Origin of the sequence: Micromonospora sp. NPDC005299, assembly GCF_042872345.1 — a bacterium.
GTDB lineage: Bacteria > Actinomycetota > Actinomycetes > Mycobacteriales > Micromonosporaceae > Micromonospora.
In genome coordinates, this window is record NZ_JBIAKG010000006.1 from 57,406 (window position 1) to 169,238 (window position 111,833).

Annotated in this window: 98 protein-coding genes, 3 pseudogenes and 1 riboswitch (2 of these 102 only partly in view); of the genes and pseudogenes, 42 read left to right on the forward strand and 59 right to left on the reverse strand. The window is 74.7% G+C overall.

The annotated features are described in order from the left end of the window. The 6 genes in view from ACFYPD_RS18505 to ACFYPD_RS18530 are tightly spaced (at most 30 nt apart) and all read left to right on the forward strand, a layout consistent with a single transcriptional unit that may run on beyond the window. Window positions 1–1,125, forward strand: the 3' portion of a protein-coding gene (locus ACFYPD_RS18505; RefSeq protein ID WP_387114555.1) for an ABC transporter substrate-binding protein. The gene continues 69 nt to the left of window position 1, outside the view; 1,125 of the gene's 1,194 nt are visible here — the last part of the coding sequence; the start codon falls outside the window, past its left edge; it ends in the stop codon at window positions 1,123–1,125. After that, window positions 1,122–2,024, forward strand: a complete 903-nt coding sequence (locus tag ACFYPD_RS18510; RefSeq protein WP_387114558.1) for a branched-chain amino acid ABC transporter permease — start codon at window positions 1,122–1,124, stop codon at window positions 2,022–2,024. Before ACFYPD_RS18505 ends, ACFYPD_RS18510 begins: the two co-directional genes overlap by 4 nt. After that, window positions 2,021–3,031, forward strand: a complete 1,011-nt coding sequence (locus ACFYPD_RS18515; protein ID WP_387114562.1) for a branched-chain amino acid ABC transporter permease — start codon at window positions 2,021–2,023, stop codon at window positions 3,029–3,031. Before ACFYPD_RS18510 ends, ACFYPD_RS18515 begins: the two co-directional genes overlap by 4 nt. Continuing rightward, window positions 3,028–3,771, forward strand: coding sequence for an ABC transporter ATP-binding protein (locus ACFYPD_RS18520; protein ID WP_387114565.1), 744 nt, complete (start codon window positions 3,028–3,030; stop codon window positions 3,769–3,771). Before ACFYPD_RS18515 ends, ACFYPD_RS18520 begins: the two co-directional genes overlap by 4 nt. Next, on the forward strand, window positions 3,771–4,544 hold the full coding sequence (locus ACFYPD_RS18525) for an ABC transporter ATP-binding protein (RefSeq protein ID WP_387114568.1): 774 nt from the start codon (window positions 3,771–3,773) through the stop codon (window positions 4,542–4,544). Before ACFYPD_RS18520 ends, ACFYPD_RS18525 begins: the two co-directional genes overlap by 1 nt. 30 nt (window positions 4,545–4,574) lie before the next feature. Continuing rightward, window positions 4,575–5,384: a class I SAM-dependent methyltransferase gene (locus tag ACFYPD_RS18530; RefSeq protein ID WP_387114571.1), complete on the forward strand. Its 810-nt coding sequence runs from the start codon at window positions 4,575–4,577 to the stop codon at window positions 5,382–5,384. A 14-nt stretch (window positions 5,385–5,398) separates the two neighbouring features. Here ACFYPD_RS18530 and ACFYPD_RS18535 read toward each other — a convergent pair whose 3' ends face one another. The 6 genes from ACFYPD_RS18535 to ACFYPD_RS18560 all read right to left on the reverse strand — a co-directional run bounded on the left by ACFYPD_RS18535 (window position 5,399) and on the right by ACFYPD_RS18560 (window position 10,837). Continuing rightward, window positions 5,399–6,154, reverse strand: coding sequence for an alpha/beta fold hydrolase (locus ACFYPD_RS18535; protein ID WP_387114574.1), 756 nt, complete (start codon window positions 6,152–6,154; stop codon window positions 5,399–5,401). A 166-nt stretch (window positions 6,155–6,320) separates the two neighbouring features. Further along, complete coding sequence (locus tag ACFYPD_RS18540) at window positions 6,321–8,393, reverse strand: phosphocholine-specific phospholipase C (RefSeq protein ID WP_387114577.1); 2,073 nt, start codon at window positions 8,391–8,393, stop codon at window positions 6,321–6,323. 197 nt (window positions 8,394–8,590) lie between these two features. Beyond that, on the reverse strand, window positions 8,591–8,992 hold the full coding sequence (locus tag ACFYPD_RS18545) for a hypothetical protein (protein ID WP_387114580.1): 402 nt from the start codon (window positions 8,990–8,992) through the stop codon (window positions 8,591–8,593). A 52-nt stretch (window positions 8,993–9,044) separates the two neighbouring features. Further along, window positions 9,045–9,506 carry a DUF5709 domain-containing protein gene (locus ACFYPD_RS18550; RefSeq protein ID WP_387114583.1) on the reverse strand — a complete coding sequence of 154 codons (462 nt, stop codon included), beginning with the start codon at window positions 9,504–9,506 and terminating at the stop codon, window positions 9,045–9,047. A gap of 84 nt (window positions 9,507–9,590) precedes the next feature. Further along, entirely contained in the window at window positions 9,591–10,322 is a 732-nt protein-coding gene (locus tag ACFYPD_RS18555; RefSeq protein ID WP_387114586.1) for a hypothetical protein, read from the reverse strand. Beyond that, window positions 10,319–10,837, reverse strand: a complete 519-nt coding sequence (locus ACFYPD_RS18560) for a SigE family RNA polymerase sigma factor (RefSeq protein WP_387114589.1) — start codon at window positions 10,835–10,837, stop codon at window positions 10,319–10,321. Before ACFYPD_RS18560 ends, ACFYPD_RS18555 begins: the two co-directional genes overlap by 4 nt. A 122-nt stretch (window positions 10,838–10,959) precedes the next feature. Between ACFYPD_RS18560 and ACFYPD_RS18565 the strand changes: the two genes are divergently transcribed. Beyond that, complete coding sequence (locus ACFYPD_RS18565; protein ID WP_387114592.1) at window positions 10,960–11,748, forward strand: DUF3152 domain-containing protein; 789 nt, start codon at window positions 10,960–10,962, stop codon at window positions 11,746–11,748. A gap of 236 nt (window positions 11,749–11,984) precedes the next feature. Here the strand turns inward: ACFYPD_RS18565 and ACFYPD_RS18570 are convergent, their stop codons facing one another. The 5 genes from ACFYPD_RS18570 to ACFYPD_RS18590 all read right to left on the reverse strand — a co-directional run bounded on the left by ACFYPD_RS18570 (window position 11,985) and on the right by ACFYPD_RS18590 (window position 17,065). Next, the gene (locus tag ACFYPD_RS18570) at window positions 11,985–12,812 is read right to left on the reverse strand and encodes a DUF72 domain-containing protein (RefSeq protein ID WP_387115586.1); all 828 of its coding nucleotides are present in this window, start codon (window positions 12,810–12,812) and stop codon (window positions 11,985–11,987) included. A gap of 141 nt (window positions 12,813–12,953) precedes the next feature. Then, window positions 12,954–13,970 carry a GGDEF domain-containing protein gene (locus ACFYPD_RS18575; protein ID WP_387114595.1) on the reverse strand — a complete coding sequence of 339 codons (1,017 nt, stop codon included), beginning with the start codon at window positions 13,968–13,970 and terminating at the stop codon, window positions 12,954–12,956. A gap of 264 nt (window positions 13,971–14,234) precedes the next feature. After that, window positions 14,235–14,393, reverse strand: a complete 159-nt coding sequence (locus ACFYPD_RS18580; RefSeq protein ID WP_387114597.1) for a hypothetical protein — start codon at window positions 14,391–14,393, stop codon at window positions 14,235–14,237. 151 nt (window positions 14,394–14,544) lie between these two features. After that, window positions 14,545–15,600 (reverse strand): ATP-dependent DNA ligase, encoded by a 1,056-nt coding sequence (locus ACFYPD_RS18585; RefSeq protein WP_387114599.1) that lies wholly within the window; start codon window positions 15,598–15,600, stop codon window positions 14,545–14,547. A gap of 181 nt (window positions 15,601–15,781) precedes the next feature. Beyond that, window positions 15,782–17,065, reverse strand: coding sequence for an erythromycin esterase family protein (locus tag ACFYPD_RS18590; RefSeq protein WP_387114601.1), 1,284 nt, complete (start codon window positions 17,063–17,065; stop codon window positions 15,782–15,784). Between the two features lie 123 nt (window positions 17,066–17,188). Between ACFYPD_RS18590 and ACFYPD_RS18595 the strand changes: the two genes are divergently transcribed. Continuing rightward, window positions 17,189–18,400, forward strand: a complete 1,212-nt coding sequence (locus tag ACFYPD_RS18595) for a low temperature requirement protein A (protein WP_387114604.1) — start codon at window positions 17,189–17,191, stop codon at window positions 18,398–18,400. Between the two features lie 76 nt (window positions 18,401–18,476). Then, window positions 18,477–20,036, forward strand: a complete 1,560-nt coding sequence (locus ACFYPD_RS18600; protein ID WP_387114608.1) for a PP2C family protein-serine/threonine phosphatase — start codon at window positions 18,477–18,479, stop codon at window positions 20,034–20,036. A 22-nt stretch (window positions 20,037–20,058) separates the two neighbouring features. On the opposite strand, the gene ACFYPD_RS18605 is transcribed toward ACFYPD_RS18600, so the two are convergent. Next, window positions 20,059–20,382 (reverse strand): anti-sigma factor antagonist, encoded by a 324-nt coding sequence (locus ACFYPD_RS18605; protein WP_387114611.1) that lies wholly within the window; start codon window positions 20,380–20,382, stop codon window positions 20,059–20,061. Window positions 20,383–20,582: 200 nt separating this feature from the next. On the opposite strand from ACFYPD_RS18605, the gene ACFYPD_RS18610 reads away from it, so the two are divergent. Continuing rightward, window positions 20,583–21,344 carry a peptidylprolyl isomerase gene (locus tag ACFYPD_RS18610; protein ID WP_387114614.1) on the forward strand — a complete coding sequence of 254 codons (762 nt, stop codon included), beginning with the start codon at window positions 20,583–20,585 and terminating at the stop codon, window positions 21,342–21,344. A 79-nt stretch (window positions 21,345–21,423) separates the two neighbouring features. Here ACFYPD_RS18610 and ACFYPD_RS18615 read toward each other — a convergent pair whose 3' ends face one another. Further along, window positions 21,424–21,990: a snapalysin family zinc-dependent metalloprotease gene (locus ACFYPD_RS18615; protein WP_387114617.1), complete on the reverse strand. Its 567-nt coding sequence runs from the start codon at window positions 21,988–21,990 to the stop codon at window positions 21,424–21,426. Between the two features lie 132 nt (window positions 21,991–22,122). Here ACFYPD_RS18615 and ACFYPD_RS18620 point away from each other — a divergent pair, with 132 nt between their 5' ends. After that, window positions 22,123–23,100, forward strand: a complete 978-nt coding sequence (locus ACFYPD_RS18620) for a DUF2804 domain-containing protein (protein ID WP_387114620.1) — start codon at window positions 22,123–22,125, stop codon at window positions 23,098–23,100. A 53-nt stretch (window positions 23,101–23,153) separates the two neighbouring features. Here ACFYPD_RS18620 and ACFYPD_RS18625 read toward each other — a convergent pair whose 3' ends face one another. The 4 genes from ACFYPD_RS18625 to ACFYPD_RS18640 form a co-directional block, all read right to left on the reverse strand. Continuing rightward, on the reverse strand, window positions 23,154–24,533 hold the full coding sequence (locus ACFYPD_RS18625; protein ID WP_387114623.1) for a glycosyl hydrolase family 18 protein: 1,380 nt from the start codon (window positions 24,531–24,533) through the stop codon (window positions 23,154–23,156). Window positions 24,534–24,709: 176 nt separating this feature from the next. Next, window positions 24,710–25,810, reverse strand: coding sequence for an L-dopachrome tautomerase-related protein (locus tag ACFYPD_RS18630; protein WP_387114626.1), 1,101 nt, complete (start codon window positions 25,808–25,810; stop codon window positions 24,710–24,712). 65 nt (window positions 25,811–25,875) lie between these two features. Further along, a complete protein-coding gene (locus tag ACFYPD_RS18635; protein WP_387114629.1) occupies window positions 25,876–26,541 on the reverse strand; it encodes a 4'-phosphopantetheinyl transferase in 666 nt (221 codons plus the stop codon). Further along, the gene (locus ACFYPD_RS18640) at window positions 26,538–27,371 is read right to left on the reverse strand and encodes a metallophosphoesterase family protein (RefSeq protein WP_387114632.1); all 834 of its coding nucleotides are present in this window, start codon (window positions 27,369–27,371) and stop codon (window positions 26,538–26,540) included. Before ACFYPD_RS18640 ends, ACFYPD_RS18635 begins: the two co-directional genes overlap by 4 nt. A 158-nt stretch (window positions 27,372–27,529) precedes the next feature. On the opposite strand from ACFYPD_RS18640, the gene ACFYPD_RS18645 reads away from it, so the two are divergent. Then, the gene (locus ACFYPD_RS18645) at window positions 27,530–28,300 is read left to right on the forward strand and encodes a hypothetical protein (RefSeq protein WP_387114635.1); all 771 of its coding nucleotides are present in this window, start codon (window positions 27,530–27,532) and stop codon (window positions 28,298–28,300) included. Here the strand turns inward: ACFYPD_RS18645 and pip are convergent. The 3 genes from pip to ACFYPD_RS18660 all read right to left on the reverse strand — a co-directional run bounded on the left by pip (window position 28,293) and on the right by ACFYPD_RS18660 (window position 30,622). Then, the gene (gene pip / locus ACFYPD_RS18650) at window positions 28,293–29,249 is read right to left on the reverse strand and encodes a prolyl aminopeptidase (RefSeq protein WP_387114638.1); all 957 of its coding nucleotides are present in this window, start codon (window positions 29,247–29,249) and stop codon (window positions 28,293–28,295) included. The two genes, ACFYPD_RS18645 and pip, sit on opposite strands and share 8 nt — an antisense overlap. 43 nt (window positions 29,250–29,292) lie before the next feature. After that, window positions 29,293–29,667: a hypothetical protein gene (locus ACFYPD_RS18655; protein ID WP_387114641.1), complete on the reverse strand. Its 375-nt coding sequence runs from the start codon at window positions 29,665–29,667 to the stop codon at window positions 29,293–29,295. Window positions 29,668–29,752: 85 nt separating this feature from the next. Then, window positions 29,753–30,622, reverse strand: a complete 870-nt coding sequence (locus ACFYPD_RS18660; RefSeq protein ID WP_387114644.1) for an alpha/beta fold hydrolase — start codon at window positions 30,620–30,622, stop codon at window positions 29,753–29,755. 131 nt (window positions 30,623–30,753) lie between these two features. Between ACFYPD_RS18660 and ACFYPD_RS18665 the strand changes: the two genes are divergently transcribed. Then, complete coding sequence (locus ACFYPD_RS18665; RefSeq protein ID WP_387114647.1) at window positions 30,754–33,924, forward strand: BTAD domain-containing putative transcriptional regulator; 3,171 nt, start codon at window positions 30,754–30,756, stop codon at window positions 33,922–33,924. Window positions 33,925–33,943: 19 nt separating this feature from the next. On the opposite strand, the gene ACFYPD_RS18670 is transcribed toward ACFYPD_RS18665, so the two are convergent. The 4 genes from ACFYPD_RS18670 to ACFYPD_RS18685 all read right to left on the reverse strand — a co-directional run bounded on the left by ACFYPD_RS18670 (window position 33,944) and on the right by ACFYPD_RS18685 (window position 38,627). Next, the gene (locus ACFYPD_RS18670) at window positions 33,944–35,476 is read right to left on the reverse strand and encodes a hypothetical protein (RefSeq protein ID WP_387114650.1); all 1,533 of its coding nucleotides are present in this window, start codon (window positions 35,474–35,476) and stop codon (window positions 33,944–33,946) included. Window positions 35,477–35,633: 157 nt separating this feature from the next. After that, complete coding sequence (locus tag ACFYPD_RS18675) at window positions 35,634–36,596, reverse strand: anti-sigma factor RsbA family regulatory protein (RefSeq protein ID WP_387114653.1); 963 nt, start codon at window positions 36,594–36,596, stop codon at window positions 35,634–35,636. Continuing rightward, window positions 36,593–37,420 carry an MEDS domain-containing protein gene (locus ACFYPD_RS18680; RefSeq protein WP_387114656.1) on the reverse strand — a complete coding sequence of 276 codons (828 nt, stop codon included), beginning with the start codon at window positions 37,418–37,420 and terminating at the stop codon, window positions 36,593–36,595. Before ACFYPD_RS18680 ends, ACFYPD_RS18675 begins: the two co-directional genes overlap by 4 nt. Before the next feature lie 103 nt (window positions 37,421–37,523). Further along, on the reverse strand, window positions 37,524–38,627 hold the full coding sequence (locus ACFYPD_RS18685; protein WP_387114660.1) for a hypothetical protein: 1,104 nt from the start codon (window positions 38,625–38,627) through the stop codon (window positions 37,524–37,526). Between the two features lie 162 nt (window positions 38,628–38,789). On the opposite strand from ACFYPD_RS18685, the gene ACFYPD_RS18690 reads away from it, so the two are divergent. Then, complete coding sequence (locus ACFYPD_RS18690) at window positions 38,790–39,248, forward strand: GNAT family N-acetyltransferase (RefSeq protein ID WP_387114663.1); 459 nt, start codon at window positions 38,790–38,792, stop codon at window positions 39,246–39,248. A 21-nt stretch (window positions 39,249–39,269) separates the two neighbouring features. Here ACFYPD_RS18690 and ACFYPD_RS18695 read toward each other — a convergent pair whose 3' ends face one another. Beyond that, entirely contained in the window at window positions 39,270–39,785 is a 516-nt protein-coding gene (locus ACFYPD_RS18695; protein WP_387114666.1) for a 2'-5' RNA ligase family protein, read from the reverse strand. Between the two features lie 86 nt (window positions 39,786–39,871). On the opposite strand from ACFYPD_RS18695, the gene ACFYPD_RS18700 reads away from it, so the two are divergent. Continuing rightward, window positions 39,872–40,381: a DinB family protein gene (locus ACFYPD_RS18700; protein ID WP_387114668.1), complete on the forward strand. Its 510-nt coding sequence runs from the start codon at window positions 39,872–39,874 to the stop codon at window positions 40,379–40,381. On the opposite strand, the gene ACFYPD_RS18705 is transcribed toward ACFYPD_RS18700, so the two are convergent. Next, the gene (locus ACFYPD_RS18705) at window positions 40,365–40,766 is read right to left on the reverse strand and encodes a hypothetical protein (RefSeq protein ID WP_387114671.1); all 402 of its coding nucleotides are present in this window, start codon (window positions 40,764–40,766) and stop codon (window positions 40,365–40,367) included. The genes ACFYPD_RS18700 and ACFYPD_RS18705 overlap by 17 nt on opposite strands. 153 nt (window positions 40,767–40,919) lie before the next feature. On the opposite strand from ACFYPD_RS18705, the gene ACFYPD_RS18710 reads away from it, so the two are divergent. Further along, complete coding sequence (locus ACFYPD_RS18710) at window positions 40,920–41,303, forward strand: SCP2 sterol-binding domain-containing protein (RefSeq protein WP_387114674.1); 384 nt, start codon at window positions 40,920–40,922, stop codon at window positions 41,301–41,303. Then, window positions 41,300–43,387 carry a glycogen debranching N-terminal domain-containing protein gene (locus ACFYPD_RS18715; RefSeq protein ID WP_387114678.1) on the forward strand — a complete coding sequence of 696 codons (2,088 nt, stop codon included), beginning with the start codon at window positions 41,300–41,302 and terminating at the stop codon, window positions 43,385–43,387. Before ACFYPD_RS18710 ends, ACFYPD_RS18715 begins: the two co-directional genes overlap by 4 nt. Before the next feature lie 18 nt (window positions 43,388–43,405). On the opposite strand, the gene ACFYPD_RS18720 is transcribed toward ACFYPD_RS18715, so the two are convergent. The 3 genes from ACFYPD_RS18720 to ACFYPD_RS18730 all read right to left on the reverse strand — a co-directional run bounded on the left by ACFYPD_RS18720 (window position 43,406) and on the right by ACFYPD_RS18730 (window position 45,606). Further along, complete coding sequence (locus tag ACFYPD_RS18720; protein ID WP_387114682.1) at window positions 43,406–44,107, reverse strand: Pr6Pr family membrane protein; 702 nt, start codon at window positions 44,105–44,107, stop codon at window positions 43,406–43,408. Between the two features lie 75 nt (window positions 44,108–44,182). Next, complete coding sequence (locus ACFYPD_RS18725; RefSeq protein WP_387114685.1) at window positions 44,183–45,004, reverse strand: hypothetical protein; 822 nt, start codon at window positions 45,002–45,004, stop codon at window positions 44,183–44,185. A 95-nt stretch (window positions 45,005–45,099) separates the two neighbouring features. Then, window positions 45,100–45,606, reverse strand: coding sequence for a DinB family protein (locus tag ACFYPD_RS18730; RefSeq protein ID WP_387114688.1), 507 nt, complete (start codon window positions 45,604–45,606; stop codon window positions 45,100–45,102). Between the two features lie 120 nt (window positions 45,607–45,726). On the opposite strand from ACFYPD_RS18730, the gene ACFYPD_RS18735 reads away from it, so the two are divergent. Further along, the gene (locus ACFYPD_RS18735) at window positions 45,727–46,617 is read left to right on the forward strand and encodes a DUF72 domain-containing protein (RefSeq protein ID WP_387114691.1); all 891 of its coding nucleotides are present in this window, start codon (window positions 45,727–45,729) and stop codon (window positions 46,615–46,617) included. A gap of 60 nt (window positions 46,618–46,677) precedes the next feature. Continuing rightward, window positions 46,678–46,884 carry a GTPase activator gene (locus ACFYPD_RS18740; protein ID WP_387114694.1) on the forward strand — a complete coding sequence of 69 codons (207 nt, stop codon included), beginning with the start codon at window positions 46,678–46,680 and terminating at the stop codon, window positions 46,882–46,884. Window positions 46,885–47,006: 122 nt separating this feature from the next. Here the strand turns inward: ACFYPD_RS18740 and ACFYPD_RS18745 are convergent, their stop codons facing one another. The 12 genes and pseudogenes from ACFYPD_RS18745 to ACFYPD_RS18800 all read right to left on the reverse strand — a co-directional run bounded on the left by ACFYPD_RS18745 (window position 47,007) and on the right by ACFYPD_RS18800 (window position 60,496). Further along, window positions 47,007–47,645, reverse strand: coding sequence for a hypothetical protein (locus ACFYPD_RS18745; protein ID WP_387114697.1), 639 nt, complete (start codon window positions 47,643–47,645; stop codon window positions 47,007–47,009). A gap of 105 nt (window positions 47,646–47,750) precedes the next feature. Further along, complete coding sequence (locus ACFYPD_RS18750; protein WP_387114700.1) at window positions 47,751–48,605, reverse strand: alpha/beta fold hydrolase; 855 nt, start codon at window positions 48,603–48,605, stop codon at window positions 47,751–47,753. 22 nt (window positions 48,606–48,627) lie between these two features. After that, window positions 48,628–49,620, reverse strand: a complete 993-nt coding sequence (locus ACFYPD_RS18755; RefSeq protein WP_387114703.1) for a glycosyltransferase family 9 protein — start codon at window positions 49,618–49,620, stop codon at window positions 48,628–48,630. Beyond that, complete coding sequence (locus tag ACFYPD_RS18760) at window positions 49,617–50,303, reverse strand: SDR family oxidoreductase (protein WP_387114706.1); 687 nt, start codon at window positions 50,301–50,303, stop codon at window positions 49,617–49,619. The genes ACFYPD_RS18755 and ACFYPD_RS18760 overlap by 4 nt, the downstream gene beginning before the upstream one ends. Then, window positions 50,300–51,712, reverse strand: coding sequence for a D-glycero-beta-D-manno-heptose 1-phosphate adenylyltransferase (gene rfaE2 / locus ACFYPD_RS18765; RefSeq protein ID WP_387114709.1), 1,413 nt, complete (start codon window positions 51,710–51,712; stop codon window positions 50,300–50,302). Before rfaE2 ends, ACFYPD_RS18760 begins: the two co-directional genes overlap by 4 nt. A gap of 316 nt (window positions 51,713–52,028) precedes the next feature. Then, window positions 52,029–52,599, reverse strand: a pseudogene (locus ACFYPD_RS18770) (SIS domain-containing protein); the annotation flags it as partial. After that, window positions 52,599–53,816, reverse strand: a complete 1,218-nt coding sequence (locus ACFYPD_RS18775) for a glycosyltransferase (protein WP_387114712.1) — start codon at window positions 53,814–53,816, stop codon at window positions 52,599–52,601. The pseudogene ACFYPD_RS18770 and the gene ACFYPD_RS18775, both read right to left, overlap by 1 nt. Next, window positions 53,801–54,775 (reverse strand): glycosyltransferase, encoded by a 975-nt coding sequence (locus ACFYPD_RS18780; protein WP_387114715.1) that lies wholly within the window; start codon window positions 54,773–54,775, stop codon window positions 53,801–53,803. The genes ACFYPD_RS18775 and ACFYPD_RS18780 overlap by 16 nt, the downstream gene beginning before the upstream one ends. 50 nt (window positions 54,776–54,825) lie before the next feature. Continuing rightward, window positions 54,826–56,406, reverse strand: a complete 1,581-nt coding sequence (locus ACFYPD_RS18785) for an HAD-IIIA family hydrolase (RefSeq protein WP_387114718.1) — start codon at window positions 56,404–56,406, stop codon at window positions 54,826–54,828. Continuing rightward, window positions 56,400–57,437: a glycosyltransferase family 2 protein gene (locus tag ACFYPD_RS18790; protein ID WP_387114721.1), complete on the reverse strand. Its 1,038-nt coding sequence runs from the start codon at window positions 57,435–57,437 to the stop codon at window positions 56,400–56,402. The genes ACFYPD_RS18785 and ACFYPD_RS18790 overlap by 7 nt, the downstream gene beginning before the upstream one ends. Beyond that, window positions 57,434–59,086: a carbamoyltransferase gene (locus ACFYPD_RS18795; protein ID WP_387114724.1), complete on the reverse strand. Its 1,653-nt coding sequence runs from the start codon at window positions 59,084–59,086 to the stop codon at window positions 57,434–57,436. Before ACFYPD_RS18795 ends, ACFYPD_RS18790 begins: the two co-directional genes overlap by 4 nt. Window positions 59,087–59,284: 198 nt before the next feature. Then, a complete protein-coding gene (locus tag ACFYPD_RS18800; RefSeq protein WP_387114727.1) occupies window positions 59,285–60,496 on the reverse strand; it encodes a globin domain-containing protein in 1,212 nt (403 codons plus the stop codon). Window positions 60,497–60,657: 161 nt separating this feature from the next. Between ACFYPD_RS18800 and ACFYPD_RS18805 the strand changes: the two genes are divergently transcribed. Beyond that, entirely contained in the window at window positions 60,658–61,095 is a 438-nt protein-coding gene (locus ACFYPD_RS18805; RefSeq protein ID WP_387114731.1) for an RrF2 family transcriptional regulator, read from the forward strand. Further along, window positions 61,095–61,727: a methyltransferase domain-containing protein gene (locus ACFYPD_RS18810; RefSeq protein ID WP_387114734.1), complete on the forward strand. Its 633-nt coding sequence runs from the start codon at window positions 61,095–61,097 to the stop codon at window positions 61,725–61,727. Before ACFYPD_RS18805 ends, ACFYPD_RS18810 begins: the two co-directional genes overlap by 1 nt. A gap of 49 nt (window positions 61,728–61,776) precedes the next feature. Here the strand turns inward: ACFYPD_RS18810 and ACFYPD_RS18815 are convergent, their stop codons facing one another. Beyond that, a complete protein-coding gene (locus tag ACFYPD_RS18815; RefSeq protein ID WP_387114736.1) occupies window positions 61,777–63,033 on the reverse strand; it encodes a hypothetical protein in 1,257 nt (418 codons plus the stop codon). Window positions 63,034–63,355: 322 nt separating this feature from the next. Between ACFYPD_RS18815 and ACFYPD_RS18820 the strand changes: the two genes are divergently transcribed. The 4 genes and pseudogenes from ACFYPD_RS18820 (at window position 63,356) to ACFYPD_RS18835 (ending at window position 69,233) form a co-directional block, all read left to right on the forward strand. Next, window positions 63,356–65,413, forward strand: a complete 2,058-nt coding sequence (locus ACFYPD_RS18820) for a type IIA DNA topoisomerase subunit B (protein ID WP_387114738.1) — start codon at window positions 63,356–63,358, stop codon at window positions 65,411–65,413. A 31-nt stretch (window positions 65,414–65,444) separates the two neighbouring features. Further along, window positions 65,445–65,705, forward strand: a pseudogene (locus ACFYPD_RS18825) (DNA gyrase subunit A); the annotation flags it as partial. Next, window positions 65,679–66,503 (forward strand): annotated as a pseudogene (locus tag ACFYPD_RS18830) (LAGLIDADG family homing endonuclease); the annotation flags it as partial. The pseudogenes ACFYPD_RS18825 and ACFYPD_RS18830, both read left to right, overlap by 27 nt. Before the next feature lie 33 nt (window positions 66,504–66,536). Beyond that, window positions 66,537–69,233, forward strand: a complete 2,697-nt coding sequence (locus ACFYPD_RS18835; RefSeq protein WP_387115588.1) for a DNA topoisomerase (ATP-hydrolyzing) — start codon at window positions 66,537–66,539, stop codon at window positions 69,231–69,233. Window positions 69,234–69,374: 141 nt separating this feature from the next. Here the strand turns inward: ACFYPD_RS18835 and ACFYPD_RS18840 are convergent, their stop codons facing one another. Then, entirely contained in the window at window positions 69,375–70,712 is a 1,338-nt protein-coding gene (locus ACFYPD_RS18840) for a uracil-xanthine permease family protein (RefSeq protein ID WP_387114741.1), read from the reverse strand. Between the two features lie 111 nt (window positions 70,713–70,823). Next, complete coding sequence (locus ACFYPD_RS18845; protein ID WP_387114744.1) at window positions 70,824–71,462, reverse strand: alpha-ketoglutarate-dependent dioxygenase AlkB; 639 nt, start codon at window positions 71,460–71,462, stop codon at window positions 70,824–70,826. 128 nt (window positions 71,463–71,590) lie between these two features. On the opposite strand from ACFYPD_RS18845, the gene ACFYPD_RS18850 reads away from it, so the two are divergent. The 5 genes from ACFYPD_RS18850 (at window position 71,591) to ACFYPD_RS18870 (ending at window position 76,731) form a co-directional block, all read left to right on the forward strand. Next, on the forward strand, window positions 71,591–72,796 hold the full coding sequence (locus tag ACFYPD_RS18850) for an acyltransferase family protein (protein ID WP_387114747.1): 1,206 nt from the start codon (window positions 71,591–71,593) through the stop codon (window positions 72,794–72,796). A gap of 171 nt (window positions 72,797–72,967) precedes the next feature. Further along, the gene (locus ACFYPD_RS18855) at window positions 72,968–73,375 is read left to right on the forward strand and encodes a hypothetical protein (RefSeq protein ID WP_387114750.1); all 408 of its coding nucleotides are present in this window, start codon (window positions 72,968–72,970) and stop codon (window positions 73,373–73,375) included. Window positions 73,376–73,530: 155 nt separating this feature from the next. Then, the gene (locus tag ACFYPD_RS18860) at window positions 73,531–74,316 is read left to right on the forward strand and encodes a hypothetical protein (protein WP_387114753.1); all 786 of its coding nucleotides are present in this window, start codon (window positions 73,531–73,533) and stop codon (window positions 74,314–74,316) included. A gap of 370 nt (window positions 74,317–74,686) precedes the next feature. After that, window positions 74,687–74,828, forward strand: a riboswitch (cyclic di-AMP (ydaO/yuaA leader). A gap of 200 nt (window positions 74,829–75,028) precedes the next feature. Continuing rightward, the gene (locus ACFYPD_RS18865; RefSeq protein ID WP_387114756.1) at window positions 75,029–75,871 is read left to right on the forward strand and encodes a C39 family peptidase; all 843 of its coding nucleotides are present in this window, start codon (window positions 75,029–75,031) and stop codon (window positions 75,869–75,871) included. Between the two features lie 107 nt (window positions 75,872–75,978). Then, entirely contained in the window at window positions 75,979–76,731 is a 753-nt protein-coding gene (locus tag ACFYPD_RS18870; protein ID WP_387114758.1) for an alpha/beta fold hydrolase, read from the forward strand. Between the two features lie 8 nt (window positions 76,732–76,739). On the opposite strand, the gene ACFYPD_RS18875 is transcribed toward ACFYPD_RS18870, so the two are convergent. The 4 genes from ACFYPD_RS18875 to ACFYPD_RS18890 form a co-directional block, all read right to left on the reverse strand. Beyond that, window positions 76,740–78,425 carry a CDP-glycerol glycerophosphotransferase family protein gene (locus ACFYPD_RS18875; protein WP_387114761.1) on the reverse strand — a complete coding sequence of 562 codons (1,686 nt, stop codon included), beginning with the start codon at window positions 78,423–78,425 and terminating at the stop codon, window positions 76,740–76,742. Window positions 78,426–78,447: 22 nt separating this feature from the next. After that, window positions 78,448–79,959 carry a D-ribitol-5-phosphate cytidylyltransferase gene (locus tag ACFYPD_RS18880; protein WP_387114764.1) on the reverse strand — a complete coding sequence of 504 codons (1,512 nt, stop codon included), beginning with the start codon at window positions 79,957–79,959 and terminating at the stop codon, window positions 78,448–78,450. A 136-nt stretch (window positions 79,960–80,095) separates the two neighbouring features. Beyond that, window positions 80,096–80,896 carry an ABC transporter ATP-binding protein gene (locus ACFYPD_RS18885; protein WP_387114767.1) on the reverse strand — a complete coding sequence of 267 codons (801 nt, stop codon included), beginning with the start codon at window positions 80,894–80,896 and terminating at the stop codon, window positions 80,096–80,098. Next, the gene (locus ACFYPD_RS18890) at window positions 80,889–81,794 is read right to left on the reverse strand and encodes an ABC transporter permease (RefSeq protein ID WP_387114770.1); all 906 of its coding nucleotides are present in this window, start codon (window positions 81,792–81,794) and stop codon (window positions 80,889–80,891) included. The genes ACFYPD_RS18885 and ACFYPD_RS18890 overlap by 8 nt, the downstream gene beginning before the upstream one ends. Before the next feature lie 161 nt (window positions 81,795–81,955). On the opposite strand from ACFYPD_RS18890, the gene ACFYPD_RS18895 reads away from it, so the two are divergent. From ACFYPD_RS18895 to ACFYPD_RS18915, 5 genes are all read left to right on the forward strand, one after another. Next, window positions 81,956–82,588 (forward strand): TetR/AcrR family transcriptional regulator, encoded by a 633-nt coding sequence (locus ACFYPD_RS18895; RefSeq protein ID WP_387114772.1) that lies wholly within the window; start codon window positions 81,956–81,958, stop codon window positions 82,586–82,588. 156 nt (window positions 82,589–82,744) lie between these two features. After that, on the forward strand, window positions 82,745–83,854 hold the full coding sequence (locus ACFYPD_RS18900) for a DegT/DnrJ/EryC1/StrS family aminotransferase (RefSeq protein WP_387114775.1): 1,110 nt from the start codon (window positions 82,745–82,747) through the stop codon (window positions 83,852–83,854). Beyond that, a complete protein-coding gene (locus ACFYPD_RS18905) occupies window positions 83,851–84,879 on the forward strand; it encodes a Gfo/Idh/MocA family protein (RefSeq protein ID WP_387114778.1) in 1,029 nt (342 codons plus the stop codon). The genes ACFYPD_RS18900 and ACFYPD_RS18905 overlap by 4 nt, the downstream gene beginning before the upstream one ends. Next, window positions 84,876–86,558 (forward strand): glycosyl transferase family 1, encoded by a 1,683-nt coding sequence (locus tag ACFYPD_RS18910; RefSeq protein ID WP_387114781.1) that lies wholly within the window; start codon window positions 84,876–84,878, stop codon window positions 86,556–86,558. Before ACFYPD_RS18905 ends, ACFYPD_RS18910 begins: the two co-directional genes overlap by 4 nt. A gap of 47 nt (window positions 86,559–86,605) precedes the next feature. After that, window positions 86,606–88,225: a glycosyltransferase family 4 protein gene (locus ACFYPD_RS18915; RefSeq protein ID WP_387114784.1), complete on the forward strand. Its 1,620-nt coding sequence runs from the start codon at window positions 86,606–86,608 to the stop codon at window positions 88,223–88,225. A 75-nt stretch (window positions 88,226–88,300) separates the two neighbouring features. Here ACFYPD_RS18915 and ACFYPD_RS18920 read toward each other — a convergent pair whose 3' ends face one another. Next, window positions 88,301–90,451: a glycosyltransferase family 1 protein gene (locus ACFYPD_RS18920; RefSeq protein ID WP_387114787.1), complete on the reverse strand. Its 2,151-nt coding sequence runs from the start codon at window positions 90,449–90,451 to the stop codon at window positions 88,301–88,303. Then, entirely contained in the window at window positions 90,448–91,890 is a 1,443-nt protein-coding gene (locus tag ACFYPD_RS18925) for a glycosyltransferase (RefSeq protein WP_387114790.1), read from the reverse strand. The genes ACFYPD_RS18920 and ACFYPD_RS18925 overlap by 4 nt, the downstream gene beginning before the upstream one ends. A 382-nt stretch (window positions 91,891–92,272) precedes the next feature. Between ACFYPD_RS18925 and ACFYPD_RS18930 the strand changes: the two genes are divergently transcribed. Next, window positions 92,273–94,201 carry a hypothetical protein gene (locus ACFYPD_RS18930; RefSeq protein WP_387114793.1) on the forward strand — a complete coding sequence of 643 codons (1,929 nt, stop codon included), beginning with the start codon at window positions 92,273–92,275 and terminating at the stop codon, window positions 94,199–94,201. Window positions 94,202–94,231: 30 nt separating this feature from the next. Here the strand turns inward: ACFYPD_RS18930 and ACFYPD_RS18935 are convergent, their stop codons facing one another. Next, window positions 94,232–95,422, reverse strand: coding sequence for a hypothetical protein (locus ACFYPD_RS18935; RefSeq protein ID WP_387114796.1), 1,191 nt, complete (start codon window positions 95,420–95,422; stop codon window positions 94,232–94,234). A gap of 242 nt (window positions 95,423–95,664) precedes the next feature. Here ACFYPD_RS18935 and ACFYPD_RS18940 point away from each other — a divergent pair, with 242 nt between their 5' ends. The 3 genes from ACFYPD_RS18940 to ACFYPD_RS18950 are packed head-to-tail and all read left to right on the forward strand — an operon-like array spanning window position 95,665 to window position 100,128. Then, window positions 95,665–97,272, forward strand: a complete 1,608-nt coding sequence (locus tag ACFYPD_RS18940; RefSeq protein ID WP_387114799.1) for a glycosyltransferase family 4 protein — start codon at window positions 95,665–95,667, stop codon at window positions 97,270–97,272. A 44-nt stretch (window positions 97,273–97,316) separates the two neighbouring features. After that, window positions 97,317–98,840 (forward strand): glycosyltransferase family 2 protein, encoded by a 1,524-nt coding sequence (locus tag ACFYPD_RS18945; RefSeq protein WP_387115591.1) that lies wholly within the window; start codon window positions 97,317–97,319, stop codon window positions 98,838–98,840. Between the two features lie 4 nt (window positions 98,841–98,844). Beyond that, window positions 98,845–100,128 (forward strand): nucleotide sugar dehydrogenase, encoded by a 1,284-nt coding sequence (locus ACFYPD_RS18950; protein WP_387114802.1) that lies wholly within the window; start codon window positions 98,845–98,847, stop codon window positions 100,126–100,128. A 68-nt stretch (window positions 100,129–100,196) separates the two neighbouring features. On the opposite strand, the gene ACFYPD_RS18955 is transcribed toward ACFYPD_RS18950, so the two are convergent. Further along, window positions 100,197–100,739, reverse strand: a complete 543-nt coding sequence (locus ACFYPD_RS18955) for an acyltransferase (RefSeq protein WP_387114805.1) — start codon at window positions 100,737–100,739, stop codon at window positions 100,197–100,199. 151 nt (window positions 100,740–100,890) lie between these two features. Then, entirely contained in the window at window positions 100,891–101,229 is a 339-nt protein-coding gene (locus ACFYPD_RS18960; protein WP_387114808.1) for a DUF952 domain-containing protein, read from the reverse strand. Between the two features lie 79 nt (window positions 101,230–101,308). Between ACFYPD_RS18960 and ACFYPD_RS18965 the strand changes: the two genes are divergently transcribed. After that, complete coding sequence (locus ACFYPD_RS18965) at window positions 101,309–101,977, forward strand: response regulator transcription factor (RefSeq protein ID WP_387114811.1); 669 nt, start codon at window positions 101,309–101,311, stop codon at window positions 101,975–101,977. A 10-nt stretch (window positions 101,978–101,987) separates the two neighbouring features. After that, entirely contained in the window at window positions 101,988–103,442 is a 1,455-nt protein-coding gene (locus tag ACFYPD_RS18970) for an ATP-binding protein (protein WP_387114814.1), read from the forward strand. Window positions 103,443–103,449: 7 nt separating this feature from the next. On the opposite strand, the gene ACFYPD_RS18975 is transcribed toward ACFYPD_RS18970, so the two are convergent. From ACFYPD_RS18975 to ACFYPD_RS18990, 4 genes are all read right to left on the reverse strand, one after another. After that, a complete protein-coding gene (locus ACFYPD_RS18975; protein ID WP_387114817.1) occupies window positions 103,450–104,403 on the reverse strand; it encodes a TAXI family TRAP transporter solute-binding subunit in 954 nt (317 codons plus the stop codon). Window positions 104,404–104,526: 123 nt separating this feature from the next. After that, window positions 104,527–105,195 (reverse strand): hypothetical protein, encoded by a 669-nt coding sequence (locus ACFYPD_RS18980; RefSeq protein ID WP_387114820.1) that lies wholly within the window; start codon window positions 105,193–105,195, stop codon window positions 104,527–104,529. A gap of 108 nt (window positions 105,196–105,303) precedes the next feature. Beyond that, window positions 105,304–106,101 carry a peroxide stress protein YaaA gene (gene yaaA, locus ACFYPD_RS18985; RefSeq protein ID WP_387114823.1) on the reverse strand — a complete coding sequence of 266 codons (798 nt, stop codon included), beginning with the start codon at window positions 106,099–106,101 and terminating at the stop codon, window positions 105,304–105,306. 22 nt (window positions 106,102–106,123) lie between these two features. Continuing rightward, a complete protein-coding gene (locus ACFYPD_RS18990) occupies window positions 106,124–107,734 on the reverse strand; it encodes a hypothetical protein (protein ID WP_387114827.1) in 1,611 nt (536 codons plus the stop codon). Window positions 107,735–107,891: 157 nt separating this feature from the next. On the opposite strand from ACFYPD_RS18990, the gene ACFYPD_RS18995 reads away from it, so the two are divergent. Next, entirely contained in the window at window positions 107,892–108,893 is a 1,002-nt protein-coding gene (locus tag ACFYPD_RS18995; protein ID WP_387115594.1) for an App1 family protein, read from the forward strand. A 331-nt stretch (window positions 108,894–109,224) separates the two neighbouring features. On the opposite strand, the gene ACFYPD_RS19000 is transcribed toward ACFYPD_RS18995, so the two are convergent. Next, window positions 109,225–110,751: a hypothetical protein gene (locus ACFYPD_RS19000; protein WP_387114830.1), complete on the reverse strand. Its 1,527-nt coding sequence runs from the start codon at window positions 110,749–110,751 to the stop codon at window positions 109,225–109,227. Window positions 110,752–110,994: 243 nt separating this feature from the next. After that, window positions 110,995–111,833 carry the 3' portion of a 1,4-alpha-glucan branching protein GlgB gene (glgB, locus tag ACFYPD_RS19005; protein WP_387114833.1) on the reverse strand. 1,264 nt of this gene lie beyond the right edge of the window, so only the last 839 of its 2,103 coding nucleotides appear in the window; the start codon falls outside the window, past its right edge; it ends in the stop codon at window positions 110,995–110,997.

Sequence of the window (111,833 nt, forward strand, 5' to 3'; positions counted from 1 at the left end):
GCGCCCGCGTGCGCGAACGACGAGGGCGGCGCCGGCTCCGGCGCACCCGTCAAGATCGGCCTGTTGGCGTCGCTGTCCGGCACCTACCAGGCGGTCGGCAAGGACATCCGCGACGGCTTCCAGCTCTACCTGGCCAGCCACGACGGCAAGCTCGGCGGCCGGGAGGTGGAACTCGTGGTCGCCGACGAGGGCAACGGAGCGGCGACCGCGGTGCCCGCCGCCACGAAGCTGCTCAAGCAGGACCGGGTGGTCGCGCTGACCGGCGTCGTCGGCGGCGGCTCGGTGGCCGCGGTCTACCCGCTGCTCAACGAGACGAAGGTGCCGTTCGTCGGCTCCAACGGCCGGCCCGAGCTGAAGGACGTCTCCCGGGTCTGGCACACGTCCTACCTCTCCGACGAGCCGGGGGAGGCGATCGCCCAGCACGTGCGCGACGACGTCAAGGGCAGCGTCTACGCCATCGGCCCGGACTACCAGGGCGGCTGGGACGAGCTGCGCGGCTTCACCGAGACCTTCGCCAAGGCCGGCGGCAAGCTGGCCAACCCGGACGGCAAGGCCACCTTCACCCCGTTCCCGGCGACCACCAACTTCACCCCGTACTTCGCGCGGATCAAGGCCTCCGGCGCAGAGGCCGTCTACACGTTCTACGCCGGCAGCGCGGCCGTCGACTTCGTGAAGCAGTACGCCCAGTCGGAGGTGAAGGACCTGCCGCTCTACGCCGCCGGGTTCCTGACCGAGGGCGGGGTGCTCAACGCGCAGGGCGAGGCGGCACGCGACATCTACTCGGTGCTCAACTACTCGCCCGACCTGGACAACGCGGAGAACCGCGCCTTCGTGGCCGCCTGGAAGGCCGAGCACGACGGCTCCCCGACGACCTACGCCATGGCCTCCTACGACGCGGCGGCCGTGCTGGACCGGGCACTCGCGGCGGCCGGGGACGAGGCGACCCCGGAACGCGTCAACGCGGCCATCGGCCAGCTCGGGCAGATCGCCAGCCCGCGTGGCACCTGGCAGTTCTCGCCGACCACCCACGCGCCGGTGCAGAAGTGGTACCTGCGCCAGGTACGCCAGGACGGCCGGGCGCTGTCCAACACCGTGGTGGGCGACCTCGCCACCGTCGGCGGGTGACCGCGGTGACCGCGGTGGCCGCCGGCATCCGGTTCGACCCGTACGTCGTCCCCGCCCTCGACGGGGTCGCCTACGGCCTGCTGGTCTTCGTCGCCGCCGCGGGGCTGGTGCTCTGCTTCGGCGTCGCCGGCATCCTGAACCTGGCGCACGGCACCCTCTACGCGATCGGCGGCTACACCGCGGCCGCGCTGCTGGACGGCGGCTGGCCGAGCCTGGCGCTCGCGCTGGCCGTCGGGGTGGCCGCCGCCACCGCGTCCGGCGCGCTGGTCGCCGGGCTGCTCACCCGGGTCGCCGCGCGCAGCCACCTCACCCAGGCGCTGCTGACCTTCGGGGTGGCCCTGGCCGGCGGGAGCCTGCTCGTGGGCGCCTTCGGGCCGGACGACCCGCCGGTGCGCGTTCCCGCCGCGCTGGACGGGTCGGTGGCGGTCGCCGGCCACCGCTATGCGGCGTACCGGCTGGTCTTCATCGTCGTGGCGGCGCTGCTCGCCGGGCTGCTCCACCTCGTGGTGCGCCGCACCCGGGCCGGGATGCTGGTCCGCGCGGCCGTCGACGACGCCGAGATGGTCGCCGTCCTCGGGGTGAGCCCGGCCCGGATCCGGGTCGGCGTGCTGGCGGTCGCCGGGGCGCTGGCCGGCGCCGCGGGGGTGCTCGGCGCGCCGATCATCGGCCCCGGGCCGGACACCGCCGACGGCGTGCTGCTGCTGTCCCTGGTGGTCGTCGTCCTCGGCGGCCTCGGCTCGATGGCCGGCACGCTGCTCGCCGCGCTGGCCGTCGGGCAGATCCAGACCCTGGGCGTCGCGCTCGCCCCGTCGGCAGCCCCGTTCCTGCTGTTCGCCGCCATGGCGGTGGTGCTCGCGGTGCGGGCGCGGGGCCTGGCCACGGTCCGGAGGGCGACGTGAGGCAGGGAGCCGTCCGCGTGCTGCGCCGCGGCGTCGCGGCGGTGGTCGTGGCCGCCCTGGTGCTGGCGCCGTGGACGGTCGACGACTACACCGTCGCGCTGCTCGCCCGCACCCTGGCGCTCGGCCTGGTGGCGGTGAGCGTCGCGCTGCTCACGGGCGTCGCCGGGCTGCCCACCCTCGGCCAGACCGCGCCCTACGCGGCGGGCGCCTACGCCAGCGCGGTCGTCGGCAGTCACCTCACCGACGTCGGCCTGGTGCATTTGGCCGTGGCGGCGGCGGCCGGGGCGGCGCTGGCCGCGGTGACCGTGCCGCTGGTGGTCTCCGCGCGGGGCGTGGTGCTCCTGATGATCACCCTGGCGGTCGGTGAACTCGCGGTGACCGTGGTGGGGCGCTGGCGGTCGGTGACCGGCGGCACCGACGGGCTGGCCGGCGTCGCGGCGTCCCGTCCACTGTGGGGGCGGCCGGTGCTGGCCACCGACCGGGCGCGCTACCTCTACACGCTGGTGGTCGTCGCGGTCCTGGTCGGCGTGGTGCTGCTGGTCCTGCGTACCCGGGTCGGGCTGCTGCTGCGGGCCGGCCGGGACGACGAGGCGCGGCTGCGGGCCAGCGGCCACCGGGTGCCCGTCCACGTCGCCGGCGTGCACCTCGCCGCCGGAGCGGTCGCGGGCGCCGCGGGCTCCCTGCTCGTGGTGGCCCAGCAGTTCGTCTCGCCCGCCGACTTCGGCTTCGACACCTCCGCCCTGCTGCTGCTCGGCGTGGTGATCGGCGGCACCGCCTCGGTCGGCGGTGCGCTGGTCGGCGCCGCGCTCGTCGTGGCCGCCCGGGACTGGCTGTTCGGCGTGCTCCCCGGGCAGGCGCCCCTGGTGCTCGGGCTGGCGTTCGTCGCCGCCGTCTACCTGCTCCCCGACGGCGGGCGCCGGCCGGCGGTACGCGGCCGGCTGCTCCCGGTCGTCCCGGCCCGCCGTCCCGCCCCGGACCGCCCGACGCCGACGGGAGTACGCGCATGACCCCGCTGCTGTCCGCCCACGGGATCACCGTCCGGTACGGGTCGCTGGCCGCGCTGGACGGCGTCGACCTGCGGATCATGCCGGGCCAGCGGCACGCGCTGATCGGGCCGAACGGCGCCGGCAAGACGACGTTGCTGGACGTGCTCGGCGGGTCCACCCGGGCGGGCTGCGGCCGGGTGCTGCTGGCCGGCCGGGACGTCACCCGGCTGGGCCCCGCCGCCCGGGCCCGCCGGGGCATCGGCAGGATCCACCAGCGCCCCGCCGTCTGGTCGACGCTGACCGTGCGGGAGAACGTGCTGGTCGCCGCGCTGCCGCGAGCGGTGCGGCCGGGCCGGTGGCACCCGTCGGCGCGGCGGCGGGCGGCGGCGCGGACGGCGGACGCGCTGCTGGCGCGGGTGGGCCTGACCGAGATCGCCGCGATCCCCGCCGGGCAACTCGCGCACGGACAGTGCCGGCAGGTGGAGATCGCCATGGGCCTGGCCGGCCGGCCCCGGCTGCTGCTGCTCGACGAGCCGGCCGCCGGGCTGTCCGCCGTCGAGGTCGGGTGGCTCGTGGAGTTCCTGCGGACGCTGCCACGGGCGGTCGCCGTGCTGCTGGTCGAGCACCGGTTGGACCTGGTCTACGCGCTCTGCGACACGGTGACCGTGCTGCGCGACGGCCGGACGCTGGCCACCGGGACGCCCGCCCAGATCCGCGCCTCCGGTCCGGTCCGGGAGGCGTACGCCGAGGGGGTGGCCTGATGCTGTGGATCGACGGGCTCTGCGCCGGCTACGCGGGCGGCACCGTGCTGCACGAGGTGAGCCTCGACGTGTGCACCGGCACCGTCCAGGCGGTGGTGGGGCGCAACGGCGCGGGCAAGAGCACGCTGGTGCACAGCCTGGCCGGCCTGGTACGGCCGTACGCCGGCCGGATCGAGATCGGCGGCGTGCAGGTCGCCGGCCGGCAGCCGCACCGTATCGCCCGGTCCGGGGTCGGCCTGGTCCCGCAGGGCCGGCGGGTCTTCTCCCGCTTGACCGTGGCCGAGCACCTGGTCCTGGCGGCCGCGCCGTGGCGGGCCGCGACGCCCGGCGGCGAGGGCTGGACGGTGGCCCGGATCCTGGAGCTGCTGCCCCGACTGGGGTCCCGGCTGCGCCACCGCGGCGACCAGTTGTCCGGCGGCGAGCAGCAGATGCTGGCCATCGCCCGGGCTCTGCTCGGCCAGCCCCGGCTGCTCCTGCTGGACGAGCCGTGCGAGGGGCTCGCCCCTGACCTGGCGGCCCGGGTGCGGGAACTCGTCGGCACGCTGGCCCGGACCGGGCTGACCGTGCTGCTCGTCGAACAGCAGCTCCGGCACGCCGTCGAGGTGGCGGACCGGATCGCGGTGCTGGAGTACGGCCGGGTCGTCTACGACCGGCCGGTGCACGAGGTCCGGGCCGACCCGGACGTCCTGGCGGCGATGCTCAGCGTCGCCGCGGTCCCGGAGCCGTCGGCTCCCCGACCGGTGCCCGGGCTCTGGTCCGACGCCGGGCACTGACCCGACCCGCAGCGACAGGGATGAGGAACGATGCCGACCCACGTCCATGACACCGACTACGCCTTCGACAACGGCGCTCCGGACGCCGTGCCCCAGATGCGGGCGCTGGAGTCCTTCCTGGATCCGATCACCGCGCGCCGGATCGCCCCGCCGGTGCTCGCCCCGGGCGGCGTGTGCTGGGAGGTCGGCGCCGGCGGCGGTTCGGTCGCCCGCAGCCTGGCCCGGGCGGTCGGCCGGGGCGGCCGGGTGCTGGCCACCGACCTCGACACCGCGCACCTCACGCCCGTCGGCAACCTCGACGTACGCCGGCACGACGTGCGCACCGAGCCGCCGCCCGGCGACGCCTTCGACCTGATCCACGCGCGGCTGGTGCTGCTGCACCTGCCGGAGCGGCGGCGCGTGCTGGCCTCGCTGGCCGGCGCGCTGGCCCCCGGTGGGTGGCTGGTGGTCGAGGAGTTCGACTGCACCGCGCCGCTGCGCGTGCTGACCGCGCCGAGCGACGACGCGGCGAAGCTCTTCGCCCAGGTGACCGACGCGATGCTCGACATCCTCCAGAGCCACGGTGCCGACCTGGCCTGGGCGCAGGACGTGCACGGGGAACTGGTGGCGGCGGGGCTGGTCGAGGTGGACACGGTCGTCCACGCGCAGAGCTGGCCCGGCGGCTCCCTCGGGGCGTCGCTGTACGGGACGAACTCCCGGCAGCTGGAGCCGGAGCTGCTCGACGCCGGGTTGTCGCCCGGTCAGTTGGCGGCGTTCCGCCGACTGGTGCGGGACCCGGGGTTCGCCGTGATGTCGTACCAGTTCGTGTCGACCCGGGGGCGGCGGCCGGCGGCGCGGTGAGCGCCGGCCCGGCGTCACCGCCCGAGGAACTCCTCGATCACCGTGGCCAGCCGCACCGGGGTCTCGTACATGGCGTAGTGGCCCGCGTTGGCGAGCACCTCGAGCCGGGCGTTGGGGTAGTGGCGCAGCCACGTCTCGCGCATCGTTGCGGCGCCCAGCGCGGGGTCGTGCTCGCCGACCACGGCGAGCGCCGGCACCGGGTTGCCCTTCACCTCGTCGGTGAAGTCGGTGCGCGCCCACGCGGTGAGGTACGCGCCGAACGCCTCCGGAGTGGAGTGGGCGAGGGAGAACCGCACCAGTTCGTCGAGCCAGCGCCCGGACAGCCGGTTGCCGGTGGTGAGGTCGATGATCGCGCGCCGGTTGGCCGGGTTGGCGGCGGCGCCGTCGAACAGCGTCCAGCCCTGGAGGTCGAACGGCACCCCGCTCGCCGGGACCGGACTGATGCCGACGAGGCGGGCCACCCGCCCGGGGGCGTCGGCGAGGACGCGCTGGGCGGCGCTGCCGCCCATGGAGTGCCCGACCACCGAGAAGGTGTCCCAGCCGAGGGAGTCGACCAGCTCCAGGGCGTCGCGGGAGATCTCGGCGATGGTGTGCTCGCCGGCGACGTCGGTGCGCGCGCCGTAACCCCGGTAGTCCGGGAACGCCCAGGTGAAGCGCTCGACGTCGATCAGCTCCGGCAGCCAGCCCCAGCCCCGCGCCGACCCGAACCAGCCGTGCAGGGCCAGCACCCGGTGCGGCCCGTGGCCCACAGTGAGGTGGCTGATCGTCATGTCGCGACCCCTTCCGCTGGTTCGGCGTGGCGACAGTGAACGACCTGACGGCCCGGCGGGGGAACACCGGCGTCGGATAGGCGACGGTGCACTGCGGCCCTGAGGTGACCGCCCGCCCCCGGTCGGGGGTGGACGGTCACCTCGCATCGTGCGGTCGGAACGAGGATCAGACCAGGCCGCCCATGGCCGGGTCGCTGATGCTGGGCTTGCCGTTCTCGACGTGGCCGGCGTACCGGACCGCGAACGCGGGGTCGGCCGAGAGCGTGACGGTCAGGTCGTACCAGCCGTGCGCCCGCGACAACGACCACGACGGCGACGTCGTCTCGCCCGGCTTGAGCGACAGCCTGGTCCGCCGGGAGGAGTAGCGGTCGGCGACGGTCACCTCGACCCGCTTCGCGCCCCGGTTCAGCACGGTCAGACCGACCTGATGGTCGCGCTCGTCGTACCGCGCCCGGACGTCGACGCCCGCGCCGGCGCCGCCGGTGAAGCGGCGGAAGAAGCCGTTGGGGCCGTGCACCTCGAGGTCGTACCCGGCGGTGGCGTCCCACGTGTCGCTCACCTGCCGGCCCGGCTCCACCGTGTAGGTGCGGGGCGGCTGGGCCGGGTCGGCCGAGCGGACTCCGAAGACGCCGGTGGCGCCCCCGGAGTTGCGGAAGTCGAGGTGGAACGACGTGCCGGCGGCCCGCCCGTCCACGTGCAGGGTGTACGGGATGGCCCGGGCGGGCCGTACGCCCCGCTCCTGGCGGGGCAGGCGCGGGTCGGCCGGCGGCACCGGCACCTCGTCGGGCTGGCGGGTGAGGTCGACCGGCTTGAGGTCGGCGGTGTCCGGCAGCTTCACCCGCGGCGAGGCGTTCGGGGTCCGGAAGTCGAACGCGCTGGTCAGGTCGCCGACCACCGCGCGGCGCCACGGCGTGATGTTGGACTCCACCAGGTCGGCCCTGCCCTTGGCGAACCGGGTCTCCAGGAAGCGGATCAGCGAGGTGTGGTCGAACACCTGCGAGTTGACCCAGCCGCCCCGGGTCCACGGCGAGACGACGATCATCGGCACCCGGACGCCGAGGCCGTACGGGCCGGCGGCCCGCCGACTGTCGCCCGGGAAGATCTCGTTGGTGGTCGGCACGGTGGACAGGCCCTCGGCGCGGCTCTGCGGCGGCGTCGGCGGCACCAGGTGGTCGAAGAAGCCGCCCTCCTCGTCGTACGTGATGAACAGCGCCATCTTGCTCCAGACCTCCGGGTGGCTGGCCAGGATGTCGACGACCTGCGACATGTACCAGGCGCCGTAGTCGGGCCCCCAGTTCGGGTGCTCGGTGTAGGCCTCCGGCGCGACGATCCAGGAGACCTGCGGCAGCGTCCCGTTCGCCACGTCCCGGCGGAAGTCGGCCAGCAGCGCCTCGGGGGAGCGGTCCTGCGTCAGGATCTCGGTGCCGGATTTCGCCCGGTCCGCCAGCGGGGTGCCGGGCCGGGCGTTCTGGTACTGGTGGAAGTAGAGCAGCGAGTTGTCCCCGTAGTTGCCGATGAACGGGTCCCCGGTCCAGCCCCAGTAGCCCTCGGCGGTCAGCCCCAGGCCGACGTCCTGGTAGACCTTCCAGGAGACGCCGGCGCGCTCCAGCCGCTCCGGGTAGGTCGACCAGTCGTAACCCGCCTCGGCGTTGTCGATGACCGGGCCGCCGCCCTTGCCGTCGTTGCCGACCCAGCCGGTCCACATGTGGTAACGGTTCGGGTCGGTCGAGGCCAGCACCGAGCAGTGGTAGTTGTCGCAGACGGTGAAGGCGTCGGCGAGGGCGAAGTGGTACGGCAGGTCGCTGCGGGTGTGGTGGGTCATGGTGACCACGCCCTTGTTGGGCACCCACCGGTCGTACCGGCCGCCGTTCCAGGCGCCGTGGGTGTCGGCCCAGCCGTGCGGCGGGTCCGGCAGGAAGGTCTGCCCGAGGTCCGGCACCTCGGGCCGGAAGGGCAGCAGGTCCGCGGAGCCGTTCGGCTGGTGCCAGACGCTCCGGCCGGAGGGCAGCGTCGCCGGGTGCGGGTCCGCGAAGCCCCGGACCCCGCGCAGGGTGCCGAAGAAGTGGTCGAAGGAGCGGTTCTCCTGCATGAGGAAGATGACGTGCTCGACGTCCTCGATCGAACCGGTCCGGTTGTTCGCCGGGATGGCGAGGGCCTTGCTGAAGTCCACCGGCAGGGCGGCCGCCGCCACCGGAGCGCTCATCATCTTCAGGAAATTTCGACGGTCAACACTTGCCATGACAGAGCACCACCTGACTGACGCCGAACGATTGCGGGTGCACGCTATTGGCGCCAGGTGGACCTGACATGTCCGGGACGCGAGCGTTGCGCCAACGTCGTCGGGTGGCGGTGCTGGACGCGGTGCACGCGCATCCCGACGCCGACCCCGACCCGATCATCGGGGCCGGGCGCCGGGACCGGTGCTCGGTGGGGCGCTCAGCGACCCAGGTGTTCCGTGGCGGAGTGGAGTGCCGCCAGCAGAGCCCGCGGCCGTGGATCGGGGAGATCCACCCGCGCTTCGTTCATCGCGTAGGAGAAGCCGACCTGACCCGACGGCCAGCCGCCGTGCCGGGATCCGCCGGCGCCGGCGTGGCCGAAGGCGTCGCCCCGTGGCCCGAAGACCTCCAGCTCGGTGTGGAGTTCGAATCCCGTTCCGTACGCCATTGGGGTTCCCCACCGGGGTGAGGTGCCGCGCCGCAGCAGGCGCCGGCCCCGGTCCACCGTGGCGGCGGCGAGGACGCGTACGCCGTCCAGCTCCCCGCCGGCGACGAGGCACGCGTAGAACGACGTGCGCGGCCGCCGCGGTGCTCGCCGGGCCGGCCTCCGACGGCTGATCACGATCGGTGAACACCCCGCCCGCGGCGTCACCTGCCCCGAGCCGGCCGGGGGCTCACCGCAGCGGGCCGTCTCCCGGGCCGTTCGGGTCGTCGACCAGGTGCATGGCGGCCTCCTCGGCGCTGGCCGCGCCGCCGTCGACACCGGCGTCCCAAGCGACCGAGTCCGCCTGCTCGTCCTCGCCGAGACCCGCGTCGTCGGCGACCAGGCGCCCCGTCCGCGCCTCCCGCTCGTAGCCCCGGCGGGTCAGCTCGTCCTCGTCGTCGGCCACCTCGGCGTACGGGTCGACGTCCGGTTCCTCCTGGGCGAGCAGCTGCGCGAGGGACTCGCCGGCCCGCTCCTCGGCGGCGGTGGTGCCGAACCGGTTCGCCGCCGTCCAGTGGTCCGCGGCGACGATGCCGGTGTCGAGGGGGTCGCCGACCCGGTCGTCGTCGAGGGTGTCCGAGGCGTCCAGAACCCCGTCGTCCTCGGCCACGTTCCACTCGTCGGCGATGTCGGTCCGCTCGGTCTGGCTCATGGCGATCCCTCCCTGGTCAACGCCCGGCGCTGCCACCCCAGCCTAGAACCGCCGCCCGGGGCGGCGACGACCGCGGGTGACCGGTCACAGCTTCCGGCCCCGGGCGTCGCGGGCGATGATCCCGTCCAGGGGTGTCCCGGGGGCGAGCACTCCGGGGTCGAACCAGAAGATCACCAGTCGCTGGTCCTCGCTCCAGCGGGCCAGCCGGGCCTCGATGTGCCGGCCGTCGACGGTGCCGACGATCCGCGCGGCCGGCCCGACGAAGTACCCGAAGGTGGGTACCGGAGCGTAGGCGGGCACCCGTCGTTGCGGGTCGTAGCCGATCTCGTGGAAGCCCGGCCGACGGTCGCTGCCCGCCACGTCGTTGACCAGGTAGTCGGTGGCCAGCTCGCCGCCGGGGGAGCGCCGGCCGGCGACCAGGCCGATCGTCACCCCGGGCAGCTCGGGGACGTCGACGGGAACGACGTAGAACACCCGCTCGTCGCCGCCGTACCGGATGCCGCTGCCCACCACGGCGCCGACCGGTCGGGGTCGGGGCTCCGTGGGGCCGGGGTCGGCGGTCGCCGTCGGGGCGGCGGCGGTCGCGGTGGCGGCCGGCCCGAGCACCGGCGGCTCCGGCGGGCGGGTGCGCGCCACGGCGCCGCCGACGCCGATGACCACCGCGGCCACCGCCACCGCCACCGCCCCGCTCCCGGCGACCCGTCGGCGGCGGCGCACCCGCCGGCCCTCCCGCATGATCCCGCCGAGGTCGAGATCGTTCCAGTCGGCCCGCTCGGTCGCCCGCATGGCGCGGCGCAGCTCGTCCACCTCGTTCATCGCGGCGTCCCCTGCGGCTCGGGCGCGGTGAGGCCCGCGCTGCGCAGCTTCTCCAGGGCACGGGAACCGGTGCTCTTGACGGTCCCCACCGAGACGTCGAGTTCGCGGGCCACCTGGGCCTCCGGAAGGTCGAAGTAGTAGCGCAGGACGACGACGGCCCGTTCGCGCGCGGTGAGCGTGCCGAGGATGGCGAGCAGCCAGCGCCGGGTCGCCACCTCGTCCGCCACGTCGCCGCCGTGCCGCTCCGGGAGGTCCTCGGTGGGATACTCCCGGATCGGCCGCCGCCAGGTGTCGACGAGGTGGTTCACCAGCACGGACCGGGCGTAGCCGTAGGCGTCGCCGTTGCGGACCCGCGACCACGACGTGTACGTGCGGACCAGTGCGGTCTGGGCCGCGTCCTCGGCCTGATGATGGTTGCCCGTCATCAGGAAGGCGGCGTGCACCAGCCGCGCGGACGCCGCCGTGGCGAACTCGACGAACTCCGCGTCACCCCGGGCCATTCCCGCCCTCTCCACATCCCACCTGGTCCAGGACGGATGAGGCGGGCGAAAGGTTGAGTCCCCACCGAACCAACTTTGTCACCGGGTCACCCGTCCTCCTCCCTGCGCACCACCGGCGACGGCGAGGGAGACCGACGATGACGACGACCGTGGGCCGGGCTCGCGGCGGCGGGACGATGCTACTGCTGGCCGCGCTGCTGTCCGGCTGCGCGCTGCCCGCGGCCGGCCGGGCCGCCACCCCGCCCGCCGGTCCGGCCGCCACCGCGCGGGCGGTGGTCCCGGCCCCGGCGCCCGCCCGGCAGCCTCCGGTCCGGCTCAGCTATCCCGCGGACGGCCACGGCCGGTGGCGGTTCGCCGCCGGCGAGCCCGCCACCCTGAGGGGTACGGGCCGGCCGCTGCGCTACCGGGTCGCGGTGGAGGGCGACATCCGCGGGCTGCCACCGGCCGACTTCGCCGCGGAGGTCACCCGCACCCTGACCGACCCGCAGGGCTGGACCGCGGGCGGCACCCTGGCCCTGCGCCGGGTCGGGGGCGACCAGCCCGCCGACTTCACCATTTACCTCGCCACCCCCGGCACCCGGGACGAGCTGTGCCAGGACCGGCCGGACGGCTACACCTCCTGCCGCCACGGCGACCGGGTGGTGCTCAACGTCGCCCGCTGGGCCGGCGGTGTGCCGGGCTACGGCGCGAGTCTCGCCACCTACCGCCGGTACATGGTCAACCACGAGGTCGGCCACCGGCTCGGCCACGGGCACGAGCGGTGCCCGTTACGGGGCCGGCCGGCGCCGGTGATGCAGCAGCAGACCCTGGGCCTGCACGGCTGCACGCCGAACGCGCTGCCCTACCCGCACGGCCGGCGCTACACCGGACCGCCCGGGGCGTACGCCGACCCCGTGCCGCCCCGCGAGCGCGGCCGGCCCGACTGAACCGGGCGGGGACCGCGCGTGGTGGGGGCCGACCGCCGATGGTGCCTTAGTAGACGCCATGCCCAACCCCGCGATCCTCACCGTCGACGACGACCCGGCCGTCTCCCGGGCGGTCGCCCGCGACCTCCGGCGCCGCTACGGCGACCGCTACCGGGTGGTGCGGGCCGACTCCGCCGAGGCGGCGCTGGACGCGCTGCGCGAGCGCGCTGACGCCGGCCTGACCGGGCGCGGTCGCGTCAGAACAGCGTCGACGGAGCCACCGGCGCCGGCTCGGGCAGCGGCGCGACCTCGGGTAGCCGCGCGCGGACCTGGTCGTGGAAGCGGCGGGCGAGCTCGGGCGCGTCGGCGTTGTCCGGGGTGTGCACGAACACGGTGGGGGAGCGGCCCTCGCGCAGCCAGCCGGTCACCACGTCGAGCCACGGCTGCCAGCCCTCGACCGTGCGTGCCGGGTCGTCCCGGCCGAGGTAGCGGACGATCGGCCGGTCGGTCAGCGCGCGGGTCCGCAGCGGCGTGCGGGGCTTCTTCAGCCACGCCTCCCGCTCCGCGTCGCTGGTCGGCGGGGTGCGGAAGAACGCGGTGGTGTCGAAGGGGATCCACTCCGCGCCGACCCGGGCGAGTGTCTCATCCAGGGCGCGTGCCGCGCCGGGGTCGGTGAAGAACGCGGGGTGGCGGACCTCGACGGCGTACCGGTGGGTGGTGGGCAGGCCGCGTAGGAAGCGGGCCAGCACCGGCACGTCGCCGGGGCCGAACGAGCCCGGCAGCTGCACCCAGAGGGCGTGCGCCCGCGGGCCGAGGGGTTCGACGGCGTGGAGGAAGGCCTGCAGCTCCGCGTCGGCGCCGGTGAGCCGGCGTTCGTGCGTGACGACCTTCGGCAGCTTGGGCACGAAGCGGAACCCGGGATCGGTCTGCCGGGCCCAGGACTCCACCGTCTCCCGGGACGGGGTGGCGTAGAAGGTGGTGTTCCCCTCGACCGCGGTGCACCACTCGGCGTAGGCGCGCAGCCGCTCGTGGGCCGGCAGCGGGTGTGCCAGGAACCGCCCCTGCCAGGCCCTGTGCGTCCACATGGCGCAGCCCACGTGCAGGCGCATCCGACCCCTCCCACCGCTCGACCGCCCGGCGCGGCCACCCGCGCCGCGGCAACGGTATCCGGGCCCGGCCGCCGGCCGGCCACCCCTTCAGCGTCTTCGTCGCCTGAGCCGGGCGCGTCAGGCGGAGTACGGTCGGTCCGCCCAGCCGCGACCGGTGCCGTCCGCGAGCAGCCGCCCCGCCGTCCGGCGGCGTTGCTGCTTCACCAGGTAGAGCCGCTGGTCGGCGACGTGCAGCAGCTTGTCGAGGGTGTCACCGTCATAGGGGGCGGTGGCCGAGCCGACGCTGACGCCGGCCAGCCCGCGCACGGCCGCCTCGATCCGGGCCGCCGTGGCCCGCGCCGCTTCCCGGTCGGCGTCGGACAGCACCACCACGAACTCGTCGCCGCCGATCCGGGCGAGGGCGTCCTCGGCCCGCAGGACGTTCCGGGTCGCCGCGACCACCCGGCGGAGCAGGTCGTCGCCGGCGGCGTGCCCGAGGCGGTCGTTCACGAGCTTGAAGTCGTCCAGGTCGAGGCAGAGCAGGGACGGGCCGGGGCGGCAGCCGGCGTGGAACAGGAACGTCGCCAGCTCGGCCAGGCCACGCCGGTTCAGCGCGCCGGTGAGCGGGTCCAGGGACGCCAGGGCGCGCAGCTGGGACCGCTGCCGGGCGAGGGTCCGCGTCTGCGTGGAACAGACCGAGACCAGCACCAGCATGCCGGCCAGGTAGATGAAGACGTGACCGGTGGGGGCAGGCCCGCCGGCGGCGGCGACGACCACGTACGACCCGACGGTGAGCACCTCCAGCCCCACCATGAGCCGCAGGTGCGGCGTGTAGCCGGCGACGAACACGGCCGTGGTCACGAACCCCAGCGCCGCCGGCGAGGTGACGCCGCCGTCCCAGTGCGCGCCGAGGGCCGCCATCACCAACGTGATCATCAGGAGGGTGAACGAGACCCGGTAGCTGGACGCCTTGGTCGTCACCCGGGTGGCCGCCCACGTGCCGACGACACCGGCCGCCAGGCCGCAGCCGTACGCCGTGAGCATCAGCGCCCGGTTCGGCGCGCCGAGCGTCAGGAGGCAGTAGACGACGGCGACCGCGTGGGAGACGGCGTGGAGGGCCGCGCTGACCAGCGTGCGGCGGCGGCGCTCTCTCATCCCGCCGTCCACCGCGCCCCCGACCCCCGGTCGCGCGCGCCGGTGCGGGCACGACGTCGTTCGGCCGGCGCGATCGCGCCGACCGCCGGTGTGGACGCCACTCGGATGAGGCAGCTCACCACGTCGAAATTCAATGGCGCGCATCAACCGGCAGTCAAGAGTCGAGTCGTTAACCAGCCGTTCATATTACTTACGGGAGCGTCGTGGTTACGGTGGGTCGAAGATCGGCGCCGGCACCGGTGGTGCCGGCGCCGACCCTGGCGGCTACCGCTTGGCCTGCTGCTTGGCCATCTCCGGGCGTTCCCCCTTGCCGAGCCGCCGCAGCGCGTCGCGCAACTGCTGCTCGGTCATCTTGGAGTTCCCCTCGATACCCGCGTTGTGGGCCTGCTGCCGCATCTCGTGCAACCGATCACGGTCACCCATGTCGAACTCCCTCCGTGGGCTGGCGCGGGCGGCTCCGCGCGCCACTCCGACGTCGCCTTCCCGGGCCGGCCGGGAGCAAACGGACTCAGCTCCCATCGCGCCGGCCGCCGTCGCGGGGGGATGACGCTGCACCGGCCCCGTGGCCGGGCGCTCACCCGGTGCGCCCATCCGGCCGGTCCGCCACGACGACGCCCGGCCCGTCGGTGCCCGGTTGACCGGCCAGCGCCTCCGGGCCGTCGGTGAGCACGGGCAGGTCGCCGGCGGCCAGGTCGAGCCGCGGTCGCAGGTGCCGGACCCGGTGCCGCCAGCGCCCGTGCTCGTACGCCGTGTCGGCCTCCACCTCGACGACGAGGTCCTGGCGCACCGGCGTGTACGGCAGCGGCGGCGCCGGGTTGAGCTGGCCGGTCCACCCGCCGGGCAGCGGCTGCGGCCAGGGGTGACCCGGCGCGGCGGTCGGCTGGAGCAGCCCGGCCAGCTCGCGGCGCTGCTGCCGGTGCAGCGGGTGGGTCCGCCCCAGGTAGCGCAGGCGACCCCGGTCGTCGCACCGGCCCACGAGGAGTGTGTCCGGGTCGGTCACCGGGCCGGTGATCCCGCCGACGAGGGTCTCCACGGTGTGGTGCGCACGGACCTTCTGCCAGCCCCGCCGCCCCGGCTCGTACCGGCCGTCGCACCGCTTGACGACGATCCCCTCGACGCCCGCGTCGGTCCACGTCCGGAGCCACTCCCGGGCCTCGGCCGGGTCGCCGGTCTGCGGGCAGAGGACGAGCCCCGCGGGTGCGTCGGCGAGCAGCCCCGCCAGCCGGTGGCGCCGATCGGTCAACGGGAGGTCGAGCAGCGGCTCCCCGTCCGGGCCGCTGAGCAGGTCGAAGGCCACGAAGTGCGCGGGATGGCGGTCGGCCAGCGCGGTCAGCCCACGCCCGGCGGTCACGCGCCGCTGGAGCAGGGCGAAGTCGGTGCGGCCCTCCGCCCACACGATCAGCTCGCCGTCGAGCACCGTGCCGGCGGGCAGCGACCGCAGCGTCCGGGTGACGTCCGGGAAGTAGCCGGTGAGGTCCCGGCCGGCCCGGGACCGCAGGTGCACACCGGCCGCGTCGCGGAACGCCAGGGCCCGCCAGCCGTCCCACTTCGGCTCGTACGCCAGGTGCGGGCCGGTGGGCAGTTCCGCGACCGGCGTGGCGAGCATCGGGGTGAGCGGTGGACGCAACATCGGGTCTCCGTCGCGCGGATCCGCCCGGCGGTCGAGCCCGGGCGAGGGGCCCGGTGGGGCCCTGGTCGGCTCCGGCGCGGTTACCCGGGCAGCGGCCGGGCGAACGTCCGGCGCCGCCGACGGGTGCCGTCCGGACGGCGCGGCCCGGGACGCTCCCGCCGAAACCACCCGTCGTGGTGGATCAGACGCCGGACGGCCAGGTCTCGGGCTCGGCGGGCGCCGGCCGGGTCGGCAGTGGCCGGACCGCACGGGAGGTGTCGAACCAGCAGAAGGCGTCGTAGCGGTCCCCGAGCACGGTGGGCACGTAGTTGCCCTGACTCTCCCGCTGCGGGTGGTAGACCACGCCGATGGCCCGGTGGTCGATCTCGTGGGTCAGCAGGTCGGGCCGGCCGTCGTGGGGGAAGACCAGCAGCGCCCGGTCCGGCGCGGCGGCGTGCAGGGCGTCCTCCAGCGTGTGGCGGCTTGCCGGCGGGACGGTCATCGTCTCCATCGGCGCGCCCCAGGCCGCGCCGGCCGTCACCGTGCCGGAGTGGGTGCCGAACCCGACCAGCACCACCTGCTCCGGCCCGTACCGCTCCCGGGCCAGCTGGCCGATGTTGACCTCGCCCGCGTCGGCCATGTCGGTGGCCCGGGCGTCACCGACGTGGGTGTTGTGCGCCCAGACCACCGCCCGGGCGCCCGGACCGTAGTGGTCCAGGAGCCGGCCGAGGGTGTCGTCCATGTGCCGGTCGCGGACGTTCCACGACTCCCGCCCGCCCCGGACCATCGCCCGGTAGTAGCGCTCGGCACCGGCCACCACCTCGGCGTTCTGCACGGTGCCGAAGCGATCCGGCCCGTCGGCCGCCGCCCGCTCGCGCAGCCCGGCCAGCAGGGCGACCACCTCCTCCTCGCAGCGGTGCGGAACCAGGCGGGTGGCAAGGGCGTACTGCTGCGGGTCCTCGTCGTACGGGTCGAAGCAGCGGTACGCGGCCAGCGCGGCCGGCACCTGGTCGGGGTCGTGCTCCCGCAGCCAGGTGAGGATCTCCCGGAGCGACTCCCAGAGCGAGTAGACGTCCAGGCCGTGGAAGCCGACCCGCTCCACCGCGTCCACCCGCGCGTTGCGGTCACGCAGCCAGCGGGTGAAGTCGACGACCTCCTCGTTCGCCCACATCCAGGTCGGCCACCGCTCGAACGCGGCCAGGGCCGCGCGCGGATCGGCCGGGGCCCCGGGGCGGCAGCGTACGCTGCGGTCCACCCGGTCGCAGTCGGGCCAGTCGCCCTCGACGGCGACGAACGAGAAGCCCCGCTCCTCGACGAGCCGGCGGGTGACGGCCGCCCGCCAGGTGTAGAACTCGTGCGTGCCGTGGGTGGCCTCGCCGAGCATCACCACCCGGGCGTCGCCGACCCGGTCCAGCAGCGGGTCCAGGCTGCCCGGGTCGGTCAGCGGGGTCGCCAGCGCGGCCACCTCGTCGTCGTAGCGTCCCATCCCGGCGCGGTACCCGCTGCCACGCGTGCCATGCCGCCGCCGGGGAGACGCGTCGGCCTTCCTGCGGGTGGCGGACGCCGATCCCGCCGGTGCACGGGCCCGGCCCGGGCGACGATGAGCCGCATGGGACTTCGGGCAGGGGGCGGCCAGGACCTGCTGGAACGGCGCGAGGACGTGCGGCAGGCCAACTTCCTGGAGCTCTTCGTCGACCTGGTGCTGGTGTTCGCCCTGTCCGGCGTCGTGACCCGCGTGGTCCGTGACATCACCGCCGACGACCCGGTCGTCCGCTGGCGGTCGCTGACCTACCTGCTGGTGCTGGCGATGCCGCTGATCTGGTTGTGGATCACCACCGCGCACATCACCAGCTGGTTCGACCCCCGCCGCCGCAAGATCCAGTGGCTGGTGCTGGTCAGCGCCTTCGGCCTGCTGGTCATGGCGGCGTCCCTGCCGGCCGCCTTCATCGGCCGCGGCTGGGCGTTCGTGCTGCCGTACGTGATCCTGCTCTGCGGCCGGCCGCTCCTCCTCCTGCCGAGCCTGCGGGGCCACCCGCTCGGCCGGCTCTACCTGCGCTCGGTGTTCTGGTGCGGCGGCACGGCGGTGCTCTGGGTCGCCGGCGCGGTCGCCAGCGGCAGCGCCCGGGCCGCCCTGTGGGGGATCGCGGTGACCGTGGACATCGTCGCCGCACAGCTCCGGTGGCCGGTGCCGGGAATGGCCCGCCCGCCGGTCAGCGCGTGGGCCATGGACAGCCGCCACCACCTGCCGGAGCGCTACCAGCAACTGCTGTTGATCGCCCTCGGCGAGACCGTCCTCGCCGTCGGCATCACCTTCACCGACCAGCCGATCGGCCCGGACACCGCGGGCACGCTGGCGGTCGCGTACGTCTCGACGGTGCTCATGTGGCGCATCTACTTCTACCGCTCCGGCGAGGTTCTCGCCGAGGCGGTGGCCGTCGCCGGGGACCGGCTGGCCGCGGGTCGGGCCACCGGTGTCGCCCACATCGTCATGGTGATCGGGATCGTGGCCACCGCCGTCGGCTTCGAGGTCGTCATGAAGCATCCCGCCGGACGGCCCCAGCCGGCCTGGCTGGCCGCGATCCTCGGCGGCCCGGCGTTCTTCCTGTATGGCCGCATCCGTCTGGAGCGGGTGGTGTTCGACCGGCTCTCGATCCGGCGCGTCGTGGCCATCGCCGCCCTGGCGGTCGCCGCGGCCCCCCTGCACCTCGCCGCGCCGCTGGCCGCCGCGGTCGTGGCCCTGCTGGTCCTGCTGGGCGTCGCCGTCGCCGACGCCCGCAACGCGGCCGGCCGCCCACCGGAGCAGCCGTCACCGGCCCACTGACGCACCGGCGGCCCGCTGCCGGAAACGGCCGACCTCGAAGCCGCCGTGGGGCGCCGGAGCTGGCTAGGCTGCCGGCATGGCAGACGAGGTCGTGCTGCGCGCGCCCGCCGAGCCGGCGTTCCCGTCGACCGCCGACCCCGTGGTGGCGGCGGTCCGGCAGGTGCTGGCGACGATCCCGGCGGGCTGCACCTGGCTGCTGCCGGTGCGGGCACCGGACGGCGCGGTGGTCGACTTCCTGGTGGCCGCCGCCAGCGCGCAGGGGCGCGACGTCCACGGCCGGGGCACCTGGCGGGTCGGCCAACCGCTCAGCACGCTGTATCCCGGCATGGTCGCCGGCCCGCTGTGGCAGGCGTACCACGAGGTGCTGGCCACCGGGGAGCCCGCCCACCTGCCCGACTTCCGGTACGCCGGGCACGGCGCGGGCGTCGTTGCCGACTCCGTGTTCGACGTCAGCGTCCACCGGGTGCTGGGCGGCCTGCTGGTCTGGTGGCAGCGGCTGGACGAGCACCGGCTCCGGCTGTCCCGCACCGAGTTGCTGGGCAGCCTCGGCTGGGCGGAGTACGACCTGGTCACCGGTCGCAGCGAGTGGTCCCCGGGGATGTACCGCATCTTCGAGCGGGATCCGGCGCTGGGGCCGATGTCCCGGGCCGACCAGGGCGCCGCGCTCCTTCCCGCCGACCACGGCCTGCGCGAGGCCGCCTGGCAGACGCTGGACAGCGGCGCGGCGTCGGACGTCACGGTGCGGTTCCGCGCCGGCGGGACCGTCAAGCACCTGCGGATCCTGTCGGACGTGGCCCGCGACGAGGGCGGCGCGCCAGTGAAGATCTACGCGGTGGTCCAGGACGTGACCGCGCGGGAGGACTCGCGGAGCGCCATCGAGCAGCTCCGCGACCAGCTGCGGACCCGGGAGACCACCGCGCTGGCCGAGCACCGCCTCGCCGGCCAGCTTCAGAACCTCATCCAACCGGTGCCCCGCGAGCCGGTCACCCTGGCCGGCCTGGAGGTGCTGGTCGGTTACCTGCCCGCGGAGAGCGCGCTGCGGGTCGGTGGCGACTGGTACCACGCCGAGACGCTGCCGGACGGGTCGGTCGTGCTGGCGGTCGGCGACGTGGCCGGGCACGGGCTGGAGGCGGCCAGCGGCATGGCCCACCTGCGCTTCGCGCTGGTGGCCTGGCTGTCGATCGGCATCCGCGACCCGGCGGCGTTGCTCGGGCACATGAACCGGCTCTGCGGCCAGCTGGCCGTCACCGGCACCGCGGTGCTCGCGGTCTTCGACCCGGCGACCCGGCACCTGGCCTGGGCGCGGGCCGGGCACCCGCTGCCGATGCTGTCCCGGGCGGGCGCGACCGGCGACCTCGGCCGGCCCGCCGGGATGCTGCTGGGCGCCGACCCCGCCGCCCGCTACCCGGTGGTCACCACCGAGTTGCGCGGCGACGACGTGCTGCTGCTCTACACCGATGGGCTGACGGAACGCCGCGCCGGGAACCCCCAGGACCGGTTGGCGGAGGTGCGCTCGGCCCTGTCGGCGCTCTCCGGCCGCCCGGGGGCACGACCCCTGGCCCGGCTGCGCGACGCCCTGCACCGGCCCAGCCCGCACGACGACACCTGCACCCTGGCCGTCCGCGTGCTGCCCTGACCTCCGCGGCGGTCGGTCCGGATCAGCCGGCCGTGTCCCCGGGGGGCCGGAGCAGGTCGTCGACGCCGGTCAGCGCCAGCAGGGCGGCCACCGCCCCGGCGGCGTTGACCAGGTAGAGCCGGCCGTCCGCCGCCCGCGCCCGATGGTGCGCGGCCACCAGCGCGTGGATGCCGGTGGAGTCGAGGAACTCGACCGCGGCCAGGTCGACTACCACGACCGGGGCGTCGTCCACGGCGGCCAGCAACGTGCCGGTCAGCCGTTCCCGGGCGGCCAGGTCGCACTCGCCGGCCAGCCGGATCACCGTCCGTCCCGGCTCACGGGAGGTCCTCGCCTGGAAGGACGCCATGGGCAGCCACGCTTTCTCGCCTGGAGCACCGGCCTGGTCGGCGCCATCATGTCACCTTTCGGGGCGCCGGTCGCCGGTCCGTGGTGCGCGGGTCGCGTCGGCCACGGCGCGCGGCGCGCGGCGTCGACCGTCATCGACATCCGGTCGCCAGCTCCATAGACTCCGGTCTTTCTGGTACCACGAGTCCAGGGAGGACCCACGTGTCGAGCGAAACCCGACCGCACGCCGCACCACCACTGCTGGCCCGTCTCGCCGGGGTGGCGGTGGTCTCCGCCGCGCTGGTCGCCACCGGTGGCGTCGCCGCCTCCGCGGCGCCCGCGCAACCGGCGCCCACGAAGGGCCCGTGCGCGTACACGCCGACGCCGGACGAGCCGGCCGCCCGGCCGGTGCCGCTGCCGCTGCCGCCGGACCCTCGCCGGACGCCCGACCGGGGCACGGTCCGGGTCACGCTGCGGACCAACCAGGGGCCGATCGGGCTGACCCTCGACCGCGAGCAGGCCCCGTGCACCGTGCAGAGCTTCCTGCACCTGGCCCGGCACCGGTTCTACGACCGGACGCACTGCCACCGGCTCACCGCGTACCCGACGCTGAAGGTGCTCCAGTGCGGTGACCCGTCCGGCACCGGCGAGGGCGGGCCGGGCTACCGGTACGCCGACGAGCTGCCCACGGACCTGCCGCCGGCGCCGACCGACCCGACCGGGGTCCGCCGCCTCTACGCCCGGGGCACCCTGGCCATGGCCAATGCCGGCCCGGACACCAACGGCAGCCAGTTCTTCCTGGTCCAGTCCGACTCGGCGCTGCGTCCCAACTACACCGTCTTCGGCACCATCGACGCGGCCGGGCTGGCCACACTGGACCGGATCGCGGCCGGCGGGATCGCGGCCACGCCCGAGGACCCCGCGCCGGTCGACGGCGCGCCGGCCCTGCCCGTGGAGATCTGCCGGGCGACCCGGGGCCGCTGACTCGTAGTTCCCGTCCTGGGCCGGGACCGCCCGGCCGGGTCGGCTCTCCGCCGCTCCGGCCGGGCGTCCCCGTTTCAGGTCAGCGCTGGGCGCCCGCCGTGACGGGGGCCGGCCAGCTGCCGGTGAAGACCTGCGGCGTCGTCGCGCTGCGTGCGGCGAAGCCGAACAGCTGATCGACCCGGGCGGCCTCGGCGGAGCTCGGGTACGGGTTGGTGCAGCTGGTGCCGGCGCTGCCGCCGGACATCAGGATGGCGCAGTTCCCGTTGTAGTTGTCGGGCAGGCCGAGGATGTGCCCGATCTCGTGGGTCACGATCCGCAGCGGCGAGTACTGCTGCGCCTGGTAGTAGTCGATGACGACGCGGCCGTTGCCGAGGCTCGTGCGCTGGGCGTAGGAGCCGCCGCCGTAGGTGTAGTAGATCATCAGGTTCGAGCCGCACTGCGCCATGTTGATGTTGTTCGTGGCGTTGTTCCAGATCGAGGCGGCCTGGACGGCGTAGCTGGCGAACGGCCCGGCCTGGCTGGTGTTGTAGCAGACGTTGCGGACGGCGGCGGAGGCCGGCGCCGCGTCGACGGTGACGGTGCCCAGCGCCGCCAGCGCCGCGGTGGCGACGGTGGCGAGGAACCGGGTGACCTTGGGCAGACGCATCGCTCACTCTCCTTGTGGGACGGGGTCGAGCGGGGACCGGCACAGCCTATATATCGGCTCGCATCGATATCAAGCATCGACGGAAATCACTTCGATCGTTCGCGCACGCGCCGGAGCCGGTAGCCTGCGTCGATGACGCACGAGCGGGAGATCACCGAGCCGGTCGACCTGTGCCGGCCGGACGGGCGGTTGAACCCGGCGGCGGTGGGCTGGAGCCGCCGGCCGCTGCACCGGGCGAACCTGCGCGGCTGGGGCCGGGCCAAGCGCTGGGAGCACTGGGGCGTCGTCACACCGACGCACATCCTCGGCCTGGTCGCCTCGTCGCTCGACTACGCCGGCGTGCACAGCCTCTACCTGCTCGACCGCCGCACCGGGATCGAGCGGACCACCGAGGCGGTCGTCCCGTTGGCCCGCGGTGCGGTGCTCCCGCCGGTCAGCGGCGTGGGCGCGGTGCGGGCTCGCGGCGGCGGCCTGGTCGTCGAGGTCGACCAGCATCCCGAGGGCAGCACCATCCGGGCCACCGCGCCGGGCGTCGAAGTGGACCTGGTGGTGCCCCTGCCGCCGGGGCACGAGTCGCTGGGCGTCGTGGTGCCGTGGAGCACCCGCCGGTTCCAGTACACGCACAAGGACGTCGGCCGGCCGGTGCGGGGCACGCTCAGGGTGGACGGCACGGCGTACCCGGTCGACACGGAGTCGTTCGCGGTGCTCGACCACGGTCGCGGCAAGTGGCGGTACGCGGTGAGCTGGAACTGGGCCGCCGGCAGCGGACCGGGCCGGGCCATCCAGCTCGGTGGCCGGTGGACCGACGGGACCTGCGCGACCGAGAACGCGGTCTTCCTCGACGGGCGGCTGCACAAGATCGGCGCGGACCTGACCTGGAGCTACGACCGCGCCGACTGGCTGCGGCCGTGGCGCATCACGGGCGACCGGGTGGACGTGGCGTTCCACCCGTTCCACGAGCGCGTGGCGCGCACCAACCTCGGCGTGCTGGCCGGGGAGACCCACCAGTGCTTCGGGCACTTCTCCGGGTGGGCCGCCACCGACGACGGCGAGCGGGTGGACCTCGACGGTCTGGTCGGCTGGGCGGAGGAGGCCCGCAACCGCTGGTGACGGCGGATCCCCGCCGCGCCCGGGCCGGCGCGGCGGGGATCACGGCCGGGTGCTCAGACCGGGAGCCGCCAGACCTGGTTGGCCCCGCCGAAGCAGTCCCAGATCTGCAGCCGGGTCCCGTTGGCGGAGCTGTTGTCGGTGGCGTCCAGGCACCGGTTCGACTGCGGGTTGCGCAGGGTTCCGTTGGACTGCGACTGCCAGACCTGGGCGCCGCTGCCGTTGCAGTCCCAGAGCTGTACCTTCGCCCCGTTGGCGGTGGAGCCGCTGGTCACGTCGGCGCACTTGCCCAGCGCCCGCAGGGTGCCGTCGCCGGCCACCGTCCAGCTCTGCGCGGCCGTGCCGTTGCAGGTGTAGAGCTGAACCGCCGTGCCGTTGGCGGTGCTGGCCGCGGCGACGTCGACGCACTTGCCGCCGATGCCCGTGATCGGCCCGGTCCGGCCGCTCGGCGGCGGGGTGCCGCCACCCATGACGGTGTCGTAGATCGCGCTGACCAGCGAGGTCGCGCCGGTGGTGTCCTGGGACAGCTCCCAGTTCATCATCCCGCCGGCGTTGGCCAGCGCCCACTGCGTCTTGCGCTTCACGGTCGGTACGCCGTTGTAGCACTGCTGTGCGCCGCTCACCGTGGTGCAGTCGCGGTTGGCGTTGGCCGGGTCCATGCCGACCAGCGCGGAATAGGTGTAGTAGCCGGGCCGGCTGTAGAAGGGCACGCCGAGCACCGCCTTGGCGGCGGGCAGGCCGCGCGACTTCCACAGGTTGACGCTGTTGGTCGACCAGTCGTAGTTGGCGTGCGGGCTGCCGCCGTCGTACGCCATGATGTTCAGCCAGTCGACGGAGCCGAAGACCGCCGGCGGCACGCCGTCGACGTAGTAGCCCTCGGAGACCACGGCGGCGGTGAGCAGCTTGCCGCGGCTGTGCAGGGCGCTGCCGAGCTGCTGCATCAGCGCCGTGTAGTTGGTGGCCGAGGCGCCCGGGTCGGGATACTCCCAGTCGATGTCGACGCCGTCGAGGTTGTACTGGTTGACGAAGTTGACCACGTTGGTGACGAACGCGCCGCGGGCGCCGGAGTTCGCGGCGAGGGCCTCGAACGCGGAGTCGTTGCCGTCGTTCCAGCCGCCGATCGCGATCGACACCTTGACGTTGTTGGCGTGCCCGAGCGACACCAGCGAGGAGAGCTTGCTGGGGTTCTCCACGGGGCGCAGGCTGCCGTCGTTGTTGGGCAGCGCGAACGCGTAGTTGATGTGGGTGAGCTTGCCGTACTGGATGCTGTTGACGCTGCCGCTCCAGGACGGCATGTAGCCGACGCTCTTGAAGTTGTTGGGCAGGACGACGGCCTCGGCGGCGGCCGGGGGCAGTGCGAGGGTGGCGGTGGCGGTGGCGAGCGCGAGCAGGCCGCCGGCCACTGGGGAACGGCGGCGGGGGCGTGGTGCGGACATCGAGGGCCTTCCCGGTGCAGGGGGACGCCGCACCGCCCGGCCGGCGCTGGTCGGGGCCGGCGCCGGCCGGGCGGTACGGGTCGGACGGGGGACGGTCTTCCTCGAGGTGACCAAATATTAAAGAGCATTAACTAAGGCGTCAACGATGCCTCTCGATGAATCGCCGACGGGGCGGGTCAGCGCAACCGGACCGGTCCGGCGTCGATGCGGGTGCGGAACAGGGCGTACGGCTTGCGCCGCAGGTCCGTGCCGCCCTGGTACTTCGCCTGCCGGTGCAGTTGGTTGGCGGTGACGTAGAGGTGGCCGTCGGCGGCCACGGACATCGTGTCGGGCCAGAGCAGCCGCGGATCGTGCACCATCGTCTCGAACTCGCCGTCCGCCCGGCGGCGCAGCACGGCGTTGTGCTCGTAGGAGGTCAGGTAGAACGCGCCGGAGTCGTCGGTCTCCAGGCCGTCGGAGCCGCCGCCCTTGTCGCCCTCGTCCACGACCGTGGCCGCCACCTGCTCCTCGCTGAGTGTCCGGTCGGCGAGGGCGTCGGTCGCCACGCTGTACCAGCGGCGCGAGGCGAGCGGGCAGTAGTGCAGCCGGGAGCCGTCGGCGGAGACGGCGATGCCGTCCGAGCCCATCGCGACCGGCTTCGGCGGCCCGTCGGCCGGGCGCTCCAGGAACGGCCGTCCCTCCACGACCGGCCGGTAGGAGTCCAGCGGCTCGGCCTTCGTGGACGGGTGGTCGTGCAGCCGCCGCCACGACGCGCCGGTGGCCAGGTCCACCACGACGATGCCGTTCGGTCCGGAGTCGGAGGAGTCGGTGAGGTAGGCGAGCCCGGCGTCACCCCGGCGCAGGTCGAAACGCACGTCGTTGAGGTACGTGGTGGGCAGCGCCACGTCGGTGGGAAAGGTGATCACCTGCCCGACGGTGTCGGTGTCCAGGTCGACCCGCACGAGCTTGGGCCCGCCCGGCTTCGTCGGCCGGAACATCGGGCTGCCGGTGTCGACCACCCAGAGCCGGTCGGCCGGGTCCACCACGATGCTCTGCACCGAGACGAAGGCGTTCGGGTCGTCGTCCCCGGACGGGCTGTTCCAGGCCTGGTCCGGGAAGGGCGCCTCCCGGCCGTCGCGCAGCTCGACGACGGTGGCCGGCACCTCGTCCCCCCACTGGGGGAAGTTCACGAAGACCCGGCCGGTGTGCGACACGCTGACCCCGGTCGGCATCGGCCCGGTGAAGGTGTGCACGAGTTCGAGGTCGCCGACTGGCTCGCCACCCATGGGCCCGTTCATCCGCCGCTCCTGACTGTGAGGCTCCTGGCCTTCCCGCCGAGCACGGGCGCAAACGTCGGCCCGGTTCAGGGCTGCCGGGGCACGGCCACGGCCGTGACCACCAGCCCGCCGGCGACCAGCCAGCGGCCGTGCAGCGCGGCCAGCGGCGGGCCGCCGTCGGCGCGGGTGGCGTCGACCAGCACCCGGGCCGTGAAGCGCCCCGCGGCCGGGTCGACGGACAGTTCGGCGTCCTCGAAGCCGAGCCAGCGCCCCGTCAGCGGGTACCACGCCTTGTAGACCGACTCCTTGGCGCTGAACAGCAGCCGGTCCCAGTGCACGGCCGGGTCGGCGGCGCGCAGCCGGGCCAGCAGTGCCGGCTCGCCGACCGTGGTGACCACCTCGGTCACGTCGTCGGGCAGCGGCTCGTGGGGCTCGGCGTCGATGCCGAGCCCGGCCAGCGCGGTGTGCCGGGCGACCGCCGCGGCCCGGTAGCCGTCGCAGTGCGTGATGGTGCCGACCACGCCCGCCGGCCACCGCGGCTCCCGCCTCGGGCCGGGGCGGATCGGCGCCGGGGCGTACCCGAGGCGGGCCAGGGCCTCCCGGGCGCAGCGGCGGGCGGTGACGAACTCGCGACGGCGAGCCTCCACGGCCCGGGCGAGCAGGTCCTCCTCGCCGGGGTAGGGGGCCTCGCCGGGGATGTCGGAGAACGCCTCGACGGCGACCGCCCCCGGCGGGAGCAGGGCCTCGATCACGCGGCACCGCCGAGGATGCGTCGCATCGGCCGCGGCTCGCCGCCCCGCCGGCCCCACTCGCGCGGGTAGCCCAGCGACACCTCCTCGAAGCGCACCCCGTCGTAATGGGTGGTGCGGGGAATGTGCAGGTGCCCGTAGACCGCCACCGCGGCGCGGTGCCGCAGGTGCCAGTCGGCCGTGCGGTCGGTGCCGCACCACTGGGCGAACTCCGGATACCAGAGCACGTCGGTGGGCTGGCGGACCAGCGGCCAGTGGGTGACCAGCACGGTCGGCAGCGCCGGGTCGACGGCGGCCAGCCGCCGCTCGCTCTCGGCGATCCGCTCCCAGCACCAGGACTCCCGGTCCGGGTGCGGGTCGGGGTGCAGCAGCATCTCGTCGGTGCACACCACCCCCGCCGCGTACGCCGCGCGCAGCGACTCCTCCTTCGAGTTCGTGCCGGGGGCCCGGAACGAGTAGTCGTAGAGCAGGAACAGCGGCGCCACGGTGACCGGCCCGCCGTCGCCGCGCCACACCGGATAGTCGTCCTCCGGGGTGAGCACGCCCAGGTCGCGGCACATCGCGACCAGCGCGTCGTAGCGGGCCCGGCCGCGCAGGGTCACCGGGTCGGCCGGGTGGGTCCACAGCTCGTGGTTGCCGGGCACCCAGACGACCCGGGCGAACCGGTCCCGGAGCTGCCGCAGGGTCCGCTCGATGTCCGCGAACACCTCGCCGACGTCGCCGGCCACGAGCAGCCAGTCGTCCGCCGACTCCGGCCGCAGGCCGTCCACGACCGTGCGGTTCTCGGCGTACGACACATGGAGGTCACTGACCGCGAACAGCGCACCCGTCACCCGGTCGATCTTGCCAGCGCCGCACCCGGACCGGTAGGCGCGGGCTTGAGCGGTGTCGGGGGTCCGACGCAGAATGGCAGGCATCGGTGTCGCGACCCCGGCGGCGATGCAGGGCCGCGCGGGCTGAAACGTCGACTCTTCATGGAAGGGACGACGACATGCACGCGATGCTGCGTCGGCTCGACGATCTCGCCGCCCACCTCGCCACCCGGCCGGACACCGTGGCGCTGCTCGGCCTCGGCTCGGCCGGCGCCGACCGGCACCGCCTCGACGACCACTCCGACCTGGACTTCTTCCTCGTCGTCGCCGACGACGCGGTGGCCCGCTACGTCGACTCGATCGACTGGCTGGCGGCACCCTGCCGGGTGGCGTACAGCTTCGCCAACGAGCGCAACGGCCGCAAGGCGCGCTACGCCGACGGGATCTTCGTCGAGTACGCCGTCTTCACCGTGGCCGAGCTGGCCCGGTTGCCGTTCACCGGTGCCCGGGTGGTCTGGCAGCGCCCCGACGCGCCGGCCGGGCTGGCCGGCAGCGGTGCGACCCCGCGCCCCGCCACGCCGTACGACACGGTGGAGTTTCATCTCAACGAGGCGCTCACCAACCTCTACGTCGGCCTGCACCGGGAGTTGCGCGGGGAACGGCTCACCGCGGCGCGGTTCATCCAGTCGTACGCGGTGGACCGGGTGCTCGCGCTCCTGCGGCTCACCGAGCCGTCGGCGGCGCACCGGCGGGACCCGTTCGACCCGAGCCGCCGGGTCGAGCAGGCGTACCCGCCGGAGGTGCTGCCGCTGGCCGCCATGGTGCCCGGCTACCGGCACAACCGGGCGGCCGCCCGGGCCACTCTCGACTGGCTGGCGGCCCGGTTCCCGGTCGACCCGGCGATCGGCGAGCCGATCCGGGCGCTGCTCACGGACGGCGCGGTCAGGTGAGCAGGTCGGCGAAGTGGTCGGTGGCGCGGAGCAGTTCCCGGGCGATGCCCGGCTCGGCGGCCGAGTGGCCGGCGTCGGGCACGATGGTCAGCTCCGCCTCCGGCCAGCGCCGGGCCAGGTCGTACGCGGACACCGGCGGGCAGCACAGGTCGTAGCGGCCGTTGATGATCACGGCGGGCAGGTGGCGGATCCGGTCCACGCCGTCGAGCAGTTGCGTCTCGGTGAGGAAGCCGCCGTGCACGGCGTAGTGGGAGAGGATCCGGGCGATCGGCAGCGCCTGCTCCTCGGCGGTGAAGTGGGCGAGCACACCGGGGTCGGGGCGCAGCGAGGAGTTGACCGCCTCCCAGCGCCCCCAGGTGACCGCGCAGGCCTGGGCCTCGGCCTCGTCCGGCCCGTGCAGCCGCCGGTGGTACGCCGCCAGCACGTCGTCCCGCTCGGCGGCAGGGATCGGGGCGACGAAACGCTCCCACTCGTCCGGCTGGAGGTGGCGCAGGCCGCCCTGGTAGAACCAGTCCCGCTCGCTGCGCCGCAGCAGCAGCACCCCGCGCAGGATCAGCCCGGTGACCCGGTCGGGGTGGGCCTGGGCGTACGCCAGGCCGAGGGTGACCCCCCACGACCCGCCGAACACCAGCCAGGAGTCGATGCCGAGCCGCTCCCGGATCGTCTCCAGGTCGGCCACCAGGTGCCAGGTGGTGTTGCCCCGCAGCTCACCGAACGGGGTGCTGCGCCCCGCGCCGCGCTGGTCGAACAGCACGGCGCGGTAGCGCCGCGGGTCGAAGAACCGCCGTGCCGCCGGCACCAGGCCGCCGCCCGGCCCCCCGTGCAGGAAGACGACGGGTACGCCGTCCGGCCGCCCCACCTCCTCCACGTGAAGCTCGTGGCCGTTACCGACGGCGATCCGGTGGGTGGCGTACGGCTCGACGGGCGGGTACAGGCGTGGCTCGGTCATGCCGGACCATCCTGCCCCCTCAAGGCGGGTCGTGTGGGGACGGTCAGCAGGCGATGCCGCTGCCGAGGCTGTCGAGCAGGGCGTCGGCGACCCAGCCGGACACCCCGGTCGTGGTGTCCTTCAGGTAGGTCCAGGTGTAGGTGGTGTGCCCGTTCGCGCTGACCCGGTCGCCGTTGGTGAAGCAGTGGAAGTCGACGCTGTGGCTGAGCTGGCCGTAGCCCAGCGAGCCGCACGTCGTGTGGGGGCCGGTGCGGATGTTGACGTTGGTGGCGTTGAAGAGCGTGCCCACCTTGGTGTCGATGTTGGAGTGCGCGTGGCTGCACGTCGCGCTCGCCGGGCCCGCCGCGCTCACCACCGAGACACCGGTGCAGCCTGCCGTCAGTGCGACCGCGGCCGCGATGGAGGAAACCTTCCGCATGTCGATCAACCCCCGGTAATGAGCCCAACACGTGAAGTGATCCGAATATTTGCATCTTTCACGGTGCGGGGCAAGGGTGCTCCCCTCAGCGGGCCAGCAGCGCGCGCAGCTCCTTCACCACCTCGGCCGGGGCCTCCTCGGCCATGAAGTGGCCGTACGACACCGGCACGTGCAACAGGTCGGGTGCCCAGGCCCGCCAGCGCGCCGCCGCGTCGAAGCCGAGCGCCGCGCCCCAGTCCTGCTGGAGCACGGTCACCGGCATCCGCAGCACCGTGCCCGCCGCCCGGTCCGCCTCGTCGTGCGCGAGGTCGACGCCGGCCGACGCCCGGTAGTCCGCCACGATCGAGGGGACCGCCGCCCGGCAGGCCCGTAGGTACGCGGCCCGCACGTCGGCGGGGATCGCGTCCGGGTCGCCGGCCCAGAGGTCGAGGAAGTGGCCGAAGAACTCGTCCGGCGCGGCGCCGATCAGCCGCTCGGGCAGCCCCGGCGGCTGGGCCATCAAATAGAGGTGGAAGCCGACCGCGGCCGTGACGCCGTGCATCACCTCCCAGGTGTCGAGGGTGGGCAGCACGTCCAGCGCGGCCAGGTGGGTGACCGTCCCGGGGTGGTCCAGGCCGGCGCGGATCGCCACCAGGGCGCCCCGGTCGTGCCCGGCCAGGGCGAACCGGTCGTGCCCCAGCGCCCGGGCCAGCGCCACCACGTCGGCGGCCATGGTCCGCTTGGCGTACGCGGTGCCGTCGGTGTCGGCGGGCTTGTCGCTGTCGCCGTAGCCGCGCAGGTCGGGGCAGATGACCGTGTGGTCGGCGGCGAGGTCCGCGGCGACGTGCCGCCACATCAGGTGGGTCTGCGGGAAGCCGTGCAGCAGCACGACCGGGCTGCCGCTGCCGCCCACGGCGGCGTGCAGGGCGACGCCGTCGGCGACGGTGACGCGGCGCGACTCGAATCCGTTGATCATGAGACTTCCTCTCCGGGGGTGATCGGGTCCCGTCGAGCCTGCCCGGCGCCGGTCAGTGGCCGATCAGCATCGGATGAGTGCCCTGGTCGGGCCGCCGGTGCGCGGGCACCGGGCTGCCTAGAGTGGGCGGGGTGACAGACCCGCCGCGCCCACCCGGAGTGACCTTCGGGGTGCTCGGGCCGCTGGTGGCGGCCGGCGAGCGGGGTCCGGTGGGGCTGAAGGGCCCCCGGCAGCGCGCGGTGCTGGCCCGCCTGCTGGTCGCCCGGGGCCGCGTGGTCCCGGTCGACCGGCTCGTCGGCGACCTGTGGGCGGAGCCCCCGGAGGGCGTGGTCGGCGCGGTGCGGACCTTCGTGGCCGACCTGCGCCGGGCCCTGGAGCCCGACCGGCCGCCGCGGCAGCCGGCCCGGCTGCTGGTCACCGCCCCGCCCGGGTACGCGCTGGCGGCCGCCCCCGGGGCCGTCGACGCGGGGCGGTTCGAGGCGGCGGTCGGGGCCGCGGGGGAGTCGCTCGCGGCCGGGCACGCCGGCCCGGCGCTGGCCGCCCTGGACGACGCGCTCGCCCTCTGGCGCGGCCCCGCCTACGCGGAGTTCGCCGCCGAGTCCTGGGCGCGGGCGGAGATCGACCGGTTGGACGAGCTGCGGATGCTCGCCGTCGAGCGGCGCGCCGAGGCGCTGCTGGCCCTGGACCGGGCCGCCGAGGCCGCCGGCGACCTGCGCGCCCAGGCCGTCGCGCAGCCGCTGCGGGAGGAGACCTGGCGGCTGCTCGCGATCGCCCTCTACCGGGCGGGCCGGCAGGGCGACGCGCTCGCCGCGCTGCGGGAGGCGCGCGCCGTGCTGGTCCGGGAGCTGGGGGTGGATCCCGGCCCCCGGCTGCGCCGGCTGGAGGCCGACATCCTCGCCCAGGCCCCGCACCTCGACCCGACTCCGGTCGCCGCCCCGGCCCCGCCGCCCGCCGGGGGAGCGGGGGAGGAGCCCCGTCCCTTCGTGGGGCGCGAGGCCGAGCTGGCGAGCCTGGTGGGGCTGGCCGGGGAGGTGGCCCGCGGCGGCCGGCCCGCCCTCGCGCTGGTCTCCGGCGCCGCCGGCGCGGGCAAGACCGCGTTCGTCGAGGCGCTGGCCGACCGGCTCGCCGCCGCCGGCTGGACCCGCGCCGTCGGGCGGGTCCCCGAGTACGAGGGCGCCCCGGCCGCCTGGCCGTGGACGCAGCTCGCCGCCGCCCTGCCCGAGGCCGGGGAACCGCCGACCGCTCTCCCGGACGGTGGCGAGCCGGCCGTGGCCCGCTACCGGCTGCACCGGATCGCGGGCAGCCGGGTCGGCGCGGCGGCGCGGCGCGGGCCCGTGCTGCTCGTCCTCGACGACCTGCACCGGGCCGACGAGGACACCCTCGACCTGCTGACCGCGCTGTTCACCGGCCCGGAGCCGGTGACCGGGCCGGTGCTGGCCGTCGGCACGTACCGGGCCACCGGGATCACCCCGGCGCTGACCGGGGCCCTGGCCCGGCTCGCGCGCACCGAACCGGTCCGCGTCTACCTGGGCGGGCTCGCCGAGGCGGAGACGGAAGACCTGGTGCGGGCCGTGGCCGGTGCGGCGGACCCGGACACCGCGCGGGCGCTGCATCGGCGCAGCGGCGGGAATCCGTTCTTCGTCCGGGAACTGGCCCGGCTGCTCGCCGCCGAGGGAGCCGCCGCGCTGGAGCGCGTACCGGCCGGCGTGCGGGACGTCCTCCAGCACCGCCTGGCGCAGCTGCCCGAGTCGACCCGGACGGTGCTGGCACAGGCCGCCGTGCTCGGCCGGGACCTCGACGCGGAGGTGCTGGCCGCGCTGGTCGGCGAGGAGGCCATGCTGGACGCCGTGGACCGGGCCGCGCAGGCCGGGTTCCTCACCCCCGACGGCACCCGGTTCGCCCACATCCTGGTCCGCGACACCCTCTACACCGACCTGTCGGCGCCGCGCCGGGCCCGCTGGCACGCCGCCGTCGGGGCGGTGCTCGAACGGCTCCGGCCGGACGACGTCACCGCCCTCGCCCACCACTTCGGACAGGCCCCCGGTGCGGACGCCGCGACCCGGGCCGCCCGGTACGCCGCGGCCGCCGCCGAACGGGCCGAGCGGCACTGCCACCCGCACGAGGCGGCCCGCCTCTGGCAGCAGGCCGTCGCCGCCCACGACCGGGCCGGCGGGCACGACGTACGCGGGCGGCTGGCGGCGGTCATCGGCTGGGGCCGCGCCCTCGCCGTCACCGGCCACCTCGACCGGACCCGCCGGCTGCGGGCCGAGGCGGTCGCCACCGTCGAACGGCTCGCCGACCCCGGGCTCACCGCGGACGTGCTGGCCGCGTTCGACGTGCCGGCCGTCTGGACGCGCAACGACGACGAGGAGCTGTCCCGGCGGATCGTCGCCGCCGCCGGGGCCGCCCTCGCCGCGCTCCCCGCCGACCAGGCGGCCCGGCGCGGCCGGCTGCTCTGCACCCTCGCCCTGGAGCTGCGCGGCGACACCGGCGACCGGGGGCGGCGGGCGGCCGCCGAGGCGGAGGAGATCGCCCGCGACCTCGACGACCCGGCCCTGCTGGCCTTCGCGCTCAACGCCCGCTTCATGCACGCCTTCGACCGGGCCGGCCGGGCCCCGGAACGCGCCCGTATCGGCGCCGAACTGGTCGACCTGGCCGCCCGGCACGGGCTGGTCACCTTCGAGGTGCTCGGACACCTCATCGTGCTCCAGGCGCACTGCGCCCGCGCCGACCTGGCCACCGCCGACGCCCACGCGGCCGCCGCCGACCGCCTCGCCGCGCGCTACGAACTGCCCCTCGTCGGCGTCTTCACCGCCTGGTACGCCGCCCTCCGGCTGGCCGTCGCGGGGCGCGGCGTTGAGGCCGAGGCGGCGTACCGGGCGGCGGCCGTCCGGCTCGACACCGGGCAGATGCCCGGCATGGCCGGCGGGCTGCTGCCGTTCGCCCTGCTCTGCCTGCGGCTGTCCACCGGCGACGACCCCGGGCCGGCGCTGGCCGACGCCGCCCACCACGGCCCGTACGCGCCGTGGGTCCGGCCGTTGGCCCTGCTCGCCGCCGGGCGCCGGGACGAGGCCGCCGCCGCGCTGCGCGCCCTGCCGGAGTCGCCGCACGACCTGCTGCGTGAGGCCCGGCTCTGCGTGGCCGCGCGGGCCGCCCTCGCCGTCGACGACCGCCCCACCATGGCCCGGCTGCACGCCGCGCTGCGCCCCGCCGCCGACGAGCTGGCCGGCGCCGGCAGCGGCGTGCTCACCGCGGGTCCGGTGGCCCGCCACCTCGCCGACCTCGCCGCCGCCCTCGACTGACCACTCCGGCCAGGACGGGTCAGGCGTTGGCGGGGACGCCACCCTCCGGACCGGCCGCCGGCTCCCCGGTGACCTCCGCCTCGGGGGCGGGCCGCGGCGCCGGGGTGCGCACGGCGAACGCGTCGAAGCTCGGCCGGTCCAGGGAGGCCCGCTCCAGGAACGGATCGGCCGTGGGCCGGTCGCCGTCGGCCGGCTCGCCGGCCTCCGGGTCGGCCGACACGACCGGGGTGGCCACCACGGCCGGGGCCGGCACCGCGGCCGGGGCGGGCACCACCACCGGGGTGGCCTCGGTGGGCGTCGCGACCGGACGCGGAGCCACCATCGGGTACTCGGCCGTCTCCACACCGCCCGCGGCGGCCGCCATCACCGCCGCGGCGGCCAGGTCGGCGACCCGCTTGGCCTCCCGCTGCACCCGGGCCCGGGTCTCCTTCGCGTGCTGCTCGGCGAGGTCCGCCGCCCGCCGCGCGTCCGCCAGCCGCTTGGTCTCCGCGGTCAGGTCCCGGCGTACGCCGACCAGCTGCTCCTCCAGCGCGGCGCCCTCCTGCTCGACCGTGGCGATCTCCCGGCGGGTGTGCTCCAGCTGCTGGCCGACCGTCTCCAGCTCGGCCTGGAGCTGAGTCAGCGCCTCCTGCCGCTGCTGGATCTCCTGCTGCACCGTGGCGAGCTGCTCCTGGTGCGCCACGTTCTCCTCGTCGGCCCGCTCGCGGACCTCGGTGGCGTACTGCTGGGCCTCGGCGACCAGGGCGGCGATGTCCCGCTCGGCGGCGCCGGCCCGGTCGGCCAGCTCCTGCTCGGCCGCGGCCCGCTGCTCGTCCAGCTCCCGGGCCATGGTGGCCTGCCACTGGGCCAGTTCCTGCTGGGCCTTGCTCCGGTTGGCCTGCACCTCCTGCTGGATCTGCGTGCGCGCCGCCTTCACCAGCGCCTCCGACGCGGAGCGGGCCTGCTCGACCTGCTGGGCGCTCTGCTCGGCGATCCGCTTCGCCTCCTGCTGGGCGCGGTCGTGGGCCGCCTGCCCGTCGACGCGCAGCTTCTCCGTCAGCTCCCGGATCGCGGTCAGCTCCGCCTGCGCGGCGGCGTGCCGCTCCTCGTCCGCCTTCTCCTGCTCGGCCCGGCGGGTGGACAGCTCCTCCGCCAGCTCGCGCCGCTCCCGGTCCGCCTCGTCCCGCGCGGTGGCCAGCACCCGCTCCGCCTGCGCCTGGAGGTCGGCCGCGCGCTTCGTGGCCGCCTCGGTGATCTGCCCGGCCTGCTTCTCGGCCAGGTCGAGGATCTGGTCGACCATCGGGCCGAGGTCACGGAAGGACGCCCGGTCCACCTGCGTGGGGCGCTGGCGCAGCTCGGCGACCTCGGTCTGCGCCCGCTGCGCCTGCGCGGTCAACTCCCGCACCTGGGCGTACGCCCGGTCCCGGTCGGCCGTCACGGCGGTCAGTTCGCCGTCCATCTGCTCGACGTACCGGTCCACCTGGCGTTTGTCGTAGCCGCGCAGCGCCTGGTCGAACCTCGGTCGCGCGGACACGTCGTCGTGGGGTGCGAACGGTTCCTCGCCGTTGGACATGCGCCATCCTCCGTCGGTTCGCCAGCGCCAGGCCGGCGGATGACCGCCCCGCAGGGCATGATGAGGCGCAACGGTACCGCCGTCGGCGCGCGGGTTCCGCCCCGCCCCGCCCACGACCGCGAATGCGGGTCCACACCGGCCGTCCGGCTGAGCCGGCTCAGACCGGGAAGTACGGATTTCCGGCGGTCAGTCGCACGGTGAAGCCGTCCGCGTCCCGGTGCAGCGCCACGTGGTTGCACGACTGGTGGCTGATCCACAAGCCCAGGCCACCGGCGGCGCCGTTGCCCGCGGGCAGCAGGCCGGCGTAGGGGTCGGTGGGGCCGGGACCCCGGTCGTGCACGGTCACCACCATCCGGTCCGACGCGCTCCACAGCCGCATCCGCACGGGTGGCAGGCCGTGCCGAAGCGCGTTGCTCACCACCTCGCTGACCGACACGACCAGATCGTCGAGGTGGTCGCCCGGGAGCTGTCCCCAGTGTGCGGCGCGTACCGCGTCGCGCGCCTCGGCCGGGGTCGGGTCGACCAGCTCGACCGTCGGCGCCGTCCGCTGCACCGGGTCGGGCAGCATCAGGCGGTGCTCGGCCAGGTAGCTCGCCGGCTCGGTGTAGACGTCGGTCGGCACGTGGCTGCCGTCCGGCAACGCCACCCGGGGATGGGTCCGCGCCACGTCCGCCAGCACCCGCGACGGCGTGCTCCGCGCGTCGTACGCGCACATGCTCCACAGCGGGAAGTCGTCGTAGGCGTGGTTGATGGCCGACTCGTAGCGGGCCCACCAGTCCCAGGTCGCGCCGAGCACGGCCGGCGGCAGCTCGCCGACGATCCGGATCTGCCGGGCACCGTCGGCCACGTACGAGCCCAGCAGCTTCCGGTAGGCGCGGATCGCCGCGGTGGGGCGGGCGTAGAGCGGACCGCCGGGCAGGAAGGTGACCGCGGCGCCGGTGGGCAGGGCCCGGCGGACCAGCTCCGCGTTGCGGTGACCGAAGCCGACCACGGTCGGCTCCCCGGCCTCGATCCCGCCGAGCAGGAACGGCAGCACCACGGCCAGCAGGTGCTCGTCGGAGTCGTAGAGGATCGCCTCGTGGTAGTAGCCCACGTGACCGGCGGCGGCACCCGTCCTCATCGGACCACCTCCACCCGTACCTCGGCCAGGTCGAGCAGCTCGACCAGCCGGGCCGCCGCGGAGCGCGAGGTGCGCAGCACGGCGGTGGCACCGTGCCGGCGGGCGTGGTCGCCCAGGTGCAGCAGGCACCGGTGATCGACGAAGCGCAGCCCGGTCGCGTCGAGCACGAGCCGGCCGTCGACCGGTCGCGGGTCGGCCCGGTCCAGCGCGGCGGCGAAGAGCCGGTGGTTGGACGGGTCCAGCTCGCCGCCGAGCTCGACGACCGCCTCGCCGCCACCGGCGTGCAGCCGGAACAGCACGTCGGCGTTGGTCTCGGGGTGCATGCAGGCCAGCTCAGCGATCGCCGCGTCGCTCAGCTCGCGCCGGTCGTAGGCGCAGACCGCCGACATCGGGTGGTAGCGCATCCAGCGGTCGATGAGGTGCTCGTAGCGGGCGAAGGCCTCCCGCTGGGCCGCGGAGCGGACCAGCGCGGTGGCCTCGGCCACCACCCGCAGGCCGGTGTAGCCGGCGGCCAGCGCGTCGCCGGTGGCCGCCGCGTACGCCCGGACCTGCTTCTCCGGGTCGACGACCTCGTCGTGGCGGTAGGCCTCCTCGACGGGGAGCAGCCGGAGCGCGCGCCGGCGCAGCGCGGCGTCGAGACCGGGGAGACGGTCCAGCCGGCGCGCCAGGGAGTCGGGGTCCCCGGGGGCGACCAGCCAGACCTGCTCGCCGGCCGCGAGGCCCGCGGCCAGGTGGGCGACCGCCCGGGCGTCCAGCGCCGCCGGGTCGTCGTAGGCCAGGCACAGGTGACCGTACGTCGTCGACGACTCGCTCCCGCTGGTCACTCGGCCTGCCCCACCCGGCCAGTCTAGGTCCACCCGGCGCCCGGCCACCTCTCGGCCGCCCCACCCCGGCCCGGCGGAAGTCCCACCGGGCCGGGCAGGGGCGTCAGCCGAGCTGGAGGTTCCGCCAGGCGGTCGACTCCAGCGGAGGGTCGCCCAGCTGGAACTCGGCCCAGTTGTTCCAGTAGGCGACCGCGTCCACGTCGTTCTGCTGCCGCAGCCAGGTCACGTGGTCCCGGATCGCCTGGGCCCGGCCCGCGCCGGTGGTGTCGGCCGTGGTCCGGCTCATCCCGTACTCGGGCACCAGCAGCCGGATCCCCGGGTACGCGGCGCGTACCTTGCCGAACGCCACCCCGAACATCCGCGCCACCGGCCAGTACGTCGCCGTGTCCCGCGAGTAGCAGTCCACGCCGTAGTGGGTCATGCCCGGGTAGCCCCAGTCGGCCGGGCTGCCGCGCCCCTCGTCCAGCCAGTAGCGGGTGACGATCGGGCCGTGCCCGAGGACCCAGCGCCGGTTCCGGTGGGCGGCGACGATCTGCGCCACCCGGGTCGCGGTGGTCCGGTACGTCGCCGGCGCCACGTCGCCCATCGGCTCGTGGTACCAGGTCAGGTAGATCGGCCGGCTCAGCCCGTCCAGCCAACCGGTCAACTGCTCGACGTCGTCCTTCCACGAGACGTGCATGACGGCCGACGGGGCGTCGACGAACTTGCCGGCGTTCAGCGGGGGCAGCTCCGGCAGAGCGTCCGCGTCGCCGCCGTCCGTGCCGAAGTCGCGCATGTAGCGGATGCCCGGGTACTCGGCCACCGCCCGCTGGGTCCGCGCTCCCTTCTCGGTGCTCATCCCGACCAGCAGCGGCACGGTCAGGGTGGTGGTGGCGGTGCCGGTCCGGCCCGCGGCGTCCCGGGCCGTGGCGGTCAGCGTGACCGTGCCCCGGCCGGCCAGCACGGTCACCGTGAAGCGGGTCGGGTCGGTGGGGTTCGGCGTGACGGTCACGCCGGGCGACGTGCTGCCGAGCTGGACGGTCAACGGCACGCTGAGATCCACCCGGACCGGGCTGTCCCAGGCGGCGCCGGTCGGGTCGCTGACCCGGCCGGAGAGGGTCAGCAGCCGCGAGTCGGGATGGTAGGCGTCCACCCGGACGGTGGTGGACTGCCCGGGCAGCAGGACGGTCGAATCGGCGGTGACGGAACGGATGACGGGTGCGGCCATGGGGTGCCTCCGAAGGCGTGCTCGTGGGCGCTCCGGCCGCACGTCCTCGGGTGGCCAGGACCGCCTTGACCTGCGCTTTTACCAGCTTGCTTCGTTCCGGCGGCATCGCCATCAGCGGCGGCAGATGGCGCAAAACCCGGTCCCGGCCGCATCCTGGACGGCGTGAAGATCACCGTACGGGAGCTGACCGCGTCGGACTGGCCGCGGCTGTGGCCGATGCTGCGCGACATGGGCGTCGGCGACGAGCCCGCCGAGGTCCACCGGGAGCGGTTCCTGCTGCTGCTCGCCGACCCGCGCTGGGTGCTGCTCGGCGCCGTCGACGACGACGGGCTGAGCGGGTACGCCGCCGCCCAGGACCACGGGCCGCACCTGCGCTCCGGCGACGCGCACCGCACGGTCCGACTGCACGACCTGCACGTACGCGCGGACCGACACCGGCGCGGCGTGGGCCGCGCGCTGCTGACGGCGATGTCGGAGTGGGCGGCCGGGCGGGCCCGCCACCTGGAGTGGCAGGCCCACCGGGAGCGGGCGGCGCCCTTCTACGAGCGGCTCGGCTACCGCGGCGACCCCTGTCCGCAGCCCGACTACCCGACCTTCCTGGTCGACTTCGGCCCGCGCTGACCGGGGCGCGAGGGGTGGGCGTCAGCCGAGCGGGTGGGAGATGCCCCGGGCGTGGTCGGTGACGGCGGCGCCGACCACCGTGGCGGTCACCGGCAGCACCTCCAGGCAGCGGCGCACCGCCGCGGCCATCAGCGCGTTCGGCACCCGCATGGACAGCGTGCAGTGGGGCACCCAGCGGCCCGGCTGGTAGTGCTCCACCAGGCCGATGCCGGCCCGGGCCAGCCGCTCGTGCACCGCGCCGTGGTGGGCCAGCAGCTCCGGCGTCGGGGCCGGACCGAGCCAGAGCACCCGCCCGACGAACTGCCCGGCGTGCTGGAACTCCAGCCGCAGGGGGGCGGCCACGACCATCCCGGCGAGCGCCTCGGCGACCCGGTGCGGGTCGAGCCGCGGCGCGACCGCCAGCGAGACGTGTGGCCGGTGCCGCTGCTCCAGCAGCGACTTCATGCTCTGCACGCCCTCGGCCTCCAACGCGTCCCAGAGCACCCGGATCCGCCGGGTGGCGTCGGTGTCGAGATACAGCTCCAGCGCCGCGACCACGCGATCACCCTAAGGGGGTGAGGTTTGCCGCCCGGCCTGGGCGGTACTGCCTGCGGTGGCACCGACGGCGGAGGAGCGTGGGACCCGTGGACGTGAACGACCTGCTGACCGAGGCGTACGGCCGGCTGCCCGACCTGGTGGCGGGGGCGCTCGACGGGCTGAGTCCGGAACAGCTGCGGCAGGCACCGGCCGCCGGGGCGAACCCGGTGGGCTGGCTGGTCTGGCACCTCACCCGGATCCAGGACCACCACGTCAGCGACGTGCTGGGGGAGGAGCAGCTCTGGGCCGGCGGCAACTGGGCGGGGCGGTGCGGGCTGACCGCCGACCCGGACGACATTGGATTCGGGCACGGCCCCCAGCAGATCGCCCGCGTGCGGCCGGAGGACGGCGGGGTGCTGCTGGACTACCACCGGGCGGTGGTGGACCGCACCCGGGCGTACCTGCGCGGGCTGGGCCCGGGGGACCTGGACCGGGTGGTCGACGAGAACTGGGACCCACCCGTCACTCTCGGGGTGCGGCTGGTGAGCGTGCTCGACGACGACCTGCAGCACGTCGGTCAGGCCGCGTACGTGCGCGGGCTCATCCAGCGGGGCTGACCGCCGCCTGGGCGCGGCGCAGCGCGGCGTGCCCGAGCAGGTGGAACGCCTGCGCCTCCGGGGAGGTGCCCGGCGCGGGTGTCCGCCCACACCTGGCGGCTGTGGAGCAGGTGGAACAGGGGCCGTCGGCGGCCCGGGGCTCCCGGTCGACCAGCCAGTCGAGCTGCGCGTCCAGCGCGGCGGCGTAGCGCGGGTCCCCGTCGGTCGTGGCCGCGTGGCGGACCGCCTCGCCGCAGGCCGCGCCGTTGACCGCGCCGGCCTCGCCGGACACGTCGCCGAGCCCGAGGTCGAGCAGGGCGTGCCCGGTCACCCCCTGCTCCCACGACTGGCGTTGCATGGCCAGCAGCGCGGCGAGCACCCGGTCGGTCGGGGCGTCCCCGGTCATCCCCATTCCTCCGGACTACCCGGTTTCGTCCCGGCGCACCAGTCCGGCTCACCCGGACGAGGTGAGTTGGGCTCACCCGACCGGCGGGGACGCTGCGGGAGCGGGCGGGCCTGCCTGGCGGGGAGCCGCAACCACGGACACGGGGAGGGACCGATGAGCGCCACGGCGGCGGAGTACCTGGCGCGGCAGCTCGCCGGCCGGCACCCTGACCTGCCGGAGACCACCGCCGGCACGCTCCGCCTGGACCTGCGTGACGGGGCGCGGACCGATCACTGGTATCTGACCATCGACCACCAGGAAATCCGGGTGGATCGTCTGGCGGACGAGGCCGAGCTGGTGATCGGCGCCGACCGGGAGGTGTTCGACCGGATCGCCACCGGCCGGCTGACCCCGGCCGCCGCGCTGCTGCGCAACGACCTGACGGCGCAGGGGAACCTGCGGCTGCTGCTGAGCCTGCGCCGGCTCTTCCCGGGCCCGCCCGGCGCCCGGCACCCGCGCGAGGTGGCCGGCGGTCGGAACCGGATGGGGGCAGGATGAAGCAGGAACTGGTGCACGTCCTGTCCGGCAACACGTTCGCGCTCAGCGACGCGCAGGGCGACATGGAGGCCGAGCCGTCCGCCCCGATCGGCCTGTTCTCCTTCGACACCCGTTTCCTGTCCCGCTGGGTGCTCACCGTGGACGGCGAGCGGCTGCATGCCCTGTCCCGGGACGAGCTGGCCTACTTCGAGACCCGCTTCGTGCTGGTACCCGGCGCCGCCAGCCACTACGTGGACGCCGACGTCTCGGCGATCCGGCACCGGTCCATCAACGACAGCTTCAACGAGCGGCTCACCGTGCTGAACCACTCCGCCGAGCCCGCCCAGTTCACCGTGCGGATGGAGATGGGCAGCGACTTCGCCGACACCAGCGAGATCCTCCGCCCCGGGCCGCGAAGGCCGGTGGTGGTCGCCGACACGGCCCGCCGACAGCTGCGGATCTGCCACCAGCGGAGCCGGTTCACCCGGGAGACCGTCGTCACCAGCACGGCCCCGGTGGAGGTCGACCAGCGCGGCATGACCTTCCGGATCCAAATTCCCCCGAACGGCGAGTGGCACACCGACCTGCACGTCAACATGATCATCCACGGGGCCAAGGGACGGGATCTGCGGGCCAGCCTGGAGTTCCACCGCCGGCACGTCCACCAGGACATGCGGGAGGACCTGGCCCGCTGGTTCGACCACGCACCGCAGCTCATCGCCGAGCGGGAAACCCTGATGTCGGCGTACCGGCAGGCGCTGACCGACCTGGCCTCACTGCGGTACACGCCGCTGTCGTACGTCGACCGTGTGCCGGTGGGCGGCCTGCCCTGGGCCATGGCGCTGTACGGCCGGGACGCCATCATCACCTGCCTGGAGACGTTGCCGTTCACCCCGGAGCTGACTCCGGCGACACTGCGGCTGCTCGCCCTGCTCCAAGGCGGCCGGCTCGACGACTACCACGACGAGGAGCCCGGGAAGATCCTCGCCGAGCTGCGGTACGGCGAGTCGGCGGCCTTCGGCGAGCAGCCCACCGCGTTCTACTACGGCGCGGCCGACACCACGCCGCTGTTCGTGGTTCTGCTCGACGAGTACGAGCGCTGGACCGGCGACGTCGACCTGGTCCGGCAACTGCGTCACCCGGCCCGGATGGCGCTGGACTGGATCGACGAGTACGGCGACTCCCTCGGTGACGGCTACCTGCGCTACCAGCCACGCAACACGGTCAACGGGGTGGCCAACCAGACCTGGCGGAACTCGCCGGGGGCCATCGTCGACCGGCACGCCGTCGAGCCGCCGTACCCCCGGGCGACCTGCGAGTTGCAGGGGTACGCCTACGACGCGAAGGTGCGGGGCGCCCGGCTGGCCCGGGAGATCTGGGGCGACCCCGGGTACGCCGACCGGCTGGAGGCCGAGGCCGCGCGGCTGCGCGAGCGGTTCGACCGGGACTTCTGGCTGCCGCACCGGGGCTACTACGCGCTGGCCCTCACCCCGGACGGGGAGCCGGTGGACGCGCTCACCTCCCACCTCGGGCACCTGCTGTGGAGCGGCATCGTCGAGCCGAAGCGGGCCGACGCGGTCGCCGCGCACCTGTCCGGCCCGGAGCTGTTCTCCGGCTGGGGGGTGCGCACCTACGCCACCGGGCAGCGGCCCTACAACCCGGTCGGAGCGCACCTCGGCGCGGTCTGGCCGTCGGACAACGCGCTCGTCGCGGCGGGCCTGCGCCGCTACGGGTACGACGCCGAGGCGGCCCAGGTCACGGCCGGCATCCTCGCCGTGGCGGAGACGCTCGGCGGGTCGGTGCCGGAGGTGCTCGCCGGCTACCCGCGCGAGGTCACCAAGTACCCGGTCCAGCTGCCGGCGGCCGGCCGACCGCAGTCGTGGGCCTCCGGTGGCCTGCTGATGCTGCTCGGCACCATGCTCGGGCTGCGCCCGTGCGGGGAGAACCTGCTGGTGAACCCGTACGTCCCCGACGGCTACGGCCGGATCGAGCTGCTGGACGTGCCGGGTCGCTGGGGGCGGGCCGACTCCTACGGCCGCGACCGCACCACCCGCCGACGGGTCCGGGTCGGCGGCGCGGCCGGTCGGCGACGTGACCCCGGGTGACCGGCGACCGCCCGCCGGTCAGCGGGGCCCGGCTGCGCTCTCCTCGGGTACGACGGCCGACGCCGGGGCCGGCTCCGCCGGCACGCCCCCGCGGGCCCGCCCGGCCAGCCCCCGGTCCACCCCGACGAAGAGGATCCCGAGCAACCAGAAGGCGACGGCGAAGAGGAGCGCGCTGAACCCCACACCGCCGTAGCCGAGCTGCCCGACGTCGAGGAACGGGTACGGGTAGCGGTGCACGACCAACCCCCGCACCAGGGCGAACCCGAGGTATCCGAGCGGGAACGCCAGCCACCACGCGGCGTACCGCGGGCGCAGCCGGCCGCGCCGGTCGAACAGCGCCCAGTCGGTGATCGCCAGCAGCGGCACCACGGTGTGCAGGAACTGGTTGCCCCACCATTCGCCCGGCCCGCGGTCCGGCTGGACCATCGCGAACGGGCTGGCCGGGTTGGCCAGCACCAGGTGGTAGACCGTGCCGGTGATGGTGATGTAGAGGGTCACCGCGCCCTTGAGCGCGCTCGGCGGCTCCGGGCGGCCCTGCCAGGCCCGCCAGGCGGCGTACCCGGCGAAGACCCCGACCGCCACGTTGCTCTGGATGGTGAAGTACGGCAGCAGGCCGGTCACCGTGGCGGGGCCGAGCGCGGTGAGCACGATGCCGGCCACCACGCCGAGCACGACGGCCAGGCGGAAGGGGATCGCCAGTCGGCGACGCCGCGGAGTCACCGGCGCACGCTACCAGCCCGTCCGGTGTCGATCACCGGGCGAGCGTTCGCCGGTTGGGCTGTGGCCGGGCGGGGGTCAGCGCCGGGAGAGACGGACCGGGGCGGGTTTCCGCGTCGGCGGCTTGCCCGGCCGGGTGGTCGGCGCGAGGCCGGCCGCCGGGCTGCTGGGCGCGGGCTCCGGCCGACCGGTGACGCGGGTCGTCGGTCCGGTGCCGGGCGGTTGCGTCGGGTCGGCGCTCGGCTCGGGCTGTGTCGGGTCGGTGCCGGGCCCGGTCGGCTTGTCCTTGCCGTGGAGCAGCCCGTCGCAGTAGCCGGGGACCTTCTCCGGGCCGCCGGCGGCCGAGACCAGGGCGGCGAAGGGAGGCGCCTCCAGGGCCCGGCCCCGGTCCGCGTCGTTCTTCGCCCGGTAGGCGGTGCAGAGCCCGGCCAGCGCGGACGGGCTGCTCGGCCGGTCGGTCGGGCCGGCGGCCGGGGTGGTCGGGGTGGTCGGGCGGCTCGGGTCGGTGGTCGGCGTGGCCCGCCCGTGGGTGCCGGCACCGGGGGACGGCGTGGGGTGGGCGCCGCCACCGCCGCGCAGCGGGCCCGGCAGGCTGCCGGTGACGGCGGCCAGGGCCACACCGCCGGTGGTGGTGGCGAGCAGGGCGCCCAGGGCGAGCTTGGCGCCGAGCCGCCCGGCGTGGAGCCGTCGCCGGGGATGGGACACCGCCACCGGACCGCCGGCCTGCGCCACGCGGAACGCCTGAAGGGCCGCCCCCTCACCGGTGAGTTCGTGCGGGCGGGGAGCGGCGCGGACGGCGGCGAGGAACCGGACGAGCGCCTGCGGACCGTCCTGCGCCTCGACGACGGGGCCGACGAGCAGGCGCTCGACGGTCTCCTGGTCCATGCGGTGTCCGTTCATCTCGTGTCCCTCAGCGCCGCCACTGGTTGTGGCGTCACACCGGAACCCGCCATCCGCCCCGTTCGGGCGGGTGACCTCGGTCACCGCCGCGCGGGTCAGCCCATGGTCTTCGCCCCGTCGATCGACTCGCGGAGGATGTCGGCGTGCCCGGCGTGCTGCGCGGTCTCGGCGATGAGGTGCAGCAGCACCCGGCGCACCGTCCAGCTCGCGCCCGGCTCGAACCAGGGTGCGCTGGGCAGCGGGTGCGCGGCGTCGAGGTCGAGCGTGGCGACCAGGCCGTCCGTCTCGGCGGCCACCCGGTCGAACTCGGCGAGCAGCCCGTCGAGCGTCTCGCCCTCGGTCATCCGGAACTGGCCGACCCAGTCGACCGGCTCGCTCTGCATCGCCTCGGCGCCGCCCACCGCGAACCGCATCCACCGGTGCTCGGTGAGGGCCACGTGCTTGACCAGGCCGCCGAGGCAGAGCTCGCTGGCCGTGCTGCGCCGGGCGGCCTGCTCGTCGTCGAGCCCCGCCACGGTCTGCCGGAGGAAGCCGCGGTGCCGCTGGAGGGTGGTGCGCAGATCGGCCCGCTCGCCGCTGAGGACCTGGTCGGAGACGCCCATGCCGCCCGCCTTTCTGTTGGGGACCGGGCACACCGTACGACCCGCCACCGACACCTTCCCGGTTCCACACCGGACCGTCCCGAGTTGCCGTTTCGTCCGGATCGCGGTGCACTGAATTACATGGGTGTCATCAAGGTGGGCACGTCCTCCTGGGCCGACCAGATGCTGGTCCGCTCGGGCTGGTATCCCCGTGCGGTCAACACCCCGGCCGGCCGGCTCGGCTGGTACGCCGAGCGGTTCGGTCTGGTCGAGGTGGACACCTCGTACTACGCGATCCCGGCGCCGGAGGTCGCCGCGGGCTGGGCGGCCGCCACCCCGCCGGGCTTCACCTTCGACGTCAAGGCGTTCCGCCTCTTCACCGGCCACCACACGCCGATCGACGCGCTGCCCCGGGACCTGCGCCCGGCCGGCGGCCCGAGCCGGATCCGCTGGCGCGACCTGTCCGCCGGGGCGTACGACGCGCTCTGGGACCGGTTCCACGCGGCGCTGGCGCCGCTCGCGGCGGCCGACCGGCTCGGCGCCGTGCTGCTGCAGTTCCCACCCTGGCTGGCCCGCAGCGACGCGGCCCGGCGGCGGATCGTGTCCGCGGCGCAGCGGTGCCGGCCCTGGCCGGTGACCGTGGAGCTGCGGCACTCCTCCTGGTTCACCGAGGACGCCGTGGTCGACACGGTGACCTTCCTGCGCGAGCACGGGCTCGGCTACGTGTGCGTGGACATGCCGCAGGGCCACGCCTCCTCGGTGCCGCCGATCCTCGTCGCTACCGCCGACCTCGCGGTGGTCCGGTTCCACGGGCACAGCAGCGACTGGGAGAGCGGCGACAAGCAGGAGAAGTTCCGCTACGCCTACGGCGACGAGGAGCTGCGGCGCTGGTCCGTGCTGCTGCGCGACCTCGCCGACCAGTGCGCCGAGCTGCACGTGCTGCTGAACAACTGCTGCGGCGACCAGGCCCAGCGGGACGCCGCCCGCCTCGCCGGGCTGCTCGGCGTCGCGCCCGCCACCACGCCCGCCTGAGGTTTCCTCCGGTACGTCCCGGGTACCGGCGGTGCCGAGGACCGACAGCGAGGGGGACGCGTGGACGAGCGACGGGACGAGCCCGGCGGCCTGACCCGGGACGGCCGGGATCCCCGGGCGACCCGGGAGGCCGAGGAGGCACACGGCGGCAGCATGGCCCCGGGCCTGGTGGACGACACCGGGCACCCGGCGGCCGAACCGCCCGTGCCGGAGAACGAGCCGTCGGCCCTGGGCCGGCCGGGGGAGGAGGACGGCACCGGTTCCTGACCGGGTGGGTCGACGCCCGGGGCGGTCGCCCCGGGCGTCGGTCGTTCTCGGTCCGGCCGCCGTTCACGTGCGCCGCGCGGTCGGCGCCCCACCCCGATGTGGGCCGCCGACCGCGGGGCGGGTCACTTGCCGGCCATCGCCATCGGTCGTCTGGACGCGCCCATCCCGCCCATCCCGGCCATCCTTCCGATCGCCATCGGGGCGCTCGCCAGCCCGCCGGCCCGGCCGAGCAGGCCCCGCAACACCTGTCCGGGCTTCTGCTGCTCACCCATGTACGCCGACACCACCACGAGCGCGCCGGTCATCGCCGGGATGGCCCACTGCAGCAGCTTCATCTGCCGCTGCGAGGAGGCGACGTTCGCCGGCGTCTGGTAGTTCGGCTCGGTGGCCCCCTCGACGGGCGGCCCGCCCGCCTTCTGCAGCCGCATGCCGAGCAGCCGGCTGTAACCGGTCACCGCCAGCGCGCCCACGGTCAGCGCCGTCTTCAGCGTGCTCATCCTGGCCACTCCGGACTGGCTGGCCACCCGTGGGCTCTCGGTCACCAGCTCGCCGACCGCGCCGGCCAGGTGCGCGCCGATCGCGGCCGCGTTGACCGGGGTCCAGCGCGCCCAGCCGGCCGAGGCGACCGGCAGCCGTTGGGTCGAGTCGTCGATCTTCGCCGCCGCGCCGTTGACGCCGAGCGCCCCCATGAGCGAGCCGCCGAACCAGGCCGCCAGGCCAAGGTCGTGCATCGAGCGCAACGCGGTGTGCCGTTCGGACATCTGATCCCCCTCCGCCGTGTTCGGGCGGTGCGGCTTACCCACGTTTCGCGCGGCTACGCACGCGTCTTTCGGCCCACGGCGTCCGACCGGTTGCCGCCCGGCGGGTCAGCGGGGCAGCGAGGTGGCGAACGCGGCGATCCGGGCGGCCAGTGGGGCGGCGGCGCGTACCCAGGTGAAGTGGTCCAGCGGGGCGCCCGCCTCGGCGACGGTGTAGCGGTGCCGCGTCACCGGTGCGGCGGCGAACTTGCCGCAGAGGTGATCCATCGTCTCGTGCGGCGTGTACTGGTCGTCGTCGACGCTGACCGCGAGCACCGGGGTGCGGACCCGCCGCACGGCCGCCTCGGCGTCGACCCCGTCCAGCACCGGGAAGCGCCCGGTCCGGGCGGTGTACGCCCAGTCCCGGATCACCCCGCGCGCCTGCCGGCCGCCGAACCCCCAGCCCGGCCAGACGCGGAGCAGCCGGGCGACCGCCGCGATGCCCTGCGTGTACGGCAGCACACCCCAGCCACGCAGCCCCGGGTACCCGCGCCACCAGGGGACGCCCACCGCCACCAGGGCCAACCCGTCCACCCGGTCGGCGTCGTGCAGCGCCTGGTGCAGCACCGCGACCTGCCCGCCGAGCGAGTGCCCGAGCAGCAGCCGGGTCCGGCCGTCCAGCCGCGGCTTGAGCGCGTCGAGCACCGCGTCGACGTCGGTGGACAGCTCGGCGTAGCCGTACCGGCAGCTGCGGGCGGGGGTCGGTGTGCTCGCGCCGGTGCCGCGCAGGTCGGCCACGACGACGGCCAGGCCGGCGTCGCGCAGCGCGGTGGCGAACGGCCGGTAGTAGCGGGCGCGGACGCCCATGGCGGGCCAGATCACCACCACGGGCGCGCCGGGCGGCCCGTCCGGCTCCGGGTAGACCTGGACGCCGATGCGCGCCCCGTCGACGTCCACGAACTCCTGCGTGTACTCCCCGCTCACCGGATCAGCCTACGGCGGGAAGCTACCGGCGGGTAGCAAGGGGTCGGTCCGGCGCCTGCGCCGGAATCCGGCGCCCGGCCACCGGCCGCGACCGGGCGGCCGCGGTCACCCGGTCCACCGCCGCCAGCACCGCCGGCACGTCCACCTCGGCCAGCGCCGGGTGCACCGCCGGGCCGTCCCCCGCCGGGCGCGGCCCGGCCCAGAGCGCCTCGTGCCACGGCCGGTCCGGCGGCGGCCCCCACCGCGCCGGCGGCACCGGGCCGAAGAGCAGCACCGACGGGATGGCGTAGGCGGTGGCCAGGTGACCGATGCCGGTGTCCCCGCCGAGCACGAGGCGGGCGTGGGCGACCAGCGCGGCCAGCTCGCCGACGTCGGTCGCGCCGGCCAGCACCGCCTCGGCCGGCAACCCGGCCCGGCGGGCCACCCCGGCGGCGAGATCCCGCTCGCCGGGGCTGCCGGTCACCACCACCCGGTGGCCCCGTCCGGCCAGCTCCCGGGCCACCGCCGCGAAACGCTCGGGCGGCCAGCGCCGCTGCGCCGCCTTGGCGCCCGGATGCACGATCGTCACACCGGTCGGCAGCCCGCCGGGCCCGGGGCGGCGCAGCGCCAGGTCGCTGCGGTCGGCGGGGATCCCGTACCAGCCCAGCATCCGGCACCACCGGTCCACCTCGTGCTCCTCGGCCCGCCACGGCGGACCGTCGTGCCACCCGGCCTCGGCGTTGGCGAAGGCCAGCAGCCGCCGCGGCCGGACCCCGGCGAGCATCCGGTGCGACTGCGGCCCCCGCCCGTGCAGGTTCACCGCCACCGCGGGCGGCGGGCCGGACCACCCGAGGTGGCCCAGCCCCTCCGCGACGACCTGCCGGTCCACGCCACCGACCAGCTCGACCAGCGGGGTCAGCCAGCGCGGCGCGACCAGCGCCAGCTCGGCGCCGGGGTACGCGGCACGCAACGCGCGCAGCGCCGGCACCCCGGTGGCGAGGTCGCCGACGCCGAGCGCCCGCAGCACGAGGATCACGGGTATGACGACTCCTGCTCGGCGCAGACCACCAGCTCGCGTACGGCGCAGCCGGGCGGCTGGGCGAGGGCGAACATGACCGCCTCGGCGGTGTCCGCCGGGTCGTTGAGGATCGCGTCCGGGCCGGGCCGGTACCGCTCGTCCCGGTCGTCGAAGAACGCCGTCCGCATCCCGCCCGGGATCAGCAGCGTGACGCCCACCGTCCCGGCCAGCTCGGCGGCGAGCGCCCGGGTGAAGCCCACCACCCCGAACTTCGCCGCGCAGTACGCGGTCGCGTCGCTGACCGCCTTGACGCCCAGCGTGGACGCCACGGTCACCACCGTGCCGTGCGCCCGCTCCAGGTGCGGCAGCGCGGCCCGGATCACCGCGGCGGTGCCGAGCAGGTTGATCGTGACGATCCGGTCCCAGGTCGCGCCGTCGACGTCGGCCAGCCGGCCGGGCACGTCCATGCCGGCGGCGGTCACCACGCCGTCGAGGCCCCCGGCCTGCTCGGCGAGTTGCCGGGTGGCCGCCTCGGCGGCCCGGGTGTCGGCCAGGTCGCACTCGACCCAGGGCACCCCGTCGGCCGGCGCCTGCCGGTCCAGCACGTACGGCCGCCCGCCGGCCTTGGCCACCACCGCCGCGCCGAGGCCGCTCGACCCGCCGGTCACGAGGACCGCCCGTCCATTCAGGTCCCTGCTCATACCGCTCCCTTGACGAGGTGGAGACCGCGCTGGCGCGCGGCCGAGATGGTGCCGGTGGTGGACCGCCCGGCCAGGAAGGGCACGGTGACGACCTGCCCGCCCCAGCGGCGTACCAGCTCCGCCTCGGGCAGCTCGGGCGCGCCGTCGCCGGCGTAGTCGCCGCCCTTGACCCAGACGTCCGGGCGCAGCCGGGCCAGCACCTGGTGCGGGGTGGGCTCGTCGAAGACCACCACCGCGTCGACGCAGTCCAGGGCGGCCAGCAGTCGGGCCCGGTCCTGTTCCGGGTTGACCGGGCGCTCCGGCCCCTTGAGCCCCCGGACGCTCCGGTCGGAGTTGAGGCAGACCACCAGGCAGTCGCCGAGGCGGCGGGCCGCCTGGAGGGTGGCCAGGTGACCGGCGTGCAGGAGGTCGAAGCAGCCGCCGGTGGCGACCACCGTGCCGCCGTCGGCGCGTACCCTCGCGACGAGTTCCTCGGCGGTGCGGGTCGCGGCCACGGGCCGCGGCTGCTCCGGCGCCCGGTGCAGGCCGGCCGCCCCGCCGGCCGCCACGTACGCGGACGCCGCCCCGACCGCCGCCTGCACCGCCTCGGCGACCGACGCGCCGTCGCCCAGGGCCAGTGCGGCGGTGGCGGCGAACCGGTCCCCGGCGCCGCAGGTGTCCTCGATGTGCGCCACGGTGGACGGCGGCGGCACGACCAGCGGCGCGCTGCCGGAGTGGCAGAGCACCGCCCCGTCCGGACCCGTGGTCACCGCGACCGCGCCCACCCGCCACCGGCGGCGCAGCTCGTGCCCGGCCCGGATGGCGGTGGAGAGCGCCGAACCCGCCCCGGCGTCGCCGGTGAGCTGCCGCAGCTCGGCCAGGTTCGGGGTGGCCAGCCGGACCCCGGGCACCGCGGCCGGGCCGCGCGGGTGCGGGTCCCAGACCACCGGGGCGGTGGCGTCGGCCAGCGCCGCGCGCAGCGCCGGCTGCCGGACCAGCCCGCGACCGTAGTCGCTCACCAGGATGGCCCGGGCCCGGGACAGCAGCTCCCGCACCGCCTCCGGCGGCTCGCCCGGTGGCTGGGGGTCACCGCCCCGGTCCAGCCGGAGCAGGGTCTGCCCGCCGGCCCGGAGCCGGATCTTCTCGGCGGTGGCGCCGGGCAGACGGATCGGGTAGAGCTCGACGCCCGCCTCGGTCACCAGTTCCGCCAGCCGGGCCCCGCCGGCGTCGTCGGCCAGCCCGGTCACCAGCGCCACGTCGGTCTCCTGCGCGGCGGCGAGCAACGCGGCCAGCCCGGCCCCGCCCGGCCTCTCGGCGGCGGACCGTTCGTCGAGCACCGGCACCGGCGCGTCCGGGGCGACCCGGCCGACCACGCCGGTGACATCCCGGTCCAGCAGCGCGTCGCCGACCACGACCAGCGGGCGGGTCACGACGGCACCGATCCCGTGCCGGTGAACCGGTGCCCGTCGGCCGGCTGCCCGGTGGCGGAGTGCCCGTTGGCGGAGTGCCCATTGCGCCCGTTGGCGCCGTGGCCGTCGGCCGGGCGGTGCCGGCGCGCCCCGTCCCGGGCGTGCCCGTCCAGCGCCCGGCCGCCGCCCAGGTGCGGCCCGGATCCGACCCCGGCGAGCAGGTGGCCGTCGCCGTCGCCGCCGTCCCGGTCGCCTCCGGTGGGGACGGGTGGCGGTGCCCAGCGGGCGAAGGTGCCCACCCGCGGCGCGGGAACGGACGCGGTCGGCAGCTGCCGGATCAGCGGCAGCGCCTGGTCGACGTACTCGCAGAGCAGGTGTGTGGAGACCAGGTGCAGCTCCTGCACCACCTGGCTGTCCGGGGACGGCACGGCGAGCACGTCGTGGCACTCCTCGGCGAGCGGGTTGGGGGCGGGGCCGGTGAAGGCCCAGCAGCGCAGGCCGGTGTCGTGTCCGGCGCGGGCGGCGGTGAGCAGGTTGGTGCTGGTGCCGCTGGTGGACAGGAGCAGGAGGATGTCGTCGGGTCGGCCGTGGGCGCGGACCTGGCGGGCGAAGACCTCGTCGTAGCCGTAGTCGTTGCCGATGGCGGTGAGGGCGGAGGTCTCGGCGTGCAGGGCGATGGCGGACAGTGGTTCGCGGTCGTCGCGCAGCTTGCCGACGAGTTCGGCGGTGAGGTGCTGGGCTTCGGCGGCGCTGCCGCCGTTGCCGGCCACCAGCAGCCGCCCGCCCCGGGCCAGTGTCCAGGCCAGCTCGGTGCCCCAGCCCGCCAGCCGCTCGGCCTCCCGCCGGTACGGCAGCAGCGCCGCGGCCAGCCCGGAGAGGTGGGCGTCGAGGGTGTCGTGATGGGTCATCAGGCCACCGCCGACGCCGGCCGGGACACCGTGGTCAGCGTGGCGTAGACCGCGCCGAGCTGTTCGGCGCAGCGCTTCCAGGAGTACCGGCTACGGATCCGGTCCAGCGCCGCCGTGGCGTACGCGAAACGGCGGACCCGGTCCGCGAGGAGCCGGCGCAGCGCGGTCCCGAGCGCGCGGGGGTCGCGCGGCGGCACCAGGTCGCCGGTGAGCCCGTCCACGACGCTGTCCGCGATGCCGCCCACGTTGGTGCCGACCACGGGCACCCCGCAGGCCATTCCCTCCAGGGGAGTGAGCCCGAACGGCTCGTACCACGGGGCGGCGACCAGCACGTCCGCCGAGCGGTACCAGGTGGCCATCTCCTCGCGCGGCACCGCGCCGACCAGCTTCACCCGGTCGGCCACGCCGCACGACTCGGCCAGCGCGGACAGCCGCCGGGCGAACGCGTCGGCGGGGAGCAGGTCGGCCGGCGGACCGCCGACCACCACGCACTCGGCGTCCGGCACCGCGGGCAGCGCCCGGACCACCTCCAGGAAGCCCTTTCGCTCGACCATCCGGCCGACGGTGAGGATGCGGGGGCGGGTCGGGTCGCGGGGGGCGACCGGGCCGTCGGGGCGGAACACGGCCTGGTTGACGCCGGACGGGATCAGCGCCATCCGGGACCGGGGCACGCCCATCCGGACCAGCTCCCCGACCTCGTCCTCGCACTGCACGACCACCCGGTCCACGGCCCGGCCGAGCGCCCGTTCGTAGCCGATCCGCCCTGGTGGACTGGTGTCCCGCGCGCCCTGGTGCCGGCGCTTGACCGTGCCGAGCGCGTGGTACGTCAGCATCGTCGGCACCCCGGTCCGCCGGCCGGCGTGCACGGTGGCCAGCCCGCTCATCCAGAAGTGCGCGTGCGCGACGTCCGGGGTCCAGCCGCCGCGCCGCCAGGTGTCCGCCAGCCAGCTGCCGAACTCGCCCATGTACGGCAGCACTTCGTCCTTCGGCACCCGCTGCGCCGGGCCGGCCGGCACGTGGCACACCTGGTAGCCGTCCGGGGTGGACACCACGTCGGGCAGGGCGGCGGCGTCCCGGCGGGTGTAGACGCGGACGTCGTGCCCCTCGCCGACGAGCGCGGCCGCGAGTTCCGCCACATGGGTGTTCTGGCCGCCGGCGTCCTCCTCGCCGAGGACGGCGAGCGGGCTGGCGTGCTCCGAAATCATCGCGATGCGCATGTCTCCTCCTCCATGAGCCGGTCCCAGTCGGCGAGGAACCGGTCGAGCCCGAAGCGTTCCTTCGTCACCTCGCGTGCCCGCGCCCCCAGCCGGTACGCGGCGTCGCGGTCCTCGGCCAGCCAGCGGGCCGCCTCGATGAGCGTGTCCACGCGGGTGGAGAGCACCCCCGCGTCGGGCGGCACGGCGTCCACGGCCTCGGTGGTGGCCAGCGCGACCACCGGCATGCCGATGGTCATGGCCTCGATCAGGCTCAGCCCGAGCGACGTCCAGCGGCACAGGTGCAGGTAGGCCCGCCGCCGGGCGACCTCGGCGTGCATCCGGTCCTGCGGCAGGTCGTCGTGGGCGGCCAGCCGGTCCGCCGGCAGACCGAGCCGGTCGGGCAGCCCGGCCACCCCCATGCCGAAGACGTCCAGCGGGGCGACCGCGGCGAAGCGCGGCATCAGGTCGGTGCCGGTGACCCGCCAGCGGCGGACCGGCTCGTTGGTGACCACGGCGAGGCGGTCCAGCTCGCCGGTCCACTCCACCGTCGGCGGCACGATGCCGTGCTCGACGACCGCGGTGCGGGTGCCGCCGTTGTCCCAGAACAGTTCGTTGAAGTGTGTGACGTGGGTGAGCAGCAGGTCGTCCCGGTCGGCCATCGGGTGGCGGGTGTCCGGCACGTCGCCCTTCGGGGTGTTGTGCTCGACGTAGACGGCCGGCACGTCGCGGCCGGGCCGGCGGCCCAGCCACCGTTCGGCCAGCTCCAGTTCTTCGGGCCGTTGCAGGATCACCAGGTCGACCTCGGTCCGCCCCAGCTCCTCCGGGGTCACCTCGACGGCGTTCCCGGGCCAGGCGTAGGTCCGCGCCCGACCCAGCCCGTACGGGCTGCGGTCGGGCGTGACCGGCACCAGGTACCGGTGTCTCCCGTGCACGAACGACGTCGTCCAGGAGCCGTGCACGTGCCACAGCACAACGTTCATCTCTCTCCTCGTCGGCGACGGTGCGGGGGCCGGGGGGGTGGGCGGTGGGCTCAGCCGGGGACGAGCCGGCGGACGGCGGCGACCACCCGGGTCGGGTCGACGCCGCTCAGGCAGGGGTGCCCGGCGACCGGGCAGACGGCCGCCCGGGTGTCCCGGCAGGCCGCCCCGGCGTCGCCGAGCCGGACCGTGGGCACCCGGTAGGGCCCCCACTGCCCGAACGGGACGGTCGGGGCGAAGAGGCTGACCACCGGGGTGCCGACGGCGGCGGCCAGGTGGGCCGGCCCGGTGTTGCCGACGACCAGGCAGCGGGCCCCGGCGAGGATCCGGGCGAGCCCGGCCAGGTCGGTCGCGCCGCCGAGGTCGGTGCCGCCGGCGGCGGCGACCCGCGCGGTCAACTCCCGTTCGCCGGGGCCGCCGGTGACCAGCACCCGGTGCCCGTCGGCCGCGAGGGCGGCCACGATCTCGGCGCAGCGCTCGGGCGGGCAGGCGCGGGCCGGCGCCGACGAGCCGGGGTGCACCACCAGGTAGTCGCCGGCGGGCAGGTCGACGGCCGGTGCGGGCAGGTCGGCGCGGAGCCGCAGCACCGGCTCGTCCCCGGCGGGCAGGGCGTAGCCGGCCGCGGCGGCCACGGAGAGCGCCCGCTCCGGTTCGGGCACCCCGACGGGCACCCGGTGCCGGACGTCGAGCAGGGACCCGGGGTAGTCGTCGCTGATCGCGCTGATCCGGGGGACGCCGGCCATCCGCAGCACCAGGGCGAGGGGGAGCGGCGACTGGTGGAAGGACGTGAAGACGACCGCCTCGTCGGCCCCCACCGCGGCCAGCCGGCTGGTGAGCCGGCGCATGTCGTCGGGGTCGACCGGGCCCGGGGATCCGTCGATCCAGGGCAGCCGCCACTCGATCAGCTCGTCGATGCCGGGCAGCAGCTCCGCCGCCGCCCGGCCGCGTGGTCCGCAGAGCAGCGCCACCCGTTCCGCCCCGGCCGCCACCGCGCGGATGCCGGGGCCGGTGACCAGCACGTCGCCGGCCGAGTCGCTGCGCACCACCAGCACCGTGCCGGCCCGCCCGGTACGCGGCACGACCGGCCGTACCGCCCGGTCCCGGCGCAGGATCTCGGCCACCGCGCCGGGCAGGTCCCGGGCGACGGCCGGCGCCTCGGCGACCTCCTCGGGGCGGGTGACCGGGGTGGGGACCAGGATCCCGGTGGCGCCGGCGGCGAGCGCGGCGGCCATGTCGCGGCCGATGTCGCCGACCAGCACGCAGCGCCGGGGCGCGGTGCCGAGCGCCCGGGCCGCCTCGTGCACCAGCCCGGGGGCCGGCTTGCGGCAGGCGCAGCCGTCGGTGTCGTCGTGCGGGCAGATGGCCCAGTGGTCGAAGGGACCGAGCAGCTCCTCGATCCGGGCGTGCACCTCGTGCATCTGCCGCTCGGTGAAGTACCCCCGGGCCAGCCCGGACTGGTTGGTGACCACGGCCAGCCGGAGCCCGGCCGCGCGCAGCCGGTCCAGCGCCGCCCGGGCGCCGGGCAGCGGCCGGACCTTCTCCGGGTCGCCGTTGTAGGGCACGTCCTCGACCAGGGTGCCGTCGCGGTCGAGCAGCACCGCGTCGTACAGGGCGGGACCCGACGGGCTCAGCACCGGCGCGCCCTCGGGGCCGATGCCGTGACCGCGGCTCCGGCCGGGACGGCGCGGGCGCGCCACCAGCCGCGTACCCAGTGGACGACGGCGAGTGGCGGAATGAGCGCGCTGGTCACCAGCATGGTGGCGACCTCGTCGGGGGTGCGCGGGCCGGGCGCGACGCGGGCCCGGGTGAAATCGGCGGTGCCGGCCGCCCAGCCGAGGGCGGCGAGGCCGCCGGCCACGCCGACCGCCCGCCGGGCGCGGGTGGAGCGCGGGGGAGCGGCGCGCAGCGCGGCGGCGGCCAGTGCCACCGCGCCGGCCGCGGCGACCGCCACGTGCCGGGGCCGCCGTCCCGGCGGCAGGTCGAGTTCGGTGCGCCAGCCCGGGCCGTAGAGCCGGCGCAGCAGCGCGTCGTCGGCGTTGCCGCGTTGGGTGCGCAGGCTGACCCAGCGGCCCTCCGGGCGGACCGGATGGGTCACCCGACGCCGGCCGCGGACGAGGTCCCAGCCGGCGCGGCGGACCCGGTGGGCCAGCTCGGCGTCCTCTCGGTAGGCGCGCGGGAAGCGCTCGTCGAACCCGCCGACGGCGGCCAGGGCCGTCCGGCGGTAGGCCATGTCCGCCGTGATCCACCGCCCCTGGGCCAGGCCGGCGGTGCCGCGTTCCCAGTCGGTGGGGCGCCGGTGCGCGGGCAGCGGCACGTCCACCACGCCCTGCACGCCGCCGACCCCGCCGGCGGCCGCGAGGTCGTCGCGCAGCCGCCCGGCCCAGTCCGGCGCCGGCACCACGTCGTCGTCGAGGAAGACCACCCACTCGCCGCGGGCGGCCCGCCAGCCCAGGTTGCGGGCGGCCGCCGGGCCCGCGCCGCGCCCGGTCAGCACCTTCGTGTACGCCGCGAGCGCCCCCGGCACGGCCAGCTCCCCGGTGTCGTCGCGCCGGTCGTCGACCAGCAGCAGCTCGACCTCGGGCAGCTCGTCGAGCTGGCCGGCGAGGACGTCCAGCAGGGTGGCCAGGCTCGGCCGCCCCAGCGTGGGCACGACCACGCTGATCACCGGGCACCGCCCAGCGCGGGGCGGTGCACCGCGAACGGGCCGAGGGCGAGCAGGTCCACCGGGGCGGAGCCGAACAGCTCCATGGCCTCGCGCGGGGTGTCCACCATGGGCCGCCCGGCGGTGTTCAGCGAGGTGTTCACCACCACGGGCAGCCCGGTGCGCCGCTCGAACGCGGCCAGCAGCTCGGCCACCAGCGGCTCGGTCTCTGGGTGCACGGTCTGCACCCGGGCGGTCCCGTCGACGTGGGTGACTGCCGGGATCCGGTCCCGCCACTCCGGTTTCACCCGGTGCACGAAGAGCATGTACGGGCTCGGGTAGACCCCGTCGAACAGCTCCGCGAAGCGTTCCGCGCGGACCATCGGGGCGATCGGCCGGAACTGCTCCCGGCCCTTGACGTCGTTCATCCGCCGGGTGGTGTCCGGGTCGCCGGGGTGGGCCAGCAGCGACCGGTGGCCGAGCGCCCGCGGGCCGTACTCGCTGCGCCCCTGGTACCAGGCGACGATGCCGTTGTCGGCGAGCACCCGGGCGGCCTCGGCGGCGATCGACGCCGGCCGGGTGTACGGCAGGGCGGCCCGCCGCAGCTCCGCCTCCAGTTCGTCGTCCGACCAGCCCCGGCCCAGGTCCGCGCCGGCCATCGGGGTGGACCGGTCGCCCAGCTCGCCGGCCACATGCAGCGCCGCGCCGAGCGCCGTGCCCGCGTCGCCGGCCGCCGGCTGCACCCAGACGTCCCGGTACGGCCCCTCGGCCGCGAGCCGGGCGTTGGCCACGCAGTTCAGCGCCACCCCGCCGGCCATGGCCAGGGTGCTGGGCCCGCCGGACGCGTCGTAGAGCCAGCGGGACAGGTCCAGGACGACCTCCTCGAGTCGGGCCTGCACGCTGGACGCCAGGTCGGCGTGCTCCTCGGCCAGCTCGCCGCCGGCGGCGACCGCCTTGGCCATGCCGGCCCAGTCGATCCGCTCGACCTGGAAGCCGCCGTCGTCGCTGACCCGGACCAGGTCGCGGAGCAGGCCCAGGTGCTTCGGCCGGCCGTAGGAGGCGAGCGCCATGACCTTGTACTCGTCGCTGGAGTGCAGGAAGCCCAGGTGCCGGGTGAGGTCCTCGTAGAGCAGGCCGAGCGAGTGGGGGAGCTGCTGGGAGTGCAGCGGCGACAGCCGGCCGTCGCGGTAGACGCCGGCCAGGTGGCTGGCCACCTCGCCGCGGCCGTCGAGCACCAGCACCGCGGTGTCGTCGCCGGCCGACGGGGCGGCCAGGCCGGCGGAGGCCGCGTGCGCGACGTGGTGCGGCACGAACCGCACCCGGTCCGCGTCGAGCCCGGGCAGGGCGGCGGCGAGGAACTGCGGGGCCCGCCGGGCGTAGTCGACCCGCAGCCAGTCCCACGGGTCGCTGAGGCCCAGCTCGGCCGCGTCGCGGCAGAGTCCGGGGTCGAACGAGTACGCCACCGCGTCCAGGCTGTCCACGTCGATCCCCGCACTGGCCAGGCACCACGCGGCGGACAGCTCGGGCAGCTCCCAGGCGGAGAAGGGAACGGGGCGCTTGCCGTGCTTGCGCCGGCTGAACCGCTCCTCCTCGGCGGCGGCCACCACCCGACCGTCGACCACCAGGGCGGCCGCGGGGTCGTGGAAGATCGCGTTTATTCCGAGGACGCGCATGAGTGGTCCCTACCCTGGCGGTCAGGACCTAACCTCTAGATCATCGACTTGTCCGAGAAGTCGAATCTCCGCTGTGGAGATTCGACTCCTCGGACCAAAGCCCCTGGTCGGGCGGCATTACCCGACGAAGCCGGGCAAAGAGGCGCAGCAAAATCCGGTTTGGCCGCGTCCCGCTCCGGCAGCGGCCCCGGCGGCGGTTCAGCCGCGCAGCATGCCGGGACCGAAGACCTCGTAGGCGATCCGCTCGGTCGGCACGCCCCGGCGCAGCAGGTTGCCGCGGACCAGGTTCATGAACGGGACCGGGCCGCAGAGGTGCACCGCGGCCCCGGGGGCGAGGGGGATCCGCTCGGGGTCGACCAGGCCGGGAACCACCTCCGCCTTCAGCCCGGCCAGCTCGCCGTCGGCGGCGTCCTCGTACCAGAGGTGGACCGCGAGGTTCGGCAGCCGCTCCTGGAGGGCGGACAGTTCGTGGCGCAGCGCGTGCGCGGCCCCGGCGCGGTCGGCGTGCGCCAGCACCACCTCGCGCTCGGGCTCGACGGCGGCCAGGTGGGCCAGCGCCGCCATCGCCGGGGTGAGCCCGATGCCGGCGCTGGCCAGCAGCAGCGGCCCGCCGTCGCCCACCGCGCTGACCTCGCCGAACGCGGGGCTGAGCCGGAGCGTGTCGCCGACGGCCACCCGCTCGTGCAGGTGGGTCGAGACCATGCCGTCGGGCGCGTCGCCGGTTCCGCGGACCCGCTTGACGGTGATCCGCCAGTGGTCGGCGCCGGGCCGGCCGGAGAGGCTGTACTGCCGGATCTGCTGCCCCCGGCCACCGTCGAGATCGACGGCGACCGAGACGTACTGGCCGGGGGTGAAGCCGGGTACCGCGCCGCCGTCGGCCGGCGCCAGGGTGAGCGACACGACGTCGGCGGTCTCCCGGGCCCGGCCGGTCACCCGCCAGTCCCGCCACACCGTGCCGCCCTCGGGCACCCCGGCCACCGTGTACAGCCGGGCCTCCCGGGCGATCAGCTCGCAGGCCAGCAGCCAGTAAACCTCGTCCCAGGCGGCGGCGACCTCCGGCGTCACGGCGTCGCCGAGCACCTCGCCGACCGCGGCCATCAGGTGCCGGCCGACGATCGGGTACTGGGCGGCGGTGATGCCGAGCGAGGCGTGCTTGTGCGCGATGCGGTCCAGGACCGGCCCCCACGGCACGCTGCTGCCGCCGGTCAGGTGCTCGGCGTACGCGACCACGGCCGCGGCGAGCGCCGCCTTCTGCTGCCCGGTGGCCTGGTTGCCCCGGTTGAAGAGGTCCAGCAGTTCCGGGTGGGCGGCGAACATCCGCTGGTAGAACCGGCCGGTGATCGCCTCGCCGTGTGCCTGCACGGCGGGCAGGGTCGCCGTCACCACGGCTGCGGAGGATTCCGAGAGCACGACTACTCCTTCGGGCGTCGAACGGGTCGGTCACCACTGAACAGGAATCGGAAACCCCTCTTCAGGGGCGAAGGTCCCGGGACCGGCGTGGCCAGGATCACCGTCGCGAACGGGCTGGTCGGCCCGTGTCGCACCGGGGGCGCTCTGGCTAGGGTCGAGGCGTGAAGCTCAACCGGTCGACCGACATGGCCCTGCGGATCGCCATGCTGACCGCCGCGTCCCCGGCGCGGACCACGGTGGACGAGCTCGCCACCCAGCTCGTGCTGCCGCGCAGTCACGTGGCCAAGGTGGTGCAGCGGTTGCAGCGGCTCGGCGTGCTGGTGACCATCCGGGGCCGCTCCGGCGGGGTGGCCTTCGCCGAACACGCCGGTGAGCTGACCGTCGGCCATGTGGTGCGGGCCTTCGAGGGCGACGACGAGGTGGTCAACTGCGAGCAGCCGGCGTGCCCGCTGCTCGCCGGCTGCCGGCTGCGCGGCGAACTGCGCCGCGCCCAGGCCGCCTTCCTCGCCGTGCTCGACGGGGTACGCCTCGGCGACCTGGTCGAGGGCGCGGCCGGTCCGCTGCTGCTCACCCTCGGCGCCCCGCCGGTGCGCCCCTGATGGCGGTCTCGCATCCGATCTTCGCCCGGGTTTTCGCCCGGGCCAGCGTCGCCATGGACCGGGCCGGCGCCGCCGCGCACCGGCGCCGCCTCGTCGCCGGGCTGCGCGGCCGGGTGGTCGAGGTGGGCGCCGGCAACGGGCGGAACCTGCCGCACTACCCGCCGGCCGTCACCGGGGTGCTCGCCGTGGAGCCCGAGCCGCGGTTGCGCGCCCTCGTCCGGGCCGCCGCGCCCGACGCCCGCGTACCGGTGACCGTGGCCGCCGGCCTGGCCGAGGCGCTGCCGGTCGCCGACGCGGTCGCCGACGCGGTGGTGCTGTCGCTGGTGCTCTGCTCGGTGCCGGACCAGGCGGTGGCGCTGCGCGAGGCGCGCCGGGTGCTGCGCCCGGGCGGACAGCTCCGTTTCTACGAGCACGTCGTCGCGGAGACGCCCGGGCTGCGCCGGGCCCAGCGGGTGGCGGACGCCACGCTCTGGCCGCTGTGCTGCGCCGGCTGCCACACGGCACGGGACACGATGGCGGCGATCCGGGCCGCCGACTTCACCGTGATCGAGCTGGACCGGTTCCGCTTCCCGCCGACGGGGATGCCGGGACCGGCCGCGCCGCACGTGCTCGGCACGGCCGTCCGCCCCTGACCCGCCACGAGGCGTCCCCGGGCCGGGGACGCCTCGTGGTCGCGGCGGGTCAGCTCACCGTGATCGTCCCGTCCGGGGCGCGGGCGCAGGAGACCGCCCGGGCACCCGTCGCGGCGGCGCCGGTCAGGCAGCGGCCGAGCACCCGGTGGCCGGCGGCGCTCGGGTGCCACGACTCCTGGCAGGTCTGGAAGTAGGTGCCGCAGGCGTTCGCGATCCGCTGGATGTCGAGCTTGTCGTAGCCGGAGAGGCTGGTCACGAAGACGCCACTCGGACCGTCCATCAGCCGGATCGGGGTGGCCAGGGCGTTGCCGGGGCTGCCCGCCGACTCGCAGAGCCGGGCGCCGTCGAAGGCGCGCTGCACGTTCAGGTAGACCAGGTCGTCCTGCGGGAACTCGGCGGCCAGGGTGGTCCGGACCGAGTTGACCAGGGTGCCGAGGCCCTGCGAGAAGCGCTGGCCGGGCGCGAGACTGCCGCGGTGGATCGGGCAGCCGGCCGCGTACCGCTCGGCGCCGAGGGCGCGGAACTTGTCGCGGGTGTCGTCCCGGTCGTCCTCGCTCCAGTAGCCCGAGGCCAGCTCGGTGGGGAGCGGGTTGGTGTAGTCCTGGAACACCACCCGGTGCTGGCCGTCGGCGTCGACCTGGTCGAGGGTGGTGAGGAGCTGCCGGACCGCCGCGGTGGTCTCCGCGGTCGCGGCGGCGAACTGGGCGGCGGTGGCCAGGTCGGCGTCCGTGCACGGCTCCTGCTCGACCGGCCCGCCGAGGTACGCCCAGAACTCCCACCAGCCGGTCCAGGCGTCGGCGATGAACCGGTTGGCGCACTTCTCCGCCACGCTGCCGAAGGTGAACGAGCTGTTGTTCGAGCCGAGGCCGACCAGCACCAGGTCGATGTCGTGGGTCCGCGCCACCGCCCGGAGCTGGTCGAGCTGGGCGCCGACCTGCCGGCCCTTGGTCCGGCTCGCGGACGCGGCGGCGATGTCGTAGGGCTGCCCGCCCGAGCAGGCCAGGTTGAACCGGGCGGCGATGCCCGGCAGGTCGGCCTGGAACAGCGAGGCGTTCGGCGAGCGGTGGCAGAAGTAGGCGTTGTTGTTCGGGGCCGACCAGCCGGGGAAGCCCTGGGCCACCCCGTTGACGTCGGTCACCGGCGCGTACGCCCCGGCGCCCTCGCCGCTGATGAAGCTGTCGCCCAGCGCCACGGCGGCGGTGGGCAGGGCGGCCGCGGCGGCCCCGGCGGGCGCCACGGCGGCCGGCAGCGCCACCGCGGCGACGGCCAGCGCGGCCGCGAGCGCGGCACGACGGAACACGGTCATCCGACCCCCTCGCACATCGAAATGTGAAAGATTCTTCAAGGAAGCGATGAGATCACGACCGTGTGACGTACGTCAATGGATTGCCGTCCGGGGCGGTCGGTGCCCGGCCCCGGCCGGGAAGACACCGGCGGCACGCGTCGTTGTCGTGCACGGACGCCTCCTCGCCTCCGGTCGCGCGGTATCCGACGCCGCACCGCACCGGGTGCCACGGCTCTGTCGGAGTGCCGGGCTAGGCTCGCTCCGGCGCGCCGCGCCTGGCGATCGACGTGGGGGATCGCACGGTGAACGGCACCACACCGCCGAGACCTGGGAGTACGACCAGTTGACCGCACAGCCTGAGACCCTGTACGGGGCCGACGACCTGACGCACCTGGAGGGCCTCGACGCCGTCCGGAAGCGCCCCGGCATGTACATCGGTTCGACCGACAGCCGTGGCGTGGGTCACCTCGTCAACGAGATCCTCGACAACTCCACCGACGAGGGTGTCGCGGGTCACGCCACGAAGGTCGACGTGATCCTGCACGCCGACGGCTCGGTGCGGGTCGACGACGACGGTCGCGGCATCCCGACCGACGTGCACGCCAAGTCCGGCATCTCCGGCGTCGAGCTGGTGCTGACCAGGCTGCACGCGGGCGGCAAGTTCGGCGGCTCGGGCTACAAGACCTCCGGCGGCCTGCACGGCGTGGGCGCCTCGGCGGTCAACGCGCTCTCCCGGCGGTTCGACGTCACCGTCCGCCGCAGCGGCAAGATCCACTCGATGTCGTTCCGGCACGGCGTACCCGGGATCTTCGACGGCGACGGCCCGGAAGCGCCGTTCACGCCCGGCCCCGGCCTGCAGATCGTCGGTGCCATGAAGCGCGGCCAGCGCACCGGCACCTCCATCCGCTGGTGGCACGACCCGCGCTACTTCGAGACCGGCGCGGCGCTCGACACCGAGGCGGTCCGGCTCAAGCTGCGCAACACCGCCTTCCTCGTGCCCGGCGTGGCCTACCGGCTGCGCGACGAGACCGGCGAGAAGGTGGTCGAGGAGGGCTTCCACTTCCCCAACGGCCTCACCGACATGGTGGATTACCTCGCCCCGGCCGGCGACCGCCCGGTCTCCGGGACCCTGCTGGTCACCGGCGAGGGAACCTACCGGGAGAACGCGGCCGACGCCAACGGTGTCATGCAGTCCAACGTGCAGCGCCGGGCCGAGATCGAGGTGGCGTTCCGCTGGGGCACCGGCTACGAGCGCACCGTCGAATGCTTCACCAACACCATCCGCAACGCCCACGGCGGCACCCACCGCAAAGGCTTCGAGCGGGCCCTGGCGCGCACCCTGGCCGAGGCCGCCCGCACCACCCGTGGCCTGCTCAAGCCCAAGGAGGACGCGCCCACCCTGGACGACGTCCTGGAGGGCATGACCGCGGTGGTGCACGTGCGGATCCCGGAGCCGCAGTTCACCTCGCAGACCAAGGACGAGCTCTCCACGGCGGGCATCACGAAGGTGCTCCAGGGTCTGGTCGAGGCGCACCTCAAGGCGTGGCTGGAGGACCGGAAGACCAAGGCCGAGGCCCGCACGGTGCTGCAGAAGATCGTCGACGCGGCCCGGGTCCGGCTGACCCAGAAGCAGCAGAAGGACGCCGCCCGGCGCAAGACCGCCCTGGAGGGCGCGTCGATGCCGCCCAAGCTGGTCGACTGCCGGGCCACCGGGGTGGAGCGCAGCGAGCTGTTCATCGTGGAGGGGGACAGCGCCCTCGGCACCAGCCGGATGGCCCGCTCCTCGGAATACCAGGCCCTGCTGCCGATCCGCGGCAAGATCCTCAACGTGCAGAAGGCGAACCTCCAGCAGGTGCTCGACAACGCCGAGTGCGCGGCGATCGTGCAGGTGCTCGGCGCCGGCTCGGGGCGCACCTTCGACCTCTCCGCGCTGCGCTACGGCCGGGTGCTCATCATGGCCGACGCGGACGTGGACGGCGCGCACATCCGGACCCTGCTCATCACGCTCTTCGCCCGCTACATGCGGCCGCTGATCGAGGCGGGCCGGCTCTACGCGGCCATGCCGCCCCTGCACAAGATCACCACCAGGGGGCGCAACCCGCAGACGGTCTACACCTACACGCAGGCCGAGATGGAGGCGACGGTCCGCAAGCTGGAGAAGGCCGGCAAGCAGATCGTCACGCCCATCCCGCGGTTCAAGGGTCTCGGTGAGATGGACGCCGACGAGCTGTGGGAGACGACCATGAACCCGGCCACGCGGGCGGTCCGCCGCATCACTCTCGACGACGTCGAGGCCGCCGAGCGGATCCTCGAACTGCTCATGGGGGAGAAGGTCGAGCCCCGCCGCAACTGGCTCATCGACTCGGCCGACCGGGTCGACCGCGACGCCATCGACGCCTGACCACCGGGTTCTTCGAAGGGAAAGCTGAACCATGGCACGCCGCAAGGACGACCGCGCCAAGGCGGACCTCTCCGCCTTCGACCAGGCCGGCGCCCGGGTCTTCGACAATCCGCTGGTCACCGAGGTCTCGGACTCCTACCTGGAGTACGCCTTCTCGGTCATCCACTCGCGGGCCCTGCCCGACGCCCGCGACGGGCTCAAGCCGGTGCACCGCCGCATCCTCTGGTCCATGTACGAGCAGGGCCACCGTCCCGACCGGGGCCACGTGAAGTCGGCCCGGATCGTCGGCGACTGCTTCGTCGCCGGAACGCTCGTGTCGACGCCTCAGGGTCTGAGGCCGATCGAAGATGTCGAGATCGGCGACTCCGTGCTGGACGCCGACGGGACGGCCGTTCCGGTGCGCGCGGTGTACCGGAATCCGCAGTCGGAGCTGGTCCGGGTCACGTGGAGTAACGGCCACACCATGACCGTCACTCCGGGACAGCGGTTCCGTGTGGTGGACGAGGATCTTTCGGTCCGTTGGATCGAAGCGCGGGACCTCGCCGGGTGCCTCACCCTCGCCTACGGCGGCGGTCGCAGGTCGGCTTCCGTTCCCGGCGGTGACGTCTACGACTACGTCCGCGGACTCGTGGTGGCAGAGGGTTTTGCCGTCGATCGGTCTCGTGAGGCCGACGGGCGAGTGCGGTTGCACATGTGCGATGTCGAGCCGCTCGACATCGCCCACGGCTGGGCGATCGCGAACGGGCTCAACGCCAGCCGTGGAAAGCGTGAAGCAGCCAACCCTCGGCACCGCGACCAGCACGTCGTTACCTTCGCTCGGCACCAGGGTCTGCTTGAGGCCGGTGCGTCCCTCAGCCACGCCAAGCACGTCCCGGGTGACGTTCTCGAAGATCGCTCTGCTTGGGCGCCCTTCCTTGCCGGGTTCTTCGATGGCGATGGCTACGTCCGCAAGCGTTTTCGCGAGATCGTCCTCGTCAGCACGAGCGTCACGCTGGTGCGACAGATCTACTCCATGCTCGCTGATCTGGGTGTCCACGGGCACCACTGGACCAGCAGCCGGAAGGGTCACCAACCACTTCTCGGTCTGTCCGTCACCGGACGAGACGCTGCCGTACTCGCCGAGATGCTTCTGCCCTGGGTGCGGGTCGGCTACAAGAACGACGGCCTGCGGCGGGTAGTGGAGCAGGGGTACGAGTACGGGGGCAAGCAGGGCAACGATCGACTGCCGATCCGGCCGGTGATCGAGGAACTCACGGCGGCTCACCAGGGCGGCGGCTGGTTCGTGGATGAGAACGGCAAGTCCTTTCGAGCTTCGCTGTCGGGGGCCGGTAGCAAGGTCCGTTACGGCAAGGACCGCAACGGCGTGCCGCTTTCGGAGCGATCATTCCCTCTCTGGCGCGCCGAGCGGGACGGCTGGGTTCGCAAGCTCCACCGAATCGGCTCGCCGCTTGCCAGCCGGCTCGAAGGGCTGTCGGGTCATTCGTTCCTTCGTGTTGTCTCGGTGGAGGCCGCCGATCCCGCCACCACGTACGACATTCAGGTCGGGTCGGACGAGCACGCATTCGTCGCCGAGGGCTACGTCGTCCACAACTGCATGGGCAAGTACCATCCGCACGGCGACACCGCCATCTATGACGCCATGGTGAGGCTGGCTCAGGACTTCTCCCTCAATGCGCCGCTCATTGACGGGCATGGGAACTTCGGAAGTCCGGATGACGGACCGGCGGCGGCGAGGTACACCGAGGCCCGGATGTCCCGCGAGGCCATGCTGCTCGTGGGCGAGCTGGGCGAGGACACCGTCGACGTCGAGCCCAACTACGACGGCTCGCTGACCCAGCCCACCGTGCTGCCGGCGGCCTTCCCCAACCTGCTGGTCAACGGCGCGTCCGGGATCGCGGTCGGGATGGCCACCAACATGATCCCGCACAACCTGGCCGAGGTGGTCCACGCGGCCCGCTGGCTGATCAACCACCCGGACGCCACGCTGGACAAGCTCATGGAGTTCGTCCCCGGCCCCGACCTGCCCACCGGCGGGCTGCTGCTCGGCCTCGACGAGGTGCGCCGGGCCTACGAGACCGGGCGCGGCGTGGTGCGGATGCGGGCCCGGGTGCAGACCGGCCCGCTGGAGGGAAGCCGTGGCCGGCAGGCCATCACGGTCACCGAACTGCCCTACGGGGTGGGCGCGGAGAAGGTCATTGCCGCCATCACCAACGAGGTCAACAAGACCAAGCGGCTGACCGGCATCGCCGACGTCAAGGACCTCACCGACCGGGAGAACGGCACCCGGCTGGTCATCGAGTGCAAGGTCGGGGTCAACCCGCAGGCGCTGCTGGCCGACCTCTGGCGGCTCACCCCGCTGGAGCAGTCCTTCGGCGTGAACAACCTGGTCCTGGTCGACGGCCAGCCGCAGACCCTGGGGCTCAAGGGGCTGCTGGAGGTCTTCCTGGCCCACCGCTACGAGGTGGTCACCCGGCGCAGCGCGTACCGCAAGCGCAAGCGCGAGGAGCGGCTGCACCTGGTCGACGGCCTGCTGATCGCCCTGCTCGACATCGACAAGGTGGTCCGGCTCATCCGGGCCAGCGAGGACGCCCAGGCCGCCAAGGACGGCCTGATGCAGAAGTTCAAGCTCTCCGAGATCCAGGCCACCTACATCCTGGACACCCCGCTGCGCCGGCTGACGAAGTACGACCGGCTGGAGCTGGAGGCCGAGCAGGAGAAGCTGCGCGGCGAGATCGCCGAGCTGTCGAAGATCCTCGACGACCCGAAGGTGCTGCGGAAGCTGGTCTCCGACGAGCTGGCCGCCGTGGTCAAGCAGTTCGCCGCCGAGCGCCGCACCACGCTGGTCGACGGCGACCTCAAGGAGGTCCTGGCGGCCTCCGTGCCGGCGGGTCCGCTGGAGGTCGCCGACGACCCCTGCCAGGTCATCCTCTCCGCCACCGGGCTGGTCGCCCGGACCGCGGCCGAGTCGGAGGAGGCCGCCGAGGCGCGCCGGCGCAGCGGCCGGGTCAAGCACGACGCGGTACGCGCCGTGGTGCACTCCACGGCCCGCGGCCGGGTGCTCCTGGTGACCAGCGCCGGTCGGGCCTTCAAGATCGACGTGCTGCCGCTGCCGGTGCTGCCCGAGCAGTCCGGCACCGTGTCGCTGCGCGGCGGTATGTCCGCCGCCGAGCTGGTGCCGCTGGAGCAGGGCGAGACGGTCGTCGGGCTGGCCCCGCTCGGCCCGTCCGCCGAGGGCTCACCCGGGCTGGCGCTCGGCACCCGGCAGGGCGTCGTGAAGGTCTGCGCCCCCGAGTGGCCGGTCCGCTCGGACGAGTTCGAGGTGATCTCGCTGCGCGACGGCGACGAGGTGGTCGGGGCGACCTGGCTCACCGACGGGGCGGAGACCCTGGCGTTCGTCTCCTCGGAGGCGTCGTTGCTGCGCTTCGCGGCGTCCGTGGTCCGGCCGCAGGGCATCAAGGGTGGCGGCATGGCGGGCATCAACCTGCCGGCCGGGGCGCGGGTGGTCTTCTTCGGTGCGATCCGCACCGACGACCCGGGCCACGGGGAGCCGATGGTGGTCACCTCGACCGGCGCGACGGTCAAGGTGACGCCGTTCAAGGCGTACCCGGCGAAGGGCCGGGCGACCGGCGGCGTGCGCGCCCAGCGGTTGCTCAAGGGCGAGCTGGACCTGGCCGTGGCCTGGATCGGCCCGCGCCCGGTCGGCGCCACCGCCACCGGCGACCCGGTCGAGCTGCCCCCGGCCGGCCCCCGCCGCGACGGCTCCGGCTTCGCGGTGATGCTCGGCCCCACCGTGATCGGCCACCAGATCGATCGCGACTGACCGTCACGCGTGCGAAGGGGCCCTGCGGCTGTGCCGCAGGGCCCCTTCGCACATCCCGCCCGCCCGGTCCGCGTCGATCATGAAGTTGTTGCCCTCCGGCGTGTCGCGGCGACAACTTTATGATCAACGGGCCGAGCCGGGTCAGAGTTCGGGTTCCGGGCCTGCGTGGTGCGTGGGGGTGGTGCCGCGCAGGTGGGCGATCAGGCGCATGCCGTGGTAGATCACCAGGGCGGCGGCGGTGCCCAGGGCGATGCCGTTGAAGGAGAGGTCGCCGGCGGTCAGGGTGTAGTTGGCGGCGCCGACGATCACGGCGACCGCGGCGGTCATCAGGTTGACCGGGTCGTGGAAGTCCACCCGGTTCTCGATCCAGATGCGGGCGCCCAGGACGGCGATCAGGCCGTACAGGGCCGTGGTGGCGCCGCCCAGCACCCCGGCCGGCACGGTGAGGATCAGCGCGCCGAACTTCGGGCACAACCCGAGCAGCACCGCCGCGAACCCGGCCACCCAGTACGCGGCCGTCGAGTAGACCCGGGTCGCCGCCATCACGCCGATGTTCTCCGCGTACGTGGTGGTGCCGGAGCCGCCGCCGGAGCCGGCCAGCACGGTGGCGATGCCGTCGCCGAGGAACGCCCGGCCCATGTCCCGGTCCAGGTTCCGCCCGGTCATCGCGGCGACCGCCTTGACGTGCCCGGCGTTCTCCGCGATGAGCACCAGGATCACCGGGATGACCAGCACCACGGCCCGCAGGCCGAAGCTCGGCGCGTGGAACTGCGGCAGCCCCACCCAGGCGGCCTCCTTCAGCGTGGTGACCGCCGCCGGGTCGAGCTGGCCGAGCAGCGCGGCCAGCACCCAGCCGACCACCACGCCGAGCAGGATCGACAGCCGGGCCAGGAAGCCACGGAACAGCACCGTGGTGACCAGGATCGCGACCAGGGTGATCACCGCGATCAGCGGCTGCGCCTTGACGCCGGTGCCGCTGCCGCCGCCGTCCCAGGCCACCGGGGCCAGGTTGAGCCCGATCAGGGCCACGATGGCACCGGTCACCACCGGCGGCATCAGGGCGTCGATCCAGCGCGTCCCGGCGAGTTGCACCACCACGCCGACCAGCGCCAGCGCCGCGCCGGCCACCACGATGCCGCCGAGGGCCGCGCCGATGCCGCCGTCGGTCTTCGCGGCCAGCACGGGGGCGATGAAGGCGAACGACGACCCCAGGTACGAGGGCAGCCGGTTGCGGGTGATCAGCAGGAACAGCAGCGTGCCCAGCCCGGAGAAGAAGAGCGTGGTGGCCGGCGGGAAGCCGGTGATCAGCGGCACCGTGAAGGTGGCGCCGAACATGGCGACCACGTGCTGCACGCCGACCCCGACCGTACGCGGCCAGGACAGCCGCTCGCCGGGGTGGACCACGTCGCCGGGGGTGACGGAGCGTCCGTCGCCGTGCAGGGTCCAGGGGGACCAGCGGGAGGTGGGGGACTGGGTCATGGGTGCCCTTCGCGTCGTCAGGTGACGGGGGCGTGATCGACCCTGAGAGTTGTTTCTAGCACGGCGCCGGCCCGGGGCCGGCGCCGGCTCGGGGCCGGCGCCGGCTCGGCGTCAGGCCACCCCGGCGGGGCGGAACTGGACGCTGACCCGGGGGCCGACCGGCCGGGCGGTCTTCGGGATCGCGTGCTCCCAGGTGCGCTGGCAGGACCCGCCCATCACCACCAGGTCGCCGTGGCCGAGCGGGAAGCGCAGGCTGGTCCCCCCGCCGCCCCGGGGGCGCAGCAGCAGCGGCCGGGGCGAGCCGAAGGAGACGATGGCCACCAGGGTGTCGGTGTGCGCGGAGCGGCCCAGGGTGTCGCCGTGCCAGGCCACGCTGTCCCGGCCGTCCCGGTAGAGGCACATCCCGGCCGTCACGAACGGCTCGCCCAGCTCGGCCGCGTAGTGCCGGGTGAGCGTGTCGCGCGCCGCGGTGAGCACCGGGTGCGGCAGCGGCCGGCCGGCGCCGTACCAGCAGAGCAGGCGGGGGACGTCGACCTCGGCGTCGTACATGGTGCGGCGCTCGGCCCGCCACGGCACGTCCTGCAGCAGCGTGTCGAGCACCGCGTCGGAACCCGCCACCCAGCCGGGCAGGTGGTCGACCCAGGCGCCCCGGCTCAACTCGTGCCGGCGCAGCCGGCCGGCGAGCGGGCCCAGGGTGGGACCCTGCGCGGCGAAGTCGAGCATCGAGGGCTGGTACGCGACGTCGGACACGCCGCCGATCCTACCCCGCTCTCGAACAGGCGTACGAGGCTCGGCGGAAGCGGTCGCGCGCTGGGCGGGAACCGCGGCCCCGTGCCGCCGGTCGGCGACCCCGGAGACCACCGGGTAGGGTGCCCGGCGTGACCAGCGCCCCGGCCGCCACCCGAGCCACCCGGCTGCCGTCGTTGACCGGGCTGCGCTGGATCGCCGCCCTGCTGGTCTTCGCCTTCCACGTCGGCACCATGGGGATCATCGCCCAGCCCGACCTGAAGGCCCTGGTGGGCAAGGCGTTCAGCCTCGGCCTCTCCGGGGTCGAGTTCTTCTTCATCCTCAGTGGATTCGTGCTGGTCTGGTCGTACCGGGACGGCGAGTCGCGACGCACCTTCCTGCGCCGCCGGCTCGCCAAGATCTACCCGAACCACCTGGTGACCTTCGTGGTGGCGCTGGCCGTCATGTTCTGGTTCGCCGACCCGGTCGCCCCGTGGGCCGCGGTCGGCAACCTCTTCCTGGTGCAGGCCTGGATCCCCCGCGGCGACTACTTCTACAGCGTCAACAACGTGAGCTGGTCGCTCTCCTGCGAACTGGCCTTCTACCTCTGCCTGCCGCTGGTGCTGCCGTGGCTGCGCCGGGCCCGCACCGGCGCGCTGTGGGCCGTCGTGGTCGCCGTGCCGCTGCTCATCCTGGCCCTCTGGCCCGCCCAGCTCCTGGTGCCCGAGGAGAACCGCTGGTGGTTCACCCAGATCTTCCCGGTCACCCGCTCCTTCGAGTTCTGGCTGGGTGTGGCCGCCGCCGAGCTGCTGCGCCGGGGCCGCTGGCGCGGCCCGAACCTGACCGTGGCGAGCCTGCTCTTCGTCGCCACCTGGGTGGTCGCCGCGCTGTGGATCCGCGCCGAGTTCTGGGCGGCCCTGCTCGCGGCGGCCTACCTGCTGGTCATCACCGCGGCGGCGGACGCCGACGTGCGGGGCCGGCGCACGCCGTGGCGGTCCCGCACCATGGTGTGGCTCGGTGAGGTCTCCTTCGCCTTCTACCTGGTCCACGTGCTGGTCATGAGGACCGTGCTGCGGCTCACCGGCGACTGGGGCACCGGCCTGCGGGGGTGGTGGGGGCCGCTCGTGGTGCTCGCCTTCCTGCTGCTCAACCTCCTGGTCGCCGCGGCCCTGCACCGCTGGGTGGAGATGCCGATGATGCGCCGCCTCGGCCCGCCGCGCCGGGCCCGCCCGGCGTCGGCCACCGCCGCGCCGGCGCCGCGCGTCCCCGCCCCGCGCGCCGCCCCGACCGGGCCGGTCGAGGCCCCCGACACCCCGGCCAGACCCATCGAGTACGCCGGGCGGCGCGACCCGGGCTGAGTCTGGCGCGCCCCGCCGGCGCCGCCCGTCGGGGCCGGACTGATCACCCGCGCCCCGCCGTCCCGGCGCCCGTACCCGCGCTTTGTCCACCCTGGCCGGTGCCGTGTTCCGCGCAGTCGCGACACGCCCGGCGACGGTGCGATGTGGCGGCTTCGGCGGTAGTTTGTACCCGTGCTGCCGATCGCGCTCACCTGTCCCGTGTGGTGGGTGGCGCGCTGGACGGCCCGGACACTGGCCACCCTGGCCGTGCTCGTCGCCTGCTCGTTCGGCGCGGCCACGCTGCCGATCGGCGGGGCCGCGACCGCACCGGTGGCACCTACCGTGGTAGCCCCCGTCGAGGGTCCGACCCTCCGAGCCGGCGCCGCCGAGCAGGATTTCCGGGTCGGCGTCGACCACACCGCCGCCGTCACCGGGCAGGACCTCCGGGGCGACGCAGCCGTCGACACGCCGGCCGTGCCGGCCGGCGCGCCCGGGCCGGTCGCGGCGCCCGCGGCCGTGACCCGCGTGGCGGACCGGCCGCTCGTTCTGACCGGGCTGCTCCCGGGCACCGTCGGCTCCCGGGCCCCGCCCGTCCGCTGACCCCGCCCGCGGGCCGTCGGCCCGCGCCCGCCGCACGCACCGAACCTCACCCCGCACCCGCCCGTCGGCCGGCCGCGCCCTTGCCCGGAGCGCCCCGCCGCTGTCACGGGTCGTGCGGACCTCTCCGTCACGTCTTCCTCCGTGAGGTGCCGACCATGCCGCAGACCGTTCTCTACCACTTCCTGACCGAGGTCCCCGAGGCCGCCGCGATCTGGTCGGCCCTGCTCCTGCTCGCGCTCGGCCTGCTCGCCGTGCTGGTCGCCCGCCCCGAGCGGGACGCCGCATCTGATCCGCCCCCCGACCCGGCCGCCGAGGAGGCCGCCCGCCGGGCCGACCTGCGCCGGTACGCCGACGAGGTGGCGGTGGCCGCCGCCGGGGCCGCGCAGACCGCCCGGCGGCGCCGGGAACAGTGGCTGACCGCCCACGACGAGGCCGACCGCGCCTGGCGGGCGTACGACGAGGCCGAGACCTCCGCCCGTCGCTTCGCCAACGCGGCCGCCCTGCCCGCGCCGCACACCCCGCGCACGCCGGCCGAGTACGCGGCCCGGGAGCGCTGGCTGCACCACGCCGCGATGACGGCGCACTGGCGGGGCGACCTGACCGCCCGGCAACTCGCCGACGTGCTGGCCCACCGCAACGGGTGGAACCCGCGCCGGCACCCGGCCGAGCAGGAGATCGTCCTGGCCCGGGCCGTACGCGAGGGCCGCCGGGCCACCTGGGCGGCGGCCGCCGAGCGGGAGCGGCGGGCCTGGCGGGACGCCGAGTCGGCCGCGGAGGCGGCGCGAACCCTGGCCGCCGAGTCCCACGCGGCGGCCGCCGCGCGCCACCCCGCGGGCCACGCCGTCGCCTCGGTGGAGGGCCGGGACGACGCGGCGACGACCCGGATCCCGGTGCCGGCGGCCGTGCCCGGCGCCCGCTGGCGCCCCGCGCGTGCTGGCTGACGCCTGGGCCAGCTCGCGGTGAGACCCGTCGGCGCCACCGCCGGCCCGACCCGGTGTCATCCGACGGGAGCGGAGTCGACCGAATCGTTACCCGAATACGGTGAGCCCGGTCACCACACCGCGGAAACGGTCATCGGGGGCAGGCCGGGCGATCGACCCCCGCAATTCCGGGTCGGTCGCCACCGGATGTCCGCTTTCTGCCGGGCGGTGCCACCGTAACTGCTCGTCCCATTGAGTGAAGTCAGTGACCGAGTGTTCCGATATCCGTAGTGGTGCACGAGGTTTACGCAGGTGGGAGCGCTTGGCAGGCGAGGTACCCACCGGTAGTGTCGGCGCGTCCGGAGCGGTTTCCGATCGCAAGTGGCGACGCCGCGCCGACCCGCCTAATCGTGCTCTCACGAACCGGGGACCCACAGCAACACCGGGGTGAATCCGCGGGCCACGGCCCGCGGTAGGGCGTACTTCCCGCCCGAATCCGTCAGCTAACCCGGTCGGCGGCCACGGAAGGAGTGCCATTCCTCGTGCACACCACCCCCCGCTCGTCCCCCCGCCTCCACGGCATCGTGGTGCCGGCGCTCGCCTAACGGCGACCAAACCCGGCAACCGCCCCGACCGCCCGGCCCGCCGGGCGCTCCCTTTCCGCGGCGACCCGCCCCGCCAGCGCGCGTGAGTTCCTCCGCGCGTGGGGCCGGTGTGTGCCGCGCACGCCCCCGTGGAGGAACCCGTGAAGCATCACCTGAAGCGTCAACTGCGGCGTCTCGTGACCGAACGCCCGTACCAGATCATCGCCGGCTCGGCCGCGGCGCTCGTGCTGGCCGGCGGCACCAGCGCCGCCCTCACCGCCACCGACGACGCCCCGGTCCACCAGGAGAACACCGCCGCGGTCGCCGAGCTGGGCTCGCGGCTCGGTGAGGTCGCCAGCCGGGGCGAGGCCCGGGTCGCCGTCCCGGCGCCGTCCGCCTCGCCGAGCGCGTCGCCGTCGACCGCGAAGGCCGCGGCCAAGGCCACCACCGACCCGGACACCACCCCGAAGGCGAAGCCGAAGCCGCCGTCGACCAAGGTCCTCGACTACGAGTACCAGGCGCAGAACCAGTACTGGAACTGCGGCCCGGCTGCGGTGCGGAACGCGCTCAGCGCGAGCGGCGTCGAGACCACCCAGGAAGCGATGGCCGGCCCGCTCGGCACCACCGAGAACGGCACCAACTCCGCCGAGGACACCACCCGGGGCCTGAACCAGATGGTCAAGGGCAACCCGTACCGGACCCACATGTTCGGCGGCTCGGCGAGCCCGGCCGAGATCGACCAGCTCCAGGCGGACGTGGTCAAGGCGATCACCGACGGCCGGGGCGTGGTGGTCAACGTGGCCGGCGACGCCACCGACACCGACGGCGGCTGGCACTCGTTCCCGGGCGGCCACTACATCGCCGTGGTCGGCTACAAGAACAACGGCCGGACCGTCCGGATCGCCGACTCGGCGAACCCGGCGCTGCCCGCGTACTGGGTCAGCACCATCGACCTGGCGAACTGGGCCGGCACCCGCGGCTACTCCGCCTGATCGCACCCTTCCCGTCGGGCACCGGCTCCACCGAGCCGGTGCCCGACGTCGTCCGCGCCGGTGTCCGCTCTCGCGCGTCGTGTCCGTCCGGTGGCACACTGCGGCCTATGGGCGACGCGACGGGTACCTGCCATCTGCTGCTTCTGCACGGCATGGGCGCCACCGGTGAGGTGTGGCTGCCCTGGGCGCCGCTGCTGGAGCGCGACTGGGCGGGGCGCTGGCTCGCCCCCGACCTGGCCGGGCACGGCTGGTCGCCCCCGCTGCCGGAATACTCCTTCGAGGCCCTGGCCCGGCGGGTGGTCGAGGGGCTCGGCCCGGTGGCCGAGCGCCTCGGCCCCCGCGACCGGCTCGTGCTGCTCGGCCACTCGCTCGGCGGGGTGGTGGCGCTGGCGCTGGCCGCGCGGTCGCGGCGCCTGCCGGTCGACGCGGTGGTCGGGCTCGGGATCAAGGCCGTCTGGTCCCCGGCCGACCTGGAGAAGGCCCGCGACCTGGCTGCCCGCCCGGTGACCTGGTTCGCCACCCGGGACGAGGCGGCCCGCCGCTACCTGCGGGTCTCCGGGCTGGCCGGGCTGTTCGCCCCCGATCACCCCGTGGTGGAGGCGGGCCTGCGCCGCGAGGACGGCCGCTGGCGGCTCGCCATGGACCCGGCCGCCTTCGCGGTGGGGGAGCCCGGGCTGCCCGCGCTGCTCGCCGCCGCCGACGTCCCGGTGCTGCTGGCCCGTGGGGAGCAGGACCCGATGGTGACCGACGCGCAGCTCAAGGAACTGGGTGTCCCGGTCGTCACCCTGCCCGGCCTGGGCCACAACGCGCACGTCGAGGATCCGGCGGCCGTGCTCGCCCTGCTCGACGCGTACCTCTGACCGGCGGGTCAGGCGGTGGGGGAGGGGAGCCGCGGGGCGGGCGCGGCCGCGGCCGGCGCCAGCTGCCGGCGGGCGGCGTCGAGGAACACCTCGGCGTACGACTCGGCCGGGAAGTCGCCCAGGTAGCGGACCCGGGTGGCCCAGCGCGCCGCCTCCTTCGGGTCGGTGTCCAGCAGCTCGGTCAGCACCTCGTCCACGTTGGACATGTCCCGGCGCAGCACGTAGCCGGAGCCGGCCAGCGGGAACCGCTCGACGAACTGCTCCCCGTCGACGCCCATGTCGGTCACCGCGTACGGCTTGCCCGAGTAGAGCCAGTCGGAGATCACCCCGGAGACGTCCGAGACCAGCGCGTCGGCGCGGTTGACGCACTCGGTCAGGGTCAGCTCGCGGCCGGCCGCCGCGCCCCACAGGTGCGGTCGCCCGGTCCTGGCCTTGTCGGCAGCGAGCAGCTCGGTGAGGCGGGCCAGCTGCCGCGCCGAGACCGGGTTCTGCGTGGTGTACGGGTGCGCCCGCAGGATCACCGTCGCCCCCCGGTCGAGCAGCCGGCGGATCACCGTCTCGGCCACCGGCAGCGAGCAGTAGTCGGCGTCGGCGTGGTGCCCGGTCCAGGTGGGCGTGTAGAGGACGGTCGGGTGGGCCAGGCCGGTGACCGGCTCCCGGCGTACCTCGATCGCCTCCACCTGGGGGCGGCCGACCACGACGAACTTCTCGGCGGGGATCTCCACGCCGGCCCGGGCGTACCGCTCGATCGCCGCCTGCCCGGCCACGAAGATCTTGTCGAAGATCGCCGAGACCGGGTTGGCGCTGGGCGCCTTGTCGCTGTCGCCGTGGTGCAGCTGCACGTGGGTGAGCTGCGAGAAGCGGATGCAGTGGCTGTTCTTCGCGCCGTGGTTGACGTAGAAGGCCGCTCGCAGGCTCGGCACCAGCGCCTCGTCCATGGTCTTCAGCGTGGGGCAGAAGACCACCGGCGCGCGGGTGGCGGCGGCCACGGTCGGCAGGAACTCGGGCTCGCGCAGCAGCACCAGGAACGGCCGGCCGATCCGCTCCAGGTAGGGCAGCCACATGGTGACCTGGTACTCAGAGCCGGGTGGGGCGGAGAAGTAGAGCAGGAACTCGGGCTGGTGCCGGCGCAGCGCCCGGCCCACCGGGCCGCCGCCGGCCGGCGGCCGGAACCGGCGCCGGGCCAGGTCGAGGCCGACCGCGCCGCAGCCCGCCCCGACCAGCAGCGCGGCGACCAGGGCCACCCAGGCGGGCAGGGCCAGGCCGGCGGCGAGCGCCACCACGGCGAGCAGCACCAGCAGCGCGTCGCCGAGCCGTGCGGCGACCAGCGGGGTCCAGGACCGGACCGGCAGGTTGGCCGCCCGGATCTCCAGCGCGCCGGCGTCGCGCAGCGGCCCGACCAGCAGCACCAGGCCGAGCAGGACCAGCGCGGTGGCCGCCAGCGCCGGGTCGAAGCCGGCGTCGAGCCGGCGGGCGTAGCCGACCAGGATGCCGGCGGCGACCAGCACCGACTCGGCGAGGCCGTCGGCGGTCGGCCGGACCCGGCGCTCCCAGGCGGCGGCGGCGAGCGCGGCGACCGCGACCGTCAGCCCCCAGCCGGTCGCCCCGGTGAGCGCGACGACGAGGAAGGCCAGCACCGCCAGCCCGGTGGTCAGCATCCGGGCGAGCAGCTTCCGGACCAGGTCACCGCGCATCTGGCTCGTCCCGTCCCGCGGCTCAGGCGTCGATGCCGGTGGGCAGCTGCTCGGACTGCTGTGCGCCGGCCTGGGCGGGCACCGCCGCCACCGGCTCGCCGGGCGCCCGGCGGACGTCGATCACCTGACCGGTCAGCTCCGAGATCAGCACGTCCAGGGAGGCCTGGGCGACCGCCTCGGCGGAGAGCAGCGTGTGCTCCGGCTCCTCGCCGAACGCCTTGGTGCGCATCGGGGTGGCGGTGCGCTCCGGGTTGACGCAGTTGACCCGTACGCCGAATTCGGCCCACTCGTCGGCGAGCGCCTGGGTCAGGTTGACCAGCGCGGCCTTGGTGGCCGAGTAGAGCGCGTAGCGCGCCCGGCCCCGGGTGTAGGAGCTGGAGGTGTAGAGGAGCAGCTGGCCCTTGGTCTGCTGGAGGTAGGGCAGCGACTGCCGGGCGATGGTGACCGGGCCGACGAAGTTGACGTGCAGGAGGCGGTCCATCGTCTCCTCGTCCATCTCCGCCAGGGCGCCCTTCTCCAGGATCCCGGCGGTGACCACCACGTGGTCGATCCGGCCGGTCGCCTCGAAGGCGGTCTTCAGCGCGGCGGCGACGTCCTCGGCCCGCTCGACGTGCGTGCCGGTGGTGGAGCGGCTGAACGGGAAGACCTGGGCGCCGTAGCGGCGGGCCAGTTCGGTGAGGTCGTGGCCGATGCCGTAGCTGCCGCCGAAGACCACGATGGTCCGGCCGGTCAGCTCCTCGGTGTAGCCGCGGTGGTCGCTGACCTTGGGCACCTGGGCGGCGGCGAGCTGGAAGAGCTTGTCCGCCAGGTGCACGTCGACCGGATGGGTCACCTTGATGTTCTCGTCCGAGCCGTCGATCACCTTGATCGGCGTGCCGGGCAGGTAGCGCAGCACCACGCCGCAGTCGTCGGTGGCGGCGAAGTCCGGGTCGCCCTCGGCCCGCCGGTACGCCTCACGGATGGTGCCGGAGCGGAACGCCTGCGGGGTCTGGCCGCGGCGCAGGGTGGCGCGGACCGGGATGTCGGTGATGCACTCGTCCTGGTCGACCTGGATGATCGTGTCGGCGGACGGGATTGCCACGTCCACCGCCGAGTAGGTCCAGAGCGCGTTTACGCACTCGCGCACGATCCGGGCGCTGACCAGCGGGCGCACCGCGTCGTGGAAGAGGATGTTGACGTCGCCCTCGCCGGCCGCGTCCAGCGCGATCCGGGTGGTGTCGTTGCGGGTGTCCCCGCCCTCGATCACCTTGCTGACCTTGCGGAAGCCCGCGTTGGCGACGATCCGCTGCGCGTCGGGCACGTGGCCGGCGGCCATCAGCACGATGATCTCGTCGATCTCCGGCGCGGCATCGAACACGGCCAGGGTGTGCTCGATGATCGGCTTGCCGGCGATCTTCAGCAGCTGCTTCGGGATGCCCAGCCCGAGACGCGTCCCGGTCCCCCCGGCGAGGATCACGGCCACCGTCCGCGAGGGGCGCCAGGGTGCCGGGCTCGCCGGCGCGGCGTCCGGTGCGGGGGTGCGGTCCTGCGTCATTGCCGTTCCTCACTTCTGCGGGGTTTGGGGCGTCGGTGACCGGGTGGTGAATTTTGGGCGGCGCCGAGGGAAACCTTAACGCGTACGACGGAGCGCACCGACCCGGGCGAGCCCGGACCCGGTGCGCTCCGGACGGCTACTTCTGGTTCTCGTAGGCGTCGCAGACCTCCTGGGTGGGGCCGTCCATCTTCAGGACGCCGCTCTCCAGCCAGATGGTCCGCTCGCAGGTGTCCCGGATCGAGCCGATGGAGTGGCTGACCAGGAAGACGGTGCCGGCGCCGTCGCGCAGCTCCCGCACCCGCTCCTCGCTGCGGGCCCGGAACTTCCGGTCGCCGGTGGCCAGCGCCTCGTCGATGAGTAGCACGTCGTGCTTCTTCGCGGAGGAGATGGCGAAGCGCAGCCGGGCGCCCATGCCGGAGGAGTAGGTGCGCATCGGCAGCGAGGCGAAGTCGCCCCGCTCGTTGATCCCGGAGAAGTCGATGATCTCCGGCGCCAGCCGCTTGACCTCCTCCGGCGGCATGCCCATGGCCAGGCAGCCGAGCACCACGTTGCGCTCGCCGGACAGGTCGTTGAGCAGCGCGGCGTTCACGCCGAGCAGCGACGGCTGGCCCTGCGTGTAGACCGCGCCCCGGGCCGGCGGGAGCAGCCCGGCGATGGCCCGCAGCAGGGTCGACTTGCCGGAGCCGTTGCTGCCGATCAGGCCGATCGCCTCACCCTCGTACGCGGTGAAGCTCACCCCCTTGACCGCGTGCACCTCACGGATGTTCGGCGCGTTGGTCCGAGACACGATGCGCTTGAGGGCGGAGACCGGGCTCGTGCCCCCGGTGGCGCCCTTGTGGATCTTGTAGATCACGTGCACGTCGTCCACCACGACGGTCGGGACGCGTCCCGCGTCCACCACGGCGGCGTTGCCCGCCGGCTGGGTCTGGTCAGCCACGGCCGTACTCCTTCTCTCCGCGCCAGAAGTAGACGAATCCGCCGACACCGAAGACCGCCGCCCAGATCACGGCGAGGGTCCACAGCCGCAGCGGCGAGGAGGCGATGTGCGCCGGGTACGCCGAGTCGAGCAGCGCGTAGCGGGCCAGCTCGATGTAGACCAGGATCGGGTTGGACTCCAGGGCGGTCGCCGCCCAGCCGGGGAGCCGGTCCTCGAAGAGCTTGACGCTGTAGAGCACACCGGAGCCGTAGAGCCAGGTCCGCAGCACGAACGGCATGACCTGCTTGAGGTCGGTGACCTTGGAGCCGATCCGAGCCATGATCATGGTCAGCCCGACGTTGAAGATCGACTGGAGCAGCAGCATGGGCGCGATCAGCAGCCAGCGGAAGGTGATCGGCTCGCCGGTGAACAGCACGATCCCGGCCAGCACCACCATCGACATGAGCAGTTGCTGGAGCTGCACCAGGGTGACGGTGATCGGCAGCGCGGCACGCGGGAACTGGAGCGCCCGGATCAGCCCCAGGTTGCCGGTGATCGCGCTGGTGCCCTGGAGTGCCGCGCTCTGGGTGAACGTGAAGATGAAGACACCCGTGCAGAGGTACGCGATGAAGTTCGGCACGTGCCGGTTCTGCGAGATGATCACGCCGAAGATCAGGTAGTAGACCGCCGCGTTGGTCAGCGGTGTCAGCACCTGCCAGAGCTGCCCGAGCTGGGTGTTGCTGAACGACGAGGCCACCTTCGCCCGCGAGTACGCGGTCATGAAGTGTCGGTAGGCCCACAGCTTGCGGGCGTACTCGGCCAGAGGCGGGCGTTCCCCGGCGACCCGCAGCCCGTACCGCTGGGCGAGCTGGGCCCGGGTCAGCCCGGATGCGGGGTCGGCCACCGCGGTGTTGGCCATGGTCAGGCGCTCCGATCTTTCGTGCCGATGGGGAGCAGGGAGATGTGTCGCGGCGTGAAAATCTAGCGTGGCCGGGCGGGGAGGTGCCTCGCTGATGCGTGGAAGGTAGTCCAAAACACGTCGGGACGCAACCGTACCGTCGTTGCGCTACATTGTCCCACGTGACGACCGAGAAGAGGCGTGCCCCGGCCGGTGCGGCGGTGCTGCGGGGGGAGATCACCAGTGCCATCCGCGCCGCCGTGATGCAGGAGTTGGCCGAGGTCGGCTACGGCCGCCTCTCCATCGAGGCGGTGGCCCGCCGGGCCGGCGTCAGCAAGACCGCGATCTACCGCCGCTGGCGCTCGAAGCTCGACCTCGTGCTGGACATGGTCTCCGCGGCGGCGGGCCGCAACCTGCCGCTGCTGGACACCGGGAGCCTCCTGGGCGACCTGGAGATCCTGCTCCACGTGATGGCCCGTGCGCTGCGTCACCGCCTGGCCTCGCAGATCATTCCGGACCTGCTGGCCGAGGCGGCCCGCAATCCGCAGATCGCGGAGAAGCTCCAGGCCGCCCTGGACGACTACCAGCAGGCCATCGGCCGGATCCTGATCGGCCGGGCGGTCGAGCGGGGGGAACTCTCCCCGGACACCGACCGGCGCGCCGCGGTGGACCTGATCGTCGGTCCGGTCTACTGGCGGATGGCCATCTCCCGGGCGCCGCTTGATCTCGAGGAGGTGCCCCGACTGGCCTCCGCGATCGTCGCGGCCCTCCGGGTAGCATGCTTGGGGCCTGTCCGCGGCGAGGTGGAGGTGTGACCCCCGGGTCCCGGTCCGCGGTCCGCCAGTCGATCATGAACAACAGGACACATCTGGTCGGACATTGGTTGCGACCGGGTTGTTTTCAGCATCAACCGCTACCATCCCCCAAACCGTCCCCCCCACATGAGAACCCTGTCGACAGGAGGAAGCCCCATGGTCGGGCCGCACCCAGAGTTCATTCCCCCAGCACGACCGATCATCGGTGAGGCCGAGATCGAGGCGGCTGTCCGGGTGCTGCGGAGCGGCCGGGTCGTGCAGGGCCCCGAGGTCGCGGCGTTCGAGGAGGAGTTCGGCGACCTGGTCGCCGGCCGGCACTGCGTCGCCGTCAACTCCGGTACCTCCGCGCTCCAGCTCACCCTGATGGCGCTCGGCTTCGGCCCGGGTGACGAGGTCATCGTGCCCTCGTTCTCCTTCGCCGCCAGCGCGAACGCCGTCCGGCTGGTCGGCGCCGTGCCGGTCTTCGTGGACATCGAGCCGGGCAGCTTCTGCATCGACCCGGAGGCCGTCGCCGCCGCGGTCACCCCGCGTACCGTCGCCATCATGCCGGTGCACCTCTACGGTCACCCGGCGGCCATGGACCAGATCATGGCCATCGCCGAGCGGCACGGCCTCGCCGTCGTGGAGGACGCCGCCCAGGCGCACGGCGCCACCCTGCACGGCACCCCGGTCGGCGCCTTCGGCACCGCCGGCTGCTTCAGCTTCTACCCCACGAAGAACATGCACGCCCTGGAGGGCGGCATGGTCACCACCGCCGACGCCGAGCTGGCCCGCACCCTGCGGCTGCTGCGCAACCAGGGCATGGAGCAGCGGTACGCCAACGAGATCGTCGGCGCCAACATGCGGATGACCGACGTGGCCGCCGCGATCGGCCGGGTGCAGCTCACCCAGCTCGCCGAGTGGACCGAGCAGCGCCGCGCCAACGCCAAGTTCCTCGACTCGAAGATCACCGGGATGGTCACCCCGCCCGTGGCGGACGCCGCCAAGCACGTCTACCACCAGTACACGGTGCGGGTGCAGGGCAACCGGGACGCGGCCATGGCCCGCCTCACCGAGCTGGGCATCGGCAACGCGGTCTACTACCCGACCCCGATCCACCGCCTCAAGCCCTACCTCGACTCCGAGGGCAAGCCGGGCCCGTGGGACCTGCCGGAGACCGAGCGCGCCGCCGCCGAGGTGGTCTCGCTGCCGGTGCACCCGTCGCTCAGCCCGGCCGACCTGGAGCGGATCGCCGAGGGCGCGAACCTCGCCGGGGGTGCCCGATGAGCGAGGCCCGCAAGCTGCGCGCCGGCCTGATCGGCCTGGGTGCGATGGGGCGCAACCACGCCCGGGTGCTGTCCAACCTGGACGGCGTCGAGCTGGTCGGCGTGGTCGACCCGGCCGGCGACGTGACCGGCACGCTGCGCGCGCCGGTGGTGCCCACGCTGGGTGACCTGCTGGCCCTGGGCGTCGACTACGCGGTCGTCGCCTGCCCGACCGCCCTGCACGAGCAGATCGGCCTGGAGCTGGCCGCCAACGGGGTCTGCGCGCTGATCGAGAAGCCGCTGGCCCAGTCCGTCGAGGCCGCCACCAAGCTGGTGGAGGCGTTCGAGTCCGCCGGCCTGGTCGCCGGCGTCGGCCACATCGAGCGCTACAACCCGGCGCTGCAGAGCCTGCGTACCCGGCTGGAGGCCGGCGAGCTGGGCGAGGTCTTCCAGGTCGTCACCCGGCGCCAGGGGCCGTTCCCGCACCGGATCGCCGACGTCGGCGTGGTGATGGACCTGGCCACCCACGACATCGACCTGACCGCCTGGGTGACCGGCCGCGAATACACCTCCGTGTCGGCCCGGACGGTCTCCCGCAGCGGCCGGCTGCACGAGGACATGGTCGCCGTGGTCGGTCAGCTCTCCGACGGCACGATGGTCAACCACCTGGTCAACTGGCTGAGCCCGCTCAAGGAGCGGTCCACCGTGGTCACCGGCGACAAGGGCTGCTTCGTCGCCGACACGCTCACCGCCGACCTGACCTTCTACGCCAACGCCGCCATCGACACCGAGTGGGAGGCGCTGCGCGCGTTCCGCGGTGTGGCCGAGGGCGACATGGTGCGGTACGCGATCCCGAAGCGGGAGCCGCTGCTGGTGGAGCACGAGCGTTTCCGCGACGCCGTCGAGGGCAAGCAGAGCGACATCGTCACCCTGCGGCAGGGTCTGCGGACCGTGCAGGTGGCCGCCGGGCTCCTCGAGTCCGCGTCCGACGGCAAGGTCGTCTCCGTCGCGGCCGCCGGGAGCGACGCGGAGCCGGCACTGCGATGAGCCCGGCGCCGGTTCGGCGGACGGTCTCCGCGGTGAAGCGGCGGCTGCCCCGGCGGTGGCGCATCGCGCTCCGCCGGGCCGCCGCCGGCACGCGGCCCTGGGCGACCCCTTCGGTACGCGAACTCTGTGAGCTGCCCGCCGGCAAGCCGCTCCTGGTGCACGTGGGCGGGATCGCGAGCGACCGGGCGCTGGCCGGCGTGGTACGCGCCCTGGCCCGGTTGCCCGAGTTCCACCTGGCGCTGGTCTGCGGCGAAGCCGAGCGGGCGGCGGCCCAGGACCTGATCCGCCGGGCCGGCAAGGCCCGGCGCCGGGTCCATGAGGTGCCGCGCCCGCGTACGGTGACCGCCGCGTTCCTCGCCTCGGCGGACGTGGCCGTGTTCGGGTTCGAGCCGGACGCCGGTCTCGCGCTGCTCGACACCTGCCTCGCGGCCGGGCTGCGGGTCGTCGCGGCGGACAGCCGGGTGGTCCGCGAGCACCTGGCTCGGCACCAGGCCGGCGACTTCTTCGCGCCCGGCTCGTTGCCCTCCTTCGCGAAGGCGGTGGAGCGGGCCTGGCAGCGCGGCGGCGACGAGATGCCCGCACCGGAGGAACCCCCGGCCGCGCCGGTCGAGGCCGGCGCCCCGGGGCCCTGGCGGGCGCTCGGCGCCGGTCCGGTCCGGTTGGGGCTGGGCACCGCGAACTACGCCGGGCAGCTCTCCGCCCTGGCGGTGGCGATCACCGCCGCGCGGGCGGACGTCGGCATCGAGCTGGTGATGGCCAAGCCACCGGCCACCTATCGCTACCCGGCCGACCGGTACCTGCACTACCCGGGCGAACACCGGCTCGACGTGCAGATGGAGCAGGCCCGGCGGGTGCTCGGCTGGTACACGCACCTGATCGTGGACGCCTTCCGCCCGGTGCTCGGCCGGGTCAACGGCGACGACATCTCCGCGGACCTGGCCGCGCTGCGCCGGGCCCGGCTCAAGGTCGCGCTGCTGGCGCACGGCAGCGAGATCCGCCATCCGGGCGCGCACCTGGAGCGGCACGCGGAGTCCGCGTTCCGGGACGCGCCGGAGGAGCTGCGTGAGCGGCTCACCACGGTGGCCGAGCGGAACCGGCGCACCGCCGAGGAGAGCGGCCTGCCGTTCTTCGTGACCACCCCCGACCTGCTGGACGACGTGCCGTTCGCCACCTGGGCGCCGCTGATCGTCGACGTGGACGGCTGGGCCTGCGACCGCCCGGTGCTGGAGCGCGCCCGGCCGGTGGTGCTGCACGCGCCGTCGAAGCGGTGGACCAAGGGCACCGACCGGCTCCTGCCCCGGTTGCAGGAGCTGCACGATCGACGGATCATCGAACTGCGCCTGGTGGAGGGTCTGCCGCACAGCGAGATGCGTCGCCTGGTGCAGGACTGCGACATCGTGGTCGACCAGTTGGTGATGGGTAGTTACGGCACCTTCTCCTGCGAGGGGATGGCCGCCGGCAAGGTCGTGGTGGCGTACGTCAGCGAGGGGCCGCACCGGGCGGCCGGCGTCCAGCCGCCGATCGCCAACGCCACGCCCAGCACGCTGGTCAAGGCGATCGAGTCGCTGCTCGACGACAGGCCCGCCGCGGTCGCCCTCGCCGCGGAGGGCGCGCGTTACGTCCGTGACCACCACGACGGGCGACGGACCGCCGAGGCCTTCGACGCCTTCCTCCGGTGACCCGTCGGCCGCCCGTGCCCCGCCCCGTCAACGAGGAGAAGCACCCGATGCAAGCAGGCCCGAATAGCGATGCCCGACCGACCCGGGGACGGGTGGTGATGCTGGTCGACAACGGCGTGCACGGCGACTCCCGGGTGCAGAAGGCCGCCCGGTCGGCGGCGGACGCCGGCTGGGAGGTCTTCCTCCTCGGCATCCGCAACGCGCGCTCCGAGTCGCTCAACTGGCGGATCGGCGACGCGGAGGTGCGGCTGCTCCGGGTGCCGAAGCCGCTGCACCGGCTGCCCCGGGAATACAGCCGCTCGCTGCGGGGGCCCCTGGCCTACGCCTCGACCACCAAGGCCGCCTACCGCGTCCAGGAGATCAAGGCCTGGCAGGCCGACCTCTACGAGCGCCGGGTCCGCGCGCAGGCCCTCGGCGGCGGGCTCCCCGTCGCCGTGGGCCGGGCGGCCCAGCTGCCGTCCCGCGCCGCCGCCACGGCGCTGGCCCGCTGGGTGCGGTTCCGCAGCGGGGAGACCCGCCGCCTGCGCAAGGCCCAGGCCGACCCGGAGGCGCTGCTCAACCGGCTGTCCATCCGGTTCTGGCAGAGCGTGCTGGGCGACCGCAGCTGGCGCCGGCTGGACCCGGGCCTGTGGGACTTCGAGCTGGCCTTCCGGACGGCGATCGACGAGCTGGAGCCGGACATCATCCACGCCAACGACTTCCGGATGCTCGGGATCGGGGCGCGGGCGACGCAACGTGCCCGTGCCGCCGGCCGGGAGACCAAGCTGGTCTGGGACGCCCACGAGTTCGTCGGCGGCATCACCGGCCGGGCCGACAACCCGCGCTGGCTGCCGGCCCAGATCGCCTACACCGCCGAGTACGCCGCCTACCCGGACGCCGTGGTGACGGTCTCCGACACCCTCGCCGACCTGCTCCAGGAGACCCACGGCCTGCCCGAGCGGCCGGCCGTGGTGCTCAACGCGCCGATGGCCCCGCCCGCCGAGGCCGACGGCGACGTGCCGGATCTGCGGGCGCTCTGCGGCATCGACGACCGGACCCCGGTGCTCGTCTACGCGGGCGCGGTGAACCCGAGCCGCGGCTGCCAGATCATGGTGGAGGCGCTGCCCGAACTGCCCGAGGTGCACGTCGCGTTCGTGACGATGAACCCCAACGGCGACAACCAGTTCTCCGAGGAGTTGCGGGAACGGGCCGTCGAGCTGGGCGTCGAGGACCGGGTGCACCTGCTGCCGTACGTGCTGCACTGGCAGGTCGTGCCGTTCCTGTCGGGGGCCGACGCGGGGGTCATCCCGATCCACCACAAGCCCAACCACGAGCTGGCGCTGATCACGAAATACCTGGAGTACTCGCACGCCCGGCTGCCCATCGTGGTCAGCGACGTGAAGACCATGGCGCAGACCGCCCGGGCCACCGGTCAGGGTGAGGTGTTCACCGCCGAGGATCTGACCGACTACGCCCGGGCCGTGCGGGCCGTGCTCGCCGACCCGGAGCGCTACCGGGCCGCCTACGACAAGCCCGGCCTCCTGCAGGCCTGGACCTGGGAGGCCCAGGCCCGGATCCTCGACGAGGTGTACAGCTCGCTGCTGGGCGTTCCCCCGGCCGGCGGGGCACGTCCCCCGTCGGCGCGTCGACCCGAGGACGACCGGGAGTTGGCGGGCACCGCGCGCTGACCTGCACCGACGCTTCGGCCGGCTCCCCCACTCGGGGGAGCCGGCCGAAATGTTTCCCGTGCCGCGCGTCCGACGTCAGTCGGCGGTGGTCGGCGGCTCCAGCAGCAGCCGGTCGAAGTCCTTCTGCGTGACCGACCAGTCCCAGGTGCTCAGCACGTGCGACGCCGCCGCCCGACCCGCCTCGCGCCAGACCTCCTCCGACGCGGTGAGCGCCAGGATCCGCTCGGCGGCCTCCTCCGGGGTGCCCACCACCCAGTCGCTGGGGAAGAGGCTCCGGGCGCTGTGCGGCCGGCCGGCGAAGAACGGCCAGTCCCGCACCACCGGTACGGCGCCGCTGGCCGCGCCCTCGACGAGTGCGCAGTGGAAGCTCTCGCGCAGCGAGGTGCTGAGGATGACCCCGACGTCGGTCAGTGCGCCGGGGACGTCCTCGGTGCGACCGATCCGCACCACCGCGCCGGACGCCTCCAGCTCGGCCAGTTCGGCGTCGAGCTCACGGACGTACGCCGCGATCGCCGGGCTCAGCTCGGGGTTGAGGTCGTCGCCGATCAGCTTGAGGCGGTACCGCTCGTCCCGCCGGCGCAGCTCCCGCAGCACCGCCAGGGCCCAGCGCGGATCCTTGGCGAGCGAGCTCAACCCGATCAACCCGAGGGTGAACCGGCTGTCGGCCGAGGCCTTCGGTGCCTCGTACCGGTGCAGCTCCATCGCGTTGGTGATCATGTGCGTCCGGGGTCCCTGCGGGGCGCGCAGCCGCGGCACCGCGGCCAGCGTCAGGTCGCGGAGGTGCTCGGAGACGAAGACCACGTCGTCCACCCGCGACCAGTCGGTCAGGTGCGGCCACCAGCTGAACGCCTCGAAGCTGTGCAGGCGGACGACCACCCGGGCGGTGCCCGGGTCGATCATCGTCAGCATCGCGGCCCCCAGGTTGCACCAGTCCACGAAGATCGTGTCCGCCCAGGCGACGTGGGGGCCCCACGCCTCCTGGACCTCGCCGGCCCGCTTGGAGGTGCCGGCGAGCATGTGGTGCACCACGTTCGTCCGGCCGTTGCTGAGCACCGGGAGGATCGACTCCTCCATCAGGTCCAGGCGGCGGACCTCGACCCCGGGCATCGCCTCGTAGCGCTCGATGATCGGCCCGAGGAAGTTGTCGTTCAGCCCGGTGAAGAAGAGCATCCGGTGCGGGCGGCCGGCCGGTGGGAACTTCGCCGGGCTCTGCCGGCCACGTGGTGTCGCCATCGCCCTGCCGGCCTCGCTGTTGTGCAGCGGCGCGAGGAACTTCTCCGGATCCTCGGCCAGCGGCGAGGTGGGGCCGTCGAAGTGCAGGATCCGGTGGAACATCAGGTTGAAGGCCCGCACCACGTGCGGCGCGGCCTTGCCCGGGTTCCGCTTCTTGAGGAAGCCGTCGGCCAGCTTGAGCTGGCCCCGCGCCACGGTCATCAGGTGCTCGGGTACCCGGCCCTGCTTGAGCTCCGCGTCCACGATCGGGCCGAGGAGCTGAGCCTTGGTCGTCGGGCTCTTCAGGCGGCCCTGAGCCGCCAGCGCCAACCGCTTCGCGCTGGCGTCGTGCCCGGTCTTGAGCATGCTGCCGCTCACCCGACGGGCGATCTTGCCCCGGTGCCGGTCCGGCAGGCCGGGCGCGGTGACGGCCCCCTGCCAGAACCAGCGCACCGGGCTGAGCTTCATGGCCCTCTGCCCGGTGCTCATCTCGAACACCCGCTTCGCCAGGTCGACGGTCTGGCTGCGGGTGGTGCTCGCCAGCACGGCCGGGGAGGGGCCGACGGTGGTGAGCCGGGGGCGGCGGTAGCGCGCCGGATCGGCGGCCCGCTTCTCCACCGCCCGCAGCGCCGGGGCGATGCCGTAGACCGCGTCGGCCCGCCGGTGCCGCTGCGCCAGCTGCCAGACGGTGTGCAGCGCCTGCGCGTCCAGGGCGACCAGGACGTCGGCCCGCTTGGCGTGCCGGCGGACCCACGGGTCGCGCTGGGCGCGCAGCCACGGCCGCCGGGCCGGGCTCGCCCGCTTGACCATCCGGCCGAAGCGCGGGCCCAGCTCGGTGGAGGTCGGCAGCAGGTGCACCTCGGCCAGCTCGGTCGCCGCCGGGATCTTCTCCACCGGGTCGAAGGTGGTGGCCACCCGCACGGTGACGCCCTTGGCGCGGAACTGCTCCAGCGCGTCGGTCAGGACCGCCACCCGGCCGGGGACGGCACCCAGAACCATCAGGACCTCGATCATGACCTACCTTCTCGGGCCAGGACGCGCGCGCCGGCGGGGGATACCTGCGGGGCGCCGGTCGATCCGCCGGCGCCCAGCACCAGCTCGGTGACCTCGCGGACGGCGGGGATGAGCTGCTCCTCGCGGGCGTACTGCCGCGCCTCGGCCCGGGCCTTCTCCCGCTCGGCCTCGTCGGCGGTGCGGGCCATCGCGGCGGCCCGCCGGAAGGCGCCGGTCAGCTCGGCCGGATCCAGCCCGACCGCCCCGGTCCAGAGCGGATAGGTGGACAGCACGGTCGAGGCGTCGTGGTCCGCCTCGTGGGCGGAGACCACCGGCAGGCCGGTGGCCATGTACTCGTAGACCTTGCCGGAGGTCATGTACCGGCCGCCGGTCACCATGAGCACCACGGCGTCCCAGCGGGAGTAGAGGTCGACCACCTCGGCCTTGGGCACCGAGCCGCCGACGATCACGCCGTCGGCGGCCGCGGCCCTGAGCAGCTCCGCGTGCGCGTTGTCGCCGCGCGCCCACGCGGCGCCGATGTGGCCGCGCACCTCGAATCGGGCGTCGGCCAGTGCCGGGTCCTCCGCGCGCGCAGTCCGCCAGCCCTGCAGCACGGCGTCCAGCAACGGTACGGGCAGGTTCAGCGCGCCGAGGTAACCGAAGGTCAGCGGCCGGTCCGGGGGAGCGGGGCGGACCTCGGCCGGGATGCTGGCCGCGTCGTAGCCGTTGCGCACGATCCGCATCTTGTGCGCCAGCTCCGGGTAGCGCTCGCGGTACCAGCGGGAGATCGGCTCGTTCACGTTCCAGATGGCCACGGCGTTGGTGAGCAGCTTGATCTCCCACTGCCCGGAGACCGACTCCTTGGGGAACGCCTCACCGTTGTTGATCACGTCGACGGACCAGCCGTCGCGGAAGTCCACGACGTAGGGGACCTGGTGGGTCTCCCACAGCTTCCAGGTCGCGGAGAGGTTGACGTACGGGGCGCAGGTGGTGACCAGCAGGTCGACCGGCCGCTCCCGGTGGATCTGGAGCAGGGCCTTCTCCAGCGCGGGACGCCAGCCGCCGAAGACCGGCTCCGGGAAGACCTTCAGGTTCTGCTTGCGCAGGTCGGCCAGGTAGTCCTTGTGGGCCAGGGCGCGCTGCTCGGTGAAGGACCGGATGTCGGTCTCCAGGTCGTCCCGGAACAGCGGCAGCTTCACCACCCGGACCTGAGGGGCCAACCCCTGGGAAAGGGTGTGGTCGAGCCCGTACTCACGCTCCCAGGCCTCGTCCGCGATGGTGACCGCGGTCACGTCCCAGCCCGCCGCGGCGAACTGGTTCGCCGTCTCCCGCATCCGGTAGGCGCAGCTCTTGGCCGCCGGCGGAAAGCCGATCGCGAGGTAGATCATGTGCGGTCGGGACCCGGACCGGCGCGGCCGGGGGAGCTTCAACGAGTCCCAGAGAGTTCGCCCGTTGTTCATCGATTCCGATCCTGGGGAGGTGGGGAGATGCCGCGTCGGGACCTGGACGGCCCGCCCCCGCCGCCCGGTCGGGGGGCGACGACCGTCGGACCTCCACCGAGCGGGACCATGCCGGAGGAACCCTTCCATCAGCGGTACGCCGTACCTCGCGGTCGGCCGGACGCGGTGCCTGCTCCGCCGAAGGCCGCGGAACGGCCCTCGGACAGCGTGCGGACACTACAATAACGCCGTCGCGCGCGTCGGACGCGCCGCCGCCCGGCGGGCCGCCCGGCACCGTGCCCCCGGTCACCGTGGCCCAGGTCACCCCTCGGCCGGCACGACACCGCCACGCCGCCTCGACCGGTCCCCGACCGGGGCCGCGGCTTTCGTAGACTCCTACGCCATGACCGCGCCCGCGCCCGACACCCGCGACCGTGAGCCCGTCCCGTCCGGCGGCGCCGGGGCGGCGGGTGACGACACGCCCGACCCGGCGGCGTCCACCGCGCCGGAGCGCCCGACGGGCCCGACCGGCCCGGAGCGCCCGGCGGCGACCGCGGCCCCGGCGGGGCCGCGCCCGGACGCGGCGGCCGGTGGCCGCCGCGGCGGCGACCGGTGGCGCCGGGTCGACGCGCTGGTCGCCCTGGTCTACCTGGCCGGCGCGTTCTGGGTCACCGCCCGGGGCTGGCGGGACTACGACGGGCGGCTGCTCGGCAGCCGCCCCAACGACCAGGGCTTCAACGAGTGGATGCTGGCGTACGCGGCGCACGCGGTCAGCCACCTGGAGAACCCGTTCTTCACCACGCTCCAGAACGCCCCGTCCGGGGTGAACCTGATGACCAACGTCGGGATGCAGCTGCCCGGGCTCGTGCTCACCCCGGTCACCCTGCTCTTCGGCGCGTCCTTCTCCTACCTGCTCTTCATCACGCTCAACCTGGCCGGCACCGGCTACGCCTGGTACCACGTGCTCTCCCGGCACGTGGTCGACTCCCGGGCGGCCGCCTTCGTCGGCGGGCTGTTCTGCGCCTTCGCGCCGGCGCTGGTCTCGCACAGCAACGGCCACCCGCACATCACCGCGCAGTGGCTGGTGCCGTTCATCGTCTGGCGGGTGATCGCGCTGTCCCGGGGCGGGCGCGTGGTCCGCGACGGCCTGGTGCTGGGCGGCCTGGTGGTGGCCCAGTTCTTCATCAGCCTGGAGATCCTCTTCCTCACCGCGCTCGGCTGCCTGATGCTGGTCCTCGCCTACCTGGCCTTCCGGCCCCGCGACGCGGTGCGCCGGCTGCGCCCGCTGCTGCCCGGCCTGGCGATTACCGCCGTGCTGGTGGCGGCCGCGGCCGCGTACCCGCTGTGGATGCAGTTCGCCGGCCCGCAGCATCGGGTCGGTCACCCGGGCACCCCGGACATCTACGCCCTCAAGCTCGGCTCGTACGTGCGGTTCGCCACCCAGTCGGTGGCCGGCGGCCCGACCAGCGCGGTGGGCTGGGCGCCGAACACCACCGAGCAGGCGAGCTTCTACGGCTGGTCGATGCTGGTGGTCGCGTTCGGCGCGCTCTGGTGGCTGCGCCGGGAGATCACGGCCCGGGTGCTCGGGGCGGTCGGCATCGTCTCGGCGCTGTTGTCCATCGGGACCACCTGGACCTCCGGCACCCGCCGCACCGACATCCCGGCGCCGTTCGCGCTGGTGCAGAACCTGCCGGTGTTCGACTCCGTGGTGGTGGCCCGGTTCGCGCTGATCACCACGGTGGCGCTCGGCGTGCTGCTGGCCGTAGCCGGGGACCGGCTCGCCGCCCGCCGGGAGCAGCCCGCCGGCCGCCTGGCCGCCCGGGTGGGCGCCGTGGCGGTGGCCGCCGCGCTGCTGCCCGTCCTGCCCGTGCCGCTGGAGGCGCGCGGCCGGATCCCGGTGCCGGACTTCGTCACCGGCGGCGCCTGGCACGACCACGTGGCACCCGGCCGCACCCTGGTCCCGGTGCCGGTCAACGGCATGACCTCGCTCTACTGGAGCTCCGCCGCGGTGGCCGGCTTCGCCGTGCCCGAGGGCTACTTCCTCGGGCCGGTCTCCGCCACCGACGCCACCGGGCGCTGGGGCGTGGATCCGCAGCCCACCGCCAAGCTCCTCACCGCCGTCTCGGACGGCAAACGGGACACGGCCGTCGGCCCGGCCGACATCGCCCAGGCGCGGGCCGACGTCCGCTACTGGAAGGCCGACGCGGTGGCGCTGCCCGACCGGGGGGCGCGGCGCCACGACGCCCTGAAGACCGTGCTCGACGCGCTGTACGGCCCGGGGCAGCGGGTCGACGACGTCTGGCTCTGGGATGTCCGGCCGTTCACCCGGTGACCGCGGCCCGGCCCGTCACGGGCCGGCCGGTCAGGGCGACTTCGTCCAGATCAGCAGCAGGTAGCCGCCGAAGTAGGCGGAGAAGGCGGTCAGCGTCACCAGCACCGTGGCCGCCCGGGCCCAGCCGGCCCGGGCCAGGCCCACGGCCGCCGGCAGCAGCAGCGGGAACGCCGGCAGCAGGAACCGCGCCTTGGAGTGGTAGTAGCCGGCGGCGCCGAGCGTGGTGACCAGCAGCAGCCCGCTGTAGAGCAGCAGCTGCCAGGGCTGCCGGTCGATCGCGCTCAGCACGAAGAACATGATCGACAGCAGCGCCACCACGGTGACCACCAGCAGCGGCAGCGCGGCCACCTGCACCAGGGCCTGCTGCCCCCGCTCCACCGTGTAGACGCCGAAGTCGAAGGTGGTGCCCCAGCCGGCCGACTGGATGTGGAACCAGCCGTCCGGCCGCCCGGTCCGCGTGGCCACCCAGGCCAGGTACGCCAGCCAGCCGGCGGGGGCGAGCAGCAGGGCGACCCAGGGCCGCCAGCCGTCCCGGCGCCGGACGATCGCCAGCAGCGCGGCGAGCCCCACCACCGGGATCAGCGACGAGGCGGTCGGCCGGGTCAGACCGGCGAACAGGCAGACCACCCCCGCGGTGAGCCAGCGGCGGCGCAGCAGCGCGTACAGCGTCCAGGCGGCCAGGGCGGTGAACAGGCTCTCGCTGTATCCCATCGACTCCACGACGCCGTGCGGCACCGCCGCCCAGAGCGCGGCGAGCAGGACGCCGGTGCGCCGGTCGTGCAGGTACGCGCCGATCGCGAAGAGCCCCCAGGCGGCCGCCAGCCCGGCGAGCCACGCCACGATCAGCGCGGCCTCGCGCGGGCTGAACGGGGAGACCCGGTCGAGGCCGGCGGTGAGGCCGGGATAGAGCGGGAAGAACGCCATGTTGCTCTGCGTCTTCTCGTACCCGTCGTACCCGTGCTGGGCGATCGCGAGGTACCAGTTGCCGTCGGCCCGGGTGAGCCGTTCGCCCGTGGACGCGCCCACGTTGCGCGCCCACAGGTAGACGGTCAGCAGGCCCACGAGGCGGATCACGACGTAGGCCGCGAGCGCGGGCAGCGCGTAGCGGCCGGCGGTCCACAGCCGCCGACCGGGGCCGGGGCGGCCCGGGTCCGGGCTCGCCGGCGCCGCGGATGGGGCCTGCCTCGGCCGGCTCGGTTCCTCGGTCGTCACCACGTCCATTGTGCGATCCTGTCCGCGCTGAGCTGGAGTGATCCGACGGCACGCCCGGCCCGTCGGGGGGCTCGACGCCGGCCCGGCCTGCGAACGGGCGAGGTCACCGGTCGTTGAACAGCATGGAGGGTAGCAATCGGCGCCGGAGGGTGCGGAGCGCCGACGGCGGCGGACGTTTCGCGCCGATCCGTTGTCGTAGACTCGCTCGGGTCCCGCGGGTGCGGTGCTGGTGACAACGGAAACGGGCAGGAATGGGATCTGACGGCACGACCGCCCCGGCGGCCACCCGGGGACGGGTCGTCATGCTGGTGGACAACGGGGTCATCGGTGACTCCCGGGTGCAGAAGGCGGCCCGCTCGGCGGCCGAGGCCGGCTGGGATGTCGTCCTCCTCGGGCGCGCGCCCGTCGGGCAGCCGCAGCGCTGGCGGCTCGGCGACGCCGAGGTCCGCCTGATCCCGATGCCCGAGCCGCTCGCCAAGCGCCGGCACGAGTTCCGGCGGGTGTGGCTGCGCCGGCCGCTCGCCTACCCGCCCTCCGGCATCGCCGCCCACCGCACCCAGGCGGTGAAGGCCTGGCGGGCCGACCTGGCGGTCCGGCGGGCGGCGTTGACCACCGCGGCCCGCGAGGCCGGCGCCGGCCGGCCCGGTGGACCGTCCTGGGCCGCGCTGCGGGCCGAGGAGAAGCTCGCCGGCCTGACCCGCAAGTGGGTGGGCTTCCGCAACCGGCAGCTCAACCAGGCCCGGAAGAGCCGCAAGCTCGACGGCCCCTGGGACCGGGCGTACACCCTCTTCTGGCAGCGGCTGCGCGGCGACGGCGCGTGGCGCCGCCTCGAACCGGGACTGTGGGACTACGAGCTGGCCTACGGCCCGGTCGTCGACGAACTGGCCCCGGACCTGATCCACGCCAACGACTTCCGGATGATCGGCGTCGGCGCCCGCGCGAAGATCAGGGCCGCCGCCAAGGGCCGCCGGATCGCGCTGGTCTGGGACGCCCACGAGTACCTGCCGGGCGTGCAGCCGTGGCGGGACAACGCCCGCTGGCTGCCCGGCAACGTCGCCCACGAGCGGGAGTACGTGCCGTACGCGGACGCCACGATGACCGTCTCCGGCGGCCTGGCCGACCTGCTGCGACGCGAGCACGGGCTGGCGGAGCGCCCGGCGGTGGTGCTCAACGCCCCGGCGGTCGACGAGCTGCCGGCCGACGCGGGCGAGCCGGTGCCGGACATCCGCGCGCTCTGCGGCATCGATCCGGAGACCCCGCTGCTGGTCTACAGCGGCGTGGCCGCCGCGAAGCGCGGCCTCGGGGTGATGGTCGAGGCGCTGCCCCGGCTACCTGGTGCGCACGTCGCGTTCGTGGTCAACAAGCCCACGTCGGCGTACGTCAAGGGCCTGGTCACCCGGGCGGGCGAGCTGGGCGTGGCGGACCGGGTGCACCTGCTGCCCTACGTGCCGCACCACCAGGTGGTCCGGTTCCTCGCCGGCGCGCAGGTCGGCGTCATCCCGATCCAGCACTGGCCCAACCACGAGATCGCGCTGATCACCAAGTTCTTCGAGTATTCACACGCCCGCCTCCCGCTGGTCGTCTCCGACGTGCAGACGATGGCGGAGACTGTCCGGGAGACCGGGCAGGGCGAGGTGTTCACGGCCGAGGACGTGGCCGACTTCGTCCGGGCGGTCACCGCGGTGCTCGCCGACCCGGCGCGCTACCGCGCCGCGTACGACCGGCCCGGTCTGCTGGCCGGCTGGACCTGGGAGGCGCAGGCGCAGGTGCTCGACGGCGTCTACTCCCGGCTGCTGCCCGACGCCCCGCCGTCGCCGGCCGGCGACCCGGCCCCGACCTCGGTGGGGGTGGGCGCGTGACCCGGCAGCCGGACGTGACGGTGGTCGTCGCCGTCTACAACACCATGCCGTACCTGACCACCTGTCTGGACTCGCTGGTCGGGCAGACCATCGGGCTGGACCGGCTGGAGGTCGTGGCGGTCGACGACGGCTCCACCGACGGCAGCGGCGCCGAGCTGGACCGGTACGCCGCCCGCTACCCGGACACGGTCCGGGTGCTGCACCAGGCCAACTCCGGCGGCCCGGCCGCCCCGAGCAACCTCGCCCTGGACCACGCCCGCGGCCGGTACGTCTTCTTCATCGGCTCCGACGACCACCTCGGCCCGGAGGCGCTGGAGCGCCTGGTGACCGCCGCCGACCGGTGGGAGTCCGACGTCGTGCTCGGCCGGATGGTCGGCACCAACAAGCGCTACGTGCACCAGGCGGCCTACGCGAGCACCGAGGAACGGCTCGACCTCTTCGACAGCCCGCTGCCCTGGTCGCTGTCGAACACCAAGCTGTTCCGGCGGGACCTGGTCGAGCGCCACGGCCTGCGGTTCCGCACGGACATGCCGATGGGCAGCGACCAGCCGTTCACGCTGGAGGCCTGCTTCCGGGCGAAGAAGATCTCCGTCCTCGCCGACTACGAGTACTACTACGCGGTCAAGCGGGAGAACGCGCAGAACATCACCTACGCCAGCCGCTTCGAGGAGCGGCTGCGCTGCGCCGAGGAGCTGGTCGGCTTCGTGGCCGGGCTCATCGAGCCGGGCCCGCGCCGGGACGCGGTGCTGCTGCGCCACTTCAGCTGGGAGGTGGCGAAGCTGCTCCGGGCGGAGTTCCTGGGCCTCTCCCCGGACGTCCAGCAGCACGTCCACGACCGGGTCCGCAAGCTCGCCGAGGCGTACCTGACCGAGGGCGTCCTGGCCCGGATGGCGCCCGACCTGCGGCTGCGGCTCGCGGTGGCGCGCGACGGCGACCTGGCGCAACTCCGTGAGCTGATCGGGCAGCAGGCCGACAAGGCGCTGCCCGAGGTCACCATCGCCGACGGCCGCTGGTACGCCCACCACGTCGGCTTCCGCGACCAGACGTTCGGCTATCCCGATGACTGGTACGACGTCACCCACCGGGCCGCCAAGGTGCTGGCGAAGCTGACCGCGACCGAGCTGGCCTGGGGCCGGGACGCCGCCGGCGCACGTGCCCTGGTGGTCACCGCGCGCAGTTCCTGGGCCGTGCTGTCCGAGCTGGCCACCGAGGCGGTCCGGGTCAGTGTGGGCGATGTGGCGGGTGTGACGTCGGTCGCGCCCGACGGCACCGGTACCGTCGTACGGACGGACTTCGCGGTGGACCGGCTGCTGGCGGTCGTCGCGGCGAACGGGGAGCGTCGGGTGGTGCGTGCCGAGGTGACCGCGCTGGGCGGGGCCGCCTCGGCGCCGCTGCGGACGGACCGCCGCGTCGCGGCCCGCCGGCTGCTGGCCCGGCACGGCGTCCGGTTCCACCTCGTCACACCCACCACCAACCACAAGGGCCAGGTGATCGTCGCGATCACGCCGGTGACTCCCGGTCGGTTCCTTGCCCGCCTGCGCCGAATCTGGCCCTCTGGAGGAAAGTAGTTTCATGAACATCTGCGTCGTCGCGCTCGGCAAGATCGGTCTGCCGCTCGCCGTGCAGTTCGCCTCGAAGGGGCACCGGGTGATCGGTGCCGACGTCTCCGAGCGGGTCGTCCAGCTGGTCAACGACGGTGCCGTGCCGTTCCCCGGCGAGGCCGACCTGGACGTCAAGCTGAAGGAGGCGGTGGCCGCCGGGCTGCTGTCGGCCACCACCGACACCGCCGCCGCGGTCGCCGAGTCCGAGGCCGTCGTCGTGGTCGTGCCGCTCTTCGTGGACGCCGAGGGCGTGCCGGACTTCGGCTGGATGGACGACGCCACCCGGGCCATCGCCCGCGGGCTCAAGCCCGGCACCCTGGTCAGCTACGAGACCACCCTGCCGGTCGGCACCACCCGCAGCCGCTGGGCCCCGATGCTGGAGGAGGGCTCCGGCCTCACCGCCGGCCAGGACTTCCACCTGGTGTTCAGCCCGGAGCGGGTGCTCACCGGCCGGGTCTTCGCCGACCTTCGCCGCTACCCCAAGCTGGTCGGCGGCATCGACGAGGCGTCGGCCGAGCACGGCGTGCGCTTCTACGAGGCGGTGCTGGACTTCGACGAGCGGGCCGACCTCGACCGCCCGAACGGCGTCTGGGACCTCGGCTCGGCCGAGGCGTCCGAGCTGGCCAAGCTCGCCGAGACGACCTACCGCGACGTCAACATCGGCCTGGCGAACCAGTTCGCCCGCTTCGCCGACACCGTGGGCGTCGACGTCACCAAGGTCATCGAGGCCTGCAACACCCAGCCGTACAGCCACATCCACTCGCCGGGCATCGCCGTCGGCGGCCACTGCATCCCGATCTACCCGCGGATGTACCTGTGGAACGACCCGGCGGCCACCGTGGTCCGCTCGGCCCGCGAGGCCAACGCCGCCATGCCCGAGTACGCCGTCGACCTGCTCGCCGCCGCGTACGGGGACCTGACCGGGGTGGGCGTGCTGGTGCTCGGCGCGGCCTACCGGGGCGGCGTCAAGGAGACCGCGTTCTCCGGCGTCTTCCCGACCGTCGAGGCGCTGCGCGCGCGGGGCGCCGTCCCGTACGTCGCCGACCCGATGTACACCAACGAGGAGCTGGCCGCGCACGGCCTCCCCGGCTACGAGGGCGAGCCGGTCGGCGCCGCGGTCATCCAGGCCGACCACGCCGAGTACCGCAACCTCACCCCGGCCGACCTGCCGGGCGTGACGGTGCTGGTCGACGGCCGCCGGGTCACCGACCCGGCGCGCTGGACCGGCGTCCGCCGGGTGGTCATCGGCGGCTGATCCGCCCGCAGATCCCGGGCCCCGGCCGTACGACGGCCGGGGCCCGCTGCGTCGCGCCCGCCGCGTGCTCAGCCCTGGTACGGCGGGTTGTCGACGTCGCGGGAGACGACCTCGCCCTTCTCGTCCACCCAGCCCTTGGGCCGGGCCGGGTTGCCGGCCACCAGCTGGTAGGGCTTGACGTCCCGGGTGACCACCGAACCGGCGGCGATCATGGCGTACTCGCCCACCTCGATGCCGCAGACCAGGGTGGCGTTGGCCCCGATCGAGGCGCCCCGGCGGACCATGGTCGGGGTGATGGTCCAGTCCGGGTTCTGGGCGCGCGGGCGGAAGTCGTTGGTGAACACCGCGCAGGGGCCGACGAAGACCTCGTCCTCGATGGTCACGCCCTGGTAGACCGAGACGTTGTTCTGGATCTTCACCCGGTCGCCGACCGTGACCTGCGCGTCGACGTACACGTTGCGGCCGATCACACAGCCGGCGCCGACCTGCGCGCTCGACCGGATATGGGCCAGGTGCCAGACCTTGGTGCCGTCGCCGACCTGGGCGCCGGACTCCACGTCGGCCGTCGGGTGGACGAAGACGGAGGCGGACCGGTCGTTGGTGTCAGTCATGTCAACTCGCATCGTGGCAGGGCGCGTCGTCGCGCCGTCGGTGCCGGACGGCCGCGCCGGCTGACCACCGCGCGCCCGGCCGGGCCAGGGCCACCCGGCCGCGCCGGGCTCGCGGAGCCGGCGGGCGGGCACGTCGCAGCATAGCGAGCCGTCAGGCCACCAGTTCGGCCACCGCGTCGGCGGCGGGCCGGTCGGCGGGCAGGGGGTGCGCGGCCACCACCGCGTCCACCGGCAGCGCCGCGTAGAGGTGCGGGAAGAGCGCGCCGCCCCGGGACACCTCCCAGCGCAGCGCGTCGCCGAGCCGCGCCTCGTCCACCGCCAGGACGGTGAGGCCGGTGGCCCCGGCGAAGACCCGGCGGGCAGTCTCCACCACCTGGTCCGCCGCCGACAGGTGGATGTAGCCGTCCTGCCGGTCCATCGCGGTGCCGGTGAACCGCCCGGCCGCCCGCGCCTGCTCCCACTCGCTGTCGGCAAGAATCTTGTAGATCACCACCGCAGCCTAGAAGCCCACCGGCCCTCCCGTCCGGCCGCATCGTCTGCCACCATTCGCAGGGCAGCACGTCGAGCGGATGGAGGCACGGGTGCGGATCCTCCTGGTCGAGGACGATCGTCGGGTGGCCGCCGCCCTGTCGTCCGCGCTCACCCGGCGCGGATACGAGGTGGAGCACGCCGCCACCGTCGAGGCCGCGCTCTCCGCCGCCCCCTGCGACCTGGTGCTGCTCGACCTGACCCTGCCCGACGGGGACGGCACCGACCTGTGCCGGGAGCTGCGCCGGCGCAGCAGCCAGCTCGGCATCATCGCGGTGACCGCCCGAGGCGAGGAACGCGACCGGGTGCTCGGGCTGCGGCTGGGCGCCGACGACTACGTGGTCAAGCCGTTCTCGATGGTGGAGCTGCAGGCACGGATCGAGGCGGTGCTGCGCCGGGCCGCGCACACCGCACCGGAGCGCACCCTGATCGAGGCCGGCGCCGTGCGCATCGACGTGGGCGGCCGGACGGTCACCGTGGCCGGCCGGCCCGTGGCGCTCACCCGCAAGGAGTTCGACATCCTGCTCTCCCTGGCCCGCCAGCCCGGGGTCGCCGTGCCGAGGGACCGGATCCTGCTCGACGTCTGGGGCACCACCTGGGCCGACCGGCACACCGTGGAGGTGCACGTGGGCTCGCTGCGCGGCAAGCTCGGCGACGCGACGCTGGTGGAAACCGTCCGTGGGGTCGGCTACCGGCTCCGCGGCGAGTGAGGAGGCCGCTGTGCGCCGCCGGCTGGTGATCAGCTACCTGCTGCTGATGGTGCTGGTGCTGTTCGCCCTGGAGACCCCGCTGGCGGCCACCCTGGCCACCCGCGAGACCGACCGGGTCCGCGCCGACCGGCTCGCCGACGCCACCCGGTTCGCCTCGCTGGCCGGCCCGGCGCTGCGCGGCGGCACGCCCGGCCCGCTGGACGCGGAACTGGCCGCCTACGACGACCTCTACGGCGTCGGCGCGGCCGTGGTGGACCGGGACCGCCGGACCGTGGCCGCCTCGGCGCGCTGGGAGTTCGGCGCGGGCACCGACCCGGCCCTGGACACCGCGCTGGCCGGGCAGCAGTTCAGCCGGCCGGAGTCGGTGCGCCCCTGGGTGGACGGGCCGCTGGTGGTGGCGGTCCCGATCAACGACGGCGGCGAGGTGCTCGGCGCCGTGATCACCACGACCCCGGCGGCCAAGGTGCGCCGCACCGTCACCGCCTGGTGGCTGCTGCTCGCCGGGATCGGCCTGCTCGCGGTGCTGGCCTGCGTCTCCACGGCGTTCGGGCTGGCCGGTTGGGTGCTGCGCCCGGTCACCGAGCTGGACGCGGTCACCCACGAGATCGCCGAGGGACACCGGCGGGCCCGGGTCCGTCCCCGGCTCGGCCCGCCCGAGCTGCGCCGGCTGGCGACCAGCTTCAACGACATGGCCGACGCGGTCTCCGACGTGATGGACCGGCAGCGGGCGTTCGTCGCGCACGCCAGCCACCAGCTGCGCAACCCGCTGACCGCGTTGCGCCTGCGGGTGGAGGAGCTGGGACCGAGCCTGACCGACGCCGACGGCCGGACGGAGCACCGGCTGGCGCTGGAGGAGACCGACCGCCTGGCCACCGTGCTCGACGCGCTGCTCACCCTGGCCCGCGCCGAGCGGGAGGAGAACCAGCGGGTCACCGTGGACGCCGCCGGGATCGCCGCCTCCCGGGTGGCGGCCTGGCTGCCGCTGGCCCGGCACCGGTCGGTCACCCTGGCGCTCCACGGCACCGGAACGCCCGCGTACGCCCGGACCGTGCCGACCGCGATCGACCAGGCGCTCGACGCGCTGATCGACAACGCGGTCAAGTTCAGCGGCGCCGGGGGAGCGGTGACGGTGACCGTGCGCCCGGCCGACGGCGGGATCGCGCTGGAGGTGCGGGACACCGGCCCCGGCATGACGGCCAGCCAGCTCGACCAGGCCACCGAGCGGTTCTGGCGGGCCCCGGACGTGCAGAACGTCGACGGCGCCGGGCTCGGGCTGACCATCGTCGCGGTGCTGGTCGACGCCTCCGACGGCCGGCTGACGATGCGCCAGGGCGAGCCGCGTGGGCTGGTCGCCGAGGTGTGGTTCCCGGCCCCGGACGACGAGCTCGTCGAGCCGGACGAACCCGCTCCGGCGCTCGGCGACGGCCCGGTCGAACCGGTCGGGTCCGAGGTCGGGCGCCACTGAGCCCGCCTCAGGGCTTGGTGGCCCGGTACCAGTCGGCCGCCCCCGGGTGCAGCGGCAGCGGGGTGGTGACGATCGCCGCCCGGGGACTCATCCGGCCGGCCGCCGGATGCGCCGCGGCCAACTCCTCGCGGCGCTCCATCAGCAGCCGGGTCACGTCGCGCACCAGCGCCGTCGGCAGGTCGGCGCGGGCGATCAGGTAGTTCGGGTTCGCCACCGTGCTGACCGGGTCCGCCCCGTAGACCGAGCGGGGGATGTCCCGGGTCACGTAGACCTGCCCGTATCCGCGGCGCAGCGGCTCGGTCCAGTCACCCAGGTCGACCATCCGCACCGAGGTGCTGCCGGCCAGTTCCGCGACGCCGCGCACCGGCAGGCCGCCCGAGAAGAAGAAGGCGTCGATCCGGCCGGCGCGCAGCGCCGCCACCGAGTCGTCCAGGCCGAGGTGCTCCTGGCGAACCTGGTCGCCGCCGAGCTGGGCCACGGTCAGCAGCCGGCTGGCGGTGACCTCGGTGCCGGAGCCGTCGGCGCCCACCGACACCCGCCGGCCGCGCAGGTCGGCGAGGGTGCGTACCGGGCCGCCGGCGGTGGTGACCAGGTGCAGCAGGTCGTCGTAGACCCGGGCCACGGCGAGCACCGCGGGGTGCTCCGGCGCGTGGGGCGGCAGCACGTCGGCCTGGGTGAAGCCCAGCTCCGCCTCGCCGGAGCCAACCAGCCGGACGTTCTGCGCGGACGCCGCGGTGACCACCACGCTCGCCTGCACGCCGGGCAGCTCGCGGTTGAGCAGGGCGGCCAGCGACTGGCCGAAGGCGTGGTAGACGGCCGTGGGGCTACCCGTGGCGATGCGGATCCGCACCGGCTCGGCGGGCTCGTCCCGGCAGCCGGCCAGACCGGCCACGAGCAGCAGCAGGAGCGCCAGCGGCGCCGCGGTCCGGCGCCGGCCGCGCACAGACCAGTGTCGGCTCACGGGCTGCACTCTGCGCCGCGGAGCACCCGCCGCGCAAGCCCGGCCGCACACCGTGACGCCCGGAGCCGCCCCCGCGGTGCTGCGGTGACCGGGGGTCGGCTCAGGCGTTGCGGGTGGGCGCGGTCAGCAGGCCGCCGCCGGGGCCAGCGCCGCGCTCTCGGTGATCCGCGTCCGGTCCGCGCCGTTGGCCACGCTCACCAGGAAGCAGCCGGCGCCGGGCCGGAGCACCGCCGGGACGTCCAGGAGCGCCGCGCCCCGCACCAGCACCGCGGCCAGGTCCCGGTCGGCGAGGCGGATGCCGAGGCTGTGCCGGCGCACGTGCCGTCCGCCGGCCAGCAGCGCCGCCCGCCACGCCCCGGCGGCCAGCCGTGGCCGCCACACGCGGCGAGCCGTGGAGGCGCCGGGGAAGGGCCCGCCGAGCAGCTCCCGGCGGCCCTGCCGCCAGCCGGCCTCCAGCAGGGCCGCGTACGCCGGCCGGTGCTCCCGGGGCACCGACAGCCGGTGCAGCTCGTACCGGCGGCGCAGGCCGCCCGTGGTCAGCTCGTGCTCCACCGGCACGTCCAGCCGCTGCAGCAGCTGCCGCATCCGGTGCGCCGCGTCCTGGCGGTTGAACTCGGCGATCCCGCCCCGGTAGGTGCCGGCGTCGACCCGGCGGGCGTCCGTGGCCGGGGGCGGGGTGCAGCGCACCAGGCAGGCGACCTCGAAGGCGTCGGCCAGGGTGAGCCAGTCCAGTGGCGGGGGCGGCGACGACTGGCGGGGCCGGTCGAGCAGGGTGGTGGACTCGGGGGCCATCGGAACAGCTCCTTGGTCGGAATCGGGGTTCCCTAACCGTGACCCCCGGCGTCCGCGCCGCGAAACCGCTGCGACCGAGCCTTGAGCAAAATTTGCGGCAACCCGCCCTCAGAGCTCGGTGACGACCACGTCGAGCTGGCGGGGCCGGCCGGCCGCCCGCGGCTGCTCCTCGACGGCGTACTTCAGCTCGCGCAGCGCCCCGACCAGCGCGTCGGCGGTGCGCGGGCGGGTGCCCGCGGTGAGCAGGTCACGGACCAGCCGGCCCTTGGTGGCCTTGTTGAAGTGGCTGACCACCGACCGGGTCGGCACCCCGTCCACCTCGCGCTCGTGCAGCACCCGCACCGTCACGGTGCGCTCGGCCGTCTTCCCGCGCGGCGCCCAGGTGGCCGCGTACGCGCCGGAGCGCAGGTCCAGCACCGGGCCGGTCCCGGCGGCCGTCGCCATGGCCTCCGCCAGCGCCCGGCGCCAGTACGCCGACAGCGCCCCGATCCCCGGCAGCCGCGCCCCGACCGGGCAGCGGTAGGGCGGGATCCGGTCGGTGAGGCGGACCGCGCCCCACAGGCCCGAGGTGATCAGCACCGAACGGCGGGCCAGCCGCTCCGCGGCCGGCGGCAGCGTGGCCAGGCCGAGGGCCTCGTAGAGCACCCCCGTGTAGATCCGTCCGGCCGGCGCGGTGGCCGCCGCCCGCAGCCGCGCGTTGCGCCGCAGCTCGCCGCGCTGCCCCTCGCTCAGGCCCAGCGCGTCGCGGGCCGCCGCCTCGTCCGGGCCGGCGCAGAGGTCGACCAGGGCGGCCAGCACCTCCTCCCGGGCCGGGTTCAGCTCCGGCAGGGAGAGCTTCGACAGGTCCAGCCGCCGGCCGGTGCCGGCGTCGGCCTTCCCCTCCGACGGGGGCAGCAGGATGAGCATCGGCACAGCGTACGGCGCGGGTTCAGCGCCACGGCCGCACGGCGCTCTCCGGGTGGTACACCCGATAGCCGCCGACCTTGGCCACCACCGCTGCGTCGGCCCGGTCGCCGAGCAGCCGGCGCAGCGCGCGCTCCGCCGACGAGCCGACGGCCACCACGTACCCGGGGCGGGCCGCCCGCCCCACCCGCTTCCAGTACGCCGGGTAGCGGTTCTGCCCGGGACTCAGGTCGCCGTCGAGCACCCCGCAGGCCACCGCCTCGTCGGTGTTGAAGATCAGCCGGTTGCAGGTCCAGTAGTCCCCGTACACCTCCCGCAGACCGGCCCGGCGCACCGCGTCGGCCAGCTCCCGGGCCTGCCGCTCCTCGGCCCGCAGCGCCGGGGCGTCGGCCACGAACGCCACGGTGCCGGCGAGCGTGGCCGACGCCAGGGCAACCAGCACCAGCCCGGCCAGCGCGCCGGCCAGCCGGGCCGCCCCGCCCGCCGTGACCCGGACCGCGTGCGCGGCGGCCCGCCAGAGCGGCCAGAGCACCGCCGGCAGCGAGATCTGGAGCACCGACAGGTAGCGGGAGTTGCCCAGCGGATCGGTCGCGGCGAGTGGGCTGCGCACGTACGCCAGCAGGGTCAACGCCGCCCCGACGACCAGGGCGAGGATCGCCACGGCCCGGAGCCGCGCGGGCGGGTCCGCGGCCCGGCGGAACGCGACCAGCGCGAGCGCGGCGGCGGCCACCAGCAGCACCGGGTAGAGCAGCCCGAACCACTGCGCCCAGCGGGCGCAGCCCTCCATCGGGCAGAGCCCGGAGGCCAGCGGCACCCCCTCCAGCAGCCCGCCGTGCAGCCGCTCCGACAGCGACGGCGTCGCGCCGTCCTTGGTGCTGATCTCCCGGAACACCGACAGCGAGTCCTGCCCGTCCGGGGCGACCAGGTTGTCCTTGACCATCGGCGCGACGCCGAGCACGAAGCCCACCACGAGCAGCACCCCCGGCCAGCCCACCAGGTCCCGGGGCGCGGCCCACACCAGCACCAGCCCGGCCACCGCCAGGTAGGGCACGATCAGCCAGTCCGACCAGAGCGCCAGCCCGGCCAGCAGCCCGAACACGCCGGTGGCCAGCCAGCGGTGCCGGACCCGGTGCTCGCCGAGGGCGACCGCGATCAGCAGCATCCCCAGCACGGCCGGCTTCACCTCCGGCCGGCCACCGACCACGGTGAGCTGGTCGCGGACCACCCGTTCGGAACCGAGCGCCAGCAGGCCCACCACGAAGGTGGCCAGCCAGGGCGAGAAGAGCCGGCGGGTCAACCGGTACGCCAGCCACAGGAACACCGCGAACAGCGCCAGCAACGGCAGCCGCAGCAGCGGCCAGCTCGCCCCCGCCCAGCCCACCAGCGGGGCCGCCAGGTAGGACTCCAGCACCCCCATGTAGCGCTGGCCGTAGAGGAAGACCGGCCGCTCGTCCCCGGTGGCGATGTGCAGGGCCGCCAGGCCGAACGTCGCCTCGTCGCTGTTGGAGGTGGGCAGGGTGAGCAGCGTCAGCACCAGCCGGTAGCCGACCCCGGCCGCGCCGAGCACCAGCGCCACCAGCGCCGGCCGGTCCAGCGCCGGACGCCACCGTCCCGGGTCCCGCTCTGGTGTCGACACGACCAACGCCCCCGTCGTCGCCTCGACCGCAGTCTGTCACGGGGGCGCCGGGCGGCGGGGTGGATCGGCGCAGACCACTCGCGTGGCCGGCCTGCGCGGGTTGTGGCAGGGTGACAGCGTGCCACCCACACCACCGGACCAACTGGCCGTGCCGCAGATGCACCGGGCCGCACGCATCGAGGACGCCCTGCACGGCCTCGTGGAACGCCGGCTGCGGCGCACCGGGTGGCAGGTCAACATCGTCGCGTACGCCGGGTACGGCGCCCCCGGCTGGGCGCGGGTGCTCGGCCGGGTGCTGCTCGGCCGGCCCGACACCCGGCAGCGCGGCCGGCTGGAGAAGGTCCGGGGCTGGCGCAGCTTCACCACCCTGCCCGCCAAGTACGCGAAGGTCACCATCGAGGCCGGCGGCGTACGCCAGGAGGCGACCGCGGACCGCAGCGGCTTCGTGGACACCGTCATCAAGGCCGACTTCACCCCGGGCTGGGGCTGCGTACGCCTCAGCGTGGCCGACGCCGAGCCGGTGGAGGCGCTGGTCCGCATCCTCGACCCGGAGGTCCGGTTCGGCATCCTCTCCGACATCGACGACACGGTCATGGTGACCGCGCTGCCCCGGCCGCTGCTCGCCGCGTGGAACACCTTCGTCCTCGACGAGCACGCCCGGGCCGCCGTCCCCGGCATGGCGGTGCTCTACGAGCGCCTGGTCACCGCCCACCCCGGCGCGCCGGTCTTCTACCTCTCCACCGGCGCCTGGAACGTCGCGCCGACGCTGACCCGGTTCCTGTCCCGGCACCTCTACCCGGCCGGGCCGCTGCTGCTCACCGACTGGGGGCCGACCGCCGACCGCTGGTTCCGCAGCGGCCGGGAGCACAAGCGGGCCACCCTGGCCCGGCTGGCCCGGGAGTTCCCCGACGTCCGCTGGCTGCTGATCGGCGACGACGGGCAGCACGACCAGGAGATCTACCGCGAGTTCGCCGCCGCCCACCCGGACAACGTGGCCGGGGTGGCGATCCGCCGGCTCTCGCCCACCCAGTCGGTCCTCGCCGGCAGCCTGCCCACCCCCGCGGGCCGCCCTGCCGCTGGCCCGGTGGGCCAGAAGTGGCTGGCCGCCCCGGACGGCGCCGGCCTCTGGAAACTCCTCCGCGAAGCCGGCCTGGTCTAACCCTTTTCTTCCGCCCTGGCCTGCCTTCTCCCGGCTACTGCCTCGGCCGGCCTGCTCGGCCGGGCCTCCCGGTCGGCCTTCCCGGCCAGGCTTCCCGGCTGATCATGAGGTTGGCGGCGAAGTCGATCTCTTTCGGTGCCGGCAACCTCATGATCGACGCGGTGAGTCGGGTCTGGGTGGCGGCCGGGAGGGGCTTGCGGGCGCCGGCGGATGGCGCGGTGGCAGGAACGGCGACCGGGCCATGGGCTTTGCCTGGCCGGGTCGCCGTTCCTGCCGGTGGCTCGTGGGGCCCGCCGAGTTTCGCGGATCGGCGGTCTGGTGGGGCTGGCGGTCAGTCGGCGTTCGTGCCGGCCTCGTTGTTCATATCGGCGTCGGCCATGCCGGCGTCGGCGCCCGTGTCCTTCATGCCGGCACCGGCTGAGTTGGCGGTGTCGGCGCCCTTGCCATCTGCCTCGTCCCCCTGCCGGTTGGCGCCGGTCGCGTCGTCCTGCTTCCCGGCGCCGGCGTTGCCCGCGCCCTGGCCCGCGTCGCCCGGGGCGCAGCCAGGCAGGCTCGGGTCGGCCACCATGTAGACCTCGCCCTGACCGGCCTCGTCCATGCCCTGGCCCGCTTGGTCGTTCATGCCCTGGCCGGCCTGGTCGTTCATGCCCTGGCCGGCTTGGTCGTTCATGCCCTGGCCGGCCTGGTTGTCCATGCCCTGGCCGGACTCCTGGCCGCGGCCCGCCTGGTCGGCGCCCCGCCCCTGGTCCGCGGCTTGGCCCTGGCCCTGGCCCTGGGCGCGTCCGGCCTGGCGGGCGGCACGGATCTGCTTGACGATCGCCCGGAGCTGCTGGATGCGCGCCCGGATCTGCTGAAGTCGATCCGCGACCCGCTCCCCGGCCTGCTGACCGGCGGCACCCTGCCCGCCGTCCGCGGCCTGCTCCCCGTCCGCGGCCTGCTCCCCGTCCGCGGCCTGCTCCCCGTCCGCGGCCTGACCGCCGTCCTGTTGCCCGTCGGCCGCCTGATCGTCCTGCTGCTCGGCGGCGCCCTGCTGTTCCGCTGCCGCTCCGCCGTCGCCGTTCTGCTGATCTGCGCCTTCCTGACCGCCGGCACCCTCCTCGCCGCCGGCCTGCTGGTCGTCCTGGGCGTCGCCTGCCTGCTGGCCGCCGTCCGCCTGCTGCTGAGCGGCCTGGATGATCGCGGCGATCTGCTGCAGCACCCCGCCGATCGCGTTGATGATGTCCGCGGCCCGTTCAGCGCCACCGGCCGCCGCGCCGTCCCCACCGGCCGCGGCCCCGGACGCCTCGGCGCCACCGGCGGCGGCCCCGGCCTCATCGGCCCCCGCCCCGGATGCCGCAGCTTCGCCGGCCTGTGCCTTCTGGGCGCCCTGCACGATGCCGCGGACCCCGCTGAAGAGGCCGGCGAGCCGTTTCACCCGCGCCTCGGTCAGTCGCGGGTCGATGAGCTGGCCGGAGCGCTCGCCGGTCATCTGTCCGGTGACCGCCCAGGCCCGGTCGAGCTGGGTGCCCATCGCCTGCTCCCACGGCACGCTCGGGCACACCGCCCCAGCCACCTCGACCGTGCCGGAGCAGCCCGCCGCGGTCCGGCGCTGCTGGATGAGGTCGACCACGGCCTGCCGGTTGGCGATCCGGGCCGCCGAGTTGGCGTCCGGCTTGCGGCGCTGGTCCGCGATGAAGGTCAGGTTGTTGCGCAGCGCCGTGTCCAGGCCCTGGCAGTTCTCGGCGGCCTGGCCGGTGCCGGTCGCGACCGCGAACGCCGCCCCGGCCGTCATCGCCAGCGCCACCCCGCCCGCGATCTTCCGGTTCCGGGACGGGCTCGCCGTCCCGCGTCGCCTGGTTGTGCCTCTGCTCCACGCCATCGAAGCTCCTCCGCCTCGTCCGTCACGGGTGTCCGGCATCCGTTCAGCGGTACGGGCGGTCTTGCTTCTCCGTTCACCAGGGCCGCGTGTGGGAGCGAGATGTCGACGGAAAGTAGGCGTGAGGGGTCTCGATGGTCACCGTCCGCGCGTCTCTCGTGTCGCGTCCTGAGATCTTGGACAGTTGCCGTTCGTCGAACGGGAACTGCCCAAGATCCGAAGGCAGACGGCCGGGGCGGCGAGGGGTCAGGCCGGGCGGAGCCAGAGGACGCCGAGGGGCGGCACGCGCAGCGCCGCCGACGCCGGCATCCCGTGCCACGGCACGCTTTCCGCCTGCACCGCTCCGAGGTTGCCCACCCCCGACCCGCCGTAGTGGTGGGCGTCGGTGTTGAGCAACTCGGTCCAGGTGCCGCCGGCGGGCAGGCCGACCCGGTAGCCCTCCAGCGGCAGCGCGGAGAAGTTGGCCACGCAGACCAGGGTCTGGCCGTCGGGGGCGATCCGGATGAACGAGACGGTGTTGTTCGCGACGTCGTCCCCGGCGATCCAGCGGAAGCCGGCGGGGTCGGTGTCCTGCGCCCAGAGCGCCGGTGTCTCCCGGTAGACCCGGTTCAGGTCGCCGACGAGGCGCTGCACGCCGGCCCGCGCCGGGTCGTGCAGCAGGTACCAGTCGAGGCCGCGCTCCTCGCTCCACTCGCGGTCGTCGGCGAGTTCGCAGCCCATGAAGAGCAACTGCTTGCCGGGGTGCGCCCACATGTACGCGAGCAGCGCCCGCACGTTGGCCAGCCGCTGCCACGTGTCGCCGGGCATCTTGCCGGTCAGGGAGCCCTTGCCGTGCACCACCTCGTCGTGGCTGATCGGCAGCACGTAGTTCTCGCTCCAGGCGTACGCCAGGGAGAAGGTGAGCTGGTGGTGGTGGTGCTGCCGGTAGATCGGGTCCTTGGAGGTGTAGAGCAGGGTGTCGTGCATCCAGCCCATGTTCCACTTGAAGCCGAAGCCCAGCCCGCCCTCGGCGGTGGGGCGGGTGACGCCCGGCCAGGCGGTGGACTCCTCGGCGACCATCACCACCCCGGCGTGGTGCTTGTAGA

What these genes read in the sequence shown, in the direction of transcription:
- ACFYPD_RS18900 (WP_387114775.1), top strand. Translation starts at nt 82,745, where the DNA reads ATGGTCGGGCCGCACCCAGAGTTCATTCCCCCAGCACGACCGATCATC.
- ACFYPD_RS18795 (WP_387114724.1), bottom strand. Translation starts at nt 59,086, where the DNA reads ATGCGCGTCCTCGGAATAAACGCGATCTTCCACGACCCCGCGGCCGCC.
- ACFYPD_RS18675 (WP_387114653.1), bottom strand. Translation starts at nt 36,596, where the DNA reads ATGAGGACGGGTGCCGCCGCCGGTCACGTGGGCTACTACCACGAGGCG.
- ACFYPD_RS18520 (WP_387114565.1), top strand. Translation starts at nt 3,028, where the DNA reads ATGACCCCGCTGCTGTCCGCCCACGGGATCACCGTCCGGTACGGGTCG.
- ACFYPD_RS18555 (WP_387114586.1), bottom strand. Translation starts at nt 10,322, where the DNA reads ATGAACGAGGTGGACGAGCTGCGCCGCGCCATGCGGGCGACCGAGCGG.
- ACFYPD_RS18860 (WP_387114753.1), top strand. Translation starts at nt 73,531, where the DNA reads ATGCCGCAGACCGTTCTCTACCACTTCCTGACCGAGGTCCCCGAGGCC.
- ACFYPD_RS18940 (WP_387114799.1), top strand. Translation starts at nt 95,665, where the DNA reads ATGGGATCTGACGGCACGACCGCCCCGGCGGCCACCCGGGGACGGGTC.
- ACFYPD_RS18585 (WP_387114599.1), bottom strand. Translation starts at nt 15,600, where the DNA reads ATGTTGCGTCCACCGCTCACCCCGATGCTCGCCACGCCGGTCGCGGAA.
- ACFYPD_RS18775 (WP_387114712.1), bottom strand. Translation starts at nt 53,816, where the DNA reads ATGCGCATCGCGATGATTTCGGAGCACGCCAGCCCGCTCGCCGTCCTC.
- ACFYPD_RS18875 (WP_387114761.1), bottom strand. Translation starts at nt 78,425, where the DNA reads ATGCGCGGTGACCTGGTCCGGAAGCTGCTCGCCCGGATGCTGACCACC.
- ACFYPD_RS18735 (WP_387114691.1), top strand. Translation starts at nt 45,727, where the DNA reads ATGGGTGTCATCAAGGTGGGCACGTCCTCCTGGGCCGACCAGATGCTG.
- ACFYPD_RS18870 (WP_387114758.1), top strand. Translation starts at nt 75,979, where the DNA reads ATGGGCGACGCGACGGGTACCTGCCATCTGCTGCTTCTGCACGGCATG.
- ACFYPD_RS18725 (WP_387114685.1), bottom strand. Translation starts at nt 45,004, where the DNA reads ATGAACGGACACCGCATGGACCAGGAGACCGTCGAGCGCCTGCTCGTC.
- ACFYPD_RS18715 (WP_387114678.1), top strand. Translation starts at nt 41,300, where the DNA reads ATGAAGCAGGAACTGGTGCACGTCCTGTCCGGCAACACGTTCGCGCTC.
- ACFYPD_RS18645 (WP_387114635.1), top strand. Translation starts at nt 27,530, where the DNA reads ATGCACGCGATGCTGCGTCGGCTCGACGATCTCGCCGCCCACCTCGCC.
- ACFYPD_RS18540 (WP_387114577.1), bottom strand. Translation starts at nt 8,393, where the DNA reads ATGGCAAGTGTTGACCGTCGAAATTTCCTGAAGATGATGAGCGCTCCG.
- ACFYPD_RS18660 (WP_387114644.1), bottom strand. Translation starts at nt 30,622, where the DNA reads ATGATCAACGGATTCGAGTCGCGCCGCGTCACCGTCGCCGACGGCGTC.
- ACFYPD_RS18530 (WP_387114571.1), top strand. Translation starts at nt 4,575, where the DNA reads ATGCCGACCCACGTCCATGACACCGACTACGCCTTCGACAACGGCGCT.
- ACFYPD_RS18840 (WP_387114741.1), bottom strand. Translation starts at nt 70,712, where the DNA reads ATGACCCAGTCCCCCACCTCCCGCTGGTCCCCCTGGACCCTGCACGGC.
- ACFYPD_RS18995 (WP_387115594.1), top strand. Translation starts at nt 107,892, where the DNA reads ATGCACCGGGCCGCACGCATCGAGGACGCCCTGCACGGCCTCGTGGAA.
- ACFYPD_RS18620 (WP_387114620.1), top strand. Translation starts at nt 22,123, where the DNA reads ATGACGCACGAGCGGGAGATCACCGAGCCGGTCGACCTGTGCCGGCCG.
- ACFYPD_RS18935 (WP_387114796.1), bottom strand. Translation starts at nt 95,422, where the DNA reads ATGGACGTGGTGACGACCGAGGAACCGAGCCGGCCGAGGCAGGCCCCA.
- ACFYPD_RS18920 (WP_387114787.1), bottom strand. Translation starts at nt 90,451, where the DNA reads ATGATCGAGGTCCTGATGGTTCTGGGTGCCGTCCCCGGCCGGGTGGCG.
- ACFYPD_RS18685 (WP_387114660.1), bottom strand. Translation starts at nt 38,627, where the DNA reads ATGGCCGCACCCGTCATCCGTTCCGTCACCGCCGATTCGACCGTCCTG.
- ACFYPD_RS18600 (WP_387114608.1), top strand. Translation starts at nt 18,477, where the DNA reads ATGGCAGACGAGGTCGTGCTGCGCGCGCCCGCCGAGCCGGCGTTCCCG.
- ACFYPD_RS18525 (WP_387114568.1), top strand. Translation starts at nt 3,771, where the DNA reads ATGCTGTGGATCGACGGGCTCTGCGCCGGCTACGCGGGCGGCACCGTG.
- ACFYPD_RS18815 (WP_387114736.1), bottom strand. Translation starts at nt 63,033, where the DNA reads ATGACCGTGTTCCGTCGTGCCGCGCTCGCGGCCGCGCTGGCCGTCGCC.
- ACFYPD_RS18565 (WP_387114592.1), top strand. Translation starts at nt 10,960, where the DNA reads ATGACGACGACCGTGGGCCGGGCTCGCGGCGGCGGGACGATGCTACTG.
- ACFYPD_RS18810 (WP_387114734.1), top strand. Translation starts at nt 61,095, where the DNA reads ATGGCGGTCTCGCATCCGATCTTCGCCCGGGTTTTCGCCCGGGCCAGC.
- ACFYPD_RS18625 (WP_387114623.1), bottom strand. Translation starts at nt 24,533, where the DNA reads ATGTCCGCACCACGCCCCCGCCGCCGTTCCCCAGTGGCCGGCGGCCTG.
- ACFYPD_RS18615 (WP_387114617.1), bottom strand. Translation starts at nt 21,990, where the DNA reads ATGCGTCTGCCCAAGGTCACCCGGTTCCTCGCCACCGTCGCCACCGCG.
- ACFYPD_RS18915 (WP_387114784.1), top strand. Translation starts at nt 86,606, where the DNA reads ATGCAAGCAGGCCCGAATAGCGATGCCCGACCGACCCGGGGACGGGTG.
- ACFYPD_RS18730 (WP_387114688.1), bottom strand. Translation starts at nt 45,606, where the DNA reads ATGGGCGTCTCCGACCAGGTCCTCAGCGGCGAGCGGGCCGATCTGCGC.
- ACFYPD_RS18780 (WP_387114715.1), bottom strand. Translation starts at nt 54,775, where the DNA reads ATGAACGTTGTGCTGTGGCACGTGCACGGCTCCTGGACGACGTCGTTC.
- ACFYPD_RS18890 (WP_387114770.1), bottom strand. Translation starts at nt 81,794, where the DNA reads ATGGCCAACACCGCGGTGGCCGACCCCGCATCCGGGCTGACCCGGGCC.
- ACFYPD_RS18570 (WP_387115586.1), bottom strand. Translation starts at nt 12,812, where the DNA reads ATGTGGACGCACAGGGCCTGGCAGGGGCGGTTCCTGGCACACCCGCTG.
- ACFYPD_RS18745 (WP_387114697.1), bottom strand. Translation starts at nt 47,645, where the DNA reads ATGTCCGAACGGCACACCGCGTTGCGCTCGATGCACGACCTTGGCCTG.
- ACFYPD_RS18950 (WP_387114802.1), top strand. Translation starts at nt 98,845, where the DNA reads ATGAACATCTGCGTCGTCGCGCTCGGCAAGATCGGTCTGCCGCTCGCC.
- ACFYPD_RS18630 (WP_387114626.1), bottom strand. Translation starts at nt 25,810, where the DNA reads ATGAACGGGCCCATGGGTGGCGAGCCAGTCGGCGACCTCGAACTCGTG.
- ACFYPD_RS18575 (WP_387114595.1), bottom strand. Translation starts at nt 13,970, where the DNA reads ATGAGAGAGCGCCGCCGCCGCACGCTGGTCAGCGCGGCCCTCCACGCC.
- ACFYPD_RS18835 (WP_387115588.1), top strand. Translation starts at nt 66,537, where the DNA reads ATGCTTCTGCCCTGGGTGCGGGTCGGCTACAAGAACGACGGCCTGCGG.
- ACFYPD_RS18905 (WP_387114778.1), top strand. Translation starts at nt 83,851, where the DNA reads ATGAGCGAGGCCCGCAAGCTGCGCGCCGGCCTGATCGGCCTGGGTGCG.
- ACFYPD_RS18590 (WP_387114601.1), bottom strand. Translation starts at nt 17,065, where the DNA reads ATGGGACGCTACGACGACGAGGTGGCCGCGCTGGCGACCCCGCTGACC.
- ACFYPD_RS18605 (WP_387114611.1), bottom strand. Translation starts at nt 20,382, where the DNA reads ATGGCGTCCTTCCAGGCGAGGACCTCCCGTGAGCCGGGACGGACGGTG.
- ACFYPD_RS18880 (WP_387114764.1), bottom strand. Translation starts at nt 79,959, where the DNA reads ATGACGCAGGACCGCACCCCCGCACCGGACGCCGCGCCGGCGAGCCCG.
- ACFYPD_RS18925 (WP_387114790.1), bottom strand. Translation starts at nt 91,890, where the DNA reads ATGAACAACGGGCGAACTCTCTGGGACTCGTTGAAGCTCCCCCGGCCG.
- ACFYPD_RS18655 (WP_387114641.1), bottom strand. Translation starts at nt 29,667, where the DNA reads ATGCGGAAGGTTTCCTCCATCGCGGCCGCGGTCGCACTGACGGCAGGC.
- ACFYPD_RS18670 (WP_387114650.1), bottom strand. Translation starts at nt 35,476, where the DNA reads ATGTCCAACGGCGAGGAACCGTTCGCACCCCACGACGACGTGTCCGCG.
- pip (WP_387114638.1), bottom strand. Translation starts at nt 29,249, where the DNA reads ATGACCGAGCCACGCCTGTACCCGCCCGTCGAGCCGTACGCCACCCAC.
- ACFYPD_RS18550 (WP_387114583.1), bottom strand. Translation starts at nt 9,506, where the DNA reads ATGAGCCAGACCGAGCGGACCGACATCGCCGACGAGTGGAACGTGGCC.
- yaaA (WP_387114823.1), bottom strand. Translation starts at nt 106,101, where the DNA reads ATGCTCATCCTGCTGCCCCCGTCGGAGGGGAAGGCCGACGCCGGCACC.
- ACFYPD_RS18760 (WP_387114706.1), bottom strand. Translation starts at nt 50,303, where the DNA reads ATGAGCAGGGACCTGAATGGACGGGCGGTCCTCGTGACCGGCGGGTCG.
- ACFYPD_RS18595 (WP_387114604.1), top strand. Translation starts at nt 17,189, where the DNA reads ATGGGACTTCGGGCAGGGGGCGGCCAGGACCTGCTGGAACGGCGCGAG.
- ACFYPD_RS18965 (WP_387114811.1), top strand. Translation starts at nt 101,309, where the DNA reads ATGGAGGCACGGGTGCGGATCCTCCTGGTCGAGGACGATCGTCGGGTG.
- ACFYPD_RS18910 (WP_387114781.1), top strand. Translation starts at nt 84,876, where the DNA reads ATGAGCCCGGCGCCGGTTCGGCGGACGGTCTCCGCGGTGAAGCGGCGG.
- ACFYPD_RS18945 (WP_387115591.1), top strand. Translation starts at nt 97,317, where the DNA reads ATGCCGTACCTGACCACCTGTCTGGACTCGCTGGTCGGGCAGACCATC.
- ACFYPD_RS18710 (WP_387114674.1), top strand. Translation starts at nt 40,920, where the DNA reads ATGAGCGCCACGGCGGCGGAGTACCTGGCGCGGCAGCTCGCCGGCCGG.
- ACFYPD_RS18580 (WP_387114597.1), bottom strand. Translation starts at nt 14,393, where the DNA reads ATGGGTGACCGTGATCGGTTGCACGAGATGCGGCAGCAGGCCCACAAC.
- ACFYPD_RS19000 (WP_387114830.1), bottom strand. Translation starts at nt 110,751, where the DNA reads ATGGCGTGGAGCAGAGGCACAACCAGGCGACGCGGGACGGCGAGCCCG.
- ACFYPD_RS18535 (WP_387114574.1), bottom strand. Translation starts at nt 6,154, where the DNA reads ATGACGATCAGCCACCTCACTGTGGGCCACGGGCCGCACCGGGTGCTG.
- ACFYPD_RS18980 (WP_387114820.1), bottom strand. Translation starts at nt 105,195, where the DNA reads ATGGCCCCCGAGTCCACCACCCTGCTCGACCGGCCCCGCCAGTCGTCG.
- ACFYPD_RS18955 (WP_387114805.1), bottom strand. Translation starts at nt 100,739, where the DNA reads ATGACTGACACCAACGACCGGTCCGCCTCCGTCTTCGTCCACCCGACG.
- ACFYPD_RS18930 (WP_387114793.1), top strand. Translation starts at nt 92,273, where the DNA reads ATGACCGCGCCCGCGCCCGACACCCGCGACCGTGAGCCCGTCCCGTCC.
- ACFYPD_RS18705 (WP_387114671.1), bottom strand. Translation starts at nt 40,766, where the DNA reads ATGACCGGGGACGCCCCGACCGACCGGGTGCTCGCCGCGCTGCTGGCC.